Origin of the sequence: Bauldia sp. (genome assembly GCA_037200845.1) — a bacterium.
GTDB lineage: Bacteria > Pseudomonadota > Alphaproteobacteria > Rhizobiales > Kaistiaceae > DASZQY01.
This window is the reverse complement of record JBBCGQ010000001.1, coordinates 564615-679029: the sequence shown is the minus strand read 5'-3', so window position 1 is coordinate 679029 and position 114415 is coordinate 564615. Positions and strand designations below refer to the sequence as shown.

The following is a 114415-nucleotide window of genomic DNA, read 5'->3' as shown; positions in this document are numbered from 1 at the left end:
GTGGCGGTTCGACGACGGGCCTGGGCAAGGCGATCGCGCTGCGCACCGAGCTGCCGCAGATCGTCGTGCCTACCACCTACGCCGGCTCGGAAGCTACGCCCATTCTGGGCGAGACGCAGGATGGCAGGAAAACGACGATGCGCAGCCCCAGCGTGCTGCCCGAGGTCATCGTCTACGACGTGGAGCTGACCCTTTCGTTGCCCGTCGCGCTGTCGGTGACCTCCGGCCTGAACGCGATCGCCCACGCGGTCGAAGCCCGCTATGCGCGCGAGCGCAACCCGGTGATCTCGCTGCTGGCGCTGGAGGGCATGCGCGCGCTTTCCGGCGCGCTGCCGCTGATCGTGGCCAATGCCAACGATCGCGATGCGCGCAGCGACGCGCTATACGGCGCCTGGGCCTGCGGCACCTGCCTCGGCGCCGTCGGCATGGCCTTGCACCACAAGATCTGTCACGTCCTCGGCGGCACTTTCAACCTGCCGCACGCCGAGACCCACGCCGTCGTGCTGCCGCACGCGGTGGCCTACAACGAGCCGGCGACCGCCGCGCTGCTCAAGCCGCTGGCCGAGGTCCTCGGCGCTCCCAGCGCCGCAGTCGGGCTGTTCGATCTGGCGACGCGCCTCGGGGCGCCGAAGACATTGGCCGAGATCGGAATGCCGCACGACGGCATCGCCGCGGCAGCCGACGAAATTGCTGCAAGTCCGTACTGGAACCCGCGGACCGTCGAACGGGAAGGCGTCCTTCGCCTGCTCGAGGATGCCTACGCCGGGCGGCGGCCCGCCTCGTAAACGCCAACGAAAAATCGCGCTCAGGGAGGAGCCCACATGACAACCAGAAAAATTTCACGCCGCACCGTGCTGAAGGGAGCGGCGGCGAGCGCCGCGGCGCTCAGCACCAGCACGATCTTCGCGCCTGCCGTCCACGCGGCAACCAGCGTCAAGATCGGCTACGTCACGCCCCAGTCCGGCCCGCTTGCCCCGTTTGCCGAAGCCGATAAATACGTCATCGACACGATGACCAAGCTGATCGGCGGCGGCATCAAGGGCGCCGGCGGCAACCTGCCGATCGAGATCGTGGTCAAGGACAGCCAGTCCGACCCGAACCGAGCCGCCGAAGTCGCCAAGAGCCTGATCGTGGACGACGGCGTCAATCTCGTCGTCGTCGCCTCGACGCCCGAGACCACCAACCCCGTATCGACGGTGTGCGAGGCGGAAGAAGTGCCGTGCATTTCGACGATGGCGCCGTGGCAGCCATGGTTCATCGGCCGCCAGGCGAACCCCGGCGACCCCAAGAGCTGGACGCCGTTCAAGTCGACCTATCATTACTTCTGGGGACTGGAAGACATCATCGCCGTGTTCTCGGCGATGTGGAGCCAGCTCGACACCAACAAGCAGGTCGGCGGACTCTTCCCGAACGACGGCGACGGCAACGCCTGGGGCGACCCGAACGTCGGCATCGCGCCCGGCCTCAAGGCTGCGGGCGGCTTCACGGTCACCGATCCCGGCCGCTACCAGAACCTCAACGACGATTTCACGGCGCAGATCAACGCCTTCAAGAACGCCAAGACCGACATCGTCACCGGCGTCGTCATCCCGCCGGACTTCACGACGTTCTGGACGCAGGCCAACCAGCAGGGCCTGAAGCCGAAGGCCGTTACGGTCGCCAAGGCGATCTTGTTCCCGTCGTCGGTGGAGGCGCTCGGCGCGCTCGGCAACAACCTGTCGTCCGAGGTGTGGTGGACGCCGAACCATCCCTTCAAATCGGCGCTCACCGGCGCCTCAGGCCAAGATGTCGCCAAGGCGTTCACCGCCTTCTCGGGCCGTCCGTGGACGCAGCCGATCGGCTTCGTTTACTCGCTGTTCGAGGTCGCGATCGACGTCCTCAAGCGCGCGTCCGACACCGGCGATCCTGCCGCGATCATCGCCGCCATCCAATCGACCGATCTCGACACGCTGACCGGCAAGGTGAAGTGGAACTCGAACGCCGACCTTGGCCCGATCGCCGCCAACGTCTGCAAGACGCCGCTGGTCGGCGGCCAGTGGCGGACGAAGGACAACAAGTCGTTCGAGCTCGTCGTCGTCGACAACAGCCACGCGCCGGCGATTCCGGCCGGCGGCAAGATGGAGGCGATCAACTGATCGCGAAATAGAGGCCGATGCTGCTGACGCTCTCTGGTGTTTCGAAACGCTTTGGCGCCATCGTGGTCGCCGACAAGATCGACTTGTCGGTGGCCGACGGCGAGGCGCTCGGCATCATCGGGGCGAACGGCGCCGGCAAATCGAGCCTCTTCAACCTCATCGCCGGCGTCCTGAGACCGGACGCCGGCGCAATTTCGCTGGCCGGGCGCGACGTCACGCGCGCCTCGGTCCGCGATCGCTGCCGCGCGGGGCTCGGCCGCAGCTTCCAGATTCCGCGGCCCTTCGAAAGCCTGACCGTATTTGAAAACCTGCTTGCCGCGGCCGAGTTCGGCGGCGTGATCGGACAGCGAAACGCGCCCGACCACTGCGCCGATATCCTGCAGCGCACGGGCCTGCTGCCACGCGCCAACATCGTCGCCGGGCGGTTGACGCTGCTCGACCGCAAGCGGCTCGAGCTGGCCCGGGCGCTGGCGACCGAGCCGAAGCTGCTGTTGCTTGACGAGATCGCAGGCGGCCTGACCGAAGCCGAGGTCCACGAGCTCATTGCGCTCATCCGCGAGCTCAACGGCGGCGGCATGACCATCGTTTGGATCGAGCACATCGTTCACGCGCTGCTTTCGGTCGTCGGCCGGCTGATGGTGCTGGAGTTCGGGCGCAAGATCGCCGAGGGCGAGCCCCGCTCGGTGATGGCCGAGCCGGACGTGCAGCGTTCCTATCTCGGCATCGAGGAGGCGGTCGCTTGAGCGTGGTGCTCGACACGGTCGGCCTCGACGTCTTCTACGGCGACTTCCAGGCGCTGTTCGGCATCGACGTCGTCGTCGAGGAAGGCGAGATCGTCGCCATCATCGGCGCGAACGGCGCGGGCAAGTCGTCGTTCATGGCGGCACTGTCCGGCGTCGCATCGTCGCGGCCGGAACAGATCAGGCTCGACGGCGCGCCGGTCGGCGGCACACGCGCTTTCGACATGGTCAAGCGCGGCATTGCGCTGGTGCCCGAGGGGCGGCGGCTGTTCCCGTCGCTCAGCGTCGAGGAGAATCTCCAGATGGGCGCGCACGGGCGCAGCATCGACCGCGGCTGGACGCTCGAGACCGTTTACGCGCTCTTTCCCGTGCTGAAGGAGCGGCGTCTGCAGCCGTCGCCCTCGCTCTCCGGCGGCCAGCAGCAGATGGTCGCAATCGGCCGCGCGCTGATGGCCAATCCGCGCATCCTTCTCTGCGACGAGATTTCGCTCGGCCTTTCGCCTGCGGTGATCCGCGATGTTTATGCAGCCCTTGCCGAAGTGAAGCGGCGCGGGACCACGGTAGTGCTGGTCGAGCAGGATCTCGGCGCCGCGCTGAAGGCCGCCGACCGCGTTTATTGTTTCATCGGGGGCCGGGTCAGCCTCAGCGGCCGGCCGGCGGAACTCACCCGCGCCCAGATCCAGCAGGCTTACTTCGGTGGTTAGGTGAGCTTCCTCAACACCATCATCCAGGGAGCACTGCTGGGCGGGCTCTACGCCCTCTATGCCGTTGGCCTGGCTCTCATTTTCGGCGTCATGCGGCTTGTCAATCTCGCCCATGGCGACTTCATTGTGCTGGCCGCTTTCGTGATGCTGGCGTTTGCCACGGGGCTCGGTCTGCCGGCCCCGGTGGCGCTGGTCATCGCGCTGCCGTTCATGTTCGCGCTGGGCTGGGCGCTGCAGCGCCTTATCCTCAACCGGACGCTGGAAAACGATCTGCTCGTGCCGTTACTGGTGACGTTCGGATTGTCGATCATCATCCAGAACGGGCTGCTGCAGGTTTTCTCGGCCGACAGCCGCCGCCTGTCGCTCGGCCCGTTGGAGACGGCGTCGTTCTCGCTCGGCGGCATCACGCTGGGCGTCGTCCCGCTCATGACCTTCGCGGCCGCCGTGTTGGTCGTCCTCGGGTTGAGCTTCCTGTTTTATCGCACGGCGCTGGGCCGGACTCTTCGCGCGACGTCGGACTCGCTCAGCATCGTCGAGATCATGGGTATCGATCCGCGCAAGGTCTTCGCCGTCGCCATGGGGATCTCGTTCCTGGTCATCACGGTCTCCGCGTTTTTCATGGGCGTGCGCGCCAATTTCGACCCGAGCGCAGGCCCGGCACGTCTGCTCTACGCCTTCGAAGCGGTGGTGATCGGCGGCCTCGGCAGTTTCTGGGGCACGCTCATCGGCGGCGTCATCCTTGGCGTCGCGCAGACGCTGGGCGGCTCCATCAATCCCGAGTGGCAGCAGCTTGCCGGCCATCTCGTTTTTCTCGTCGTCATCATCGTCCGCCCGCGCGGCCTCCTGCCGAAGGTCGCGTGATGGCGAAATATGTCTCCGTCACCACGACCGACATTTCGCGCTGGGCACTGATCGGCTCGACAATTGTCGTCGTGCTGCTTGCCGCGGCGCCGCATTTCGTGCCGCGCTCGCTGTTGCAGGATCTGCTGCTGATCTTCCTGCTGGTCGCAATGGCACAGTGCTGGAACCTGCTGGCCGGCTATGCCGGGCTGATCTCGGTCGGGCAGCAGGCGTTCGTCGGCCTCGGCGGCTATGCCCTGTTCGCGGGCATCATCACCTTCGGCCTCGATCCGCTGCTCGCCGTGCTGCTGGCGACGATCGTGGTCGCCGCGATCGCCGTGCCCGTCGGCATCACCGTGCTGCGGATGCAGGGCGCCTATTTCGCCGTCATCACCTGGGTCGTGGCGGAAGTGTTCCGCCTGCTGCTCGCCCAGTGGAAGGCGCTTGGCGGCGGCACCGGCACGTCGCTTCCGGGCGCGGCGCTGAACCGCGTCGTCGGCATCGAGTGGGTCGCCGAGCTGTTCGGCGTCAGGGCCGCGGCGGCGCGCGAAATTCTGGTTTACTGGATCGCGCTCGCGACCATGATCGCCGTCATCGCAGCGATCTACTGGCTGCTGCGCTCCCGGCTTGGACTGGCGCTGTCGGCGATCCGCGACGGCGAGATCGCGGCCGAAAGCGTCGGCATCGACGTTTGGCGGAACAAGCTGCTGGTCTACACGATCGCCGCCGCCGGCACCGCCGCTGCGGGCGCGCTCTACTTCCTCGACACCGGCCGCATCTCGCCGGATGCTGCCTTCTCCGTGCTCGACTGGACCGCCTACGTCATCTTCATCGTGGTGATCGGCGGCATCGGTACCATCGAGGGACCGATCGTCGGCACTGTCATCTTCGTCGTACTGCGCTCGACGCTGTCCGGCTACGGCCCCTGGTACCTGATCCTGCTCGGCCTGCTCGGCATCGCGGTCATGCTGATCGCACCAAAGGGCATTTGGGGCGTCTTCAGCGCCCGCACCGGCATCCATCTCTTCCCGACGCGCCGCCGCCTTGAACCGGCGTCGCCGTCCGCAACACCGGAGGCGTGACTAATGTCGACACGCGACTTCAACGAAGACTCCATAACCGAGGCCGTCATCGCCCGCTTCAAGGACACACCGAACCCGAGGCTCAAGCGCATCATCGACAGTCTCGTCCGCCACGCCCACGATTTCGTGCGTGACGTCGAGCTGACGCAGGACGAGTGGTTCGCGGCGATCATGTTCCTCACGCGCACCGGCCACATGAGCGACGACAAGCGGCAGGAATTCATCCTGCTCTCCGATACGCTCGGCATCTCGATGCTGGTCGACGCCATCAACCACCGCCAGCCCGCCGGCGCCACGGAGACCACGGTGCTCGGTCCTTTCTACGTTCAGGATCCGCCGGTGAAGCCGAACGGCGCCGACATTACCGCCGGCCTGGAGGGCACTCCGCTCTACGTCACCGGCACGGTGACCGCGCCGAACGGCGCCAAGCTGCCCGGCGCCATCGTCGACATCTGGCAGGCCGACGACGACGGCTTCTACGACGTGCAGAAGCACACCGACGATCCGAGCCTGCGCGCGCGGCTGATCGCCGACAAGGACGGCCGCTTCGCCTTCTGGACGATCGCGCCGAAGTACTACCCGATCCCCGACGATGGCCCCGTGGGCGAAATGCTGAAGGCGACCAAACGTCATCCGTACCGCCCGGCGCATATCCATTTCATGATTGCGCACGCCGGCTACGACACGCTGGTCACCCACCTTTTCGTCGATGGCGACCCCTATCTCGATAGCGACGCCGTATTCGGCGTGAAGCAGTCGCTGATCGTCAGCCTCGCCAAGGAGACGGGGCAGGCCCCCGGCAAGCCGCTGAAGGGCGGTTGGGAGAGTCTGGACCACACATTCGGACTGAAGCCCAGGGAGCGTGCGTGATGATCGAGACCGATGTTCTGGTGGTCGGCAGCGGGCCGGCGGGTTCGACCTCGGCGGCGCTGCTTTCGACGTACGGCATCGAAAGCATCCTGGTCACCAAATACCGGTGGCTGTCGGACACGCCGCGCGCCCACATCACCAACCAGCGGGCGATGGAGGTGATCCGCGACCTCGGCCTTGAGCAGGAGGCGATGCTCTATGCGACGCCCAACGAACTCATGGGCAACAACGTGTTCTGCACGTCGCTGGCCGGCGAGGAACTCGGCCGCATGCGGAGCTGGGGCTCGGATCCCTACACGCAGGCGCGTCACAAGATCGCCAGCCCGACCACGATGGTCGATCTGCCGCAGAATTATCTTGAGCCGATCCTGTTCGGCGCCGCCTGCGAGCGTGGCACGCGCGCCCGCCTGTCGACCGAATACCTGTCGCTCGAGCAGGACGCCAACGGCGTCACCGCAACGGTGCGCGACCGCGTGAGCGGCGAGACCTATCCGATCCGGGCGAAGTATCTGATCGGCGCCGACGGCGGCAATTCCAAGGTCGCCGCCGACATCGGCCTGCCGATGGAAGGCAAGATGGGCGTCGGCGGATCGATCAACATTCTCTTCAAGTCCGATCTGTCGAAGTACGTCGCCCACCGGCCGAGCGTCCTCTACTGGGTGCTGCAGCCGGGCTCCAACGTCGGCGGTATCGGCATGGGCCTCGTTCGCATGATCCGGACATGGAGCGAGTGGCTGATCGTGTGGGGCTACGACATCAACCAGCCGCCGCCGGAAGTGACGAAGGAGATCTGCGAGCAACTCGCGCACCAGCTCATCGGCGATCCGGACATCCCGCTCGAAGTGACGTCGTGGTCAACGTGGACCGTCAACCACATGTTCGCCAAGAGTTACCAGAAAGGCCGCGTGTTCTGCATGGGCGATGCCGTCCACCGCCATCCGCCGTCGAACGGCCTCGGCTCCAACACGTCGATCCAGGATGCCTTCAACCTCGCCTGGAAGCTGGCGATGGTGATCAAGGGCCACGCCTCGGACAAGCTTCTGGCGAGCTACGACGCGGAGCGTTCGCCGATCGGCAAGCAGATCGTCGAGCGCGCCAACAAGTCGATCGCCGAGTTCGGGCCGATCTTCGGTGCGCTCGGCCTGCTCGAATCGACGGACCCGGAAGTCATGAATGCCAACATGGAAGCGCGGAAGGCGGCATCGCCGGAAGCGATGGAACGGCGCAAGCGGCTGCGCGAAGCGATCGCCTTCAAGGTCTACGAATTCGATGCGCACGGCGTCGAGATGAACCAGCGCTACGGCTCGGACGCGGTGGTGATGGAGAGGGGCGATGTGCACACGTTCAAGGAGGACCCCGAACTCGTCTACCAGCAATCGACGGTGCCCGGCGCGCGCCTGCCGCACGTCTGGCTGACCAGGGATCGCACCAACTACTCCAGCCTCGACATCGTCGGCCACGGGCGCTTCACGTTGCTGACCGGCATCGGCGGCGACGGCTGGCGCAAGGCGGCCACCGCGATCGGGGCAGCAACGGGATTGCCGCTGGCGACGGTCACCGTGGGACCGGCGTGCGACTACGAGGATCCCTTCGGGGACTGGGCGCGCGCCTCCGAGATCGAAGACGACGGCGCAATTCTTGTCCGGCCGGACGACGTTGTTGCGTGGCGGGCAAAGAAATGGACCGCCGGCGGCGAGGCGGCGCTCGCGGCTGCTTTGGCCCGCATTTTGGGGAAATAGCACGATCGTTTCGTGCAGTGTTTTTGGCGGGAACGTGCAGGTGAACCAGGGCGGGCGCCGCCTAGTCTTTGGACAATGCCTTTTCCGGAGGAACCCATGCGCGAAGAACACACGCTCGTCACCGGCATCCATCACGTCACGTCGTGCGTAGGACGGGCGCAGGAAGACATCGATTTCATGACCAAGGTCATCGGTCAGCGCATGATCAAGCAGACCGTGCTGCTCGACGGCACCACGCCGATCTATCACCTGTATTACGCCAACAAGAATGCCGAAGTCGGCACGGTCATGACGACGTTCCCGTACCGTCAGGCGGGCATCATGGGCCGCCGCGGTTCGGGGCAGATCGCAGGAACCTGCTATTCGGTCGCCGAGAACTCACTCGATTTCTGGGTCAACCACCTCAACAAGCACAAGGTAAAGCACTCGGGAATCCAGAAACGCTTCGGCCAGAACGTCATCAGCTTCCCCGACCCGGCCGGCAACGTCTACGAATTGGTCGGCGACGATCGCGACAAGCGCGCCGGCTGGACGACCAGCGAGATTTCCGAGGCCAACTCGGTCAAGGGTTTCAACTACATCGTCATGTCGGTGCGCGACGTGCAAAGCCAGCACGACTATTTCGTCGATGGTCTCGGCTTCAAGAAGTCGGGCGAGGAAGGGGCGTTCCACCGCTACGACATCCAGGGAGGCGGACCCTGCAAGACCGTCGTCCTGAAGCACGAGCCCAACCTGCCGCAGGGCAGCTGGACATTCGGCGAGGGCACCGTGCACCACGTCGCCTTTGCGGTCGCGAACGACGAAGTGCAAATGAAACTCAAGCTGTTCCTCGAGGGGCTCGGATACACCGACGTGTCCGAATCGAAGAACCGCGGCTACTTCCACTCGGTCTACCTGCGCTCGCCGGGTGGCATCCTCACCGAGTTTGCCACGACCGACATCGGCTTCATGGTCGACGAGAAGCTGGAAGAGCTCGGTCAGCACATGCTGTTGCCGCCGTGGCTGGAGGACCGTCGCGCCGAACTCATCGCGCCGCTCGAGAAGATTGTCGTGCCGGAATCGAACCGCCTGAAGGCCAGTACCTGAACCGGGCGAACCACGTGCATCAGAACGCGCCGGTAGAATACCGTACCGGTGCCAAGCCGGGGCTCACTGTCGTCCTGGTGCATGGGCGCACGCTCACCCCGGACTACATGCGGGCGCTCGCCGAGCGCATCGGCATTCCCGACATCCACTACGTGTTGCCGTCCGCTGACGGGAACACGTGGTACCCGAAAAGCTTCCTCGCACCGCTGGATGAAAACGAGCCGCACCTCGGCGGTGCGATCGCGCGCTACGAGTCGATTGTCGCCGGTCTCATCGGCGGCGGCGTCGATCCGGCAAAGCTGGTCGTCGGTGGCTTCTCGCAGGGCGCATGCCTGACCGCGGAGTATCTCGCGCACCACCCGCGCCGGCTGGGCGGCGCGATCCTCTGGACCGGCGGACTTATCGGTCCGGTCGGCACGACATGGCCGGCGCGCCGCGAGCTCGACGGGATGCCGGCATATATTACGACCAGCGAAACCGACCCTTTCGTCCCGGCGGCGCGCGTCCGCGAAACCGTGCAATGGCTGATCGGATCTGGCGCGATTACCACGGCCCGGGTATTCGCCGAACGCCCTCATGAAGTGTCCGATGAGGAAATCGGCTCCGCCCGGTGGCTGCTTTCGGGCATTTGATCCTAAAATCAGCCCGCGGCGACTTGCCACGGAGGCGCGCAGGGGCGACATTCGGGCCGCCCCTCCGAGGGAGGAAAGTGGAGTGGGCGTATAGAGGCCGAAAACGGCCCTGTCCGGGAGGACGCGATGCATAGAATCGAGCCGTTTCGGGTCGAAGAAACCCACGGGATTCTGACCCGCCCCGAAAACCACGTCCGCGCGTCGAGCGATAAGTTCGGTTGGACCTCGCTCTATGCCTCGGCGCAGCGCGAGCTTCCCTACGAGGGATATTTCCCCGCGGTGAACGACCAGTTGATCGTCCTCCATCTGGATGGACCGGTGCCGATCGATCGCCTGAGCGGGCCGAAACCGGCGCGCTGCGTGATGCCGGCCGGCGGTATCCATCTGGTGCCAGGCGGAATGGATTTCGGAGTCCGCCTGATGGGCGCGCTGTCGACGCTGCACGTCTACGTCCGACGCGCGATCATCGAGGAGGTCGCTGCCGATCTGCTCGACGGCGATCCCGCTCACGTCGAGATACCGGCGCAGTTTCTCGAGCCCGATGCGGCGATGCAGGCATTGCTCGGCGCCATCCGTGCGGCGCTGGAAGAAGATGCCTACGGCACCTCGCTCTACGTCGACTACCTCTCCCGTGCCATTGCCTCGCAGCTCATTCGCCGGCACTCGGGCAAGAAGGTCCGGCAGATGCCGTCGCTCGCCCCGATCAGCAACATCGGACCGCTGGTCGCCGAGGCGATGGAATACATGCGGGCACACGTCGCCTCGCCGATCAGCCTCGACGACATCGCCCACGCGGTAAATCGCAGCCCATCCCACGTCGCCCGGCAATTCCGCACCAGCCTCGGCATCCCGCCGCACCAGTACCTGCTGGTCATGCGGATCAAGCTCGCGCAGCGGATGCTGCTTACGACCAACGATCCAATTGCCGAGATCGCGTTTGCCTGCGGCTTCTCGCATCAGGAACACCTGACGCGCATGTTCCGCCGCTGGTGCAACACCACGCCGGCGACCTTCCGCAAGGCGTCGCGCAACTAGCGAGGTCCGCGGAGGGGCGCCGCTGTCTGGCGTCGCGGCCCGTCGTCAGCCAGCCAACTCGCGGCGCACGATCGCGGCGCCGTCGACCATCGCTTTCATCTTGCCGAGCGCGACCTCGCGCGGCAGATACTTGAGCCCACAGTCCGGCGCGACCACGATCTTCTCAGCCGGCACGTAGGGCAACGCCTTGCGGATGCGCTCGGCGACCTTCTCGGGCGTCTCGACGTTCATGTCGGAAAGATCGAGGACGCCGACGAGGATCGTCTTGCCCGGCAGCTTAGCCAGCACAGACGTATCGAGATTGGACTGAGCCGTCTCGATCGAGATCTGCTTCACCGGCGTATCCGCAAGTTCCGGCAGGAACGAGTAGCCGTGCGGCCGCTCGTGGATGATGGCCGCATAGCCGAAGCAGATGTGCAGCGCCGTCATGCCGACCACGCCGTCAAGCGCACGGTTCACCGCCTTCAGGCCGAAGGCGCGGGCCTTGTCCGGCCGCGCCTGCATGTAGGGTTCGTCGATCTGCACGATGTCGGCGCCGGCGGCGAAAAGATCCTTGATCTCCTCGTTGACCGCCGCGGCATAGTCGAGCGCCATCTCTTCCTCGCTCTTGTAGAAATCGTTCTGCGCCTGTTGCGACATCGTGAAGGGTCCGGGCACGGTGATCTTCACCATGCGGTCGGTGTTCGCCTTCAGGAATTCGAGATCGCGCACCTCGACAGCATGCTTGCGCCTGATCTTGCCGGCAACGCGGGGCACGGGATTGGGATGACCTGAGCGATCCAGGGCCGTGCCGGGATTGTCGAGGTCGACGCCTTCCAGCGCGGTAGCGAAGCGGTTCGAGTAGCTCTCGCGGCGCATCTCGCCGTCGGTGATGATGTCGAGGCCGGCTTCCTCCTGCGCCTTGATCGCGAGCACGGTGGCGTCGTCCTGCGCCTGCGCGAGATACTCCGGTGCGACGCGCCACAGCTCGAGCGCCCGCACGCGCGGTGGAAAGCGGCCGGCAAGTTTCTTGCGGTCGATCAGCCATTCCGGCTGCGGAAATGAGCCGACGAGCGTCGTCGGAAACAGCTTGTTCATAGGCGATGCCCCCCCTGGAATTGGAGCTTGTTCCTGCTCCTTCGTCCCAGCACTGGAGCCTATGGGAACCGCCCTCGATTGTCATGCGTCGGAGGCATGATTTTGCAGTAAAATCAGCGGCATCGGCGCCCTCAAATCGAGACGCGGCGCGCGCCGGGCGCTATGCTGTCCCGGGTTCAAAACGCCCGTTCCGGAGGAGCCAAAACTTGCGCAAGCTGCAGACACAGGGGGTCCATCACATAACGCTGGTCGGCGCCGACCGTCGCAGCACGATCGACTTCTGGGAGGGCGTGCTGGGCATGCCGTTCGTCTTCGATCAACCCAACCTCGATGTGCCGGAGGAGAGCCATCTCTACTTCGATCCGGGCGATGGGCGCCTGATCACGATCTTTACCAACGAGACGCGCAAGCCCGATCCGACGGCCAACCCGACGGAGATCGGCGACGTCCATCACATCGCTTTCAACGTCTCGCACGCGATGTTTGCGCAATGCGTCGAGCGCCTCGCCGAGCGCGGCATTTCGAACAGCGGGCCGAAGGATCGCGGCTTCATGGACTCGATCTATTTCCGCGATCCGCTCGGACAACTGCTCGAACTCGCGTCGTATCGCTTTTTTCCACCGGAGGGGCGGACGCATGCCGAGGTGCTGCTCGCGGCGCACCGCATTCGCGTCGCGCGCGGCGACTACAACATCAAGGAAGAGCACCTCGCCGACGCGATCGAGGACATGATCCGCGAGGATCGCGGCAGCCTGTCCAAGGATCGCTCCGCCAAGAACCCTTACGAGAAGGCCAAGGCCGGCGAAGGCAAGAAGCGGATCATGGGTGTCGAACCGGCGGCGAAGAAAAAGCGCGCTAGAGGCAGGGCGAAGGTGTCGTCCTAGGCCGCACGGGACGCTAAAATAGGCACGCGCCGCAACGTGTTAGCTACGATATCCGGAATACGGCCAGGGAAGCGACGGCCGGGCAAGAATGGGAGGAATGCAATGACCGCCAAGCTGTACATACTCGAGGTTTCCAACACGAGCCGTCCGATCCGGGCGCTGATCTCGGAAAACAAGCTGCCGATCGAGGAAGTAGCGCTCGATTTCTACAAGAGCGAGCACACCAGCGAGCCGTATACGTCGCTCAATCCGAACGGCCTGGTGCCGACGCTAGACGACGAAGGCTTTGTGCTGACGGAAAGCTCGGCGATCATGAAATATCTCGCCGAGAAATTTAACCTCGCGCTCTATCCGAAAGAGTTGAAGAAGCGCGCCAAGGTCAATGAGCTGATGGACTGGTTCAACACCGGCTTCTACCGCGACTACGCCTACAACGTCGTCTACCCGCAGATTTATCCGCACCACAAGCGGCAGACCGACGAGGCCCAGAAGCACACCATCGAATGGGGCAAGGGCCAGACCCAGAAGTGGCTGACGGTGCTGAACGAGCACTGGCTCGGCAGGGGCAACAAGTTCCTGGTCGGCAACGAGATGACCATCGCCGACATCTTCGGCTACGCGCTGATCACCTGCGGCATCGTCACGCGCGACGAGTTCAAGGCGTATCCGAACGTCGATCGCTGGGTGAAGGAAGTCGGCAAGCTGCCGAGCTGGCCCAAGGTCAACGCGGCGCTCACTGGGTTCCGCGACTACGTGAAGGATCAGTCGTTCGTCAACGTCTGAGCCGTTCGCGCTGACAGTTCGATGAGGCGCCCTTTGCGGCGCCTCATTCGTCTGCGGGCGTCGCGTTCGACCAGTCGACCAGCTTCGACTTGTAGCTGGAGCGGGCCAGCGCGCCGAAGGGCAGCAGCTCGATCTCGGTGCCGACGACCAGCGCCTCGCGAATGCGCGCCCGGAGACGCTCGCCGAGATCGCCCGAGGCGGCAACGCCGTCGCCGAGTTCGACCGCGACGGGTAGCGGCGGATCCTGCCGAAAGTGTTTGCGGCGCGGACGGACGGAGATCATGCCGCTCACCAAGGGGCTGAACTCATTGACTATTTCGCGGATGGCCGTGGGGAACACGTTGACGCCACGCACGATCAGCATGTCGTCGGTGCGGCCGATGCAGCGGACCCTCGGCGCCGTGCGGCCGCACGCGCACGGCGTCACCCACAGGCGGACATGGTCGCGGCTGCGGAAGCGAAGCAGCGGCGCCGCGCGATGGCGGAGATGCGTGTAGACCAGTTCGCCTTCGGTCCCATCGACCATCGGCAGCGGCTCGCCCGTTTGCGGATCGATCAGCTCGAAGTGCACGAAACCGCGCCCGGAGAAATGCATGCCGTGCTTCTCCGTGCATTCACCCCACAGCGACACCGATATGTCGCCGAGTCCCATCGCTTCGGTGACCTCGGCTCCCCACGCCACTTCGATCCTCGCGCGCACCGCAGGTTCACCACCGCCGGGTTCGCCGGCGACCAGCACCCGTTTCACGGTCGATGCGGCAAGATCGATGCGGCGCTCGTGGGCCCATTCGGCGATGTGGATCGCGTATGACGGCGTCAGCACGACGGTGTCGGCCTTCAGCATCTCGATCGCGGTGACGAGGCGGTCCGTGCTGCTGCCGCCGACGGGGATGTGGGTAAGGCCCATGCCGTTGAAGGCTTCCAGCGCGACCCCGGCGACGAACGGTCCGGCGTTGTACGTAGAGATGAGGCGATTGCCACGGCCGACGCCGGAGGCGGAGTAAGAGCGGCTCGAAATGCGAACCCAGTCGCTAACATCCTGCAGCGTCAGGGGCACATAGCTCGGCGTGCCGGTGGTGCCGCTGGTCGAGAAGACGCGGGCGACTTCCGAAAGCGGCGGAATGAGATGCGTTCCGATCGGATTTTCACTCGTGCGGCTGGCGCGCAACTCGTCCTTTTCGGTGAAGGGCAGCGCGCCGATCGCATCGAGGCCCCCGACGTCGGCCGCCGAGCGGAAGCCGGCGGCCGTGAGCTTGGCACGGTAAAACGCGGAGTCGACGAGGAGACGTGCGGCTTGCCGGCGATAGTCGGCATCGTCAATGCGCATCTGATCGGCCCACGGATGGGCCTCGACCTCGGCATCGAACATGGCGGCGGTCACGGCTGGGTGCCTCCGCCGAAGGAAATCGCGTTTTCCGGGCTGATCAAGCGACACTCCCTTCCTGATATTTCCGAATCCGCGTGCGTCGCGGCATCCAAGCGGGCGGCGGCGCTACGCCAACTGAAGATGAGCCTTGTAGATCGACCGCGCCGTCATCCAGTTCGACAGCATCCAATCGAGGTCGCCGTTGCGCTGAATGCGGCACTCGTTGAGCGCCGCCGCGAGATGCCGGCTGGAGAGCTCGAGGTCGACCTGATCGTCCAGCCGGTGTGCATACTTCGCCAGCGCCGCCGCTCCGGCGTGCAGCTCAAGCGCATCGCCGATCCGCTGCAGAACCTCGGCGCGCCAGAGCGGGTGTGCCGGATCCGTGAGCGGCCGCAGGCGCGCTTGCTGGAACTGCAGGGCGCCGACGAAGATCGCGAGCTGCGCGGCATTGCGGGTGTCGGCGGTCCGGATCGCCGCCTGCAACGCGTGGATGGCGCCCTCGGGCAGCGCCGGCACGCCGTCGAACCGATCCGATATCTTCTGCTGGAGCGTGTTCTCGGGGAGGATCGCCATTAGCGCGCGGACGCAATCAACGGCGTGGACGCTCAGTGCATCGAGCGCCGCCGGCAAGGCCGAGCGCGCCGCGATGTCGGCGAGATCGCGCTGCTCTGCCATCGTGGCGCCCGCCATCCGGCTTCGACGCGCAAAACCGGCGAAGGCGAAAGCGCCACCGCACAGAAGCAGCAACCCGGTGATGAGAGTCTGGTATGCCGCCAGCCACTCGTTCCACGAACCGACCGTCGCCCGCGTCCGCGCAACGATCAGCGCCAGGGCGAGGACAGCGAGGGCGACGCGGCTCTGGGCATCGAGGTACCAGCGAAGGCCGACCGGCAGGATGCTGCGGAACGTCTTCAGCCGGGCGAGCTTGAATTCGGCGAGCGCCATGCCGAGCGCGATCGCCAGGCCCTGGATGATGAACTGGAGAGACGACGTCAGCCCCAGCATCTTCAGCATCTGGCCGAGGTGGGTCAGGAATAGCGCTGCGCCGGCTACGGCGATCAGGCTGCCGACGCCGCCGCTGATCGCCGTACCGCCAAGCACGGCCGCCGCGATCGGCGCCAAAAGATAGGGATCGCCGACGTTCAGCGTCGGGTTGCGGATGAAGGCGGAGAGCAGGATTCCGGTGACGCCATAGAGAAGGCCCGCGCCGGCGAAAGCCGCGATCTGGTAGCCGGTGACGCTGAGGCCGGCGATCCATGCCGAGCGTGGATTGGCGCCGACTGCGACGAACCGGCGCCCAACCGTCGTCTTGCGGAGCACGAACGTCAGCAGCGCGATCAGGAGCGCCGCCACCCACACCGAGACGTTGAGCCCGAGGTATCGCGAACTTCCCCAGTCGGCGAGCATCGGCGGCACGCGCGCTTCCTGCGGCAGCGACTCGCGGTACCAGAGCGTGGCGCCGGCCGTGATGCCGGCGACCGCCAGCGTCACGATCAGCGCGTTCAGCTTGAGGACGGCGACCAGGATGCCGTTGACCAGTCCGACCGCCGTTGCGAAAACCAGAGCGGCGGCGATGCCGACGACAATTGCGTCGTCATGGCCGCCGGAGAAGCCGAGCAGGATGGTGCTCGACAACGCAATGATCGCCGGGATCGACAGGTCGATGCTGCGCGAGATGAGCGTCAGGGCCTCGCCCGCCGCCGTGATGGCAAGGAACGCCGCGAAAGGAATCGTCGCCAGTATCGAGTTGGGCAACAGGCTGCGCGGTGCGATGACGCCGCCGGCCAGCAGCAACGCGATCAGCGCGATCCAGATCGCGGCAAAGCGCAATTGCACGGCCGGCCGTCGCGCCGTCGCCATGCCGGAACCGGCTGCCTCGGCCTGACGACTCATGGCACGGCGACCGCCGTGCGCAGATTGGCGAAGCCCTTTTTGATCCGCGCCCAGCCCCGCGCCACCGGCTGCCAGCCGGAGTAGAGCAGAACCGCAAACAGCGTGAGTGCGCCGCTGATGATGATGCCTGCCCCGGTGTTGAAGCCGAGCAACGTGATGATGTTGAGCGTCAGCGTGAAGAACAGCGCCCCGAGGACGGCGCCGACGAAGGAGCCACGCCCGCCGGTAAGCGCCGCTCCGCCCAGGACCGCAGCCGCGATGCTGGTGAGGGTGTAGCTCGAGCCGACCGTCGGATGGCCGACGCCGACTTCCGAGCACAGCATGAAGCCGGCGGCCACGGCGAGGACGCCGGAGAACAGGTAGCCGCGGAGCTGCACCAGATCGATGCGGACGCCGTTACGCTTGGCCGCCTCTTCGCGAAAGCCGACCGCCCGAAGACGGAGGCCGCTGCGGGTGCCGTAAAGCCAGAAATCGCCAAGGACGGCCACCGCCAGAATGACGAAGAACGATACGGGGATCGTACCGACGCTGGTTTGCAGGACGTTGATGAAATCCTGGCTGATGACGCCGAACGGCGACGGGCGGCCGTAGAGCGCCAGACCCTGCAACAGGCTCAGCATCGCGATGGTAGTGATCACGGGATTGACGCCGATGAAACGCACCATGAAGCCGTTGACGAGGCCCACGGCCGCCCCGACCAGCAGACAGACGGCGACGCCCGTGAGAATGGCGCCGGGACCCATCGCGTCGGCGATGATGAACGACGCCAGGACGACGACAAGGCTCATCAGCGATCCGACGGAAATATCGAAGCCGCGCACCATCAGCACATTGAATTGGGCGATGGTGACCAGCGCCAGCGGTGCGGCAGCAAGCAGTATGTGGCGAATGTTGAGCGCCGACAGGAACACGTCGGACTGCGTCGCCGCATAGCCGCCGACAACGAGAGTCAGCACGAACAGGAAGGCGAGCGGCACCCACCACTTGTTGCTGTTGCCTGAAACGATGTCGCGGAGGCTCGCCCAGGAGAACAGGCCGTCGCGCGCCTTTTCGGCGACGGTCTCGGTCGAGACGGCAACCGCGCGCGAAGTGAGGAACGAGGCGACGATGCTTTCCTCGGTGATCGCCGAGCCCACCAGCGTCCGGATGATGCGGCCACGCGAGAACACCAGGACGCGGTCGCAGATGCCGGCGAGTTCCAGCGCATCGGATGAGTTGACGATGCAGGCGACGCCCTGCTCCGCCTTGGCGCGGATGGCGCGATAGATGTCGAAGCGCGCCTTGGCGTCGACGCCCTGGGTCGGCTCGTCGATCAGCACCACGCGCGCATCATGCAGGAAACTGCGCGCCAGCACCGTCTTCTGCTGGTTGCCGCCGGAAAGGCCGCTGATCGGCTGGTCGAGCGTCGGTGTCGCGATGCTGAGATCGTCGATGAGCGCCGCCGCCGCCGTGCGTTCCTTGCCGGCGGATACGACGCCGGCGTTGGCGAACCCTTCCAGCACCTGCACGGTCATGTTCTCGCGCACGCCGAGCGCCGGAAATATCGACTCGTGGGCGCGGTCGGCGCTGAGCGACAGGATACCGGCGGCGAGCGCTGCCTGCGGCGTCGTGCCCTTCACCTCCTTGCCGTCGCAAAATATGTAGCCGGTCGATGGCTCGATGCGGCCGAGCGCGCGGATCGCCTCGCGCTGCCCGTTGCCTTCGGCGCCGGCGAGGCCAAGGACCTCGCCGCGTTTGACGTAGAAGGTGACGTCGCGGAACCCGGCGCCGGTGAGGCCCGTCGCCCAGAACGAGACCTCGGCGGCTTCAATGTCCTCATGTCGCCGTGTCGGATATTCCGCCTCGATCGGCCGTCCGACCATCAGCGTGATGAGATCGTCTTCCGAGAGGCCCCCGTCGACCGAATAGGTGCCGTGACCTTCGCCGTCACGCAGGATCGTGACGCGGTTGGCGAGCGCCAGAATCTCCGGCAGCCGGTGGCTCACGTACACGACGGCAGCGCCTTTGGCAGTGATATGGCGGAGGATGCCGCTCAGCTTTTCGACGCCGGCGAGATCGAGGCTGGACGTCGGCTCATCGAGCAGAAGCACCTTCGGTTCGGTGGCGAGCGCCTTGACGATCTCGAGAAATTGCCGATCGGCCGGCGTGAGCTGCCCGACCAGCGTGTCGGGCTCGATGCCAAGGTCGTACGGCGCAAGCTGCCGCGCCGCCCAGCCGCGCGCCGCCGTTATCGAAGGCGGATCGAGTGCCGCGAGCACGAGGTTCTCAGCGACCGTCAGTTCGCGTACCAGCGAGTCGTCCTGATAGACGGTGGCGAGTCCGAGACTGCGAGCCAGCAGAGGATTGGCGACGGAAAGCAGTCGCCCCATGATCGAGACGCGGCCGCCGTCGGGAACGACGGAGCCGCTGGCGATACCCAGCAGCGTGCTCTTGCCCGATCCGTTTTCGCCGAGCACGGCGTGAATCTCGCCCGGCCGGACATCGAAGCTGACGCGATTCAGCGCCTGGACGCCGGGATAGCTCTTGGAGATATCGGTGATTTCGAGCGAGGGCCCTGCCATTCAACCCCCTTTGGGATCAAGACGGGCGCGGATTGAACGATCCGCGCCCGCCGAACGTGGCTTACCGGAAGCGAAGAGTCACGACTTCGGGAACATCGCCTTCAGCATGTCGCCGTCGATGCGGGTCGAGCCCGAAGCATCAAGCGGCAGGTCCGGATTGCAGATGCCCTTGACCACCGGCCGGAAACGGAACGGCACATCGACAACGGTCGGCACATCCTTGCCGGCGAGGTGCATCATCGCCGCCGTCAACGCGACGCCCGACTGGAAGTTATGACCCGAGGCAAAGAAGATCTTGAAGTCCGGGTCGTTGAGCTTCTCCCAATCGCAGAAGAGGCCCTGCTCGTCGGTGCGCAGCGCGACCGTCAGTGCCGGCTTCTTGCCGGCTTCCTGATAGGCGCGCAGGCCGCCGCGGAAACCGTCCGCGTATTCGTAGACGACGCCGTCGACGCTATCGTTCTGAGCGAGGAAGCCGGACATCGCCTGGAAGGCGCCTTCCTGCGTCCAGTTGGTGTCGGCCTTGCCGAGCAGCTTCATGCCGCCGAGCTTGGCGATCTCGTCGTCCGAGCACTTCTGCCAGCCGGCGCTGAGGCCGTTGCCAGGCGTGCCGCCGAGCTCGACCACCGAGATCGGGTTCTTGCCCTTCTCGCCGTCGGCGACGGCATCGATCATGCCGGTGCCGAGCTTGCACAGGTCTTCGCTGACCGTGGTCAGGTAGTCCTTGCCGGCATCGCCGCCGACGTAGGTGCCGTTATGCAGCACGACAGTGGCGCCGGCGGCGGTCGCTTCCTTGATCGAAGGCAGCAGCGCCGTGCCCGCGTCGGCGAACACGACGATGACGTTCGCCTTCTGCGCGGTCAGGCTGCGCAGGTCGGCGATCGCCTTGGTCGGGTCCGAACGCGCCGAGGTGTAGATGATCTTCTTGATGTTCGGATAGGTCAGGGCCTCCATGATGAATTCCATCTTGGTGACCTGACGCCACACGTTCTCGCCGAAGCCGTCGGCGAGCGCTACCGTTAGATCGCCTTGTCCGGTCTCGCAGACCGAGTCCTTCCAGCATTGCAGCGCCAGCTTGCGCTGGGCGTCGGTCAGACCCTTGGCGAAGCGCGTGAACGACTCGGTGATGACGGGATTGACGTCATTCGTGCCGAGCGACTTCATCTCGAGCTCTTCGGGCGTCGCCGCTTGCGCCGCCATGCCGGCGGCCATCGCCAGCACCGCGCCGGCGATGCCGGAAACGGCCCATCTCTGAATTACCTTCATTGGATTCCCTCCCGGGGATGTTGCTGTTCTTTGTGTCTCAACAAGTCACATGTCTTGCAGGCACTACTTGCCCTTTAACCAGGGGTATCGCGCGGTGTCCTTCCCCGCGTAGTCCGGATCGAGGTAGATGAAGCAGCGCTGGATCTTCCAGTCGCGAATTTCGAACACGTCGCACCAGTTGCCGGCAGCCCATTCGGGCACGCCCGCCCGCCACGGTCCGTCCTTGTGCTCGCCGTGGCTGGTGCCTTCGCACACGACCACATCGCCGCCGGAGAAGATCCAGTTGAAGTGCGAGTAGTGGTGGACGATCGACTTCAGGGTGCCGCCGACATCGCCGAAGCACTTGCCGATCTCGTCCTTGCCGCGGGCGAGGCCCCACTTAGGGAAATAGACCTGGGCGTGATCGTCAAACAGATCGAGGATGGATCCGCCTGACGACGTAACGCCGCCGTTGTCGAAGGCCTTCAGGTACTCGATGGCCACCGACTTGCGCTGCTCGTCCGTCATCGTCTGCTTGGTCAAAGCCATTCCGGTCTTCCTCCCTAGATCCGCAAACACTCCGAGCGATGTTTTTCTTCGTTCGTCTACGCCGCCACCTCGCGATTGGCCGCGTTAGCCGCCAAGTAGGCGAACGCCATGAAGGGGCCGAGCGTGGCGCCGCCTGCCCAGTACGCCCGGGCCGAAGCCGAAGCGACGCAGTTGCCGGCGCCGTAGAGTCCGGGGATCGGCTTGCCCATGGCGTCGAGCACCTGGCCGTCGGCGTTGGTTGCCGGCCCGCCCTTGGTGTCGAGATTTCCGCCGGTCATCAGCGTGGCGTAGTACGGCCCCTTGCCGGCAAGCGGGAACATCGTCGGATTCTTGCCGGTCTTCGGCGCCGTAGGCCCGTTGAACAGCAGCTCGACCTGGCGCTCGCCGCGCTGGAAATCGAGATCCTTGCCGGCCCTGGCGAGCCCGTTGAAGCGGCTGATCGTCGTCTTGAGATTCTTGCCGAAATCGTCGGCGACTTTCATGTTGCCGATCTGGCGGGAATATTTCTTGACCCGCTTTTTGATGTTCTCGACCAGTTCCTCCCACGTCGCGCCTTTGATGACATGCGAGCCGTCCGCGCTCTTGGGCACGATGAAGCGGCCGTATTCGTCGCTCGCCGAGTGGTCCTGGCTGCGCTGGTCCCAGATCGCGACCAGCACCAGGTTGGGGTATTCCGACGTGGTCGGATCCCACTTGAAGAAGGCCTGCGCCGACTCGTTGTAGGCCAGCTTCTCGTTGCTGACGCGCTTGCCGTGCATGTCGACGTAGATCATCGAGTCGCCGGAGGGGGAGAACGTGCCGATCAGCGTCGCGTCATGCTTCAGCGCCTTCTCGAGCACGATCGGGCACATCCACGAGTAGTTCATGTTGCGCAATTCCGCGCCGACCGCCGATCCGATGTGGACGAAGTCGCCCTCGTTCGTCGGCGCCGCGCAGCCGCCCATGACCGGCGCGCTCAGATAATTCTTGCGCAGGTCAACGTCGTGGGTGAAGCCGCCCGAAGCAAAGATCACCGCCTTGCGCGCCTTGAAGCGCTGCGTCTTGCCGGCGGCATTGTCGGCCTCGACGCCGACGACGCGGCCATTGCTGACGATTGTCCGCTGTACGCGATGACTGGTGCGGATGTCCGCGCCCGCGGCCTTCGCCGCCCTGCTCATCGTGATGATCGCATGCGCGCCGCCATCCGACATCGAGTCGCGCGCCTGCTTGGTGACCAGCACACGCCCGAGCGGCGCCTTGTCTTCCGGAATCTCCGCCCAGTAGTCGGGCACGCCCGCGCAGTGGCGATATTCCAGCGCGCCCTTCTTGTTGAGCAACTCGACGGCGGGTGAGGCGTTGTCGTAGATCGCCGCGCACGCCTCGTATTCCCATTCGCTCATGCCGAAGCGCGGATGATTGGGATCGTAAACCTCGGGGCGCGAGAGGCGCGCCATGTAGCGTATGCAGTCGTCTTTCTTGTCTTTGAGGCCCATCGCACGCATGGGCTCGTTGTTCGGCACCCAGTACCAGAAGGCCGCCTTCTGCGTCGTGCCGCCGAGCTGCGCCGCCTTCTCGAGCAGGAGCACCTTGTTGCCGTGCCACGCCGAAAAGCACGCTGAGGCGAGGCCGACGCCACCGCCGCCGACAATCACGATGTCGAACTCTTCGTCGAACTTCCCTGCCGCGGCCGGTGTCGGCGACTGACGGGCGATAGCTCCCACCTATTTTTCTCCGTGTATTTCCCCGCCGAACGCGTTGGAAGAATCGTTCAGGTCAGCAGCCGCGGATAATGTCCCGGTAGGCAGCGATCCGCGCATGACGGCATCTGAAGCTAGCCTGAGCCGCGTTGGCCCTCCTGCACGTTCCCGCCCTCTATCTGCCCAAAACGCGCCCGTCTGCGAAAAGGGGCGTGGCGACGGGCCGGAGGTCCCCGGCTGCCGTTTGACAAGGCAGCCGGAGGCGCCCACCGGGTTTTTGCGGAGGCCGCCCGCAAAAGACCGTTCCGGTCCAAAACGAGCTCAGCTCCGATTGATCCGCTGACTTGACGTCAGCAGGGCGGCGCCGCGCGTCAGACAATCTGGCCGTTGGAAAGTTTCGCGGCTATCGACGGACGCCGGCGCGATGGTACCGCCGACCCTAGGCCACGCCAGCACAGCGCTTCGAGGAAGTGCATGGCAGGCCGCCGCCGGTTTGGCCCGAAGCTGCTGCCGAGCGCATTCTTATTACTCGACCGTCGGAATTTGACTTTACGTTCTCTTCCGCAAATCCCGAAGCCACGATCTGAGGCCATCGCCGTTCATCAATTCCAAGCGCGTCGGGATTGATGGCTCGATGAACGGGTCCGTCGAGATGCCAGGCGCAAAGTCGGACGTGGTGACGATGATGCCCTTTGAGGCGTCGCGCTCGTTGCCGAGTGCACCGAGCAGCGCCCTGGCGTCGTCGTGGCGGACAAGCCGGCCCGGACTGTAGGCCTTCACCGACCCCAGTATCTTGACGCTGCCGACGCCGTGCTTCGTCGCGATCACGTCGCGGCCGTGGTCGCCTGATCTCGGTGTCAGGATCACCTCATCGTAGCCGGCCTTGTCGAAGGCGCCGGCGACGATCTCCTCCCATTTGTCCTTCGCGCGTGACCAGTCAGCGCCAAGAAAGTCGACGATGTTCGTCCAGATGGGCACCGTGACCTTGTACCAGCAAGCCAGCAGGCTGTGCCCATGAGCAGACACAACGCCGATCAGTTCTATTGAGGCGTTAGGGCTAGCCGCCTCGATTTTGTCGGCCAGCTCTCCGACGTCGAAGCCCCTATCAAACGCGCTACCAAAGTCGCCGCCGAGAGGCGCGCTGCCAAGTGGCCCCGATCCAAGGACGGTGCATTCCAATCTGGCGCGCGCCGTTCACGGTAAGGCAAACATGGGTACGAACTGTGGAACCCGCGCCGTTAACTCGCAATTCTCCAGCATTTTCGATGCGATCTGGCGGTGGAGGCAGTCACCTGCGAACTCGTCTCTCCAGGTAACAGGGAAAGAAACAGGAGATCAACAAAGGTAGTCGGCGCGGCATCTCCGTGATTGCGATCAATTCCTTGAGTTTGCGGCTAGTTACGATTTGTCGAGACAGGCCAGTGCACCTCGGAACAGGGGCCGAACAGGGAGACCCTAGAATTTGGAACCCTCGGATCGTTCCTTCGGCCGGAACGTCAATAAGGATGGTCGAATGGCCGTTACAGCTTGACGTCTGCGCGATCACATTATTCACTCAACCTGAATTGATGACTAATCAACCGCGACTCTGATGCCAATAACATTGCGAAAACGGCGACCAACCGCCAAGGCGCCAGTGAGGCGTGCCCGCGGCCAGCGGGCCCATATAAGCCGCGCCTCCATCGTTAAAGCCGCCGCGATCCTCATTGAGGAAGATTCCCACTTCTCAATCCAGGACCTGGCGAAACGGCTGGGCGTAAAGACGGGCGCCATTCACTTCCACTTTCCTGGCGCCGGAGCCAAGCAGCAGCTCATGACCGAAATGGTGCGAACGGTCCTGCAGCCGCTCGGCCGCGGATTCAAGCCGAGCGAGTCCGGTTACGACTACCTCCACAGCCTTTTTTGGGGCGCATGGCTCATTCTTCGCGAACATCGCAACTTGGCGCTGTCTGTCAGCGCAGAACTATCCAACGACTTTCTCATTAGCCCTCCATTGCTCGGACGGACGCTCGCCGCGCTGAGGGACGCCGGCTTATCCGAAGACGATCTCACGGAAGGCGTCGAGCTAATCATGGCAGGGCTTATGGGCTTTGTGTCACTCGAGTTTCCACCGCAGCGGTACAAGGTCACCTCCGACCGGGAGGACGACCTGGCGACCGGGCTGCGCAGCCTGCCCGAAGACACTGACTATGCGATAGCGAAAGAGCGTGCCGCCGATCTCATCGCACGCACTGTGGAGCGCCTTACCCGCCTCAGCGGCACGAAGGCCAAAAGGGCATCTGCCGATCGCTTCGCGGAATTCGTTCTCCGTGGACTTGGGCTGAGGTCCACCATGGCGAAACCAAGACAACGCCCGCGCGCGTAGTTGATGAGTAGTCAACTGTAGCTGCCTGATCGCGGACTGTACCAACTTCATCAACGCCCTCTTGCGCGCGTCGTCCCTCAGTTCATTCTAGCCGCGAGGGCGCGAATATATTTCGCGATCGTGGTGCGGCGTCGCGGACGTCGAACTCCACCCGGTCGCCCTCAGCAGCTCGTAACCCATGTTGAAAAATCCACGGACGCGGCACGTCGGTTGACGCACGCCGCGCTACCAAGCTGAGGACAGACCTATGAAGCGCGCAGAACGAAAGAAGCACACCCGACGTGTCCCAAAGCCGGCGAAAAAGCAGCCCGAGGGCGGATCGATTTCCGGAGAGGCCGCCAGCCGGGCGCTGGCGATTGCGGCCGACCTAAGCAAAACGGTCGGCGCATCGGCGATTGAGTTCGTGCCAATCACCGCGATCCGACCGAACCCGCGGAATGCCCGGCGGCACACGAGCGACCAGATCGAAAGGCTGGCCGCCAGCATTGGCGCCTTCGGTTTCATTGGTGCCCTCATTATCGATGACGCCAACGAGTTGCTGGCTGGCCACGCTCGTTTGAAAGCGCTGAAATTGCTCGGCTATGAGGTCGTTCCTTGCATCCGGACTACCAATCTCACGAAGGAAGCCAAAGAGGCCTTCGCAATCGCCGACAACCAGTTGGCCCTGCTAGCGACATGGGATGATCCGCTTCTCAAGGACATTCTCTCCGAGCTCTCCACCAAAGACCTCGAATTCGAACTCGAGGCCACGGGTTTCGACACGGTAGAGTTGGACCTGCGCACTGGTCCGGAGCCGGACCCGTACGCCCGGAGCGGCGACGCCGACGGCTTCTCGACCGACCCCGATGACCTGCTGACAGAGCCGACGGATGATGAACCGGCGGTCTCGCGACTCGGCGACATCTGGCTTGCCAAAGATCATCGCATTCTGTGCGGGGATGCGCTCGATCCCAAGAGCTACCGCGCACTGCTCTTGGATAGCGCGCCCGCTATCCAGATGGTGACCGAGACGTGGCAGAGATGATCTGAGAGAGCAGGCAACAAGTGGAAGCGGCGACGCGCTCGCCGCCACCCCTTCATCGCGGTTAAGGCGTCTTACTCACAAAAAACATCGCGCCTGTATGCTTTATGGGTCCTGTCAAGTCTTTGGCAGCGCTGCCTGTGAACGCTAGCTTGCGGCTGTATGAGCTGTAGGCGAGATCAATGAAGTTCTTCAAATCGTGCTTGTCAGCGCCAGGATAAAGCAGCTGCTTGTCGTATACGATCGTCGTACCAATCAACGCTCCGCCTGCGCCAACGATGTCCGTTGCGATCTGCAGGTTAAGAACCATCGCGTCGTTGTGGGCTTCGCCTGGCGCGAACGTGACGCCCTCGGGGTTAAATGTCACCGCTGGCATGTTGAGTGTGGCTCCGACGTAGGCTGCGAGTGATCCGCCGAGAGAGTGCCCGGTCACGTATATGGGAACGTTGGGTTTAGCTCGCCTCACGGCTTGCGCTAGCGCATATGCGACTATGTATTGAAATTGACCCGCCGAGGAGCCTTGGGTGTGGAGTAGGTTTGGGATATTGGTGCCAACCCAGTCAACAAACGTCGCCGGGATGTCGTGCCAAGAAGTTGTGCTGCCCGCGAATGCCAAGATGACGCGCCCGTTCTCGACATCCACAGCAGCGTCGAAGCCCCACGACTTAAATAGTGCGATGTCACTGTCTGAGACGCCCACCTGAGAAAGATAGTGTGTCCAATCGGCCGACGCGCCTGGATGGTAGGCCGCATCGGACCAAGCGACGAATGGCTGCATCGACTGCAGCAGTTCATACGCCGACGTAGCGCCGTCGCCCCCCGTCCACAGTTGAACTCCTTCGATTCTTGATTGGCCCGCGGCCGTCACAAGGCTGGGAATGGAGACCGCTCCCATGGGCGGCAAAGCAGGCGAGCTTGGATGCGGCGCCTGGGTTGGCAACGAATACGAAACGACCTGTCCATTCGCGAGCGCGAAGCTTTGTGTCTGGGACGTTCCGTAAGGATCAGCCGGCGCGATCGCGCTCTGACCCTGCCACGAGAACCGCGGATAGGCGCCGGAAACGATTGCCCAGGACGCTGGATCAAACCCGGCGGGTAGAGCTCCCTTCAGCTGAGCAGTGCTCCGACCGGTGCCTCCGACAGAGCTGCTGCGGCCGGTAGTCTGTGTGTCCCAATAGGAATTGACGACGACGCCTACGGAAATAGCCGGTGGTGGCCCCCAAACAAGATTGCCTAACGCGACGAGACCTCCCGCTGAACTACCGCTGCCCGCGGTAGTCTGCCCTGTCGCGTAGGCTTCCGTAATGTAGCCCGCGTTGGTGCCAACCAAACCACCGACCCAGCTATTTGCTCCTGCCGAAACCGGCCCGGTCGAATATGCGCGCAGTATGTAAGAGTTATAGGTGAGTGGTGGGGCGAGGCCCTCATTCAGGCCCACGAGACCGCCAATCGAGCTGCCTGGGCCCCCGGTGACGGCGGAGCTGGTGAAGGCCTCGGTGATGACGCCCACATTAAATCCAGCAAGACCACCACCTGCGATCGCGCCAGAACTGACTACGTTGCCCGTCGAGTACGAGCGCAGGATCATTCCAACTCCACTTCCGCCCCCGAGCTGATTATTGTTCACCCCGACGAGTCCGCCGGCAAGGCTGTTGGTTTCCGCCTGAACGTTGCCTGTCGCATAGGAACCTGTGACGGTTCCCTGGTTGTTGCCGACAAGGCCCCCAACAAAACTGCCAACACCACCACGCACTGCGCCCGTCGCGTGCGAATTCGCGATCAAGGTGCTGGTAGTGAGATCACTCGGATCGAAGCAGCAGTTTCTGCCAACCAGTCCCCCAACTGTGGCGTACGCACCGCCCGTGATGCTGCCGGTAGCGTAGTCATTGGACAGGCCGCCACCCATGTTCTGGCCAACAAGCCCTCCGACCGCGGGTATGCCGCCGAAAATCGTGTTGCCTGGTGCTGTCACATTGCCAGTGGCGTACGAGTTCGTGATCGCGCCGCCGGTTTGCTGACCGACGAGACCACCGACGTATGAAGCGACATATGCCGACGACACCGCCGCGGTCGAATATGACGCGTCGATATAGCCGGGTCGAAATCCGACTGTTGGGTTGGCAATGCCGTCGAGTCCTACAAGGCCCCCCACAGCGGCAGGCAACAGGCTTGGCGCTGTCGTCGTCGGAAGGGCAACGGTTCCCGCGGTAAATGATCCACTTATGTGGCCCTCGTTCACACCGACCAGTCCACCGGTGGGGCCAGTACCCAGCACAACGCCTGAAACCGCAACGCCAGTGACGGCGCCTCGATTGACGCCGGCAAGCGCACCAACCGGGAAACCAGACGAGCTGATATTGGTAACGGATATGTCTGCGAGACTTATATTCCTCACAGACCCAGTGTCATCGATTGAGCCGAACAGGCCGACGAATGGGCCCGGATTTGTTATCTTGAGTCCGGTGATGGCGTGGTTGGCTCCGTCGAACACGCCCTGCAGCAAGTTGATCGGAACGAATCCCATGCCGCCGTTCCAACTTGCCGTCTCACCGGCACTGATGTTGTTTGCCAGGACATAGTTTTCAGAGCCGCCAAGACCCTGCAGGCCATAGATGTCGAAGACCCGGTATGGGCTCGCGATCGAACCGTCACCACCGTTGAAGCGCTTGAAGGTGCCGCCCACCAATTGAAAATCATCGGCATGAAAAGCCACTGGTGTTCCGGGAGCTAGCGGCGCCTGTATCCAGTTTCCGCTTTCCATCCGGAACGTGTGAACGTTGACCGCAGCCGTAGCTCCGATTGAGTCCGACCCAGCAATTGTCAGCCCCCCATTTGACGCGGTGATAGGCTGAAAGATGGCGATGAGACCGGCATCAGCCAGCGTCAGGCTGTGACCGCTGTTCCACGTGAGCGGCGTGTTGACGGCGATCACGTTGGAATTCGCGCTGCTGTCGCCGGTCGAGACGATGACGTTAGCGGATGCCAGCGCCGCCAGAAGCGTCGATCCCTTTAGTACGGAAAAATTGGTGGTTGGCAGATAGTGTGTTTCGCCAGGCGAAGTCGTCGCCGTGGTTGTATCTGTCCCGCTCGCGTTGATGTTTATGCTTCCCGGGTCGAGCAGCAACGTGCCCTGTGAGCGTCCTCCGGCGAGTTCGACGGAGCCGCCGAAGTCCAGGCTGGATTTGCCTGAAACCTCAACAAAGCCGCCGGCGCCGGCCTTTCCGCCGGACGCGCGGACGGCGCCTTGAAAGGTGGTCGCGTCGTCCGCCCAAACCACAACCTTCCCACCATCGCCTGTTTGAGTGGCCGACGCGTCGATCGAGCTCGCGCCATCGACAATGACGGTCGAGGCAATCGCGACAGGAGTTGCTTCAAGCTTAGCTTTCGCAATACCGGCAACTTCGGTGGCCGGCTTTCCGCCGCCCGTATCGCCGCCGACCAGTACAGTGCCACCACCTGCGGCGCCGGAAGCGTCTAGCGACGCGACGGCAAGTCCAATCGCCTCGCCCGTGATCTGAATCTTGCCACCGGTGTCGCCGCTCACAGTGCCCGCGACCGACAGTTTCCCGGACACCTTCACACGCTGCGTCGGTAGCCCAGCGCTATTGCTGGAGGTGGTGGCCGCTCCCAGAACGATGCGGCCGTTCCTCCCGCCGACCGAGTTCGCCTCGATGACGCCGGTGTTGTTGATTACTGAGTCGACCACCTTGCGCGCCGCCGCTGCGGTGAGTTGCACTGTGCCGCCATCGGCGCTGATCCTGCCGGAGTTTTTCACCAGCGCGTCGAGCGTCTCACCGGTCTCCGCGTCGCGCACGGTCGCGGCCGTCGCGGCGTCCACGGACAGACTGATTAGATCGTCGCCGTAGAAATCCAGCGCAAAGGCGTTAGCGGACGACAGTCCGACATGGCCCAGTTTCGCAGTGATGGTCCCTGAATTGCGGACGCCGGGAGCCACCAACGCAGCAAAGCCTCCCGTTGTTGCGGTGATACTCCCCGCGTTGACAATGGATGCATCCGATCTGCCCGGCCTCGTGAACGCGTACCGGCCGGCCATGAAGTCACTGTTGTCGATGTCGTTCGTTGTAGCGACCAAGCCGCCGACATCGACCTTCGATGATGCGCCAAAGAGAATCCCGTCAGGATTGATCAGAAAGATGCTGCCATTCGCCTTCAGGCTACCGTTGATGACGGAAGCGCCACCGCCGACGACTCTGTTTAACGTGACCGAACTCGCATTCGGCTGCTTGAACAGCGTGGTCTCGCCGGCGCCGATATCAAACTGCGTCCATTCGATGATGGCCTTGTCCGTTGACTGGTTGATCGTGACGTTTGCCGTACCCCCGCCTGCCACTGACGCGCTGCCGGCCGTGACAGACGAACCGATCGGGTTGGCCACGACGGTCTTGCCGCTCAACGCGGTGAGTGTCGCAACGGCCGCGGCAAAGAAGAGGCGAGTCCCCATGCGCTCGTCTCCTCAGAATCGCGCAGCGGCGGAGAAAAAAAAGCGCCAGCCGTCGTCGTCCCGTCCGGACAACGGCTTCATCGCAGACAAATCAGCGTTGAACACGCCCTTGCTCAGCCGCACGCCCCCGCCGGCCGAGGAGCCGTCCTGGGCGAGCGGAGTGCCCGCCGCCGGCGCCAGTCGATAAACCGCCCCATAGTCAATCGAGGCGTAAACCTGCAGCGTGTCAAGGATCGGAAGAGATTTCGCAGGGACGTTCGCCCGCAATTCGCCACTTACCGACCAGCAGCTGTCGCCTGTTATCTCAGACGGATCGAATGCGTGGCCGATGTCTTTGCCGCCGTAGCCGCACTCCTCCGGCGCCAGCAGCGGCGTAAACGCGTACTGTCCCTGAACCGCGCCAAAGGCAGAGAAGCCGCCGGCCAGCGGTTTCGTCAGGCTTAGCGACCCTTCGAGGTTGGAAAAGTCCACGCGGCCGTTTTCGCGCGAGGCCAATGAGTTTCCGTTGGTGGTACTGCCAAGCCCCTCGATGCCTTGACTGAACACAAGGCTTCCCTGCGCGATAGCGCCGGAGCTGTTCGCGCGATCGAAGTCCGCCCTAAAACGAATTCCGCGCAACCGATCAACGCTGCTCGGGGCGCCCAGAGTGTCGCCCTCATCATTGGACAAGAACGCGGTAGCGCTTAGCGTAACATTGCGCTCGCGCTCCCTGACGATCGGCACACTAAGGCCGAAGTTGAGGGCGAAGCTTTTCGATGCGAACTCAATTGCTTCAAGAGGCGCAGTACCAGGCGAGCCCCAGCTGTAGTTTGTACTGGCAGAAATCGTCACACCTTCGCCGTTGAGAGTCTGTTTGTAGTCGACGGCGGCGTAATGCAACTCCTTTAGTTCAGTCGTGCCCGCGATGCTGAACGTGGTCGACTCCCATAAGTGCCAGGCGTTGTTGAACGTCGCGCTGGCTTGAAACTCCCACGGACCACGCGGCTCGGTGCCCCGATTGTCCACGCGCACCTGCCGTTCCAACGGCGTAGCTCTGACATCGACGATCAGCGTGGATGCCGCGGGATGGTCAACCGACGCCTCGAAGCGCGAGCTCACCTCCGACCCGGGAAGGTCGCCAGCCAACAAGAGGTAACGCCCAATTGTCTTTATGTTTGCTGGGCGCTCGCTCGTAATCTTCATCGAATAGTACGATCCAAACCCACGGCCGCCAGTCAGCGCTTCGGGCCAGACGACGCGATCGATATACCCTTCAACGATCTGGATGGTGACCGTGGCGTGTTGCGGATCGAGTTCTTGCGGCGGGACGATCGCCCGCGACAGGACGAAGCCGTCGTTGCCATATTTCGCGGTGATCTTCTGCGCGAGACTGTAGATATCAGCCACCGATGCAAGCTTCGATGTATCGCCGATCAACGATGCCAGCTCCTCCGAGTCGTAGATTGTCGAACCCAAGACCCGCACAGCCACGATCGTGACACCGAGGGCCGCTGCCCCAGGTGGAGCGATCGCGGTCGTTAGAGAGAGCGTTGACCCTAACGGCTTGGACTTGGCCGGAGGCTGCTCGCTGAACCGCTCGCGCTCACGCCCTGGAAGGTCGGACGATGGAATTTGCGCGTGCGCCGCCGGCACGACGGCAAGCATTAGTGCAACGACATAAGCAAGAACTCGATACAGCACCGCCGCTCCCCCAACCCAGCGTTGATGCTAACTTTGGGTTGTGCGTTGAGTCAACGCGCCCATAGTCTCAAGCCGAGGAGGCCCCGGGGGGTTTGGAAATACTCTTCACCCTCATAGCGGCAGCAAACGCCGTAGTCGGCTGCGCGAGTGCGCAGCGAACGTGTAGGACTGGAATTGCAGGAGCGCACGATAGTGAGGTGTATGCATCACGAGCGGCTTGTCGGCGATGCTCGGCGTTACCACGCCGACGCGCGTATCCTTGATCATCGCCGCATCGAACGCGCGGCGCGCGGCCTCATCGTCCCACAGATGGGAGTTGGCGACGACTACGCCGTCAATGTCGGAAGCGTGCCGATCAAGCTGACCTGAGATCGCCGCCGCCTGGGCATCGTCGATATGATGCAGCCGCATGAACGCGTGCTCGTTGTCATCGAGCTTCGACCCAGTTGCGAATGTTCCGGATGACGCGCGATTGCGCCATCATGTAGTCGATCGTCTTGTCCCAATCCGTCACGACAGGATGAAGTTGCCGTACTTCGAGAAGATGCGCGCCATGTTGTCGGCGAAACGCTCGACCACTGTCTTGCGCGAATACGGGTCCAGATCCGAAGGTGCTGGCAAACTGCTCGCGCCGCTATTCGAGCAACTGGTGGACGGCAAATAAACGCATGCTCGCGGTAGCGCGCTGTGACCGTCGGTTACCGAAACGCGACCGGCTCGACGCTCTTCGCTTATGCCTCGCGCTCGATCGCTGAAGCATTGCTAGCAACGTCGGCAACGGCGTCCATTGGTCGGCACAACCGTACTACTTTGCGAGCCTCGGAGAATTCAGCCCGCCAACCTCCGCGGACGGCCCGAATTCGGCGGCCATTCCATGGGCGGAGAATTCTGCGCGCGCGAAAAGGCGCCGCTTTCAGCCACGTTTCGTGGGTAGCGCCCGTGTCTAAAAGACTATTGGACTCAACTACTTAATGCTGGCGGAGGGAGCGGGATTCGAACCCGCGTTACGGTTTCCCGCAAACACGCTTTCCAAGCGTGCGCCTTCAGCCACTCGGCCACCCCTCCGCTTAGAGGGGCGGCACTATAGCTACCGTCCCCCCTCTGGCAAGCATTCACGGCCGGTCGCGGAGAGTTGACGGGCGGCCCCGTTGCGGCAGAAATGCGCCATGACCACTTATGCGAAGCCACCGGGAAAGCAGCGCGGCGGGGCCCTGAGCCCCAAGGAAACCCGCGGAAATGCAGGGTGGCGGCGGGTATGATCGGGTTCGTTTCGCGCTTTGTCGGATTGTGGTTCGTGGCCGGCGCGCTGGTCGCCATCGTCGTCGATGCGGCGAAGTCGATCGGAGCCTCGTCGCTGACCATGACGCCGCTCGGGACCGCGCTCTTCACGCTCGCGCCGTCAGCACTGGTGGCGGCGCAGGAATTCGTGCAGCAGAGAATCGGAGCCTGGCTCTGGGATCCGGTCATCCAGTGGCTGCTGCTGTTGCCGACCTGGGCCGTGCTCGGCCTCGTCGGTTTCCTGCTGACCTACCTCGGCCGCCGGCGGCGCGTCAGAATCGCCTACGCCTAGGTCGCCTTTAAACAAGCAACAATAAGAAACGCCGGGTCGCTCCGGCGAAAGGAGAGACGCATGAACATTCTCGATTTCGTAACCGGCCGGAAGGACCTCTCCCTGCCGACGCCGGAGACCGCGCTGCCCGGCCGCGCCGAGGCGCTGCCGACGGCGGCGACGCATTTCGTCAATCATCATCCGCTCAAGGGACCTTATCCCGAGGGCAGCGAGATCGCGGTGTTCGGGCTCGGGTGTTTCTGGGGCGCGGAGAAGGCGTTCTGGAAAATCCCTGGCGTGTGGGTGACGGCGGTCGGCTATGCCGGCGGCGCCACGCCCAACCCGACCTACCGCGAGGTGTGCAGCGGCCGCACCGGGCACAATGAAGTCGTGCAGGTGGTCTACGACCCGAAGCAGGTGAGCTTCGCGCAACTGGTCAAGGCCTTCTTCGAGGCCCACGACCCGACGCAGGGCATGCGCCAGGGCAACGACGTCGGCACGCAGTACCGCTCCGGCATCTACGTCGCCGACGCGGCACAGCGGAAGGCCGCGGATGCCGCCAAGGCCGACTACGAGAAGGCGCTCGCCGCCAAGGGCTACGGCAGGATCACGACGGAGATCGTCGAGCGGCCGGCGTTCTACTTCGCCGAGGACTACCACCAGCAGTACCTCGCCAAGAATCCGCACGGCTACTGCGGGCTTGGCGGCACCGGCGTCGTCTGCCAGATCGGCACCGGCGTCAGCGTCAACTAGCGGCGATCCGCGATGCGACTTTGCGAGGCCGGCGGGCAACCGCCGGCCTTTTTCGTGCGCCTCAGGCAGGACGGCAAGCTCGGCATGGTCAACGTCGAAAGCATCGGCGGCAATCTTCTCGTGCAGCATTATCTGGCGGATGAATCCGGACCGAACCGCTTCGTCATGCGGTCGAAGAACACGCGGGTCTATGTATCACACCTGATGCCGGCGACGATCGAGGTGATCTGGACGGTCGAGGTGAAGCCGCTGACGGCGGCAAGTTCCAGCTTCCGCTGCGCGGTCGAGACGCTGATGCCGGCGGCGCTTGCCGCCATGTCGACGCTGACGCTGCTGCCCTGTTTCCTGGCCCGGCATACGCGCGAGGAAACCGGCGGGTTTGCCGCCGACATCAGCCGCAAGATCGCTGCCGGCACTCTGGACGCCGCGGTTTCCTAGTGGATTCAACGGGGTGGTCTCCGGCGGCGCTAGCCGCTAGAAACCGGCCCATGGCGCATCGGCTCGGCAAGAACGAAGAGCCGGCGAAGGCCCTCCTTCGCCTGACGCTCGTGGACCTTACGCAGGCGGCGCGTGATTTCCGCAACGCCGCCTCGCGCGAGGAGCGCGTGCACCGCGTGCGCCAGCGGCTGAAGCGCGTGCGCACGATCCTGCGCGTGCTGGAGCCGGCCTACGGTGAGCGGGTCGTCGCCATCCGGCGCGACCTCAGCGAGACGGCGCGGCTGCTCGCCGGCACGCGCGATGCGGACGTCGCCGCGGCCTCGGCGCGCGACCTTGCCACCACGGTCCCCGACGACGATCTCGGCCTGTCGCGCGTCGTCTCGACGCTCGACGAGGAGGCGGCGCGCGCGCATCACGAGCACACGCCGATCGGCGAGGTGAACCGGCGGCTGGCGGCGGCGATCGCGGCAATCTCGACCTTCGGCGACGAATACGACGGCGATGCGCTGATGACCCAGGCGCTGCGGCGCACGTACGCCAAGGGGCGGCGCGTGATGGAGCGGGCGCGCTCGTCGCTCTCCACGCCCGACCTCCACCGCTGGCGCAAGCTGGTCAAGCAGCTCTGGTATCTGCTGCGGCTCGACCGCAAGCGCCTGCCGAAGCACGCCACGAAGGTGGCGCCCGACCTCGAGCGGCTCGGCGAGGTGCTCGGCCAGGACAACGACCACGCGCTGCTCGCCGAGAAGCTGGCGCTGTCGCCGACCGGCGACTTCTCGCTGATGAGCCAGTTGTCGCTGATCGCCAAGCGGCGGAACGCGCTCGAGGCGGAGGCCTTCGAGCTTGGCGCGAAGATTTTCAAGCGCAGGCCGGAAGGGTTTATGGGGCGCCTGAAGCGGTAGCGGTTTCGTCGCTCCGGGCGACTAAGCGCGCCCCCTCGCCTGTCATCCTTCGGCGAGGCCGCAGGCCTCGACTGGGGGACCACCCTCACCCCGGCTGTCCGTTCGGTGTTTGCCGAAGCTGGTCCTCCGGTCGGCGCTACGCGCCGCCGAAGGATGACAGCAGTGGACGGGTAGCGGCCCAAGCTGGAGAAGCGGCCTTGTCGGACGCCGGGAATGTACGCCGGCTAGTTCGTCGCCGGCCTTAGCCGCGGCAGCGGCACGGTTGCCGCTTCCGCCGCCGGCTTCGAGCGGCCGTCATAGAGCACGTCGGCGCAGGCCTTCGGCAGATCGGCCAGCGTCAGTTCCGGAGGCGGTGGCTTCGGCTTTACCGGTTTGGTCGGCTTCGGCGGCGGCGGGGGCGGCGGCTTGAACCAGTCGTCCAACGAAGCATCGCAGCCGTCGCCCGGCGGCGGCGGCGCCTGCGCCTCGCAGCCGGCGAGGCCCGGCGTACACTGCAGGCGGACGTGGAAATGATCGTCGTGGCCCCACCACGGGCGCAGCTTGCGCAGCCAGGCGTGGTCGCTCGCGGGGACCGTCTGGCACAGCTCCCGCTTGATCGCGGCGCTGACGAAGATGCGTTCCACTTGCGGATAGGATACGGCGCGCTTCAGCAGAAGCGCGTAGAGCGGCGTCCACTTGCTCTCATCGACCTGCAGCCTGCCCTTCACCAGCAGCGACGACGCGCCCATCTTCTCGCGCTCCTCGGCGGTGAGCGTGCGATCCGGCATGGGCGTGAACCAGATGTCGCTGTCGAGACCGATCTGGTGGCTGGCGTGGCCGGTCGGCATCGGGCCGCCGCGCGGTTGCGACATGTCGCCGACGAGCAGGCCGTTCCAGCCGTCCTTGGCAACATCGGCGGAAAATTTTTCGAGGTAATCGACGAGCTGCGGCGTGCCCCAGTGGCGATTGCGCGACAGGCGCATCACCTGCCAGTGCGGCCCGTCGAGCGGCAGCGCCACCGCGCCGGCGAGGCAACCCTTGGCGTAGAAGCCGATCGAGCGCGTCTTGCCGCTACTCGGCGTATCGACGTGGCCGAAGAGCTGCTTGGCGGTGATCGTGCCGGCGGCGCCCGCGGCACCGGCGGCGGCGAGCCCCACTCCCACAATCGCGGTCCACAGTGCCGCGCGCATCGCGTTATTCCCCCGAATCCTCGAATGCCGCCCGGCACTTCCGATTATCGCGCGAAATGCATTTGCGACAACCCTCGCCGTGTCGCAGGGGGCGGCGCCCCTGAACCGTCCAAATTTCGCGGCTGTATAACCACGAAGCTGTCAACAAAGCATCGCACCCTATATCTACGGATGCACATCAAGGCCGGGTGATCAGAGGAGGCCAACCTGATGTTCAAAGCGATCGAAGACCTGCCGAAGGGCGCCGTCGGATTCGAGGCGCACGGCCGCGTGACTGACGCCGACCGCCACACCGTGCTCGAGCAGACCATCGAGTGGGCGCTGGAATCGGCCGACAAGGTGCGCCTGCTCTACGTGGCCGCGCCGGATTTCGTCGGATACGAGCACAGCGATCTCTACGACGACGTGATCTTCGGGTCGCGCCACTTCGCCGATTTCGAACGGATCGCGTTTGTGGCCGACGAAGGCCCCTACACGCGCTCGGTCGAGGCGATCGACGGGCTGATGCCGGCGACGGTCCGGATCTTCCACAGCGACGAGATCGGCGCGGCGAAGGAATGGCTGGCGGCGTAGTCCCGGCGACGATCGTTTAACCATCGTCGCAAGTGTCGCCAAAATCAGCAGATGCCGATTTGGCGAGCGGATTCGTCCGCTCGCCCGCCTGACGAGACGGATGCATTGTCAGTAATGTCCGTCGTCTTGCCCGTGGACTCGGCAGGCGGCGCGCTATTGCACAAGCGATGAGCGGCCGATGACCGCCTTCATCATCGGTCAACGATCCGCCACCCGCGCCGGCTCGCGCGCGACTCACCACGCCTTAATCAGGATCGCGCACTGTCGCGCTCAAGCGGGCGGAGTGGGCGATGCGGAAGCGGCGGACGGAAACAAACAAGCGGAAGCGAGCGGGAACGACGACCGGCAAACGCCGCGCGGCGGCGACGCTGTCGGCACCGGGCGCGATCGCCGCCGTCATCGACGCGCGCGCCGCGGCCGAGGCGGCGGTTGCCGAGGCCAACCAGGCACACCTGCGCCTGCGCGAGGCCATCGACCTGCTGCCGGAAGGCATCGTCTTCCTCGACGCGGAAGGCCGCTACATCCTGTGGAATCAGAAGTATGCCGACATCTACAAGCGCTCCGCCGACCTGTTCCATCTCGGCGCGCGACTGGAGGATACGCTGCGCGTCGGCGTGGATCGCGGCGACTACCCCGAGGCGGTCGGCCGTGAAGAAGAGTGGATCGCGGAGCGGCTGCAACGGCTGCACGCGCCCTACAGCCGGCACGAGCAGACGCTCTCCGACGGCCGCGTCATCCTGATCGAGGAGCGCAAGACGCGCGACGGCGGCAACATTGGGCTGCGCGTCGACATCACCGAGCTGAAGCAGCGCGAAGCCTCGTTCCGCATGCTGTTCGAGGACAGCCCGGTGCCGATGTTCGTCTATTCGCGCTCCGACCGGAAAATCCGCGCCGCCAACGCCGCGGCGATCGACCACTACGGCTTCTCGCGCCAGGACCTCATCGGCACGCCGCTCGCCCGCATCCATGCCGGCGAAGACGCGGCCGGCCTGGAGCTTGCCTCGGAAGAGGAGCAGGCCGGGCGCACCTGGATTCATCGCAAGGCCGACGGCGACACCATCGATGTCACCGTCTTCGCGCGCCGCCTCAACTATCACGGTGTCGATGCGGTCATGATGGCGGCGATCGACATCACCGAGCGCCGGCGGGCCGAGGCGCGGGTCGCCTTCATGGCGCATCACGACGCGTTGACCGCGCTGCCCAACCGCATGATGCTGCACGAGCGCATGCAGGAGATGCTCGCCCGCGTCGCCCGCCACGGCGGCAGCATGGCGGTGCTGTGCATCGACCTCGACAACTTCAAGACGGTCAACGACACGCTCGGCCATCCGGTCGGCGACATGCTGCTGAAGGCGGTCGCCGGGCGGCTTGCCGTGCAGTTGCGCAGCGACGACCTCGTCTCGCGCCTGGGCGGCGACGAATTCGCGGTGCTGCAGAGCGAGGTCTCGGCCGCCGCCGACGTCACCAGCCTGGCGGAGCGGCTGCTGGCGACGATCGCCGAACCGTACGAGCTCGAGGGCCATCAGATCGCGATCAGCGCCTCGATCGGCGTGGCGCTGGCGCCCGGCGACAGCCTGGATGCCGACCGACTGCTCAAGAACGCCGACATCGCGCTCTACCGCGCCAAGGGCGACGGGCGCGGCACCTTCCGTTTCTTCGAGGCCGAGATGGACGCGCGCATCCAGTCGCGGCGCCTGCTTGAGCTCGACCTGCGCAGCGCGGTCAATGCCGGCGCGCTGACGGTCAACTACCAGCCGCTGGTCAGCCTCGCGACCGGCGAGACGACCGGCTTCGAGGCGCTGGTGCGCTGGCAGCATCCCGAGCGTGGTTTCGTGCCGCCGTCGGAATTCATCCCGATCGCGGAGGAGACCGGCCTCATCGCGCCGATCGGCAGCTTCGTGCTGGAACGCGCCTGCGCCGACGCCGCCGCATGGCCGGTGCCGCTCAAGGTCGCGGTCAACCTGTCGCCGCGCCAGTTCAAGACCGGCAACCTGCTCGCGGTCGTCGCCGAGGCGCTGCAGCGCAGCGGCCTGCCGGCGAGCCGGCTGGAGCTCGAGATAACCGAGGCACTGCTGCTCGAACGCTCCGAGATGGTGCTCGCCACGCTGCATGCGCTGCGCGCGCTCGGCGTTCACATCTCGATGGACGACTTCGGCACCGGCTACTCGTCGCTCTCCTACCTACGCTCGTTCCCGTTCGACAAGATCAAGATCGACCGCTCGTTCGTCACCGACATGGGCGCCAACGCCGACTCGCAGGCGATCGTCAAGGCGATCGTCTCGCTCGGCAACAGCCTAGGCATCACGATCACGGCCGAGGGCATCGAAAACGACAGCGACCTCCAGCGCCTCAAGGCGGAAGGCTGCAACGAGGGCCAGGGCTACCTGTTTTCCAAGGCGCAGCCGCAGGAAGAGATCATGGCGGGAATGGCCAAGGGCACGCAGCAGGTGGCGTAGTCAGCGCGCCAGCCCCAGCACGAAGAGCAGCGCCTGGTCCAGCGCCTCGCTATCTTTCGCTTCCAGCCGTCCGATGAGCCGCCGCACGCGCTTGCGGCCAAGCGCGACGAGCTTGTCCGTCATCATCTGGGAACGGAGGCGCACGCCATTGCCAGCCGACGGTTCGACAATCGGCCTCACATGCTCGGCCTTTTCAAGGTCGGAGGACATGGGGCAAACGAGGATCGACGTCGTCTGCTCGAGCGCATCCGATTGGACGACAACAGCGGGACGCGGCTTGCCAAGCTCGCCGGTGGCGACAATCAGCACCACATCGCCGCGTTTCAGGTTCAATCGCCGATCTCGTAGACCGCCTCGATCCATGCGTCGATGGCGTCATTTTCCGGATGCTTGCTGAGGGCTGCTACCTCGCGGCGGATCTGCGCCCGCACCTTCGGATTGCGCATGTCCGGCACCCAGAACTGCACTAGCCGCAGCCCGCTGGCGCGCAGCCGCTTGCGGCGCGCGCGCATGCGCTCGGCGGCTGTCTTGGCAACGGGGCGCTTCGGCTCGGTCGGCATTCGTAACATGTTACGGCGACGCGCAGTGCCCGTCAAACGGCGCTAATCCTCGATCTTCAGCGCCGCGATGAAGGCTTCCTGCGGGATGTCGACCTTGCCGAACTGCCGCATCTTCTTCTTGCCCTCCTTCTGCTTCTCCAGCAGCTTGCGCTTGCGCGTGGCGTCGCCGCCGTAGCACTTGGCGGTCACGTCCTTGCGCAGCGCGCGCACGGTCTCGCGGGCGATGATCTTGCCGCCGATCGCGGCCTGGATCGGCACGACGAACATGTGCGGCGGGATCAGTTCCTTCAGCTTCTCGACCATGCCGCGGCCGCGCGCTTCGGCGCGCGTGCGGTGGACTAGCATCGACAGCGCATCGACGGGATCGCTGTTCACCAGGATCTGCATCTTGACGAGATCGGCCGGCTTGTAGTCGGTGAGATGATAGTCGAACGAGGCGTAGCCCTTCGACACCGACTTCAGGCGATCGTAGAAATCGAAGACGACTTCGTTCAGCGGCAGGTCGTATTTCACCAGCGCCCGCGTGCCGACGTAGGTCAGTTCCTTCTGGATGCCGCGGCGGTCCTGGCACAGTTTTATCACCGAGCCGAGGTAGTCGTCGGGCGTCAGCACCGTCGCCTCGATCCACGGCTCGTCGATCTCGACGATCTTGACGACGTCCGGCATGTCAACCGGATTATGGATCTCGATCTCGGAGCCGTCCGTAAGCTTCATCTTGTAGATGACGCTCGGCGCGGTCGCGATGAGGTTGAGGTTGAACTCGCGCTCCAGCCGCTCCTGGATGATCTCCAGATGGAGCAGGCCGAGGAAGCCGCAGCGGAAGCCGAAGCCCAGCGCGGCACTCGTCTCGACCTCGAAGGAGAAGCTGGCGTCGTTGAGGCGGAGCTTGCCCATGGCGGCGCGGAGGTCCTCGAACTGGGCCGCGTCGACCGGGAATAATCCGCAGAAAACCACGGGAATCGCGGGCCGGAAGCCGGGCAGCATCTCGGTCGTCGGCTTGCGGTCGTCGGTGATCGTATCGCCGACGCGCGTGTCGGCGACTTCCTTGATGGCGCCGGTGAGGAAGCCGATCTCGCCAGGACCCAGCGCCTCGGTCACCGTCAGCTTGGGCGTGAACACGCCGACGCGCTCGACGTCGTAGGCGGCGCCGGTGCCCATCATGCGGATGCGGTCGCCCTTCTTCAGGCGGCCGTCGACGATGCGCACGAGCACGACGACGCCGAGGTAGGCGTCGTACCAGCTATCGACCAGCAGCGCCTTCAGCGTCGCGTCGGGATCGCCCTTCGGCGGCGGCAGCCGCGTGACGATCGCCTCCAGCACGTCGCCGATGCCGAGGCCGGTCTTGGCCGAGATGAGCACCGCCTCCGACGCATCGATGCCGATGACGTCCTCGATCTGCTGCTTCACCTTCTCCGGCTCGGCCGCAGGCAGGTCGACCTTGTTGAGGATCGGGACGATCTCGTGGTTGTTGTCGATCGCCTGATAGACGTTGGCGAGCGTCTGCGCCTCGACGCCCTGCGAGGCATCGACGACGAGCAGCGAACCTTCGCAGGCGGCGAGCGAGCGCGACACCTCGTAGCCGAAGTCGACGTGGCCGGGCGTGTCGATCAGGTTGAGGATGTAGTCCTTGCCGTCGTGCGCGCGATACTTGAGGCGCACCGTCTGCGCCTTGATGGTGATGCCGCGCTCGCGCTCGATGTCCATCGAGTCGAGCACCTGCTCCTTCATCTCGCGCGCCTGCAGGCCGCCGGTCGTCTGGATCAGGCGATCCGCCAGCGTCGACTTGCCGTGGTCGATGTGGGCGATGATCGCGAAGTTGCGGATTTGGCTCTGCGGACCGGTGGTCATCTCAAATCTTTCCTGGGCGCGGCTCTTAGCAGACGCAGCATGAAGCCGGAAGGCGCGAATTTCGCACGCTCCCGGCCGTTGATTTCCAATATGATGGATTGTATTCTTATTTCATGGAACAGACCGGAGAACAGGTCGATCGCGCCATCGGCGAACGCGTCCACGCGCTGCGTGCGACCTCGAAAATGACGCTGGAAGGGCTCGCCGAACGCTCCGGCGTCAGCCGCGCGATGCTGTCACGGATCGAGCGCGGCGAGTCGAGCCCGACGGCGCAGTTGCTCAATCGCGTGTGCGCCGGGCTGGGCGTTACGCTGTCGGCGCTGTTCGCCGCGGCAACGCCAACCGCGTCGCCGCTCCGGCGGCGCTCGGAGCAGACGACGTGGACCGATCCCGGCGTCGGCTACGTCCGCCGCGTTGTGTCGCCGGCGGGGACTGGCTCGGCCGCGGAGATCGTCGAAGTCGATTTTCCGGCGAACGCATCGGTGTCGTTCGACGATTCGCGCTTCGCCGGCGTCGACCAGCACATTGTCATCCTCGCAGGCGCGATGGAGATGACCATCGACGGCGCGATCCATCGCCTCGAAAAGGGGGACTGCCTGTACATGCGTCTCGACCAGTCGATCCGCTTCCGCAACCCGACGCGGAAGGCGGCGCGGTATCTCGTCGTGGTTTCGCGAGGTGCGCGATGAACGTCCGCGTACTGGCGCCAACCGAAGTGCGTAGGCTGGCGCCGGCGCTTGGCGCGATCCTCGCCGATTGCGTCGCCGGCGGCGCGTCGGTGAGTTTCATGGCGCCGTTCTCCGAGGACGATGCGCGCAGATTTTTCGAGAGTGTCGCCGACGCCGCGGAACGCGACGCGGTCAGCGTGCTTGTCGCCGAGATCGACGGCGTGCCGCTCGGCACGGTGCAGGTCGCCTACGACATGCCGCCCAACCAGCCGCACCGCGGCGACATCCGCAAGCTGCTGGTGCATCGCAAGGCGCGCCGGCGGGGACTGGCGCGGGCGTTGATGATCGCGGCGGAAGCCGAGGCCATTGCGCGCGGGCGACCGCTGCTCGTGCTCGACACCGCCAGCGACGGGGCCGAGCGCCTCTACACCGACCTCGGCTGGGTGCGCGTCGGCACGGTGCCCGACTACGCGCTGCTGCCCGGCGGCGGATATTGCGACACGGTGTTTTTCTATAAGCGGGTGGCGGCGCTGCCGTAAGCGGAGCCCGTGGCGGCACACCCCTCCCCAAAACGCCTTCGGCGTTTTGACCCTCCCACAAGGGGAGGGTTCATCCTTGTTGGAACGTCGTGCTTCAACAAACTCCGCTTGAGCCCTCCCCTTGCGGGAGGGCCAAAACCGCTTCGCGGTTTTGGGGAGGGGTGTCTCTCCTACTCGCAGCCCCGCTAATTTCGCGCGCTACTCCGCAGCCTCGTCAGTGTCTTCCACCTCGGCGGCCTTCAGGTCATCCAGCCGCGGCATCGCCATGATGTTGTAGCCCGAGTCGACGTAGTGGATCTCGCCGGTCACCGCGGTCCCCATATCGGACAACAGATAGAGCGCGGTGTTGCCGATCTCCTCGATCGTGACCGTCCGGCGGAGCGGCGCGTTCCGCTTCTGGTAGTTGAACATCAGCCGCGCGTCCGAAACGCCCGACCCCGCCAAAGTCCGAACCGGGCCGGCGGAGATCGCGTTGACGCGCACGTTGTCGCCGCCGAAGTCGGCCGCGAGGTAGCGGACGGAAGCCTCCAGTGCGGCCTTGGCGACGCCCATCACGTTGTAGTTCGGCATGACGCGGCTTGAGCCGCCATAGGTGAGCGTCAGCATGCCGCCGCCCTTCGTCATCAGCGGCGCGGCGAGTTTCGCCACCTCGGTGAAGGAGAAGCACGAGATCAGCATCGTGTGGGTGAAGTTATCCCGCGTCGTGTCGGCGTAGCGCCCCTTCAACTCGTTCTTGTCGGAGAAGGCGATGGCGTGGACGACGAAGTCGAGACTGTCCCAGCGCCGCGCCAGCGCCGCGAACACCGACGACAGCGATTGCGGATCGGACGAGTCCGGCTTCAGGCCGACGTCGCACGGCAGGACGAAATCCGAGTTGACCGACTGCGCCAGCGGCTTGACGCGCTTGGCCAATTGCTCGGTCTGATAGGTGAAGGCGAGCTCGGCGCCCTCGGCGGCGAGGCGCTTGGCGATCCCCCAGGCGATCGAGTGATCGTTGGCGACGCCCATGACGAGGCCGCGCTTGCCGGACATCAACCCCGTCGACATTGGAACGCGTCTCCCCCCGGAGTTAGTTCCGGCTACCCGTTGTAACGCTGCAGAACCAGCGTGGCGTTGGTGCCGCCGAAGCCGAACGAATTCGACAGCACGGTATTCACTTCGACGTTGTCGATGCGTTTGCGGACGATCGGCATGTCGGCAAACGCCGGATCGAGCTCGTCGATATTGGCGCTCTCGCAGATGAAGCCGTTGTTCATCATCAGCAGCGAGTAAATCGTCTCCTGCACGCCGGTGGCGCCCAGCGAATGGCCGGTCAGCGACTTGGTCGCCGAGATCGGCGGGCACTTGTCGCCGGTGCCGAAGACGCGGCGAATGGCGTCGATCTCGGGCGGATCCCCGGCCGGCGTCGAGGTGGCGTGCGGGTTGATGTAGTCGATCTTGTCGTGGACGCCCTGCAGCGCCAGGCGCATGCAGCGCTCGGCGCCCTCGCCCGACGGCAGCACCATGTCGAAGCCGTCGGAGGTGGCGCCGTAGCCGATGACCTCGCCGTAGATGCGAGCGCCGCGGGCCTTCGCGTGTTCCAGTTCCTCCAGCACGACGACACCGGCGCCGCCGGCGATGACGAAGCCGTCGCGGCTCACGTCATAGGCACGCGAAGCTTTCGCCGGCGTCTCGTTGAAGTGCGACGACATCGCGCCCATCGCGTCGAACAGCACCGACAGCGACCAGTCGAGTTCCTCGCAGCCGCCGGCGAACATGACGTCCTGCTTGCCCATCTGGATGAGCTCGGCGGCGTTGCCGATGCAATGCGACGAGGTCGAGCAGGCCGACGAGATCGAGTAGCTGACGCCCTTGATCTTGAACCACGTCGATAGCGTCGCCGACGCGGTCGACGACATCGCCTTCGGCACGGCGAACGGACCGACGCGCTTCGGGCCCTTCTCGCGCGTGATGTCGGCGGCCTCGACGATGGTGCGGGTCGAGGGGCCGCCCGAGCCCATGATCAGGCCGGTACGGATATTGGAAATCTCGCTGGCCTCGAGCCCGGAGTCCTGGATCGCCTGATCCATGGCGACGTGGTTCCACGCCGTGCCGCCGCCGTGGAAGCGCATGGCGCGGCGATCGACCATGGTCGACGGATCGAGTTGGGGCGCGCCCTGGACGCGGCAGCGGAAACCGAGCTTGGCGTAATCCTCGGCGAACGAGATGCCCGGCTTCGCTTCATGCAGCGAAGCCATGACCTCCTGAGTCGAGTTCCCGATCGAGGAAACGATGCCCATGCCGGTGACGACGACGCGTTTCATGTCTCAAGCTTCCTCATCCCGGTCGGGCTCAGGGTTTAGCGGCAACTAGCCGACCGACGGCTCCGCGGCACCCTGGAACAGGCCGACCTTCAGATCCTTCGCCTGGTAGATGGTGTTGCCATCGACCTTAAGCCAGCCGTCGCCGATGCCCAGCACCAGCTTGGAGCGGAGCACGCGCTTCAGGTCGACGCCGTACTCAACCAGCTTCGCGCCCGGCAGCACCATGCCGGAAAACTTGATCTCGCCGGCCTGCAGCGCGCGGCCCCTGCCCTTGCCGCCGATCCAGCCCAGGAAAAATCCCAGCATCTGCCACATGGCGTCGAGGCCGAGGCAGCCGGGCATGACCGGATCGCCCTTGAAGTGGCAGGCGAAGAACCAGAGGTCGGGCTTCACGTCGAGCTCGGCGCGGATCTGCCCCTTGCCGTGCTCGCCGCCTTCTTCGGTGATCGAGGTGATGCGGTCGAACATCAGCATCGGCGGCATCGGCAGTTGGGCGTTGCCCGGCCCGAACAATTCTCCACGACCACAGGAGAGAAGCGCCTCGTAGTCGAAGGCGTTCGCCCGCGTGTCGTTCAAGTCAGGCATGGCCAGTGTCATCCGTCGACTTTTGTCCCGATTGTTGCCGCCTGCCGCGCCGCGGCGGGGCGCGACCGAAGCGCCCTCTTAACATAGCACCGGAACCGTCGCCACAAGGGGCGGTAGGCGAAAACGGCGCAATCCCGCCCTTTCAACGGTGCAGTGCACGCGGGCAGCGACAAAATACGCACGTCGCGGTGCGTTGCTTTCCGCCGGTGCGAGCGGCAGAACTGTGCGGGTTTCGTTGCTAAGCCGGCAACGCGAACCTATACTTGCACTGGACCTTAGGTCGCCACGAGACGCCGGCGCCTTGAACGCCGGTTAAGAAAGACGACGATGAACCACGATTTGATCTATGTCCCGGCCGTGACGCGGCCGGAAATCCGCACGATGCTTCGCAAGTCGGGATTGCGGCCGACCCGCCAGCGCGTCGCGCTCGCCGAGATTCTCTTCGCCCGCGGCAACCGCCACATCAGCGCCGAGAGCCTCCACGACGAGGCGACGGTCGAGAAGGTGCCGGTGTCGCTCGCCACGATCTACAACACGCTGCACCAGTTCACCGAAGCGGGTCTGCTGCGCGAGGTCGCGGTCGACGGGTCGAAGACGTACTTCGACACCAACATCAGCGACCATCACCACTTCTTCGTCGAGGACTCGAACGAGGTGCTCGACATTCCGGAAGGCGAGATGGGCGTAGGCAACGTGCCGACACCGCCGCCGGGATACGAGATCACGCGGGTCGATGTGGTCGTGCGCCTGCGGCGGATTCGGCAGGGCTAGTCACCGTCAGCGGGGAGGAGACACGCCCCTCCCCAAACGGCTTTCCGCCGTTTGACCCTCCCGCAAGGAGAGGGTTCGCCTCGTTAAAAAAGCACGCCTCAACAAACTCCGCCTGCTGAACCCTCCCCTTGTGGGGGGGTCAAAACGCCGAAGGCGTTTTCGGGAGGGGTGTCTCTCCCACTCCCCGACGCTCAGTCTACCACCTCGTCCGGATACACGCCCCACAACTGGCTCTGCTCGATCCAGCCCGAGAAACCCTGGCCGGAGAGATTGCACCAGCCGCCGTTGCAACGATCGACGGCGGCTTCGACGCCCGGCTGGAGATAGGCGGTGACGGCGGCATCGGCAGTGGCGCGGGCGCGCACCGGCAGCGGATCGCCCTTGGCCCACGGCGTCACGACAGCGGTACGCTTGCCGGAGAGCAGCGAGTGGAACACCCAGCCCATCTGCCCGTCCGAATCGCGGATGCGGCGCCAGGTGTCGAATTCCTGGATAATCTCGACGGGCAGTGCGGATTTGGTGAAGACCCAGGCGACCTTGTAGTCCTCGCCCGGCCCGACGCGGACGTTGACGCGGCCGGCCTTGAGGCTGACGAAGCGCGGCAGCGGCAGGCCGCTCTTGCCGAGCGCTACCGCCGGGTCGGGGACATCGACTGCGGCCGGCGCGGAGGCCGATGACGCCGCGGCGTGGCCGCCCTCCAGCATGAAAATCGCCCCGCCGGCGACGGCCGCCACGACGGCGAAAGCCGCCACTGCCCTGCCCAGCATCCCCCGCATGACCCGTTCCCCGAACGCAACGCTTACGCAAAATGCCCGAACGCCTGACTATCGGCGCGGAGCGTTAAGCGAAGGTCAACGCGGCCGCGCTAGGTCGTGCCGTTCAGCGGGTTCGCCGGGCTCCAGCGATACTCGACGGTCTCGAAGCGCATGTCGCGCGCGTCCATCAGCAGCAGGCGCCCGATCAGCAGCTCGCCGTAGCCGACGATCTCCTTGATGACCTCCAGCGCCTGCAGCGCGCCGACGACGCCGACCAGCGCGCCGAGGATGCCGGCCTGGGCGCACGTCGGCAGCAGACCATCCGGCGGCGCCTCGGGGAACAGGCAGCGGTACGTCGGGTTGGGTGCGCCGTCGGCGCCCTTCGCCTGCGGCTTCAGCGTCGTCAGCGAGCCGTCGAACTGGCCGACCGCAGCCGTGACCAGCGTCTTCTTCGCATGGAAGCAGGTATCCGAGACGAGATAGCGCGTGGTGAAGTTATCCGAGCAGTCGGCGATCACATCGTAGGCAGCGATCAGCGCTGCAGCGTTGTCCGCGCCGATGCGGGTCCGATGCGTTTCCACCTTGACGTGCGGATTAAGCCTGGCGACCGCCGCGGCGGCGCTCCCGACCTTGGCCGTGCCGATGCTGCCGGTGTCGTGGATCACCTGCCGCTGCAGGTTCGACAGCGACACGACGTCATCGTCGACGACGCCGATGGTGCCGACGCCGGCGGCGGCGAGATACTGGATGGCCGGGCTGCCCAGGCCGCCGGCGCCGACGATCAGCACGCGCGCCGCTTTCAGCTTCTGCTGCCCCGGCCCGCCGACGCCCATCAGGACGATATGGCGGGCGTAGCGCTGGATTTCTTCCGGGCTGAGTTCCATGCGTGGAACCTAACCACTACCCGCGGTATTGACGAGGTTCTTGGCGCTGCTCTTGCATCGCCCATGAACACAAGGGTGGTGCTAAGGTTCACGCATGCAAATACGCATCGGCTTCGACATCGCCTACCAGTGCGTCCAGCGCACGCCGTTCCTGCTCTCGCTCCGCGTCCACCATTCCCGCGCCGGCGATCTGGTGACGCCGGACGTCATCCGCTCCGATCCGTCGGTGGTGCTCACCGAGTACGTCGACAGCTTCGGCAACCTGTGCAGCCGCACCGTGCTGGAAGCCGGGACGACGCACCTGACGCTCGACGCGCTGATCAACGACAGCGGACTGCCCGATCCGGTGACACCGGACGCGATCCAGCACGACATCACCGACCTGCCCTCCGAGGTGCTCGTCTACCTGCTTGGCTCGCGCTATTGCGAGACCGACAAGCTCAGCGACACGGCGTGGCGCCTGTTCGGCAACACGCCGCCGGGGTGGGGGCGCGTCGCGGCGATCTGCGACTACGTCCACGAGCACGTGAAGTTCGGCTACGAGATGGCGCGGCCGACGAAGTCGGCGTCCGACGTGCATGTCGAGCGCGGCGGCGTCTGCCGCGACTTCGCGCATCTCGCGGTCACCCTGTGCCGCTGCATGAACATCCCGGCGCGCTACGTCACCGGCTACCTCGGCGACATCGGCGTGCCCTACGATCCCGCGCCGATGGATTTCTCGGCCTGGTTCGAGGCCTATCTCGGCGGGCGCTGGCACACCTTCGACGCGCGCCACAACAAGCCGCGCATCGGCCGCATCCTGATCGCGACCGGGCGCGACGCCTCCGACGTCGCGATCTCGAACTCGTTCGGCATGACGACGCTGGCCGGGTTCAAGGTGTGGTCGGACGAGGTGAAGTAAGCGACGCCCTGCGGAGGAGAGCACCCCTCCCCAAAACCGCGAAAAGCGGTTTTGGCCCTCCCGCAAGGGGAGGGCTCAAGCGGAGCTTGTTGAGACTCGGTGATCCCCCACGACGAACCCTCCCCTTGCGGAGGGTCAAAACGCCGAAGGCGTTTTGGGGAGGGGTGTCTCTCGGCTACCGCTTCGCCGCGGTCTTCTTCTTCGCCGCGGTCTTCGCCGGCTTTTTCTTCGCCCCAAGCTTCGCGAAATACGCCTTCATCGGCGTGAAGTAATAATCCGCCCAGCCCTGCTTGTAGCCGCCGTCCTTCTGGCTGTCGGGGATGGCCGAGTGCAGCAGGACCAGTTTGGTGCCGCCGGCGACCGGCTTCAGCGTGATGCTGATCTTCGAGTCCGGGTCGCCTTCGGCGAAATCGGCCGAGCGCCAGGACTGGACGATCTTCTTGCCCGCCTTCAGCTCGAGGTTCGTGCCCCAGCAATAGGCGTCGGTCGCCGACCATTTGGCGCCAACCTTGGTCGAGGCCTTCGCCTTGCTGCCGGTCATGGCGCCGTGCGCCTTGGAATCCAGCCAGGCGTCGTAGACGGCGCGCGGGCTCGCCGGGATGACGTCGGAAGCCGTGAACTTGAAACTCATTTTTCCTCGCCCTTTTCGCTCGATGGCCCGCGCGGTGGCGGGCCTGCTTTTTTGCGCCGCTAGCCGTGCCAGACGCCGAAGATGGCGCCCATGACCAGCAGCGACACCAGCATGTAGCCGCCGTTGATGACGACCAGTTGCTGCGGCTTGCGCTCGTAGAAAATCTGGTTGGCCATGACGGTGGCGACGAAACCCAGCCACGCCATGAAGCCGATGAGCAGGCCGCCGCCGATGCCGCCGGCGCCGTAGTGCGCGACGAAGCGCGCCAGCACGTAGGCCATGATCAGGTCGCCGACGGCTTCCGCGACCAGCGCCGGAACGAGGCCGGCGCGCACCTGCGCCTCGGTCAATCCAATCAGCGATTGCCATTGCTTGGCGAACAGCGCCGGCGAATACCACGCCGCGCCGATGGCGAATTTCACGATCGCGGCGACGATGACCGCGAAGTAGCTGATGCTAACTGCCGTTGGCATGGATGCCCCTCCCTTGTTGCCGTGACGCTCCCTACGCACCCTTGTCGTCCCGCGAAGGCGGGATCCGGTAGACGCCGGCCGATACTCCCTGCGCACCGTTTGCGGTTGCTGGGTCCCCGCCTCCGCGGGACGACACCCGACCTAGTCCAGCCCCTCGAACAGCGCCGTCGACAGATAGCGCTCGGCGAACGAAGGGATGATCAGCACGATGTTCTTGCCCTTCATCTCGGGGCGCTGGCCGACGGTGACCGCCGCCGAGATCGCGGCGCCCGACGAGATGCCGACGGGGATGCCTTCGACGCGCGCGCAGAGCCGCGCATAGGAGAACGCCTCCTCGGTCGGCACCTTGATCACCTCGTCGTAGACCTTGGTGTCGAGTATCTGCGGCACGAATCCCGCGCCGATGCCCTGGATCTTGTGCGGCCCCGGATTGCCGCCGGACAGCACCGGACTCTCCGCCGGCTCGACCGCGATGATGCGCACGCCGGGCTTCCGCTGTTTCAATATCTGCCCGACGCCGGTGATCGTGCCGCCGGTGCCGACGCCGGCGATGAAGGCGTCGACCTCGCCGTTGGTGTCGTTCCAGATTTCCTCGGCAGTGGTCTTGCGATGGATCTCGGGGTTCGCCGGATTGACGAACTGGCCGGGCACGACCGCATCCGGCGTCTCGCGCAGGATTTCCTCGGCGCGCGCGATGGCGCCCTTCATGCCCTTGGTGCCGTCGGTCAGCACCAGTTCGGCGCCCATCAGCTTCAGCATCTTGCGCCGCTCGAGCGACATCGTCTCGGGCATCACCAGGATCAGGCGATAGCCGCGCGCTGCCGCGACGAAGGCGAGCGCGATGCCGGTGTTGCCCGAGGTCGGCTCGACCAGCGTGTTGACGCCGGGACTGATCTTGCCGGCCGCCTCCAGCGCATCGATCATCGCGACGCCGATGCGATCCTTGACGCTGGAGATCGGATTGAAAAATTCGAGCTTGGCCAGCAGGTGCGCCGGCACGTCCTTCATCGCCGCGATGCGGTCGAGACGGACCAGCGGCGTGTCGCCGATGGTGTCGGTGATCGAGTCGTAGATGCGGCCGCGTCCGGGCTTCTTCGGCGTGTCAGGCATCGTCGCACGTCCCTCCGACTCTACGCGGCGGGATACTAACCCTAAACCCCGGTCGAACCGAAGCCGCCTTTGGCGCGCGCGGTTTCGTCGAGCGTCGTCGCTTCCACCAGCTTGGCGCCGACGACGGGCGCGATCACCAGTTGCGCGATACGCATGCCACGCGTCACCGTGAACGGCTCGTGGCCGAGATTGATCAGCGGCACCTTCACCTCGCCGCGATAGTCCGCATCGATCGTGCCGGGCGCGTTCAGCACCGTGACGCCGAACTGCACGGCGAGGCCGGAGCGCGGCCGCACCTGGCCCTCGTAGCCTTCCGGCAGCGCGATGGCGAAGCCGGTCGGGATCAGCGCGCGCCCGCCGACGGGGATTAGCACCGCATCTTCCACCGCTGCCGGCAGGTCGAGCCCGGCGGCGCCGCTCGTCTTGGCGGCGGGCAACGGCAGGCCTTCGCCATGCGGCAGGCGCTGGACAGGAATGGTGAGCGGCACGGAGATCATTGCGCGATTGCCTCCGCGATCTTCGCCACCAGCCGCGCGGCGACCTCGGTCTTCGACATCTTCGGCCAGTCCTCGATCCGGACGTCGCCCCCGGGCGCGCTGATAATGTGCACGGTGTTGTCCTCCCCGCCCATGACGCCGCCTTCGGCCGACACATCGTTGGCGACGATCCAGTCGGCGCCCTTCGCCTTCAGCTTCTTGCCCGCGTTGGCGATCAGGTTGTCCGTCTCGGCGGCGAAGCCCACGACCAACGCCGGCCGCTTGTCGCGGTTCCGCGCGACGGTGGCGAGAATGTCGGGGTTTTCGGCCAGCGCCAAGGGCGGCGGCCGGCCTGTCCCGTCCTTTTTGATCTTGGCACCCACCGGCGACGCCGCGCGCCAGTCCGCCACCGCAGCGGCGAAGACCGCGACATCGGCCGGCAGCGCCTTCTCCACCGCGGCCAGCATCTCGGCCGCCGTCTCGACGTGCACCGTCGTCACGCCGGGGGGATCGGGCAGCGACACCGGCCCGGACACGAGCGTGACCCTGGCGCCGGCGCGGGCGGCGGCCTCGGCGATGGCGTGGCCCTGGCGGCCGGAGGATCGGTTGGCGAGATAGCGCACCGGGTCGATCGGCTCGTGGGTCGGGCCCGATGTCACCAGCACATGCTTGCCGGCAAGCGCGCCGCCGCCGAACAGCGCACCGAGCGCCGCGGCGATCTCCAGCGGCTCGGCCATGCGGCCCAACCCGACCTCGTTGCGCTCGGCCATCTCGCCCCGGTTCGGCCCGACGAAGCGGATGCCATCGGCGCGCAACGTCGCGAGGTTGCGTTGCGTGGCGCGATTCGCCCACATCGCCGGGTTCATCGCCGGCGCGAGCAGCACCGGCGCGCGCGTCGCGAGCAGCACGGCGGTGGCAAGATCGTCGGCGCGACCGGATGCCATGCGCGCCATCAGGTCGGCAGTAGCGGGCGCGACGACGATCGCCTCGGCCTCGCGCGCCAGACGGATATGCCCGACATCGTGCTCGTCTTCGCGGTCGAACAGCTCGGTGAACACGCGCCCGCCGGTCAGCGCGCCGACCGACAGCGGCGTCACGAACTCCTGTGCCGCCTTAGTCATGATCGCGCGTACGGTCACGCCGCGTTCGGCGAGCCGCCGGATCAGGTCGAGCGATTTGTACGCAGCGATGCCGCCGCCGATGATCAAGACGACGGTGCGCTTGCCGGACGACGGCGACGGCGCGCCGGCGATCAGGTCGGCGAGCTCGCAGTCCAGTGCGCCGGCGATGGCGCGCAGGGTTTCGATGCCGGGGTTCGCTGACTTGCCGGAGATGATGTCGCTGACGACGCCCTTGCCGAGGCCGGCCTTCAGAGAGATCGCCATCGCGGTTCCGCCGCTGGCGGCAAGGCGCTGTTTTAACCGTTCAACGAGGTCGTTCTTGGTCATATTGATGGATATATCCTGTTACAGTGGATATATCCAGCAACGAGCGAAGCGAATTAGGCGAAAAGGGTGAGGGTTAGGGACCGGAGTTTTTGGCGATGGCCGGACCGAAGTCTTAGGCGAGACGTCCCTGACCCCTCACCCTCCTGCCTCAGGGAGAGGTGACTAACTGGCACTGTGCCGAGAGAAGTGACCAACCGAGACCTCACCCGATCGCGACGATCTCCGCCTCCCCGCCCGCGACCTCGATGACATCGCCAACGCCCTTACCCGACAACGCCGTCGCCAGCGGCGATACATACGACAGCGTGCCCTTCGCCGGATCGGCTTCGTCCTCGCCGACGATACGCCACGTCTGGCGGCGTCCATCGTCGCGCTCGATCGTCACCGTCGCGCCGAAGCGCACCTCGCTCGTGTCGGCGGGTGGCGGCACGACCTCGGCGGTGGCGCGGCGCGAGCGCCAGTAGCGAAGATCGCGTTCCACGCTGGCGCGCACGGCGCGGTCGTCGCCGGCGTCGGCCAATGCAGATGTGAGACGCGCCAGCTCCGCATCGATCAGCGCCAGCCCATTCGCCGTGACGTAGTTCGGATGCTGCGAGATCGCGCGGTCGGGGAGGCCGTCGTCCTCGCCGTCGCCTTCCTTGACGAACGCGCGGCTCACGTCAGAAGACCAGCTTCAGCCCGACGATCACCGCGACGACCGCGATCACCACCAGCGCGATGCGGCCCCAGCGGCCTTCGCGCGCCTCGGCGCGGCCAATGTCCTCGATGGTCGCGGGATCAAGCCGGATGCCGCGCTCGCCCATCTGGTCGAACTCGCGCGACAGGCGCTCGGCGCGCGCCGCGAGTTCCGGCAATTCGCCGGCGAGGCGGCCGAGCGACTGCAGCCCCTCCACCGCCTGCTCCAGCTTTCCGGCCGGCCCGAGGTTGCGCTCGATCCATTCGCGGATCACCGGCTCGGACACGGTCCACATGTCGAAATCCGGATCGAGCGAGCGCGCCACGCCCTCGACCACGACCATCGTCTTCTGCAGCAGCAGAAGCTCCGGCCGCGTCTCCATGTCGAAAATTTCGGTGACCTCGAAGAGCAGCGTCAGCAGCCGCGCCATCGAGATGTCGCGCGCCGGCTGGCCGTGGATCGGCTCGCCGATGGCCCGGATCGCCTGCGCAAAATCGTCGACGGCATGCGTGCGCGGGACGTAGCCGGCCTCGAAATGCACCTCGGCGACGCGGCGATAATCGCGCGTGATGAAGCCCAGCAGAATCTCGGCGAGGAACTTGCGCTCCTTCGGCCCCAATCGGCCCATGATGCCGAAATCGATGGCGACGATGTTGCCGGCCGGGTCGATGAAGAAATTGCCCTGGTGCATGTCGGCATGGAAGAAGCCGTCGCGCAGCGCCTGGCGGAGGAACGCCTGCATCAGCCGCCGCGCCAGCGCGACGAGGTCGTGCCCGGCGGCGCGGATCGCGGCGATGTCCGACAGTTTTATTCCGTCGATCCATTCGAGCGTCAGCACGTCGCGCGCGGTCAGTTCCCATTCGACCTTGGGCACGCGGAAGCCGAGGTCGCCGGCGGTGAGTTCCGCCATCTCGGAGAGCGCGGCGGCTTCCAGCCGCAGGTCCATCTCGATCGCGACCGACTTTGCCAGCGTGCCGACGATGACCACCGGACGCAGGCGGCGCGATGCCGGGTCAGCCCACTCGACAAAGCGCGCGCCGGCGAAGAATGTCTCGAGGTCGCGCCGGAAACGATCGCGGACGCCGGGCCGCAGCACCTTGACCGCGACAGTGCGCGTGCCGCCGTCGGGCAGCGCTATGTCGGCCTTGTGGACCTGCGCGATCGAGGCGGCGGCGACCGGCGGCGAGAACGAGGCGAAAATCGCCTCGACCGGGCGGCCGAGCGAATGCGCCACGATCAGGCGCGCCTCGGCGTCGGGGAACGGCGGGATCTCGTCGCGCAGGCGGCCGAGGACATCGGCGGCCTCGCGGCCGATGAGATCGGGCCGCGTTGCCAGGAACTGGCCGAATTTCAGGTACGACGGCCCCAGTTTCTGCAGCGCCAGCGTCAGGCGCTCGGCGCGCTCGCCGTCCGAGATATTCTGCGGACCGAGCATCGCGGCGAAATGCACCAGCGCGCGCGGCCCGGCCGGCAAGGCTTCCGGATCGGCCAGCGAGAACGCGCCGGCGCGCGCCAGAATGAAGCCGGCACGGGCGAGGCGGAAGAGCGCGGCGACGTCCGCCATGCGGCTAAATCTTCCACCCGGAATGCATCGCGGCGATGCCGCCGGAAAGATTGCGGTGGGTGACGCGCTTGAAGCCGGCGGCCTCGATCATGGCGGCGAAGCGCGCCTGGTTGGGGAACTTGCGGATCGATTCGACGAGGTACTGATAGGGCTGCGGGTCGCCCAGCACCCATTCGCCCATCTTCGGTATGACGTTGAAGGAATAGAGCTCGTAGATCTTGTCGAGCACCGCGACATCGACGGCGGAGAATTCCAGGCACAGGAATCGCCCGCCCGGCTTCAGCACGCGGTGCGCCTCCGACAATGCCCTGTCGATGCGCGGCACATTGCGGATGCCGAAGGCGATGGTGACGGCGTCATATATGCCGTTGCCGAAGGGCAGCGCCTCGGCGTTGGCCTCAACGAAGGCGACGCGCTCGCCAAGCTTGCGCTCCGCGGCGCGCGTCTCGCCGACGGCGAGCATGTTGGCGTTGATGTCGGCGACCGTGATCGTTGCGCTCGCCGAACGCTCGGCGATGCGGAAGGCGATGTCGCCGGTGCCGCCGGCAACGTCGAGCACGCGGTAGGAATAAGAAGAAGCGCGTGGCGGCGCCAGCCAGGCGACCATCGCGTCCTTCCACAAACGGTGGAGGCCGCCGGACATGAGGTCGTTCATCAGGTCGTAGCGGGCGGCGACCTTGGCGAAGACGTCATCGACCAGCCGCTGCTTGTCGCCGGCCGGCACGTCGCGGAAGCCGAACGAGGCGCGGCCCTCGTCGCCGGTTTCTGCCGCTGCCGGTTTGGTGTTCATCGCGCCTGCCGAGGCTCCTGCCAGATTCGGGGCGGACCATAGCCCATGCCACTTCTAGCAGCTATCGTCGTCCCGCCTTGCCAAAGGGTTAGCCCCGATGCCGGAACTGCCCGAAGTCGAAACCGTCCGCCGCGGCCTTGCTCCGGCGATGGAGGGCGCGACGATCCTCGAGGTCGAGCAGCGGCGGGCCGATCTCCGCGTCCCCTTCCCGCGCAGTTTCGCCAAGCGGCTGACCGGCCGGAAGGTCGTCTCGGTCGGCCGTCGCGCCAAATATCTGGTGCTCGATCTAGACGACGGCGCGGCGCTGGTCATGCATCTCGGCATGTCGGGCTCGTTCCGCATCGAGGAGCCCGGCGGCAAGGTGCGCTCGACCGCCGATCCCTACCATCCGCGCTCCAAGCTCAGCGCCCACGACCATGTCGTTTTCCATATGTCGGGGCTGGGGAAGAAGCCCGGCGTCACCATCGTCTTCAACGATCCGCGCCGCTTCGGGCTGATGGATTTATTGCCGCGTGCCGATCTCGCGGGTTCGAAGCACTTCAAGGCAATGGGCATCGAGCCGCTCGGCAACGAACTCGACGGCGCCTTCATCGCGACATTGTTCAAGGGGCGGAAGGCACCGCTGAAGGCGGCGCTGATGGACCAGCGGCTGATCGCCGGCCTCGGCAATATATATGTGTGCGAGGCGCTGTGGCGGGCGCGGCTGTCGCCCGACCGCAAGGCCGGCACGCTGGCGACGAAACAGGGCAAGCCGAAAGCCGACGCATTGGCGCTCGCCATCCGCGAGGTGCTGGAGGCCGCGATCAAGGCCGGCGGCTCGTCGCTCCGCGATCATATCCAGACCAGCGGCGAGCTCGGCGATTTCCAGCACACGTTCGCGGTTTACGACCGCGAGGGCGAACCCTGCCCGCGCAAGGACGGCGGCACCATCCGCCGCAAAGTCCACTCCGGCCGCTCGACCTTCTATTGCCCGGTCTGCCAGCGCTGATAATAGAGACGAGATGGCAGAGTTTATCATCAGCGAAACCCACGGCCGCGTCGGCGTGGTCATTCTCAACCGGCCGCAGGCGCTGAATGCGCTGAATACGGCGATGATCGTCGAGATCGGCGCCGCAGTCGCGGCGCACGACGCGGATGACGGCGTCGGCGCGATCGTCATCACCGGCTCCGACCGCGCCTTCGCGGCGGGGGCAGATATAAAAGAGATGGCCGACCCGGCGTTCGCCTCGACGTATTTCGCCAAGCACGCCGGCGCGATCGAGAAGATCTCGGCGCGGAAGCCGATCATCGCGGCGGTCGCCGGCTTCGCGCTCGGCGGCGGCTGCGAGCTGGCGCTGCTCGCCGACATCGTCATCGCCGCCGACAACGCCAAGTTCGGCCAACCGGAGATCACGCTCGGCATTATCCCCGGCATGGGCGGAACGCAGCGCTTGCCGCGCGCGGTCGGCAAGGCGAAGGCGCTGGAGATGATCCTCACCGGCCGCACGATCGACGCGGCCGAGGCGGAACGCGCCGGCCTCGTCGCCGCGGTCGTGCCGCCGGCCGAGCTGATGGCGACGGCGCTCGCGGTTGCGGCCAAGATCGCGTCGTACTCGCTGCCGGCGGTGATCGCCGCGAAGGCCGCGGTGACGCAATCGGCGGCGCGGCCGCTCGCCGAGGGCGTCGTGCTGGAACAGCGGCTGTTCCACGCGCTTTTCTCGGGCGACGACCAGAAGGAAGGCATGGCCGCCTTCATCGCCAAGCGCAGCCCGACCTTCCGCAATCGCTAGGGCGGCGGGAGCGTTGACGGCCCCGGCCCGTCCGCCTATAAGCACCGCCAATTCCAGCCTTTCCGTGAGAGCAAGCCAAGCAATGGCCAATACTACGTCCGCCAAGAAAGCCGCGCGCAAGATCGCGCGCCGCGCCGTCTCCAACGGCAACCGCGTTTCCCGCGTCCGCTCGTATGTGCGCAAGGTCGATGAGGCGCTCGCCTCGGGCGACAAGGCGGCGGCGGAAGCCGCGCTGAAGGCAGCGCAGCCCGAGCTGATGCGTGCCGCATCGAAGGGCGTCATCGGCAAGAAGACGGCATCGCGCAAAGTCTCGCGCCTCGCCAAGCGCGTGAAGCTGGTCGGCGCCGCGAAGTAAGCGCGCGATCGTTTCGCCTCCGACTTTTTTCTGCTCATCGAATATGCAGGCCCGGCAAATTTGCCGGGCCTTTTTCGTTCGGCGTCTAATGCCCGAACACGAGTCGCCCTGCGGCTTTCAGCGGGGCTGAAGACTCGCTCGCGCCTCTCATCCAAACTTCATTTGATTCAATGCGATGACGGCAAGTACGCTGGTGCGCACGGCGTGCGGCCGGATTCGCCGACGCCCGATCGCGCGCGCCAGAAAAAAATTTAGGCCGCTTTCCTTCGTCGCCGAGTCGCGCGGTCGAGAAAATGAAGCCGTGACTCCGCAACGACTTATCCACTGACTGCCCACAGGCCGAGGCGTTGAATCCGGCGCGGTCAAGTGGCGACGTGCGCCGACGTGGTTAGCGAGAGGTTGCGCGGGGGAGAGTCACTGTCTAGCTTTTCTCGCGTGGGGCCGAGAGACGCCGAGGCAAATGGCGCGAGGGCACCACAACAGGTGTGGCTGGTCAGGGCGCGCGGACGACTCGAACGATGAGTCTCTCGCGGGTCCGGCTTCTAGATGCGGACTAATCTTGCTGTGACTGCGTCGCTCCGCGTTTTTGCGGAAGGCGAACCTATTCCCTTAAGGCACAACACTTAGGGGCACGGGGCACATCTTTCATTGCGTTTTGATTGCGACGCGTCATCCGCGGCGGGCGGAGTGGTGCGCGCGAGGGGCCAACTATGTCTGAAAATCAAACCGGCGGTTACGCCGGCGACGTCAGCGTTCGTGAAGCCTGGGACAATCTCGCGAAGTCCGCGACGGCGACTCTCGTCGACGTGCGGACCGCCGCCGAGTGGGCCTACGTCGGCGTGCCCGTGCTGTCGTCGATCGGCAAAGCAACGGTACTGGTCGAGTGGGACGAGTTCCCGTCCGGCCAGCTGGTTCCCGATTTCATCGGCCGCCTCAGGGCCGAGCTCGACAAGCTCGGCATCGACAAGGAGGCGCCGCTCTACTTCCTGTGCCGCTCGGGAAACCGCAGCCGCCATGCCGCCGTTCAGGCGACGGCGGCGGGCTACCGGCGCGCATTCAACATCGCCCACGGCTTCGAGGGACGGCTCGGCCCCGATCGCCACCGCGGCAGCAAAGAAAGCTGGAAAGGAGAAGGCCTCCCATGGGTGCAGTCGTGAAGCGGGCGGCGGAGCCTGACGACGACACAATCGAAGAGAAGATGACGGGGCACGAGGACCTCACGGTCCTCAACGAGACACTCGACGCACGCGCGGCACGCGGCGGGACGCATAACGAGGAGGCACAGGGCATGGGCGAAGCGGCAGCGACGGCGACAGAACGGCCGAACGCGGAACAGTGGCAGCGCGTGAAAGCGCGCCTGAAGACGGAACTCGGCGAGGACGTCTTCTCCTCCTGGTTCGGCCGTGTCGATTTCGAGGAGGCCGACGTCAGCTCCGTCTATCTCTCCGTCCCGACGCGCTTCCTCAAGTCGTGGATCGCATCGCACTACAGCGAGCGGCTGCTCGCGTTGTGGAACAACGAGCGCAAGGGCATTGCGCGCATTGAGCTCATCGTGCGCGGCGCCATGCGTTTCAAGAATCCGCCGATCGTCGAAAAGAACGAGGCACCGGTCAACAACGTCCAGCCGATCTCGCTGCCGACCGCGCAGTTCGCGCGCCGCAATATCGAGATGGGCGTCGAAGGTGCGCTTAACGGAGGCCTCGGCGGCTCGCCGGTAGATCCGCGCTACACCTTCGACACGTTCTGCGAAGGCGCCGCCAACCGCGTCGCGTTCGCGGCGGCGAAGGCGGTGGCCGAGTCGCTCGGCGGCAAGTCGACGCCCTACAATCCGCTTTACATTCACGCGGGCGTCGGGCGCGGCAAGACGCACCTGCTCCACGCCATCACGCGGGCGGCGCGCCAGGCGCAACCGGGGCGCAACGTCGTCTACCTCACGGCGGAGCACTTCATGTTCCGCTTCGTCGCGGCGCTGCGTTCGCACTCGGCCATCCCGTTCAAGGAGGCGCTACGCGAGATCGACCTCCTGCTCATCGACGACATGCAGTTCCTGCAGGGCAAGTCGGTGCAGCAGGAATTCTGCCACATGCTCAACCAGCTCATCGACGGCGCCCGCCAGGTGGTGGTCGCCGCCGACCGGCCGCCGGCGGAACTCGAGACGCTCGACGAACGCGTCCGCTCGCGGCTGCGCGGTGGCGTCGCCTTCGAGATCGGGGCGCCCGACCAGCAGCTTCGCCGCGACATCCTCAAGGCGCGGTACGTGGTGGCGAGCGCGCAGAACCCGGGCCTCGACATTCCGGACACCATCCTGGAATACGTGGCGCAGTCGGTGGTCTCCAACGGCCGCGATCTCGAGGGGGCGCTCAACCGCCTCGTCGCCCAGTGGCAGTTCACCCGTCAGCCGGTGACCCTGGTTTCGGCCGAGATCACGCTTCGCGATCTGGTCGGAGCACGGGAACCGCGGCGCGTCCGCATCGAGGACATCCAGCGTGTCGTCTCGCGACACTACAACGTGTCGAAGGCCGACCTGCTGTCGGCCCGGCGTACCCGCACCATCGTGCGGCCGCGCCAGATCGCGATGTACCTCGCCAAGATCCTGACGCCGCGCTCGCTGCCCGAGATCGGCCGCCGCTTCGGCGGGCGCGATCACACCACGGTGCTGCACGCGGTGCGCAAGATCGAGGGCCTGATCGAGGGCGACAAGGGCCTGGCAGACGAGATCGAGCTGCTCAAGCGGATGATCGACGAATAGCCGAATAACAGTTGCCGGCTTGCGCCGGGCGGGCCAATCTGCCCGCCCGGTTTTTTCGAAACCGATCCATTTGTCCTTGTTGAGTAAGGGTTTCCCATGCGCGCGACCGTCGAGCGATCGCACCTCCTCCGTTCCCTCTCCCACGTCCACCGCGTGGTCGAGCGGCGGAACACCATCCCGATCCTGTCGAACGTGCTGATCCGCGCCGAGGGCGGGCGCATGACGCTGAAGGCGACCGACCTCGACCTCGAGGTGACCGAGACGGTCGCGGCGGACGTCGGCCAGGGCGGCGCCACCACCGTGCCGGCGCACATCCTGCACGACATCGTGCGCAAGCTGCCCGACGGCGCCGAGGTTTCGCTCGACACAGGCGACGGCCAGCAACTGTCGCTGAAGTCGGGCCGCTCGCGCTTCACATTGCAGATTTTGCCCGAGGCGGATTTCCCGGACCTCACCACCGGCGAATTCCCGACGCGCTTCCAGTTGCCGGCCGGCACGCTGAAGAAGCTGATCGACCGGACGCAGTTCGCGATCTCGACCGAGGAGACGCGCTACTACCTCAACGGTATCTACCTGCACGCCGTCACCGTCGGAAAGAAGCCGATGCTGCGCGCCGTCGCCACCGACGGCCACCGCCTGGCGCAGGCGCAATTCGATGCGCCGGCCGGCTCCGAGAAGATGACCGGCGTGATCGTGCCGCGGAAAGCCGTCGGTGAAATCCAGAAGCTGGTCGAGACCGGCGGCGACACGCCGGTCGACATCGAAATCTCCGACACGAAGATCCGCGTCACCATTCCGGCGTCGGCCGGCGCCAGCGACGTCGTGCTGACATCGAAGCTGATCGACGGAACCTTCCCCGACTACGCGCGCGTCATCCCGCAGAACAACGAGAAGATCCTGAAGGTCGATCGCGGCGCGTTCGCCGACGCGGTCGATCGCGTCTCGACCATCTCGTCGGAGCGCGGCCGCGCCGTGAAGGTGGCGCTCGCCGACGGCAAGATGACGCTGTCGGTCAACAATCCGGATTCGGGCAGCGCCACCGAGGAAGTCGCGGTCGATTACGAAGGCGACGACATCGAGATCGGTTTTAATTCTCGCTATCTGCTTGATGTTGCAGGGCAACTGGAAACCAAGACGGCCGAGTTCCGGCTCGCCGATCCGGGTTCGCCGACGCTCATCCTCGACGATGGCGCGGCCGACGCGCTCTACGTCCTGATGCCGATGCGGGTGTGACCTTCACCCCGGTCAAGACCGACGCCACCGACGATTTCTTCCGCGCCTTCAAGGCGGACGCGAAGGTCGATGCGGCCGACTACGCGGTCGTCGGCTTCGGCGATAGCGAGAAGATGGCCGACGATCTTCTCGAGCTGGTGCTGCACGGCATCAAGCGCGCCACCGCGACGCTCGCGCGAACTTTCACCGACGATGGCGCAGCGTTGCCGAAGGTCGGCGACTACGCGGTGGTCGTCGATGGCCGCAACAAGCCGCGCTGCGTGATGCGGACTACCGAGGTGACGGTGAAGCCGCTCGCCGCGGTCGACGAAGCCTTCGCGTTCGACGAGGGCGAAGGCGACCGCACACGCGAAACGTGGCTCCGCGATCACCGTGAGCATTTCTCGCGCGAGGCAGCGGCGCAGGGTTTCGCTTTCAGCGACGACATCGAGACGGTGTTCGCGCGCTTCGTCATCGTCTGGCCACGGCTGTTCGCCGACGACTGGAAGGGACCGCGGCTGCAGTAGGGCCAGCTTCCGCGGCCGCGGGGAGGAGACACACCCCTCCCCAAACGGCCTTCGGCCGTTTGGCCCTCCCACAAGGGGAGGGTTCATCCTTGTTGGAACGCTGCGCTCCAACAAACTCCGCTTGAGCCCTCCCCTTGTGGGAGGGCCAAAACCGCAAAGCGGTTTTGGGGAGGGGTGTCTCTCCACGAGTCCGACCGCATGTTGGTCCCGAGGCAGAGATGACGCCGATGGCTAGGCACCTGTCTCCGCGAAAATAAGTTATCCCGCGACCCAAACCTCCCTGACAATGCACCCATCCCCGCTCACCCGAGGGCGCAACTCGAGGCGTCGTGGTGCGGAGCGGGGATGCGGTTCCCTGCCGGCTGGTTACGCAACCGGGTCGCGGGGCGAAGCGTGGCTGGTCCGTCGGCACTACGACCGTCCGCCCACCTCGGGCTTGAGTTCGTCGCGTTGAGGCCCCGCCGGCACGCCGGAGAGGCGCTTCCCCAAAGCTACGTCGGGGAGCTAGCCGCGAACGGACCGAAGTGCCGGCCGGCTTCGACAACGGCCGCGGCGGGCGCCCGGAAGGCGCCCACAAAACGCGGACTACCCGCTCGGCACCAGCCGGGCGCCCGCCACCCTCGGACGTGCCGGGGGAGAGAAAAGGAAGGATCAAGACTCGGGCGCCGACGCGTCGCGGGAAGGAGAAGGTGTGCGCATTCTCACCTCCCCACCACTGTCATCCTTCGGCGGCGCGGAGCGCCGACCGGAGGACCAGCCACAGCAAACGTCTGTCATCGAAGTAAGCCGCGCGTGGTCCTCCGGTCGAGGCCTGCGGCCTCGCCGAAGGATGACAGTCGTGGGAGGAGAGGAAGCGGAGCCTAGGTGAAAAGGAGAATGACTATCTTGCAAAACTCCGCCGAAATTCCCGCGGCGTCTTCCCCTTCAGGGCGCGGAACTGCCGGTTGAAATTCGCCAGACTGGGATACCCGACCTCGTCGGCGACGTGGGCAATCGGCCGCTCCGAATTGACCAGCAGCGCGCACGCCTGGCCGATGCGCAGCTCGGCGACGTAATCGCTGACGGTGAGCCGAGTGTGCCGGCGGAACAGACGATGGAAACCAGACACCGACAGCGCTGCGACATCGGCGAGATCGTCGATGGAAATCTTCTCGCGATAGTGCGCGTGAATATGATCGAGCACGCGCTCGACGCGATCCTGATCCGGCGAGGCGACCTTGCGGCGGTCGGCGGCGGTGCCGGCAATCGGCGCCGCATCTGCATCGGTCGCGAGCAGCGCCAGAATCTCCATCAGCCGCAGCAGACGATCGGCCGGCGCGCGCTCCGGTATTGCCTCGATGATCGGCCGCGCCTTCGCCGCCGCCGCACGCGAGAAGACGACGCCGCGGCCGGCGCGCGCCAGCAGCGGAGCGACGTTGCGCATCTCGGCGAGCGACGTCGTGATGCTCTCCGCCCACGCTTCGGTGAACCACATGACCAGCGCGTGGTGCGGCCGCCTCGTGTCGATCTTCTCCGCCGAGTTCCAGGTGTGCGGCAGGTTGGGCCCGAGCAGCACAAGGTCGCCGTCGTCGTAGCTCGCGATCGAGTCGCCGATGTAGCGCTGGCCGCGCGAGTTCAGCGTCAGCGTCAGCTCGAACTCGGGATGGTAGTGCCACTGAAAGGGAATGCCGTCGTCGAGCTTGCGGTTGAGCAGGCTCCACGAGGCGCCTTCCGGGACGGTCACCTTCTCGAAAAGCGGGCGCATCTGATGCTCGACGTTCGTCTGGTATGGCCACAGACGCCATTCCGGTATCAGTTTTTGCCGCTTTGCGCCAACACCGCCTGCCGTGCCGCCGGTATCAATGCGCTGACGACGCGGTCCTTGGGAGGGACGTATGCTCAAGCCATCGACGAACGATGCGGAGTGCGGCGGGCCGAAGTTCGACGCGCCGGGCGTGCTCAGCGCCAGGTGCATCGCGTGCGGCAAGTGCGATGCGGTGCAGAAGCTGCTGCGCGAGCTGGTGCCGGCGCAGATGAAAAACGAAACGATACGGACCGCAAACGCGGCGCGATAGGGGAGGACAATCCGATGATGGGCGCAGAGACCAAGACCGAATTCGACGTCAGCGATCAGATCGTCGCGTTCAAGCGCAAGATGAAGCCGCGCCACGACGTCTTGAAGCGCGCTTACGACGACGTGCGCGGCTACGTCATGAAGGCGGCCGACAAGATCCGCAGCGACAACGCCGCCGGCCGCTCGACCATCCCCGAGCTCAACTATCGCGACATCAAGGACGGAAAAATTTCCGACGCGACGAAGAAGGCGATCCGCCTTTCCGGTTGCGCCATCGTGCGCGGCGTTTTCCCGGCGTCGCAGGCGACCGACTGGTTCAACGACGTCGGCCGCTACCTCGAAGAGAACGAGTACGAGAAGAAGGAAGTCGAGAAGCGCGCGCTCGACAAATATTTCTCGCAGCTCAAGGCCGGCAAGCCGCAGATCTTCAACGTCTACTGGTCGAAGCCGCAGGTGCTGGCGCGCCAGGATGCGAAGCTGGCCGAGACCCGCTCGTTCCTCGACCGCCTGTGGACCAACTACGAGGGCATCTTCAATCCCGACATGCAGGTTGCCTACGCCGACCGCGTGCGGCGCCGCCAGCCGGGCGACAAGACGCTCGGCCTGTCGCCGCACATGGATGCCGGCACGGTCGAGCGCTGGATCGACCCGGGCTACCAGTCGGTCTACGAGAAGGTCTTCGTCGGCGACTGGCGCGGCTACGATCCCTTCGACGCGCGCCATCGCCTTGAGACGCGCGAGATCCCTTCGCCCGCCGTCGCCTCCGTCTTCCGCACCTACCAGGGCTGGACGGCGCTGACGCAGCAGGGGCCGAAGGACGGCACGCTGCGCGTCATCCCGATCGCGGAGGGCATATCGTACGTGCTGCTCCGCGCGATGCAGGACGACGTGCCGGAGAACGAACTCTGCGGCGCCGCGCCCGGCCGTGCGCTGGGTGTCAGGCCCGAGTGGCACGCCGACATGATGGCGGGCACCGTCTCGATCCCGGAGGTGATGCCGGGCGACACGGTGTGGTGGCACACCGACATCTGCCACTCGGTCGCCGACGAGCACGCCGGCAAGGAATATGCCTCGGTCATCTACATCGGCTCGGCGCCGGACTGCACAAAGAACCGCGCCTACCTGCCCGGGCAGAAGGCCGCGTTCCTGGCCGGCAAGACGCCGCCCGATTTCGCCCCCATGAACTTCGAGGTTGACTTCAAGGGCCGTGCAACCGAGGCGGACCTGACGGAGCTTGGCCGCAAGCAGATGGGGTTCTAGGCCTCAGTTCCGTTTCCTGCCACGATGGGCGAGACTTGGCGCGGACCGGCGGTTACCGTGTGTCGCCTGCCGGCCGCGATGGCACCGGAACTGATGATAGCCGAATGACGGAAGCAGGATCGCCTTTTCGCATGATGGTCAGCGAGGCCGTCGCCCGCGAACATGGTTCGCGCATTCAGGCCATCGGCCGCGAGCGGGGGAGGCAGATTGACCTGCTGCCGTTTCCGCACGTGCAGGATCTCGATTTCGAGGCGGCTTTCCTGTCGAAGGATCTCTACGGCGATCCGCGGCCCGGTGCGCTCACCGAACTTGCCCGGGCGACCTATGACCATCTCCTGGCCGCCGGCGCCATGAAATGGCTGCAGATTGCACCGGCCGGCCTCGACATGCTGCCCGTGTGCCGGCCGCTGCTCAACCGCGGCGTCCGCCTGACGACGTCCTCCGGCGCGCTGGCCGAGCCGATCGCGGTGAGTGCCATCGGCGGATTGATCGCGATCGCGCGCGGCTTTCCGAGATGGATTGCCGCTCAGGCGCGCCGGGAATGGTCGCCAACCCCGGAACGGGAATGGCCCGCCGACGTGAACGGCCAGACTGCCGTGGTCATCGGCATGGGTCCGATCGGTCTTGAGATCGCAAGGCTTGGCGAGGCCCTGGGGTTGAACGTCATCGCTATCAGGAAGGACGCTAGTCGCCTGCCGCCGCATTGTTCGGAGGTGCACGGTCTGTCGGCGTTGCCGGCGCTGGCGCCGCGCGCCAACTGGCTCGTCGTCGCCTGTCCGCTAAACGACGAGACTCGCGGCTGCGTCAGCCGCGCGGTGATCGCGTCGCTGCCGCCGCGCGCCGGCGTCGTCAACATCGCGCGCGGCGCGGTGATCGACGAACCGGCGCTGATCGAGGCGCTGCAGAGCGGGCACCTTTGCGGCGCTTATCTCGACGCGTTCGCGCGCGAGCCGCTGCCCGCCGATTCGCCTCTGTGGGCGATGCCCAACGTGATCGTCTCGGCGCATACCAGCGGCGCCTCGCTTGGCAACGACGGCCGCCGCATGAAGATATTCTTCGACAACGTCGCCGCGTACATCGACGGCCGGCCTATGCGAAACGAAATCCAGGCCGCGTAGATCTCGGGCGCGCGACGTGTCGGCAAGGCAAGGCGGTCGCTTCGCGGTGGCGAGACCGGAAAAGAAGAAGGGCCGCCCCGGCTTCAGCCCGGGCGGCCCTTCCATTGTCAGCCGCGAATGACGCGGGCCCTAAAACCGGCCCATCACAATCCTAGACGGAGCACACTCCGCAGGTTGCGATGATCCACTCAAAGGTCGCCGGCGTCCGCGGCGTGAGACAATGAGACACTGGATCACCTCCTTCCGTTCGTTGATGGGAATCGAAATATGGAATGAGATTCGCCGATCCGCAAGCGGCTCATTTCGCGGTTGGCAGATTGTGCGCGTCCCACTGGTCGTGCGGGATCGTGTCGCCGACCTTGAAGGCGAAGGAGACGACGCTGGCGTGATCGGCGGAGAGGCCGCAGTCGAAGTGCATCGTGTACCACTGCCCGCCCGAGAGAAACGCGGCGCCATCGGCGCGAATGCTGTCGCCGGCGATGGCGAGGTCGGCCATGGCGTAGGCGACGATACGCTCGGGCTCGAACGACGGCTTCCAGGCGTGGACCTGCTCCATGGCTTCCAGATCGCAGAGCTGGACGCTCTGCTCGCCCGGGTCGAAGCGCGGCATCATGGCGCGGGCCTGGCGGCTCTTCGCGTCGGCCATCGCAGCGGCAGAGAGCATGGCGGTCGGTCGGATCATGCCGGGCTCGGTGCTCGCGCTGCCGGGCGGCGCGTTCGTCTCGGTCGCCGTGCCGGTGCCGCGGGTCGCGGCGTCGTATTGCTCGGGCGAGAGCAGCTCGACCGGGATGTTGACCTCGGGCGCCGGTATAGAGGCGCCGCGCCAGATCATCGCCACCGCCAGCACCAGCGTATGGACCAGCAGCGAGGCGGCGATAGTCCACGTAACGGCATCGCGCCGGCCCTGCCCTTCCGGCAAGGCCGCGCCGCCTTCCACCGCCAACACGGGAACGATCGCCAACCCCACACCCTCCGGCCCCCAAAACAAGCCAAGGGAATGGGGCCAAATCGCGGATGGGATAATCTATAACGCGGGGACGATGTCCGATTCCGTCCCCACCGCGCTTCGTTCGCTTAAGCTTACCGGCTTCCGCAACTACGCCACGCTGACCCTGCCGCTCGACGGCCGCTCGGTCGTGCTGACGGGGCCGAACGGCGCCGGCAAGACCAACCTGCTCGAGGCGGTGTCGTTTCTGGCGCCCGGCCGCGGCTTGCGCCGCGCTAACCTCGAGGAGGTGGCGCGCCGGCCGGGCGATGGGGCGTGGGCGGTTGCGGTCACAGTTGAGAACACGTCGGGATTTGTCGATATCGGCACCGGCATCGCGCTGGGCGCCGAGGGGCCGGAGACGCGGCGTTCCGTGCGGGTCAATCGCGCCGCTGCCCGCTCGACCGATGCGCTGATCGAGCATCTGCGCGTGCTGTGGCTGACGCCGGCGATGGATGGCCTGTTCACCGGTCCGGCCGCGGACCGGCGCCATTTCCTCGACCGCGCCGTGCTCGCCATCGACAAGGGGCACGGCACGCGCGTCAACGCGTTCGAGAAGGCGATGCGCGGGCGGAACCGCCTGCTGGTCGATAGTGGTCCGGACCGCAACGGCGAGTGGCTCGACGCGATCGAAACAGAGATGGCGGAACTCGGCGTCGCCATCGCAGCGGCAAGGCGCGAATGGGCGAGCCTCATCGCCGGGCTGATTGCGGCGGCCGACCGCGACTCGCCCTTCCCGTGGGCGGAGATCCAGCTCGAGGGAACGCTGGAGCACGAACTCGACGGCAACTCGGCGAGCACGGTCGAGGGCCTCTACGCGTCGGAGCTCGCGGGTGAGCGGCCGGTCGACGCCGCTGCCGGCCGCACTCTCCGCGGGCCGCATCGTTCCGACCTTCGCGTCCGCCACGGGCGGAAGCAGGTGGCAGCGGAGACGTGTTCGACCGGCGAGCAGAAGGCGCTGCTGATCGGGCTGACGCTTGCCGAGGCTCGCCTCACGGCGCAACTCACCGGCGAGACGCCGATCGTGCTGCTTGACGAAATCGCGGCGCATCTCGACGAGGTGCGGCGCGCGGCGCTGTTCGCCGTGCTCGACGATCTCGCCTGCCAGGCGTTCATGACCGGCACCGACGCCAATGTCTTCGCACCGCTCGGCGAGCGTGCCGAACGCTTCACGGTTCGCGAAGCAACGGTAACGCCAGCATGAGCGGCGACATGAAACGGGCGGCGGCGACGCTGAAGAGCGTGTTCGGCTACGACGCCTTCCGCCCCGGCCAGGCGGAGATCATCGAGGCGGTGCTCGCCGGCCGCGACGTGCTGGCCGTGATGCCGACGGGCTCGGGCAAGTCGCTGTGCTACCAGCTTCCCGCGATCCTCGACGGCGGGCTTACCGTCGTCGTGTCGCCCCTGATCGCGCTGATGCGCGACCAGGTCGGGCAGATGGCGAGCCTCGGCGTCGAGGCGGCAACGCTCAACTCGCACAACGATCCGCGCGACACCGATGCGGCGTGGGACCGGCTCGAGAATGGCACGCTGCGGCTTTTGTTCGTCTCGCCCGAGCGGCTGGCGATCGGCGGCTTCGCGGAGCGCCTGGCGCGCGCCGGGGCGCGGCGGCTGGCGATCGACGAGGCGCACTGCGTCTCGCAGTGGGGCCACGATTTCCGCCCGGAATACCGGACGCTCGCCGCCGCGAAGAAGGCGCTCGGCCGCCTGCCGACGCTGGCGCTGACCGCCACCGCGGACGACGCGACGCGCGCCGACATCGCGGCGCAACTGTTCGACAAGCCGCCGCTGTCGTTCCTGCATTCGTTCGACCGGCCGAACATCGATCTCCGCTTCGCCGCCAAGGATCGGCCGCGCGAGCAGATCGCCGATTTCATCGCCGGCCGCAAAGGCCAGAGCGGCATCGTCTACACCGCCTCGCGGGCCAAGGCGGAGAGCCTCGCCGCAAGTTTCGCCAAGCAGGGCCACCGCGCCCTGCCCTATCACGCGGGGCTCGATCAGTCGGTGCGCTCCGAAAACCAGGACGCGTTCCTGACCGAGGACGGCATCGTAATGGTCGCGACCGTCGCGTTCGGCATGGGCATCAACAAGCCGGACGTGCGCTATGTCGTGCACGCCGACATGCCGGGCGGCATCGAGGCCTACTACCAGGAGATCGGCCGCGCCGGGCGCGACGGGCTGCCGGCCGAGACGCTGACGCTCTACGGCGCCGAAGACATGGCGCTTCGCCGCCGGCAGATCGCCGAGAAGGAAATCTCGCCCGAGCAGCGGCGCATCGAGATGAAGCGGCTGTCATCGATGATCGACCTCTGCGAGTCGGCGCTCTGCCGGCGCCAGGCGCTGCTGTCGTATTTCGGCGAGGCCAGCGAGCGCTGCGGGCATTGCGATCTCTGCCGCGGCGAGGCGACCAACTACGACGCAACGATCGACGCGCAGAAGGTGCTGTCGGCGGTGGTGCGCACCGGCGAGCGGTTCGGCGCGGCGCATCTTGCCGACGTGCTCACCGGCGAGGCGACCGACGCGATCCGTCGCCACGGGCACGACTCGCTCAAGACTTTCGGCGTCGGCAAGGAGAAATCGAAGCGTGCCTGGCAGACCGTGGTGCGCCAGCTCTACGCCTCGGGCGCGCTGGCCGAGACGAGCGCCGAGCACGGCGGCTTCCGCATTACCGAGTCCGGCGTTGCGATCCTCAAGGGCAGCGAGAAGGTATCGCTGCGGCTCGTGGTCGAGACGGCGCGGCGGCAGTCGCGGCGCGAGCGCGGCGCGGCTATGGCGGAACTCGATGCGGCCGGCAACGCGCTGTTCGAGCATCTGCGCGCGTTGCGGCTCGAGATCGCGCGCAAGGAAGGCATCGCCGCGTATATGGTTTTTGCCGACCGGACGCTGATCGACATGGCCCGGCTGAGGCCGCGGAACGCCGACGACATGAAGCTCGTGCACGGTGTCGGCGAGGCCAAACTGGCGCGCTACGGAAGCCAGTTTCTGAAGGCGGTTGCCGCCTTTCCGGGCGCCTGAAAATCGGGGTCCAAAAACCCTAGGAATCCTGCCGATTCGGCTTAGCCGATTCGGGGCTAAATTCCTGAAAAACCCTCGAAATTCGGCCCCTTCGATGCTATATAAAACGCAGTGATTCTGGGGTCTGCATTTATCCGCGTTTGGCCCGCTCCGACGGCCCCGAAAACGCTCCCGTATCGAGATGGAATCCGGAATGAATGAGATGAAGCCTATCGCCGAGCGCGAGGCTGAATACGGCGCCGAGTCGATCAAGGTCCTCAAGGGCCTCGATGCCGTGCGCAAGCGGCCGGGCATGTACATCGGCGATACCGACGACGGCTCCGGCCTGCACCACATGGTCTACGAAGTCGTCGATAACGGCATCGACGAGGCGCTGGCCGGCCATGCCGACGCGGTGTCCGTGACGCTCAACTCCGACGGCTCGGTGACGGTGTGGGACAACGGCCGCGGCATCCCGACCGGCATCCACAAGGGCGAAGGCGTATCGGCAGCCGAGGTCATCATGACCCAGCTCCACGCCGGCGGTAAGTTCGACCAAAACTCGTACAAGGTTTCCGGCGGCCTGCATGGCGTCGGCGTCTCCGTCGTCAACGCGCTGTCGTCGAAGCTGACGCTGCGCATCTGGCGCGATGGCCACGTCCACGAGATGACGTTCACGGACGGCGTGCCCGACGCGCCGCTCAAAGTCGTCGGCGAATGGAAGGGGCGGAACGGCACCGAGGTGACCTTCACGCCCTCGCCCGAGACCTTCACGCACATCGAATTCGACTATTCGACGCTGGAGCATCGCCTGCGCGAGCTCGCGTTCCTGAACTCCGGCGTCAAGATCGTGCTGACCGACAAGCGCGGCGTCGAGCCGAAGACCGAGACGATGATGTACGAGGGTGGGCTGCAGGCCTTCGCCAAGTATCTCGACCGCGCCAAGAAGCCGATCATGAGCGCGCCGATCTATTTCCGCGCCGAGAAGGACGGCATCACCGTCGAGGTCGCGATGCAGTGGAACGACTCGTATCACGAGAACGTCCTCTGCTTCACCAACAACATCCCGCAACGCGACGGCGGCACCCATCTCGCCGGCTTCCGCGGCGCGCTGACGCGCCAGGTGACCAGCTACGCCGACAAGCAGGGCTCGACGCGCAAGGAGAAGATCGCGCTCACCGGCGACGATTGCCGCGAGGGCCTGACCGCCGTCCTGTCGGTAAAGGTTCCGGACCCGAAATTTTCCTCGCAGACCAAGGACAAGCTGGTTTCCTCCGAGGTGCGGCCGGTGGTCGAAAACCTCACCAACGATGGCCTCGGCACGTGGTTCGAGGAACACCCGGCGGAAGCGAAGCTGATCGTCGGCAAGGTCATCGAGGCCGCGACCGCACGCGAGGCGGCGCGGAAGGCGCGCGAGCTGACGCGGCGCAAGGGCGCGCTCGACATGGCCTCGCTGCCCGGCAAGCTGGCGGACTGCCAGGAGCGCGACCCGGCCAAGTCGGAACTGTTCATCGTCGAGGGCGACTCGGCCGGCGGCTCCGCCAAGCAGGGGCGCAACCGCGAGAACCAGGCCGTGCTGCCGCTGCGCGGCAAGATCCTCAACGTCGAGCGCGCGCGCTTCGACAAGATGATCTCGTCGGAGCAGATCGGCACACTGATCACCGCGCTCGGCACCAGCGTCGGCACCGACGAGTTCGATCCCGACAAGCTGCGCTATCACAAGATCATCCTGATGACCGACGCCGACGTCGACGGCGCGCACATCAGGACGCTGCTGCTCACCTTTCTCTACCGTCAGATGCGCCCGCTGATCGAGCGCGGCCATGTCTTCATCGCGCAGCCGCCGCTCTACAAGGTCAAGAAGGGCACGTCGGAGTCCTACATCAAGGACGAGCGCGCGCTCGAGGATTACCTGATCTCGACCGGCACGGCGGATTCGATCCTCAAGCTGTCGCGCGGCGACGAGCGCGGCGGGGCGGACCTCGCCGAGATCGTCAACGACGCGCGCGGCTTCGTCGGCGTGCTGAACGGCATCCACTCGCGCTACAACCGCTCGGTCGTCGAGCAGGTGGCGATCGCCGGCGCGCTCAACCCGCCGATCCTTTCCGATACGGCGGCGGCGGATACCGCGGCGGCGTATGTCGCCAAGCGGCTCGATCTGGTTTCCGACGATACCGAGCGGGGCTGGGTCGGCTCCTTCTCGCCCGACACCGGCTTCCGCTTCGAGCGCGAGGTGCGCGGCGTCAAGGAAGTCGCGGTTATCGACCCGGCGCTTCTGGATTCCGCCGACGCCCGCAAGCTCGACCAGTACACGCCGAAGCTCCAGCCGATCTACGGCAAGTTCGCCCGGCTGGTGCGCAAGGACGACGAGACGGTCGTCCACGGCCCGCGCGACCTCTACGCGGCGATCACCGGCGCCGGCCGCAAGGGCCTGTCGCTACAGCGCTACAAGGGGCTGGGCGAGATGAACGCCGAGCAGCTCTGGGAAACCACGCTCGACCCGGAAGCGCGGACGCTCCTGCAGGTGAAGATAAAGGAAGCCGACGACGCGGACGACCTGTTCGGCCGGCTGATGGGCGACGAGGTCGAGCCGCGGCGGGAGTTCATCCAGACCAACGCGCTGAACGTCGCGAATCTGGACGTTTAGGCAGGCGCAGGGCCTCTCCTCCCCTCACTGTCATCCTTCGGCGAGGCTGCAGGCCTCGACCGGAGGACCACTCGCGGCCTATCTCGGCGCGAGATGTGTGCTGAGACTGGTCCTCCGGTCGGCGCTGCGCGCCGCCGAAGGATGACAGCAGAGCGAGGGGTGACGGCGGCGCGACACCGCGCCCTTCCGATTTTTCTTGCGCCCGCGCCCCCTCGCCTCCACATCCATTCCCATGGCGCTGTACAATCTCAATTTCGGCGATCTCGGCTGGCGTGGGCGGCTCGGGGTTACGCTGGTTACCGTCCTTGGCCTCGCGGCGATAACCGCGTTGATCATCGCCTCGGTCGGGCTGTTCCTCATCCTGCTGCCGGTGGCGCTGGTCGCCGTGCTCATCGGGCGCTGGCGGATCAACAAGCTGATGGCGGCGGACGCGGCGCGGCGGAAGGCCAGCGCGCCGCGCGTCATCGACGCGGAATACACCGTCGTCAACGGCGATAAGCGTCAGCCCTAGGCGCGGTCGTAGTTGAGCAGGACGGCGCCCGTGTCGAACGGGCGGGCGCCGGTCAGCTTCCACCTGGTGCGGTCGTGGCCGCCCTGGAAGAGCGGCGTGCCGGCGCCGAGCGTCATCGGATTTACCAGCAGATGAAGGGCATCGACGAGGCCGGCGCGGAGGAACGCGTTGACCAGCGTCGCGCTGCCGAGGATCGTCAGGTCCTTGTCGGTCTCACGGCGCATGGCGGCGACGTCGGCGGCGAGGTCATCGCCGCGCGAGATGGTGACGCGGCCCCAATCGGCGTTCTGCAGCGTCTTCGAGTAGACGAACTTGCGCATAGCGGCGAGCTTCGCCGCTTCCGTCGGGTCAGCGGCAGATGACGTCCAGTAGCCGACCATGAACTCGTAGGTGACGCGGCCATAGATGAAGATGCCGCTCTGCATGTTCGGCTCGATGAAGTGGCGGAACAGATCCGCCGTCGGCTCCGGCGGCACGAATTCGCCGTTCGGCGCGGCGGCGAAGCCGTCGATGCTGATGAGGGACGATACGATGATCTTGCCCATGCTTGCCTCCGCTCAGTTCGCCAGCGAGCGGCCGAGCGCGTCGAGCAGATCCTTGGTGCCCTTCTCGCGGATGCCGGGATCGTCGAAGCCGTCGACATAGACGCCCTGCTCGGTCAGCTTGAGGCGCGTGCCGCTGCCTTCTGGCGTGAACTCGATGGTCGCCAGCGACACGGAGATGCGCTTGCCGTCGATGTCCATGTCGTAGGTGTAGATGATGCGCTGGTCGGGGATGATGTCCTGATAGGTGGCGCGGAACGAGATCACCGGCCCACCCTTCGGGCCGCCGATGCTGGTCTCAAGGCCGCCGACGCGGAAATCCAGCGTCTGCTTCTCGGTGCCCCAGCCGGCATCGGGCGGCGGGCCGAACCATTTCGCCTTGGCCTTGGGATCGGCGAAGGCGTTGAAAACGCGCGCCGGCGCGACGGGATAGACGCGCTCCAGCACGAACGTGGAGTGGGTGGCGGTGCGTTCGGTCATTTTCCTTTTCCCTTCGGTTCGTCTTCGGCAGCGAGGAACTCGCCCAGCCGATCGAGGCGGCGTTCCCACAATTGCCGACGTTCGCTGATCCAGCGTTCGGCCATCTGCAGTCCCTTCGGTTCGAGGCGACAGGTGCGGACGCGGCCGACCTTCTCGCTCTTCACCAGCCCGGATTCCTCCAGCACCGCGAGATGCTGGACGATCGCCGGCAGCGAGATGGCGAACGGCCTGGCGAGGTCGCTCACCGATGCGGGTCCACGCGACAGTCGCTCGACCATCAGGCGGCGCGTCGGCTCGGCGAGGGCGTGGAACATGCGGTCGATCGGCGTCGTCTGATAGTTAAGCATACACTTAACTATCTCGGTGCGCTGTCGCGGTCAAGCGGGGTGGAGTGCGACTAGGCTTCGGCCTTGCGCGGGCTGACGACGCGGACGACGGCGAGAATGATCAGCGCGATCGCGGCGCTGAAGGCGGCGAGCCAGGTGCCGGCGGCGGCGAGGCCGGCGGCGCCTGCCCACGAGAACGACACCAGCGCTTCGCCGAAGGTGGCGATGCGCGACGAGGTGTGGCGGCGGCGGAAGTGGCTGCGCTTGGCCTGGGCGCGGAACCAAAGCTGGATGCGGATGGTCGAGGCGCCGGCCAGCGCCAGGCCAGCGGCGGCGATCAGGGCGTGAAGCGGCGAGAGGAACACGATGCCGAGGACGAGCGGGCCGAGCGCGACCGCGACGGCGCCCATCACGGCCTCGACCTTGGCGCGCGTCACGGCGCCGGGCGCGACCGGGGCGGTGCGGACCAGCTCGGGCGCGTCCTCGCCGGAGATCGCCAGCCACGCCAGCGCGCCGGCGAGCTGGCCGCCGACCGTGACCAGCACCATGACGACGACCACCAGTATGCCGGCGGTGTCGCTGAAGTTTTGCGCCAGCAGCAGCGCGGGCGGCACGAGGTAGAGCAACTGGGTCAGCGTCTGCGACACCAGCCACGGATCGCGGCGGAGCAGCAGCCACTCCTTGCGCCGCATCGCCGCCGCCGGCGAAGCGGTGTGGAAGGCGCGGACGCGGCGCTGGCGGTGAACGGCGGGCAGATCGGTGGCGGCCAAGGAATGCTCGCCGAGGCGCGGTGCGAAGATGAGGATGACCAGCGCTAGGATCACCAGCGCGGCGACCAGGACGACGGCAAGCGCGGGGAAATTGCCGAGCGCGGCGCGGGCGGGAAGCCAGAGCCAGCTCGATGCGTCGGGGGCGGCGGCGACCATGTCGTCGGACGCGACGAAGGCGCGGCGCGTGACCGAGCCATAACTGAGGATGGCGACGACCTGGATGCCGATGGCAAAGGCGGCGCCGATGACCGCGGCAACGACCTGCGCGACGAGGCGCGTGCGGCGTGGCCCCAGAACGCGGAACAGGACGAGCGTGATCGCCACGGCCAGCGCGGCGGCGAAGATGCCGATCGACAGCGCCACGCCATAGGCGGCGAGCCAATGCGGCCCGCCGATCAGCGCCAGCGTGTCGATGACGGGCGCCGACAATGCCAGCGCCATCAGCGCGACGAGCAGCGCGTTGGTGGCGATGCGCATGGAGAACAGGCGGAGCGAGGTGAGCGGCGACGACAGAACCAGATCGAGATCGCCGCGCGAATAGAGCGTGCGGGTGACCGATTCCATTGCCTGGCTGAGCAGCAGCGAGGCGAACAGCAGCAGGATCAGCGAGGTCGTCACCAGCGTCGATTTGTCGGCGGCGAGGTGCGCCGTGCCGAACTGCGAGATGACGGCGTAGGCCGGCAGATGCAGGAGGAGACCGACGACGGTGAGGATGATCGCGGCGACGCCGAGGCGGCGGCGATTGCCGGCAGTGAGCATCGCCTGCCAGTCACGCCACGACAGGCGCAGCTCGTGGCGGGCGAGGAAGCTTAGCGAAACCTCGCGCGGCGCGCTCATGCCGCGGCGCTGTCGCCGACGAGGGTGAGGAACACGTCCTCGAGGCTGCCGCCGCGGCCGGCGCGCAGGCGCAGCTCGGCGAGGTTGCCCTCGGCGACGAGGCGGCCGTTGGTGAGCACGCCGATCCGCTCGGCCATGCGCTCGGCGACTTCCAGGATGTGCGTCGTCATGATGACCGTGCCACCGGCCTTGACGCGCGCCTGCAGCAGGTCCTTGACCTGGCGCGCCGTGCCGGCGTCGAGGCCGGTGAGCGGCTCGTCGAGGATGATCAGCGATGGATCGTGGACGAGCGCGCCGGCGAGCGCCACCTTCTGGCGCATGCCGCGCGAGAAGCCCTCGCAGCGTTCGTCGGCGTGAGGACGCAGGCCGAGCCAGTCGATCAACTGGTTGGCGGTCGCCTCGGCCTTTTCCGACTCGACGCCCCACAGGCCGGCGACGAATTCGAGATATTCCAGCGGCGTCAGCTTGTCGTAGATCATCGGCTCGTCGGAGACCCACGCCATCTGGCGCTTGGCGGCGACGGGATCGGCGAGCGCGTCGATGCCCTGCACCTTGATGCTGCCGTCGTCGGGACGGAGAAGACCGACGACCATGCGGAGCGTCGTGGTCTTGCCGGCGCCGTTCGGGCCAAGCAGGGCGTAAAACTCGCCGGCGCGGACGGTCAGGTCGAGATGGTCGACGGCCGGGCGGTCGAAGGTCTTGGCAAGCCCGCGGAGTTCGAGGGCGGGAGCGATGGCGTTCATGGGGAGCCTTCAGCCGGTGCGGGCCGCTTCTGGGCTATATGGGTCAGGTTGAGGGCGGGTAAATTCGAACGTGAGGATTCTCACCCTCACCGCTCATCCCCGCGAAAGCGGGGGGCCGTGGCGACGGCAGTAACGCGCCAAAGGATGGTCGCGCCGTGGGCTTTCGCTGGAGCGTGAGTCCCCGCTTTCGCGCGGACGAGCGGAGGGAGCTTACAGCGGCGCGATATACTTTCCGTATACCCAGCCGGACTGCCAGTTGCCGTTTCCGACCGGATCGACCCAGGCCTCGCACCACAGGTAGCGCACGGCTGATGCCTGCTGATCCTTCGGCCAGCCGTTGATGTTGTCGAGCTTCAGGCCGCCGGTGCATTTGCCGGTCAGGCTGAGCGGCGTGGCGTTGGGGTAGCCGACGAGGATATCTGCGCCGGAAGTCGGCGCGGCGCGGACGTTCAGCACGTCCCAGCTTTCGACGTTGGCGACCTGCCAGCCGAAGAATTCGGCATGGGCGGGGACGGCGGCCGCGACGAGGCCGGCGAGGGCGAGAAACGCGATGCGGCTCATGGTCTGTCTCCCTGTTCGTGCACCACAATCGGGCGCGGCGGCTGAACCGCAACTGAACGGGCGGTGGACGGTTCTCCGGCCGTACGTAGGATGCACTGACGGAAGCAAACCACGGCGGGGGGAAGCATGGCAGCGATCAGGATCACAGGCGGGTGCCAGTGCGGCGCGGTGCGCTATGCGCTCCATGCCGCGCCGACCCACCCCAACATCTGCTATTGCCGCATGTGCCAGAAGCAGTTCGGCAATATTTTCGGGGCCTTCGCCGGCGTGCGCACGGAGGAGTTCGCAGTCACCCGCGGCGCGCTCGCGTGGTTCCAGAGCTCGGACAGCGCTCAGCGCGGGTTCTGCCGCGATTGCGGCACTCCCCTCGCCTATCAGTTTCACGACCGCCCGCGCATCTCGGTGTCGCTGGGCTCGCTCGACGAGCCGGAGCGGATCAAGCCGGAGCACCAATACGGCGTCGAAGGACGCGTGTCGTGGATCGCGGAGATACTGACGCTGCCCGAGACAATGACCGGCAGCGACGACGCGCCGGAACGCTACGAGCGGATACGGCGGACCAACCGCCAGCACCCGGACCACGACACGGCGGTATGGCCGCCGGCGAGCTAGGCGCGGCGATCGAGTCTTCGGACGCGGCGGATGTCGGGGAACCACCACGCCCACAATCCGGCGACGGCAAGCGTGCCGATGCCGCCCATGACGACGGCGGGGACGACGCCGATGAGGGCCGCCACCGTGCCGGCGCGGAATTCGCCGAGCTCGTTCGACGCGCCGATGAAGACGGAGTTCACCGCGTTGACGCGGCCGCGCACCTCGTCCGGCGTCCAGAGCTGGAGCAGCGTCTCGCGGATGTAGACGCTGATCATGTCGGCGGCGCCGGCGAGCGCCAGCGCCAGCGCGGAAAGCCAGACCGAGCGCGAGAGGCCGAAGACGAGGGTGAAGACGCCAAAGAAGGCGACGGCGGTGAACATCAGCACGCCGGCGCGATCGCGCACCGGACGGAGCGTCAGGTAGCCGGCCATGAGGATCGCGCCGAAGCCGCTCGCCGAGCGCAGCACGCCGAGGCCCCACGGGCCGGTGACCAGGATGTCGCGGGCGTAGGCGGGCAGCAGCGCGACGGCGCCGCCGAGCAGCACGGCGAACAGGTCGAGCGAGATAGCGCCGAGCACGACCTTCTCGTGCCAGACGTAACGGAAGCCGGCGACGACCGTGGTCCACGTGCGCGGCTCCGACATCGTCTTCTGCGCCGGCTTCGGGACGAGCGCGATGAACACCGTAGCGCCGACGAAGAAAAGGAACGCGACCGAATAGGCGACGCCCGGGCCGATGCCGTAGAGCAGGCCGCCCACCGCCGGGCCGACAATGTTGGCCACCTGCCAGGAACTCGTCGACAGCGCGATGGCGCTCGCCAGATCCTGCGGCGGTACGAGATTGGGGACGAGGGAGGACGACGCGGGGTTCATGAAGGCGCGCGAAACGCCGAAGACGAAGAGCAGCGCGAAGATCCAGGTCGGCGTGATCAGGCCCGAGACGGTGAGCACCAGCACGGTGCCGGCGACGAGCGCCTCGGCGAGCTGGCCGAGACCCATGATGGCGCGGCGATTGTAGCGGTCCGACACGTTGCCGGTGACCAGCACGAGCAGCAGCGCGGGCAGAAACTGGACGAGGCCGACGAGGCCGAGGTCGAGCGGATTCGAGGTCAGCGCATAGATCTGCCAGCCGATCGAGACGCTGACGATCTGGATGGCAAACGTGGCGAGGAAGCGCGCAATCCAGAAATTGCGGAAGCCGACGTGGCGGAAGGCGCTCCGCGTCGCGCTGTCCTCCGGGTTGGGCAATGGCGGCGGCACGGCATGGGCCGGGCTCCAGGCGTCGCTCACGGGTGTTGCTCTTAGTGGAAATGGGCCGGAAACCGGCTGTGGCGCGCGCTTTCTACGCGATTGGGTTTGGCGGCGCTACTGGGGCGGAGTTTGTTGCGGCACACCCCTCCCCAAAACGCCTTCGGCGTTTTGACCCTCCCGCAAGGGGAGGGTTCAAGCGGAGTTCAGGTCTTCCAACGAGTCGAGCCCTCCCCTTGCGGGAGGGCCAAAACCGCATCGCGGTTTTGGGGAGGGGTGTCTCTCCTGCCCTCGGCTCGCTAGTTATCCAGCCGATCCGTGAACCAGCGCGTCAGTTCAATCCAGACCTGGTCCTTCTCGGCCTGGTCCTCGACGCCGTGCTCGATGTTCGGGTTGTCGTTCACCTCGACGACGAAGATGCCGTGCGGCGTCTGCTTGATATCGACGCCGTAGAGGCCCTGCCCGATCAGTTGCGCGGCGCGCAGGCCGATGTCGACGACCTCGGGCGGCGCCTCGGACAGCGCGATGGTGTTGTGCGCGCCCTCGATCAGGTGGCCGTCGGCGCCGTGCTTGACGATCTGCCAGTGCTTCTTGGCCATCATGTACTGGCAGACGAAAATCGGTTTGCCGCCGAGCACGCCGACGCGCCAGTCGAACGTCGTCGGCATGAACTGCTGGGCGAGCAGCAGGTCGGTGTCCTCGAACCATTCCTTAGCCAGCGTGTTCAGTTCGGCGACGTTGTCGACCTTCTTGACGCCGCGCGAGAAGGACGAGTCGGGCACCTTCAGCACCATCGGGAAGCCGAGCTCGTCGGCGGCGCGCGTCAGGTCGTGCATGCCGGCGAGGATGACGGTCGGCGGCACGGCGATGCCGTTAGAGGTCATCAGCTCGTGCAGGTAGATCTTGTTGGTGCAGCGGATCATCGAGATCGGGTCGTCGATGACCGGCATGCCTTCCTGCATGGCGCGGCGAGCGAACCGGTAGGTGTGGTCGTCGATCGACGTCGTCTCGCGAATGAACAGCGCATCGAACTCGGCGAGGCGCGGCAGGTCGCGGCGCGTGATCGGCTCGACTTCGACGCCGAATTTTTCGGCAATGCGCGACCAGTGCTTGAGGCTGGCGAGGCTCGAAGGCGGCAGTTCCTCCTGCGGATTGTAGAGGACCGCGAAGGAATAGCGCGGCGTGGCGCGATCCTTCTTCGATTTCCACTCGCGCGTCGTGTGGTTGTGGAGCGCGGCGTGGAAGTCGACCAGCTCCTCCGGCGTCAGTCTGGTGATCGACAGCGCTGCCAGCTTCTTGATCTGCGGGCGGCCGCCGTTCTCGATCGTGACTTCCAGCACCGGGCAGCGGAACCAGTCGAACAGGAGGCGGCCGAAGCGATCGAAGCGATGGTCGGCGATGGTGCCGAAATAGGAGAGCAGCCGATGCGGCGTGGTCTTGTCTTCGGCGGCGGCGAGGGCCTTCGACAGCGAGTCGTCGAGCTCGGGCAGCGCCTGGGCGTAAAGCTGGCGGGCGCCGAGGTCGACCATCGTCTCGACCGAGGGCATGACGCGATGGCCGCGCGCCTCGGCGAGCAGCGAGCAGTAGTAGCCGCGGCTCTGATAGTTGAACGAGCGCGACAGGTTGATCATCTTCGGGCGCGAGCCGCGGAAGAGATTGGTGCGCGCCAGGTAATCCTTGGTGGTGATGACCTTGTGCGGCGTGTCGGCGTTCGGAAAATCGCGCGGCGAGTCGACGAGGATGACCCAGTCGGCCACGGTCACTTGCTCCGCCTCTTGCGCACCGTCGCCAACGTCTTCTCGTAGCGCAGCGCGTCAGTGCCATCGGCGTAGTAGTCGGCGTAGCGCCCGATCGGCGTGAAGCCGCGGCGCTCGTACAAGCTTATCGCGGCGGCGTTGTCTTCGCGCACTTCGAGCCTCAGCACATCGCACCCGCGATCGCGCGCGACCGACAGGGCATCGGCGAGGAGGCTTGCGCCCACACCGGCACCGCGGTGCCTGTCATCGACAGCGATGGAATAAAGGCGGGCGACCAACGAACCCTTCCGGAACAGAACCAGATGGTAGCCCTGAAGTTCCCCGCGCTTGACGGCGACGCGAAGGCTCGCGCTCGGTCCGTCGATGAGGCGCCTGAGACTGCGGCGGGCGATGCGGTCGGATGCGAAAGACCGCGCCTCGAGCGCCTGGAGACCGTCAAGGTCTGCGTCTTCCGCGTCACGTATCTGCACGCCCGATACCGGCCACCGGCCAGCGACTCGGCTGACCGGGCGCGATGTTGACGCCGAATCCCGGCAAAACTCAAGAAATATGGCGTCGCGGCTGTGCGCTATGCGCTATGGCGACGGGCGAGACGCCCGGCCGGCCCTGCCGACGGGGTTCATTCGGGGCGCGCAATCCTCTAAACGACATCGGCCGAGCCCTCCGGAGATGCCATGACCGCGACTGCTTCCGACGCCGCGCCGCCGCGCGGTGCCTTCTGGCCCGCCTTCGCCGCCCTGCTGGGCGGCGCCGTCGCCATGGGTGTCTCGCCGATCTTCGTCCGCCTTGCCGACGTCGGCCCCTTTGCCTCGGCCTTCTACCGCGTGTTCCTCGCGCTTCCGGTTCTCTACGCCTGGATGCGGGTCGAGGAGGCGCGGGCGCCCTCCCCCGACCTGTCGCCGCGCTTCTCGGGGCCGATCGTCGCCACCGCGCTGTTCTTCACGGCGGACCTGTTCTTCTGGCATCTCGCCATTCTCAACACGACCGTCGCCAACGCCACCTTCTTCGCCACCACGGCGCCGGTCTGGGTCGTGATCTTCGGCTGGCTGGTCTATCGCCGGCGCGTCTCGGCGGCGGCGCTTGGCGGGCTGGGCCTCTGCCTGCTCGGCGGGCTGGCCCTCATCGGCCAGTCGTTTGCCCTCGCCCCGGAGCGGCTGGTCGGCGACGGTCTGGCAGCGGCGACCGCGGTGTTTTTCGGCGGCTATTTTCTGGCGGTCGAGAAGGCGCGCGAGCGCCACCGGGCGGCATTCGTGACTTTCTACATGAGCGTCATCACGACGGTCCTGCTGGCGGTGGTTGCGCTGGGCGCGCAATTTTTTCTCGGGCAGCGTTTCCTGCCGATGGACTTTCGCGGCTGGGCGATCCTGATCGCGCTTGCCTGGGTCAGCCACGCCGGCGGCCAGGGGCTGCTGACCGTGGCGCTTGGCGCGCTGCCGGCGATGTTTTCCTCGCTCGTCATTTTCCTCGAGGCGCTGGCCGCCGCAGGGCTCGGCTGGCTCATCCTCAGCGAGCGGGTGACGCTGCTCCAGGCGGTCGGCGGCCTCGTGATCGTCGCCGGCATCTGGATTGCGCGGCCGCGCGAGCGCAAGCCCGATATCGGCGAGGCGGCGCTGTGAGCCAACGCCGCGCCGCCCGGTTTGCCAAGTATGGGGGCCGGCGGGCATAAATCCCCGCCCCGCCCCTCTTCTCAGGATCAGACCCATGGCTGCCCTCGTCATTCCCGACCTCGCCGGCAAGCGCGTGCTCATCACCGGCGCCTCGACCGGCATCGGCGCGGTCGTCGCCAAGGCTTTCGCGGCGCAGGGCGCCAAAGTCGCGCTCCACTACAACGCCAGCCGCGAGGCGGCCGAGGCGGTGGCGGCCGAGATCAAGAGAGCCGGCGGCAGCGTCGTGCTCGTTCACGGCGACATGGGGAGCGCGGCGGGGAGCCGGGCGGTGGTCGACGACGCCGCCAAGGCGCTCGGCGGGCTCGACGGCCTGATCAATAACGCCGGCGGCATGCTCGGGCGGAAGCCTATGGGCGAGATCACCGACGAGCACTACGACAACGTGATGGACCTGAACGCCCGCTCGGTGTGGGTCGCGACGCAGGCGGCGGTCCCGCATCTCAAGCAGGCGGGCGGCGGCTTCATCATCAACACGAGTTCGGTCGCGGCGCGCTCGGGCGGCGGCGGCGGCTCCGTGCTCTACGCCTCGTCCAAGGGATTCGTGTCGAGCATGACGCACGGCCTCTCGAAGGAATTCATCGGCGCCAGGATCCGCATCAACGCGGTGGCGCCGGGCGTCATCGACACGCCGTTCCACGAGCGCTACTCGAATGCGGAGCAGATGAAGTCGATGATCGCGACGATCCCGCAGGGACGCACCGGCACCGCCGAGGAATGCGTCGGCGCGTACCTGTTCCTCGCCTCGGAGGCATTGTCGAGCTACGTCGTCGGGCAGGTGATCGAGGTCAACGGCGGGCAGTTGATGCCGTAGCGCATCGCTGCTTTTACGGCAGCACTTCACGCCGCGCGCGGATGTCTCCGACTTCCTGCTCGATCCTGGCGCGGTAGTCCTTGAGCGAGCCGTTCAGCGCCATGCCGATCGCCTCGCCCAGCGCGCGCGCCGTATCGATGCGCGACAGGAAGACGTAGTCGGCGCCGGCGGCGTAGATCTCGTCGCTCTCGGCGATGGTCACCGCGTTGGCGATGATGATGGCGCCCGGGTTCAGCTTGCGCACCGCGCCGACGATGCGCTTGTTGCTGGTGCCGCGGATCAGGTCGTCCGGCACCGTCGAGACGACGACGCGGGCGCGGTCGATGCCGGCGTGGTGCAGCGTGTCGGGGTTGGACAGATCGCCGTATTCGACGTGAGCGCCGACGGCGCGGATGCGGTCGTGCAGCGTCACCGCGAAGTCGACGACCAGCGTCTCCTTGACCAGCTCCGGGTCGTCGCGGGCGATGTCGTGGAGCAGCGAGGAAGCGACGCGGTGGAAGCCCAGCAGCGCCAGGCGCCACTCCTTGTCGTCGACCTTGTCGGCAGCGGGCGGATCCTTGAAACCGAGGCGGCGGAGCGTCGGCGCGAGGGCCGCGTGGATGCGGTAGGCGTTGCGATAGAGCGGCGTCGTCGCCAGCGCGGTCAGCACGAAGGCAAAGACGATGGCGCTCGACAGGTCGCGCGACAGGTGGCCGAGATCGGAGCCGAGGAAGGCGATGACCAGGCTGAATTCGGAAATCTGGGCCATGCGCACGGAGGTGACCTCGGCGTTCCGCTGGTCGAGGCCGTTGAAGTAGAGCAGCGGGAAGACGATGAGCTGGCGGGCGGCAATGGCGGCGATGGCGATGCCGACAGCGAGGATCAGCACGCCGACGCCGGAAGGCTGCGGGATCGACAGGCCGAGACCGACGAAGAACAGCGTGACGAAAAAATCCTTCACCACGCTGACCTTGGTGCTGATCTCGATCGAATACGGCAGGCTGGCGATAGTGGCGCCGGCGATCAGCGCGCCCATGCCGGAGCCGACGGCGAGATGCGTATGCAGGCCGGCCGAAATCTCGAGCAGCCAGTCGAAGCTGGCGCCGAGGAAGACGATGGCGAAGCACCAGGCGAGCGCGCCCACGAGGATGATCTCAGGCACCTTCGCGATCCAGCGGAAGGCGACGGGGAACAGCGTACGCGCGCACAGGAACGTCAGCCCGGCGAGGATGGCGATGCCGACGAACGATTCGAGAATCGACAGGAACTCGGGATGCTCGAGGCTCGGCTGGATGACAATGATGACGATCGCCCAGACGTCTTCGATGACGAGCAGGCCGAGCGCGACACGGCCGGGAACGGTGTCGAGTTCGAACGCCTCCTGGAACAGCTTGACGACGAGCAGGGTCGACGAGCCGCCGATGACGAGGCCGACGTAGAGCGGACCGAGAGGCCCGAGCAACCCGCCGAGGCCGAGCAGCGCGAGGCCCTGTGCGACGATGAAGCCGAACAGGATGATCAGCGGATACTGCACGAGACCGGTGAGGATGATCGTGCGGCCGCTCGAGATGATCTTGCCGACGTCCATCTCCAGGCCGATGACGAAGAGCAGGAGGACGAAGCCCAACTCGGCGATGGTGTCGATGTTGGCGCTGTCGGTGACCAGCTTCAGCGCCAGGGGGCCGGCGATGATGCCGGCCAGGATGTAGCCGGCGATGGCCGGGAACTTGATGCGCGAAAATACGATGGCGAGCAGGCCGGACAGGAAAATGCCAATGCCCATGTCGTGGACGAGTGGCGGCAGGGCGCCCTCGGCGGCAAAAGCCGGCGTCCCCGCCGAAAGCGCCAGCATGGCGGCGGCCGTCCCGGCCAGTACCGCCCTTCCTGCACGCCTGATCATCAAATCTGTTCCAGCTCGAACGGCACGACGGAATCGCCCGTGCGCCACCATCGTTCGGGCGCCCATCGCCGGTCAAGCTTGGGCTGAAATCTTGGTATCCGGCGTCACAGGGCCGGATTGTCGGAGGGCGGCGGTTACGGTATCAGAAGCCCAGGCACCCGTAGCTCAGCTGGATAGAGCGCTGCCCTCCGAAGGCAGAGGTCACAGGTTCGACTCCTGTCGGGTGCGCCAATCGTTCCGCCGGAACAAAGCTGGGCACTCCGGCCGGAGTGCCCCCGCCACCCATAACCAGCCGTTCCAGAACCGTCCGCCTTCCGTGCATACGGATTTCCGTGTCGTCCACTTCTACGTTGTCGATGACGGCGCGCAGATAGGCGCGGCGGAAGGCCGTATCCCCTGAAGGACTTTGCTGCGCATCGTCGCGACGAAGGCTGCAGTCTTTTCTTCGGTGACCTTCGCGTCGGGCCGCATTTCAGGCCCGGCGTTGCGTCGTCGGACGATGTGGTTTAATTTTGCAACTTCGAGCGGCACGCGGGAGAAGCGTATGAAAAGCAAGACCGGACGCCGAGGCGCCAATTGCGGTATCGCGCGCGCGCTCGGCGTCGTCGGCGACCGATGGTCGCTGCTGATTATCCGCGACGCATTCGGCGGGAAGGAGCGCTTCGGAGAGTTTCAGAAAGGTCTCGGCTTGGCGAAGAACATCCTGTCATCCCGCCTCAAGAAGCTCGTTGCGGAGGGCATCCTCCATACGGTTCCGGACAGCGAGGAATCGACCTTCAAATCTTATGTCCTGACGGAGAAAGGTGAGCGGCTCGGGGTCGTGCTCGCCGCGCTCTGGCAGTGGGGCGAGCAGAATTGCTTCGCCAAAGGCGAGGTCACCCAGACGCTTGTCGACCGACGTACTAACGAGCCTCTCGCGAGGATTTCGCTGAAGACCGCGACAGGCCGGTCGCTCTCTCCGCGCGACGTCAATCTGATCGCCAGAGATGCTGCGCAGCCGCGGGTGGGCCGTTAGGCCGGTAGCAGGTGCGGACCAGGCCCCGAGGCTCGCCGTATCCGTCGATCGGGCCGACGCCGCTATTTCGCGGCGCGCTGCTGAGGTGGCTGCTTGGCGGCGTGGGCCCCGCCCCACAGCGATCCCGGATTCAGCCGGTTGGGATAGAGAGCCAGCATCCGCTGGTAGAGTTCGAGCGCGGTCGCTGTCTCGCCGTCAAGGCGATCGAAGTCCTCGATATAGCGGTGCGTCGCCGCAATGTGGCGGGGATCATTGTCGGGGTCGAGGGGCCCGTGGCCGACGACGACGACCTTCGGCTTCAGCGCGGCGATCCGGTCGATCGCCGCCAGCCAGGCGATCCTGCCGTCGTGGTTGGATTCGGCAAGAAACGGATGAGTCTCGTTGTAGATCGCGTCGCCGGCGACCACCATGTGGAGGGATGGCACATAGACGGAGGTGGTGTCGTTGGTGTCGGTGTGTCCGGTATCGACGACGCGGAACTCCCGCCCTTCAAGATCGAATACGTCGCCTTTCAGAGGGCTCGCCACCGTCAGCCGCGCGGGTATCTGTCCCGGCCAGCGCGGCTCCAGGTAGGTGGCGATGAACTCGGGAGACGTCATCATCTGCATCGCCTTCACCACGTTCGGACGGGCGATGGCCCGGGCGTGGGGGAAGCGCGCCAGAATCTGCGTCAGGCCGAAGAAATGATCGGGGTGCGCATGGGTGAGGTAGACGGTGCGCAGCGTCTTTCCCTTGGATTCGATCCAGTCGGCAAGCTCCGCAGTCTGCTTGTCGCTCAGGAACGTGTCGACCAGAAGGGCGTCGCGGTCACCCCAGAACAGCGTCGCGGTATTGGCGACCCAAGCCAGTTGCTCCTTGCCGGCAGGAACGCCCTGTGTGGCGCTCTCGCGGCTGCGGATGAACAGCTCCCAATGCAATGGCTGGGAAGAGGAATCGCCTGCGGTCATGGATCGCCTCATCTGGTTGCATAACTAAACCATACAGACCATAAGCCACTAAGTTTCGTTTTGCAACCAGTACGGCCGTCGCCTCGATCTCGACCAGAACGTCGGGCGACATCCCCGGTCCCGCCACGCGAAGTACGACGATGACCGGCGGGTTGGGCCGTTTGCCCCAGCGCTTCATCCACGCTTCGAAGCCCGGCCAAATATCCGCGTCTCCCTTCACGTAGATGCCGAGGCGCGCGAGGTCTTCTGCTACGGAGCTTCTCGACGGGCTGACCGCCAGGCCCGATGATCCTGGAAATCTATTGGTGCAACAATCACATAGCGGTGCCCAGTTTCATCTCGCCGGGTGCGCCACCTAACTCTCCGCCAGATTTCCACCGCCTAAGGCGCCATCGCCCGCTTGATCAGTCAATATGCCGATCAGGGCTTCGGGAAATCGGTGCTCAGGCTCAACTCCTGCCATGCATCGAAGTTCTGCCGAAGCGCCACGAGCCGAAGCTGTGCGGCCTGATAGGCATCGGATCCGAGGAGCAGCCTCAGGGGCGGCTCCGCGGCGTCAACCGCGTTGATGATCGCGGCGGCGGCCCGTGCGGGGTCGCCCGGCTGCGAGCCGGAATTTGAGCGAGCGGCTGCACGACGCGCTCCGGCCGTTGCCGCATAGTCGTCGATCACCGTCCTCGATTCGACCATCGAGCGGCCCGCCCAATCGGTGCGGAAACGGCCCGGCTCGACGATCGTCACCTTGACGCCGAGCGGAGCGACTTCCATCGCCAGCGATTCCGAGAAGCCTTCAACCGCGAATTTGCTGGCGTGATAGTAGCCGGTCGCCGGGAAGGCCATGAGGCCGCCGAGAGAAGACACATTGACGATGTGGCCGCTGCGCCGGGCGCGCATGCCCGGCAGGACGTAGCGGGTCAGTGCAAAGAGACCGAACACGTTGGTCTCGAACTGCCGGCGGACCTCCGCGCTCTCGCCTTCCTCGATGGCGGAAAAGTATCCATACCCCGCGTTGTTCACGAGCACATCGATGCGTCCGAAGTGCGCTTCGGCGTCGGCGACGGCCTTCTTCAGCATTGCCTCGTCGGTGACGTCGAGCGTGACGACGAAGGCGTTATCCTTGTGCTGCTGGGCCAGGTCCTGAACCTGAGCCGGATTGCGGGCGGTGAGAACAACTTTGTCCCCCTGTTCGAGGACCTTGGTGGCCAGCTCGCGGCCGAAGCCCGTCGAGCAGCCTGTGATGAACCAAACTTTCTTCGACATGTGCGGACCCTTCTTCTTGCGATCGCCACAGCCGGAGGCGCGTTTCTCGACACCGATGTTGCAGTCTCGATTGTCGAGTTGAGCCGGCCGGCCGCCGATCAACGTGCCCGACGTTGCCATCGGCGATGGCTTGCCAGCTAGAAAGGATGGCGCCAATCCTTTGCACGATACTATCAAGTTTGGTAAGAACGTGTTGCCTCTGGCCGGCGGGGGATGGCACACCGGGGCGAAGGAGTGGCGCCATGCACGAGCTTCTGGAACAGATGTGCGAAGTGGCCGATCGGCATGCGAAGGAGGCGCGATCGCCGACGAGCATTCCGGGGCTGACGCTCTACAACATACGCAAGAGCGTCCACGTAATGCATGTGCTCTATAATCCCCGCATCTGCATCATTCTGCGCGGCAGCAAGACCGTGAGCCTAGGCGACGCGCCGTTCCATGCCGACGCTGCCACCTTCCTGCTCGTGACCGTCGATATTCCGGTTGCCTCGCGCGTCTTCGTCTCCGGCGACGGTCGATCGTACCTGTCGCTGACTCTCGACCTCGACCGCGGAGTGCTGGCGGAAATCATGCAGAAGCTTCCGCTGCGCCCGATGCCGGCGATGCCACCGGCCGGACTGGCCGCCGCGCGGGTGAGCGACGAACTCCTCGAGCCGTTCGCGCGGCTGCTGAACATCCTCGATCGCCCGGACGAGATCGAGTTTCTGCGGCCGCTGATCGTACGGGAAATCCACTACCGCCTGCTCAAGAGCGGTCTTGCAGATCCGCTGGTGCAGTTCGTCATGAGCGGGTCGCACCTTTGGCGCGTCGGCAAGGCGACGAGCTGGATCAAGGCGCACTACAACGAACCGATGAGCATCGATGGATTGGCCGAGCTCGCCGGCATGAGCGTCACGTCATTTCACCGGCACTTCAAAGCGGTGACGCTGATGACGCCTTTCCAGTACCGGACTCAGGTTCGGCTGCAAGAAGCGCGGCGGATGCTGCTCGGCGATCACGCGACGACCGGCACTGTCGGCGTCGCCGTCGGCTACGACAGCCAGTCCCAGTTCAGCCGCGAATACAAACGCATGTTCGGCGCGCCACCGGCGACCGATGCCGCGCGGCTCATGGGCGCTGCCTGATCCGTTGCAGGAATGCAGGGTCAGAAAATCAGCAAGGCTTCGCGATAGCATCGGGCTGCGTCGATGCCCGCAACAGCTTGCGTCGAATGGTCCGGCCAAGTTGCCCCTGCCTTAACGCAGTATCCACTCGTGCTCGACGGCGTTGTGGATCTTCCAGGTCCGCACCGGGCCGGCCATGACGTTCAGGTAGTAGAGATCGTAGCCGTGAACGGTGGCGACGGGGTGATATCCCTTCGGCACGAGACTGACGTCGCCGTCCTCGATCAGCATCACCTCATCGAGACTGCGGTCATCCGTGTAAACGCGCTGGAAGGCGAAGCCCTGCTGCGGATTGAAGCGGTGGTAGTAGGTCTCCTCCAACTGGCTCTCGCGCGGCGGATCGCTGGTGTCGTGCTTGTGCGGCGGGTAGGACGAGGTATGACCGCCGGGCGTGATGCACTCGACCACGAGCAGGGATTCGGCCGGCTGGTCCTCCGGAAGGATGTTGGTTGCAAAGCGCGTGTTGGTGCCTTTGCCGCGCGTCAGCACCCCGACATCGCCGGGGCCGATGACGCGCGCCGGCAGCGAGCCCTTGCTGCCGGGCGCCGAGCACACGGCGATTTCGCAGGCCGTGCTCGCGGTCAGCTCCCATTCGCTGCCACCGCCGACATAGACCGAATGGGGTCGCCCGGCGAACGGCGACATGCGTTCGCCGACCAGGCCGAAATCGCGACCGCCTGCCTTTACCCTGCCTCTCCCGGCGACGAACACCAGGCAGACCTCGCGGTCGCCGGTCGTTGCTTTCACCGTTTGCCCGGGCGCAAGAAGATGCACGTCGAAGCCGACGTAGGTCCATCCGGCGCTCGCCGGTGTGACGTGCTGGACGAGGCCGGATTTCCCCGAAGGTTTCAGCAGGAGGTTCATGCCGCGACTACCGGCCGCTTGTCTTTCGCGCCTTCGAGTTTGGGATGGCGCGTGTGCCAGTCGGTGACCTGCTGGTAGGCGTGACCGGCGCGCAGCAGCAGGTCCTCGGCAAGGTGGCGGCCGACGAGCTGGAAGCCGACCGGTACGCCGCGCTTGTCGAAGCCGCCGGGGAGCGTGACGGTCGGGCTGCCGGTGATGTTGAACGTCGAGGTGAAACGGATGAAGCCGGCGATGTCCTCGAGCGGACCCTCGGTCATCGCGGTCCACTCGGCATTGGTCGGCGACCGTGTCGGGATCGCCGGAACGATCAGCAGGTCGACCGTCTCGAAGATGTCCGCGATGCGGCCATTGAAGGCCAGGCGTCGCTGCATCGCCTTGCCGAGGCTGAGGGCATCGACGTCGGCGAAGCTTTCCAGAATCGCGGCGAACTCCCGGCCATATTCCGAGGCGCGGCTGGGATAGGTCTGCTCGTGCGAAATCCGCGCCTCGGTGACGCAGATGCTGTTCCAGATGTCGGCGACGTCGCGCGTCCAGGGGACCTCGACGGGCGCGATGCGCGCCCCGAGGTCGACGAACGTCTCGACCGCACGGTCGAGGACGGCGCTCACGTCGGCATCGAGGCCGGTGAACGCGAAGTCGTGCGCAAGGCCGATGCGGACACCGCGAATGCCATCGTCGAGCCGCGCCAGGTAATTCGGCACCGGCGCGACCAGCGCGGTCGGGTCGTCGGCATCGGCGCCGGCGACGACGGAAAGAAGCGCCGCCGCATCCTCGGCCGAACGCGCCATCGGCCCGATGTGATCGAGCGAGTTGGCCAGCGGAAAGATGCCGTGGCGGCTCACCCGGCCCCACGTCGGCTTGAGGCCGGTCAGCCCGCAGGCGGTGGAAGGAAACCGGATCGAGCCGCCGGTGTCCGATCCCAGCGAACCGAAACACAGACCGGCGGCGGTAGCCACGCCCGAACCCGTGGAGGATACGCCGGGCCATACTTCCGCGCTCCACGGATTGATGGCTTTCCGCATTTCCGGGTGGTGCCAGGAGAACGCGCCCTCGGTCATGGTCAGCTTGCCGACGATAATCGCGCCGGCCGCCTCCAGCCGCTTGACGACGGTGGCGTCGTAATCGGGAACGAAATCGCGGTGGATGTGCATGCCCGCCGCCGTCGGGGCAAAGGCCGTGAAGCAGAGGTCCTTTACGGCGACCGGGACGCCGTGGAGCGGACCGCGCCGCAGCCCGCGCCCGATCTCGTCGTCCGCCTGCCGCGCCCGCGCCATCGCGCGCTCCGCCAGGACCGCGGTGTAGCTGCCGAGCGCGCCATCCAGCTTCGCGATGCGATCGAGAATCGCGGCGGTGACCTCGGCCGACGTGAGCGCGCCGGCGCGTATCTTGCGGGCGACCTCGACCAGTCCGAGGTAGTGGACCTCGCTGGCACCATCGTTCCTGGCCCTGGTGTTCGCTTTCATGATCCGCCTGCCAATTCCGGCCACGCCGGCTTCTCCGCCGCTTCGGCCGTTCACTTCTTGGGGTCTGTCTTCGCGCGCCACGCGCGGTATTCAGGCTCGGCTTCGGGAGTGAGCGGGTAGTATTTCCGGAGGTCGCCGCCTTGCGAGAGGCGCAGCCGCGCGAATTCCTCCCACTCGGCGTGCATGCTCGACGTCGCAAGGATCGACGGCGCCAGCTTGATCGGCACGACCACCGCGCCGTCGTCGTCGGCGATGACGATGTCGCCCGGCATCACCAGCACGTTGTTGCAGGCAATCGGCGTGTTGACGCTGAAGGGAATGAGATTGGTCTGCGTGTGGAAGTTCGGCGTGACGCCGCGAATCCAGTAGCCGAGGTTCAGATCCTTGGCCTTCGGATAGTCGCGGATACAGCCGTCGACGACAACGCCGACGCCGCCCTTGCCGGCGAAGTACGTCAGCATCATCTCGCCGAAAACGCCGCTGCCCATGTCGCCGCGCGCATCGACGACGACAATGTCGCCGGGCTGGGCATGATAGAGCGCGTGCCGGTGAAGCTGCTTCTCCGGGTCGTCGAACTCGTCCGTGCCGTAGAGGTCTTCGCGCTTCGGCATGAACTGCAGCGTCAGCGCCGGCCCGGCAATCGCCAGCCCGGGCTTCCAGGCGACCGGCCCGCGAATATGGGGATCGCGGATGCCGAGCTTGTATAGTTCGCCGGCCGCGGTCGCGCTGCCGATCTTGGCGAGCCCTTCGACCAGCGCCTTGGGGGGCCGCTGGATGTCCTGTGTCACGATCATTTTGCGCCGCACTCCGGCTTGTTGCTGGTCATCGTCAGGCGAACAGGGGCGAGGGATCGGGCGTGTAGCGGGCCAGCCGCGCACGATCGAGCACGACGCCCAGGCCCGGGCGTTCGGGAATTGCCAGCCATCCGTCGGCGTCGAGCGCGAACGGCGTCTCGAGGATGTCGTCGACGTAGGTGCTGCCGCCGATGAACTCGACGAGGTCGGTATTCGGCAATGCCGCCGCCATCTGCAGGTCGGCGGCGACGCCGAGGGCCGTGTTCCAGCCGTGGCCGACAAGCTTGACGCCGAATTCCTCGGCAAGCCAGCCGATCCGGCGCTGCTCGCTGATGCCGCCGACTTTGGTCACGTCGGGCTGGACGATGTCGAGCGCGCCCTGCGTCAGCCACGGGACGAAAGTCTGCCGGCGCGTCAGCACTTCGCCGCCGGAGATCGGCACCGGGCTCGCACGGCGCAGCTCGCGATAGTCGTCGATGGCGTCCGGGCGCAACGGCTCCTCGAACCAGCCGACCTGATAGTCGCCGAGCATTTGCGCCGTGCGTTTTGCCCAGCTCAATCCGTTCGGCCAGAACGCCTCGCTGGCGCCGGCATCGACGAACAGGCGGCTGTCGCCGCCGGCGGCCTCGCGCGCCGCGCGCACTATCGCTTCGTCCATGGCCGGATCGCCGCGGCGCCCGAACGGCCCCCAGCCGATCTTGAAGGCGCGGAACCCGTCGGCGTGGAAGCGCGCGACGAGGTCGCGCATCTTCGCCGGCTCCTCCATCGACAGCGAGCAGTAGGGCTGCGCGCGCTTGCGGTACATGCCGCCGAGCAGGCGCCCGACCGGCATTCCGGTCGCCTTGCCGAGAATGTCCCACAGGGCAATGTCGATGCCGCTGATGGCGTGGGTGATCGAGCCGCCGCGGCCCATCCAGAACGTGTTCTGATGCAGCTTCTCGGACACGCGCTGCGGCTCCAGCGCGTTCTCGCTGATGAACAGCGGTTCGAGGACCTTCACGGCCGCCTGAACGAGACCGCCGTCGGTGTAGGCGCTGCCGTGGCCGACAATGCCGCCGTCGGTGTGCACGGCGATCAGCGCGTGATGCGACGTCCAGTTCTCGCTGACGGTGCGGCCGGACAACGGCACCGCGTTGATCGCGGTGATGCGAAGGGAGAGGCCGGCGAGGTTGGGCTGCGCTGCGTTCATCGTCTCGTGCTCTCGTCTCTCAACATTGCAGCCTCCGCTTAGCGCCGCAGACCGGCGATATCGGCGCCGGACGGCTTGGGCAGCGTCCGCTCGATCTCATCGAAGGTATCGGTCGGCGGAGCCGCTTTCGGCGCGGCGTCGAAGTGCGTCAGTACCGAACGCAGAAATTCGCGCGTGCGCGGCTCGCGCGGCGCGCCGAAGATCTGCTCCGGCGTGCCGATCTCGACGATGCGGCCGCGATCCATGAAGACGACGCGCGACGCCACCTGGCGGGCGAAGTTCATCTCGTGGGTGACGATGACCATGGTCATCCCGCCGCGGGCGAGATCGCCCATCACGTTCAGCACCTCGGCGATGAGTTCGGGATCGAGCGCGCTGGTCGCTTCGTCGAAAAGCATCGCCTTCGGATCCATGGCGAGGGCGCGGGCGATCGCGGCGCGCTGCTGCTGGCCACCGGACAGTTCCTCCGGGAAGGCGTCGGCCTTTTCCGCCAGGCCGACCTGCTCGAGCAGCTCCATGCCGCGGCGGCGCGCCTCTTCCTTGGAACGGCGGAGCACGTGGACCGGCGCTTCCATGATGTTGCCGATGACGGTCAGGTGCGGGAACAGATTGAAGTGCTGGAACACCATGCCGACCTGCGCCCGCACGGCCGAGACGGTGCGATTGTTGTGGGCGCGGAAGCCGCCGCCGGCGATCTCGTCGCGGTAGGCGACCTTGCCTTCGATGACGATGCGGCCGCTCTCGATTTCCTCGAGGTTGTTGATGCAGCGGAGCAGCGTGGACTTACCGCTGCCCGACGGCCCGATGATGCAGACCACCTCGCCACGCGCGACCGTCAGGTCGATGCCGTCAAGGACATGCAGGTCGCCATAGTGCTTCTGCAGGCGGTTCAGCTCGATCATCGGTGTCGCGCTCACGACCGCTTCCTCCGGTAGCCGCGCCGCGTCACCCGCTCGAGGTAGTCGACGAAGCGCGCCGCCGGGAAGCAGACGATGAAGTAGAGGATGCCGGTCATCGTGTAGAGCGTGAGGTACTGGTAGTTGCGCGCCGAGATGATCTGCGAGGTGTAGAGCAGCTCCTGGATGCCGACGGCGGAGGCGAGCGCGGTGTCCTTGAACAGCGAGATGAGATAGTTGCCGAGCGTCGGGATCACGACGCGGATGGCCTGCGGCAGGATGATGCGTCGCATGGCAAGGGCGCGGCCCATGCCGAGCGCGGCGGCCGAGTCGTACTGGCCCTTGCCGACGGCCTGGATGCCGCCGCGATAGACCTCGGAGAGATAGGCCGAATAGTTGAGCGTGAAGGCGATGATGATCGCGGTCCACGCGTCGAGCCGGATGCCGACTTCGGGCAGCACGAAATAGATGTAGACGATCTGGAGCAACGCCGGCGTGTTCCGCACCAGCTCGATGTAGGCCTTGATCAGCCAGCGCAGCGGCGCGAAGCGCGACATGCCGGCGAGCGCGACCACCATCGCCAGCACCAGACTGAGAACGATGATGATGAGGGTGAGCTCGATGGTAACGAGAAGGCCGGCGAGCAGCGGCCCGAGGGCTTCGAGGGCAATATCGATATTGAGCAGTTCCATGCACAAGACCCGCCGAAACACGGCCAGGCGAACCCGGCCAGACAACCGTTTTCACGGTTCGAGACTAGCAGAAGAACCGGGACGCCATCGGCGACGACGTCCCGGCCCGCTTCGGGAGAAAGCGGATTACTGCGTCGGCAAGTTCATGTTGCGCTCGGACAGGCCGTACTTCTTGAGAATGGAAAGTACCTGGCCGTTGGCGCGCATTTCGGCGAGCGCCGTCGTGTAGGCGACGCGCAGGCTGCAGTCTTCCTTGCGGATGGCGAAGCGCGCCATGCCGTAGCCGCCGCCGTTGATGAGCGCCATCGGCACCCCAGCGGGGAGGACCTCGAGGTTGTTGTCCGGCTTCTGTTGGGCGAACTGATTGAAGCCGATGTCGTCCTCGACCACGGCATCGAGGCGGCCGTCGTTCAGGCTGGTGAATTCGCCGAACTGATCCTTGAACGACGTCGTCGTGATGCCGACGCTCTGCAGGTACTGATCGGCCGCGGCGCTGGTGACGACGCCGACGCGCTTGCCCTTCAGGTCATCGTAGCTCTTGATGCCGAGCGGGTTGCCCTTGGCGACGATCAGCGCCGGGCCGTACCAGAATGCGGGACCGGAGAAGCTGATGATCAGGTCGCGCTTGGGGTTGTGGTGCAGGTCGGCACCGATCACGCCGACGCGCTTGGACAAGAGGGACGGGATGAGCGCCTCGAACGGCAGGAACTCGTTCTTGACGTTCGTGATGCCGAGCCACGCCAGCACGGCATTGTTGATCTCGACGTCGATGCCGCTCGCCTGCTTGGTCGCCTCGTCAAGGATGACGCCGGGCGGGCCGACGGAATACCCGACCGTAATGCCGTCCTTCTGTGCCGTCGCCAGCGACGGGTCACCGCAGTTGTCGAACATTGGCTGCGCTTCGTTGAAGAACTTTGGGTCTTCGGCGAACGCTGGCGCCGTGGCGAGCGAACAAGTCACCGCCAGAGCGACCGCCAGATTTCTCGAAATAGACAAATACCCCTCCTTCATTCCCGGTTGATCTGACCGCTGCACCAAGCAGCGAGCAGCAAGAATTGCGCCTGTGGGAAATCGGGGCAGCGGACGACGCGCCGAGCGATCGGCGCACCTCGTAACGCGACCCGGAATGTCCCGGTCGGAATCCTGCCTTGGTTTTGAGTCCCCCCGAATTGGTTGGCACATCGCTTGACCGACGACGCGTTCAAGGACTGCGGTCCCGTGGCAATCGCGATCGGCGAAGCTTGTTCGGGCTCATCGCCCCACTGCCCTCGTCTCGTCGCGACCCCAAGTGCATCACTACATGTCCTGACAGCGCTGTCAACAGCGCTGTCATCAGCGCTGTCATCGTTGTTTTGCGCCGATGTGGTTGACTGACCGGGCTAACCGCCTAAACAGGGCGAATGCGCTGTTACAACCGCACACGGAAGAATCGATGAGGGGCCCTGAGGAGGACGAAAAGCCGCGCCGCGAGACGCTGAGCGACGTCGCGGCGCTGGCGGGCGTGAGCCCGAAGACGGTGTCGCGGGCGCTGCGCCAGCCGGAGACCGTCTCGCGCGATCTGCGCCGCCGGATCGAGGTCGCGATCAACGAAATCGGCTACATCCCCAACCAGCTCGCCCGCGCGCTCGCTTCGGCACGTACCGGCACGGTCGGCATCCTGGTGCCGTCGCTCACCAACGGCGTTTTCCCCGCCTACCTCCGCGCGCTGCACGACGTGTTCCTGCCGGCGGGCCTGCAGTTGCTGCTCATCAACTCGCGCTACGGGGAAGAGGAGGAAGAGAAGGGAATCGCGACGCTGCTCGGCCACCATCCCGAGGCGATCATACTGGCCGGCATCGACCAGACCGACGCCTCGCGCCGTCAGCTCGAGCGCGCGCGCGTCCCCGTCGTGCAGACGATGGAACTCACCGACAACCCGATCGATGTGAACATCGGCTTCCGCCAAGTGGAGGCGGCCGGCGACGCCACGCGTCTGCTGCTCGGCATGGGCCATCGCCGCGTCGGCCACATCGCCGCGCGTCTCGACATTCGCACGCGCCGCCGCATGGACGGCTATGCCAGCGTCATGCGCGACGCCGGGCTCGAGCCGCTGATAGTGGCGACGCCGGAGGCCTCGACGATCGAACTCGGCGGCCAACTGTTCGCCGAACTGCTCGAACAGGCGCCGGATATCGAGGCGCTGTTCTGCTGCAACGACGACATCGCGGTCGGTGTCCTGTTCGAATGCCAGCGCCGTGGCATTCGCGTGCCTGACGATATCTCGATCGTCGGATGGAACGATCTCGATTTCTGTGCCAGCACGGTGCCGACGCTCACTTCCGTCGCCACGCCGCGCTACGAGATGGGGCGCCGCGCGGGAGAAGCTGTGCTGGAAATCATTCGCGGAAGCGGGCGGCGTCCGGAGGAGCGAAGCATTGATCTCGGCTTCAAGATCAACCAGCGTGCCAGCACCCTGCATGCGCCCCGGTTGGCGTTGTGATGGAGCGGGAGCGCTTCGACGCGCCTTGCGCCCGGTCTCCTGGGCTCTGTGCTGACTGCCCGTCCGCCAGCCAGCCACGTTAGGTCGCCGGGGCAATCGGATGTCGCCAGCGGGATGGGATGCACTCGGGCAGTGGGGTGACGATGCGGCGCGCGTCGAGCGGCTTTCCGGCGGCGTCGCCAACGATGTGTGGAGCGTGCGTATCCACGGGCAGCCTGCGGTCGCTCGTCTCGGCTCCAGGAGCGACGCCGATCTCGCGTGGGAGACGGGGCTGCTGCAACACCTCGACCGCGAAGGCCTGACCGTGCCGGTGCCGATACCCACGACGGACGGCCGGCTGTTCGTGGATGGTCTGGTGGTGATGACATACGTGGAGGGTGGACCGCCCGAGACGGAGGCCGACTGGCGGCGCGTGGCCGACACGCTTCGCGCGCTGCATCGATTGACGGAGGGCTGGCCGCAGCGCCCGGGCTGGCGATCGTCGACCGACCTGCTGCACGCCGAGACCGGGACGCGGATCGACCTTAGCCGGATGCCGGCCGAGGCGGTCGCCCGATGCCGGGCAGCGTGGGCACGGCTCGTTGGGCGCCAGACATGCGTCGTCCACGGCGACCCCAACCCGCGCAACATTCGCGTGACGGCGGGACGGGTTGCGCTGATCGACTGGGACGAGTCGCACGTCGACGTCCCCGACCTCGACCTGGTGCTGCCCTACAACGCCGCCGGCCTTGAGGGCAGCGCGCACGACATCGCCGCGCAGGCATCAGCGGCCTGGGAAGCCGCCGTCTGCTGGGACGACGAACACTCGATCAAGCGGCTGGCCGAAGTTCGGGCGATCTGAGATCGCCGCCGCGCTTGAGCCGGCGGCTACGTCGCGCTCGCTACAGGGTCGTAGACCGACACGCGGCCGCGGCCGGCGGCCTTGGACGTGTAGCAGGCCGCATCTGCCTGGGACATGATCTCGGGCAGGCCGGGGGAGTCGCTGCCGATCGTGGTGATGCCGATGCTGGCGCCGACCGAGTAGCCGGTTCCGTCCCATTCGAAGCCCAATGTCGCGACCGCATCGACAACCTCCTGCATCACGTGGGCGGCAGCGCTGGCCGAGCAGTCCGACAGCAGGAGCGCGAACTCGTCGCCGCCAATGCGCGCGGCGAAATCCTGGCGGCGGCACGAGCGCCGGAGGACGTCGGCGATCCGGCGCAGCAGCGCGTCGCCGGCGGCATGTCCCGCGTTGTCGTTGACGGCCTTGAAGCGATCGAGATCAACGAGGCAAAGCGCATAACTGCGCTGCTCGCGCCGGGCCCGCTGGCTTGCCACGGTGAGCGCCCGCTCAAAGGCGAGCCGATTGTGCAGCTCGGTCAGGACGTCGTGGGGTGGCCGAGTGGGCGAGTTCCTTCTGCAGCTTGCGACTGGTGGTGACATCCTGGAACACGAGCACCGCGCCGATGATGCGGCCGTCGGGCATCTGCAACGGCGCCGCGGTGGCACGCACGTCGCGCCTCTCATTGTCCCGGCCGATCAGGACGAGATTGGAGTCGAGGCAGACCAGCTTGCCTTCCGCGAGGCATCTGGCGACCGGGCTGGCCGCGGCGCGGCCTGACTCTTCCTCGAAAACGGAAAAGACCTGCTCGAGCGTGCGGCCGGCGGCGTCCGCGGGGTTCCAGTCCGTCATCATGGCCGCGATGGTGTTCATGAACGTCACGCGGCCGGCGGCATCGGTCGAGATGACGCCGTCACCGATGGATTCGAGGGTTACGCGAAGGCGTTCCTTCTCGGCCGCGAGCTCTTCCTCGGCGAGCTTCAGCCGCGTGATGTCGGTGTCGGTGCCAATAGTGCGAACGGCGATGCCGTTGGCGCCCCATTCCACCGGCCGGCCGCGGCTCAGTATCCAGACATAGTGGCCGTCGCGATGGCGCTCGCGATACTCGATCGTGTTGTATTCATGCTCGCCAAAGGCCTGCTTGGGGGCGGCGGCGCGCACCCGCGGCACGTCGTCTGGATGTACCCGGGTCAGCCAGACCTCCATGCCCGGGTCGATCGGTTCATCAAGCGGAATGCCGCGCATGAACCGCCACATGCGCGAGTAGTACATCTGGTCGGTACGCAGATCGTAGTCCCATACGCCCTGTCCAGCCGACTCCAGGGCATAGGCGAGGCGGCTCTCCGAATAGGCCACCGCCGCTTCGGCGCGCTTCTGGCCGTCGATGTCGATGATCTGCACGCTGATGTGGGCGGGTTCGCCGGGGCGATCCGCCTTGAGCAGGCATGCGCGCGCAGAGACCCAGACGGTGACGCCATCGCCGCGGATCAACTGACATTCGGCACGATTGTCGTCGCTCTCGCCCGAAGCCAGGTAGATGATCCGGAGAACGCTCGCGGCGTCGGCGCCGACCATGAGGCTTTTGATATCCCGACCCGGGCCCTCGCCGCGCGCACAGCCGACGATGTCGTGGAAGGCGTCATTGGCCTGGACCAACCGGCCCTCGAGGTCGATCAGGGCCATGCCGACTAGGGTCTTTTCCACTGCCTTGCGCTGCCAGGTGTCGGCCCGATCCTGGGAAACGACCTTGGCGCTCGCGGCTTTGGTGCGGGCTCGCTCCATGCCGCAATTTACCGTGCGGCCGTTAACGGGCGTTTTCTGAAACGGGTAGTTCTGTACCTCTACAGCCAAAGGTAAATACCTCCCCTCGGCGAGCGCGGGCGCGGCGCCGAGTCCGCTGCCACCTGAAAAATCCAGACTCTACAATCACTTAGCGGTGCCGGGTTTCATTTCTCTGCGCACGCTATACCTTGATGCGGCTGGCGGGCGCCGCACGCCTTGGCCGGACGGCGCCGGCAAAGAAAGAGGAGCGTTACCATGGCAACGACAGAACGGGCCCTGCTCGCGGGCGGATGCTTCTGGGGCGTCCAGGACCTCATCCGCCGCCAGCCGGGCGTCATCTCCAGCCGCACCGGGTACTCGGGCGGCGACGTGCCCAACGCGACCTACCGCAACCACGGCACCCACGCCGAGACGCTCGAGGTGGTCTTCGACCCGAACGTCATCAGCTTCCGCCGGCTGCTGGAATTCTTCTTCCAGATTCACGATCCGACCACGCGCAACCGGCAGGGCAACGATGTCGGGACGAGCTACCGCTCGGCAATCTTCTATACGAGCGAGGCGCAGCGGCAGACTGCCGAGGACACCATCGCCGACGTCGAAGCGTCAGGCCTGTGGCCGGGCAAGGTGGTGACGGAGGTGACGCCGGCCGGGCCGTTCTGGGAAGCCGAGCCGGAGCATCAGGATTATCTCCTGCACTACCCCAACGGCTATACGTGCCACTTCATCCGGCCGAACTGGGTGCTACCGAAGCGCAGCGTTGCCTACGCGGAGGCGGCGCGGTAAGCGCCGCTACTGCATCCGGCCGAGGCTCTGCTCGGCGCCGCTTTCGGCGTGCATCGGATTGTCGAGGGCGCGGGTGGCCAGCGCCAGGAGATAGGCGGCGAAGCTTTCGTGCTGCGTCTCCGCTTCCAGACGCGCGTATTCGATCAGCCGCTTCAGCGCTTCGCGTTCGGTAGTCTTCACTTCCAAGCACTCCCAGCCATTTCCCGTTGGCGGCGACGCAAGCCGAGGGGGCGTTACGCGAACGTGACAAGGCTCACGCCGCGGCGGCCGCCATATCCCGCCGCCACCCGTCGAGCAGGCGCGTCCACATCTGGGTTTCGGTGAATTTCCAGGCCGCCGGCGGGCCGATTCTGGCGTCCGGCGCGGCTTCCACGGCCGCCACCACGGCAATCGCATCCTCGCGTTTCAGGTCGCGGCGATTTTCGTTAACCAGCCGCGCGATTTCCCCCCGCCGCGGCGAATCGATGGCGGTCGCGGCCACGATTTTGGGCCAGGTGCGCTGCTTGAAGAAGGCGCCAGTCGCAGTCACGAGCAGCGCGTCGTGCTCGGCACCGGAGATCAGCGCGCGGTCGCGGAGGCCGGCGAGCGTCGCGGCGATGTTCACCAGAGGCTCGGTCAGCGCGATGTAGCCCAGTTCCTCCGGCCCGTGCACCTGGCCGACCGCGTCGTCGTCGATGAGCGCGCCGCTGGCGTAGGCCCGGAAGACGGCGCCGACGCCGACCATGCCGTAGGGCGCGCACTCGGCGGCGCGGAGCGCGCCCATGCTGGCGCCGCCCATGACGGTGACGCCCTGCGACAGCGCGTACAGGATCTCCTTGTGCCAGACGGAGGCAATGTTCTCGAAATATCCATCGACGATGCCGATGACGGTGGCGCCTTCGAGCACGGCCTTGGCAACATCGCCGAGCGCTGCCGGGCCGCGGACCTGCGCGATCGCAGCGTGGTCGGCGGCATCGGGCAAGCTTGGTCCGGCGAAGACGATTTTCATGCGGCCCTCAGCATGGCGCGGACGAGACGGCGGCCGGGCTTGCGGTTGCCGCTGCGCGGGTCCTGCTCGAGATCGGGCGCCACGACACGCGCGATGACGAACGGAAAATCCGGCGCCTCGAGCTCGACCAGCACCAGCGAACGGACGCCGGCATCGCGCACGCGCGCGACCAGCCAGTCATGATAGGCGACGAGATCGCGCTCGCCGGTGTAGCCGGCGCCGACCGCCTCGCGCGGCACGCCGTCGCCGGCGTAGAGGCGCAGGTCGGGCGGCAGGGCGCGGGCGTACTCGCCGGGGTCGACGTCGTCGCGCGAGCCGGTGATCGTGGTGAGCCGCGTCTGCACCGCCTCGGTGATGGCGCGGAGCGCAGCGCGGGTGGCGACAGGATGCGCGCCGCTGCCGCTCGCGACATCGACGTATTTCAAGCCGGCGCGCTTGCGCTCGTCGTCGATCAGCACCGCCAGGTACGTCGGCACGCGGATGTCGGACGTCGCGTCGAACAGGCGAAGACGGAAGCCGGCGGCGGCGATCCGGGCGGCCATGTCGGCGACGGTGTCGCCGAGCATGCCCGGCGTGACCTCGCGGCGGGCGACTTCGTCGTCGCCGAGGAAGGACCACAGCGCCATCGCGTCGCGCTCGACGATTTCGCAGAGGCCGTGGATGGATGCCTCGAGGATGTTGGAGCCGGTGCCGAGGCCGTCGCTGGTCTGCCAGTAGCGGCAACCCGGAACATCGGCGACGCGCACGACGTCTTCCGGCATCACGACCGCCGCACCGGAGATCAGGTCGAGGCCCTCGACCCATAGCGCGGATTCATCAGGCGCCGGCGCGCGCTCGCCCTTGCGGAGGTAACGGCCGGCGTCGAGCACGGCGCGGCCGGCGGCGGCGAGGCTCGCGGCGGAGGCGCTGAAGGCGGCCGGGTGCGGCCGCTCGGCGACGGCGATCTCGGCCGCCTCGAAGATGGCGGAGGCGATGGCCGCGTCGTCGTCGATGCCCTTGCCCTGCGAGACGGAAAGGGAGGCGGCGTTCGGCCGGATCGCGGTCCACACCGGGACGCCGATGCGGTCCAAACCGGTGACGCGGGCAAGCCGCGTGATGCCCAGTTGCGGGAAGCAGGCGCGGGCGACATCGGCGGCCTGGCGCGACGACAGCGCGCGGTCGTTGCCGGCGTGGGCGCCGCTGCGGCCCTGCAGCTCCGCGATATGCGCACGGACGCGTGCCGCGCCCCGTTCGGGGCGCGGCACGAGATTGTCGTTCAGACGGCCGCTATGGGCCTCAGTGAGCAACCTGGAGGCGGTTGTGCGCGGACGGGCCCGAGCGGCTCTCCGACACGACCGCGAGGTCGATGCCGCGGACCGTCGTGTCGCCGGCGAGGTCGCCAGCGGCATCGCGATCGTCAATGCGCTCGACCGACTTGCTCTCGACGTCGACGAGCCACATGCCCTCGTCGCCGGCTTCACCGATCAGGAAATATTTCGCCATGAGTCCTCCTTGCCGACAGGCATACGCAAACGCGCACGCAGGACGGCGGTTTCAGCTTTCGACAGGGCGAAGTGGATTGGAGGCGGCGTTATACCGGCGTGACTCGCGGAGCCGGCCTGTGGATAACTTCTATTCGAAGCCGGCCATCTTCAGGCCGACCTCGTAGTGGCGCTGATCGTCGGGGTTTTTGTCCGGCACGATCGACAGCCAGTGGGCGATGCGGAAGTCGGGATACGACTGCAGGAAACGCGCGGCGCACTTCTGCGCCTCGGCGCGGTTGCCGAGATAGGCCCAGGCCGCGGCGGCAATTCGCAAAGCCGGCAACGGGTCGCCCATGTTCTGGATCGCGGCCAGCGCTTCCTCGTAATTGCGGAGCTGGAAGTGGAGGCCGGCGGCATTCCACCAATACTGGTCGGGCGGGATCGGATTGAGCTCCATCGCCCGCTGCACTTTCAGGAGACCCTTGGCCGGCTCACCGGCGTGGCCGAGCGCATCGCCGAAGTCGGAGATGAGGTCGGCGTATTGCGGCCCGAGGCGCTCGGCCTCGGTGAAGTTGGCGACCGCGTCGTCCCAGCGGCGGCGATAGAGATTGCAGAGCGCGATCTCGCGATAGCCGCGCGCGTCGCGATGATCGAGGCTGACGGCGCGGGCGCCGATCTGCTCCGCCTCGTCGAGCAGATCGGTGTCGCCGCGGCCGAGCACCAGCCACTGGCGCTGCGTGGCGCGGGCGCTGCCGCTGTACGCCGGGGCGAAAGACGGATCGGCGGTGACGGCGGTGCGGAAGTGGCGCAGCGCGCGGCGGACCGCCGGCAGGTCCATGTAGCGCAGGTCGCGCTGGCCCATCAGGTACCAGTAATAAGCCTGCGGATGGTCCTCGCGCTCGTGGCGCGCGACCTCGGCATATTCGATGGCGTCGGCGAGCGACGAGGTGATGGCGCTCGACAGCGCGCGATGCGAGGCGGCGAGGCTGTCGGCGGCAAGCGCGTAGGTGTCGGCCCAGGCGATGTCGCGGGTGCGCGTATCGAACAGGCGCACGGCGAGAAGATCGATCTCGCCGCGGCGGCGGAACGCCGTCTCCAGCGCGTAGCCGATGTTGAAGCGGTGCGCCGTGTCTTCGTCGAACTTGCCGGACAATTCCCACGACGTGTGCGGGGCGACGACGCGGATGGTGCGGAGGTTGCAGAGGCCGACGATGGTGTCGTCGAGCACCAGCGAGGCGAGGTCGACCAGCGTGGCGTCGCGGCCGTCAGGCGGCGGCGGCAGGATGACGAGGCGCGGCAGCTCGGCCCGCAACAGCAGGTCGCCGGTCGGCGGCACCTGACTGCGCGCCGCGGCGGCGGGCGAGGTGATCCGCACCGGCCCGGCCTCGGCCTGCAGGCGGTGGAAGGTGGCGAGCGTGGCGGGTTGCGGCACGGCGCCGAGCTCGCGCTCGATCGTGCTGCGGCATCTCTCGAAGGTCGCTGCGACCAGATCGACGGCACCGGCCGCGGCGAAGGCGCGCATCATCGCGCGATACGCCGGCTCGCAGCACGGGTCGATCTCCAGCACGCGGGAGGCGATCTCCTGCACCGTGCGCGGGTTGCCGCGGGCACCGGGCGATTCCAGCAGTTCGCCGAACGCCGCCAGGAACGCATCGCGCGTCGATCGGCGGTTGATCTCGAGCCAGCCGGACAGGTCGCTCTCGGCCACCGCGACGCCGTCGAGCAACTCGCTGCGATAGGCGTCGATGCATGGCTGCCAGTTGGACCAGTCGAGCTTGCCGAGCGCGCCCTGCAGATCGAGCAGGTCGACCGAGGCGCCGGCGAGGTTGAGCGTGACGCTGACGCGGTCGTAGCGGACGAAGTCGATGCCGGCGGCGCGCTGGGTTGCGCTCAGCCGGGTGAGGAGCTGGCGCAGGTTCGCGTTCGCCTTGGCGGCATCCGGCCAGAGGAAGGAGGCGAGCTGGGCGCGCGGCACCGTCAGCTCGCGGACGGTCGTCAGGATGTAGAGGACGAGAATGCCGGCGCGCGCCGGCAAGGCCACCGGGGCGCCGGTGGCGTCGATGAAGCCGGGGCTGCCCAAAAGGCGCAGCCGTGCCTGGCGGGTTGCACTCTGCTGCACGACTATTTTCCTATCCCGCCTATCCTAGGGCGAGATGCGACGGCGGTCTACACGGCACGAGTGCCCTGATTGTACTGCGCCGGCGAGCGCGATCTAAAGGTTAACAGTGACTTAACCATTGGCGCACAGGCTTACGTGTCGCATATGCCGCATACCACTTGTGATCGCCAGGTGCTGTACGTGGCCAGATTGATCGCGGTAGGTTGATATGACGATGTTCGTGGAGAAGAGATTTCGTGGAAAAGACTGATATCCATCCGGTCGATCGTTTCGTCGGCCACAAGCTTCGCCTGGCGCGGACCTCGCGCAAACTTTCCCAGACCCAGCTCGGTGAGGCCTCCGGCATCACCTTCCAGCAGGTGCAGAAATACGAGAAGGGCACCAACCGCGTCAGCGCCAGCCGCCTCTTCGAATTCGCGACCCTGCTCGGCGTCGAGATTTCGTATTTCTTCGACGGCGCCGGCGGCAACATGGATGCGCTGACCGCCGCTCCCGCCCCGAAGTTCGATGTGTCCCAGGTCGATGTCGATATCCTGCGCGCGCTGTGGGCGATCAAGGATCCGCAGTTGAAGCGCAAGCTGCTGGCGCTGATCACCAGCCTGCCGTCGGAAGGCGAGGCCGTGCTGCCGCACGCCCGCGAGGACGGCACCCGGCACGACGTCGCCTAGTACAGCTTCGTACGCTTTCGATTTCCCGAAACGCCCGTTGCGGTCCTCCGCGGCGGGCGTTCGATTTTGTGACAACGGCCTAGATATTTATGGCTACACTCCGCCTTCATGAATAAGCGGCAGACTTCAGCGATTGTTGCGGTTAACCGGCTCTAATCGGGGGCTTCTCGCCGCGGTCCCCGATCGATGGGAAGCTGTTGTTTTGCGTTGTCGCGTATCCCCTCGCCCGCTGCTGGCCTCGCTGCTTGTCCTGGCCGTGGCCGCCGGGACGGCGGAGCCATCGGCGGCGGCGCTCAGCGATTTCTGGCCGTTCAAGAAGAACGCGCCGGCCGAAGTCATCCCCGATCCGGTCGCCTATGCCGTGACGCTGACCGTCACGGGCGCCGACTCGAAGCTGGAGAAGCAGCTCCGGCGGGCCTCGGCTTTGGTCGAACGGCAGAAGACGCCGGCATCGGGCCTGACCGGGCTGATCGCGCGGGCGCGGCAGGACGTGGCGACGCTCACCGCCGTGCTCTACGAGAACGCGCGCTACGGCGCCGAGATCTCGGTGCAGGTCGACGGGCGGCCGCTGGACAAGGTCGGGCCGTTCGACACGATCGCGACGCGGCCGGTGCCGGTCACGGTCGAGATTTCCGCCGGGCCGGAATTCGTGTTCGGCACCGTCACGACATCGGCGCTGCCCGAGGGCGTCACGCTCGACAAGCTCGGGCTTACGCCCGGTAAGCCGGCGAAGTCGGACATCATCGTCAAGGCGGAAGCGACCATCGCCGACGGCTGGCGCAAGAGCGGCCATCCGCTGGTGGCCGTCGGGACGCGCGATACGGTCGCCGACCATCGCACCAATACGCTGGATGTCGGCCTGCATGTCGAGCCGGGGCCGGTGGCGAATTTCGGACGCGTCACGGTAACCGGTACCCAGGACGTCAACGCCGACCTGGTGCTGCGGCGCGCCGGCATTGGCGATGGCGCCTATTCGTCGACGGTGACGCGGCGCGCGGAGACTCGCCTCCGCGATCTCGGCGCGTTCGAAAGCGTGCGCGTCACGCCCGGCGAGGCGCTCGATCCGGACGGCACGATCCCGATCAGCATCGTCGTCGCCGAGCGCAAGAAGCACGTCATCGGCGGCACGGTCAGCTACTCCAACACCGAAGGCGCCGGCGTCGAGGTCTACTGGCGCAACCGCAATCTCTTCGGCGGCGCGGAGCAGCTCGAATTCACGGCGTCGATCTCGCGGCTGTTCCAGAGCGCGCTGACCGATCCCGACTTCCGCCTCGCCGGCAACTTCAAGAAGCCGGCCGTGCTCGACCCGATGACCGACTTTACGCTGCGCGCGGAAACCTATCGCAGGACGACCGACGCCTATCGCGTCACCGCAGCGGAAGGCGAGGTCGGGCTGACGCACATCTTCTCCGACGTTCTCTCGGGCTCGGCGGCGCTCGAATTGTCGCGCTCGCAGACGGTGAGCACGACCGGCGCCGAGGATCACCTGCTGGCGACGCTGACCGGCAAGCTCGACTGGGATGCGCGCGACAACCGGCTCGACCCGACTTCCGGTTTCCGCGCCACGGCCATGGCGGCGCCGGCCTACGACTTCCTCAAGGGCAAGGCGTTCGCGACGTTCAGCACCGATTTCGCCGCCTATCGTCCTTTCGGCGAGGGCGACCGTTTCGTGCTCGCCGGGCGGGTCGCGCTCGCGACGCTCATCGCCGACGACATCATGAACGTGCCCGCCGACCGCCGCCTTTATGCCGGCGGCGCCGGATCGATACGCGGCTATGCGTACAAGAATGTCGCCCCGCGCGATGGGCTCGGCAACATCGTCGGCGGGCAGAGTTTGCTGCTTCTGTCCGGCGAGTTGCGCTACCGCATCAACGATACGTTCGGCGTCGCGGCTTTCATCGACGCGGGCAACGCGTATTCTTCGATGGTGCCGAGCTTCGACAACCTCAAGGTCGGCGTCGGCGCCGGCATCCGCTACCTGACGCCGGTCGGGCCGATCCGGCTCGACGTGGCGGTGCCGCTCAATCGCGGCACCGGCGATCCGGCGGTCGGAATTTATGTCGGCCTCGGCCAGGCCTTCTAGAGAAGGAACGAGATGCGGCGCGTCCTTCGCTATCTCCTGATCGCGGTCGTTGCGGTCGTGGTCGTCGCGGGCCTCGCGCTCGCGACGCCGTTCGGCCGCGGCATCGTCGTCAGCCAGATCGAGAAGGGCGCGGCGGGCGCCGGTCTCGTCGTCGCGATCGACGGCGCATCGGGCTGGCCGCCGTTCACGCTCGGCGCGGCGCGCATCACCATCGCGGATGCCGACGGCGTGTTCGCCGAAATCGACAATCTCGCCATCGACATCAAGACGACGGCGCTGCTCGTCGGCGCGATCAGTTTCGATTCGCTCGCCGCCGACCGGATCGCCATCGCGCGCCAGCCGCACATCGCCGGTGGCGGTGGTGGCGGTGCCGCCCTGCCCTTTGCCGCCAACGCCGTATCGGTGGCACGCTTGGAACTCGGCGCCGATCTCGCCGGACGGCCGGCGGCGCTGGCGCTGACCGGGTCGCTCGTCTCCGGCGCCGGCGGGCGCGTGGCCGGCGAGGTGCACGCCAACCGCATCGACGGTCACACCGGCACGCTCGCGGCGACCTTCAGCCGGGCCAACGGCAGCGCGCCGTTCGCGGCCGACATCGAACTCGCCGAGGACGCCGACGGCATCCTTACCGGCCTGATCGGCCGCGCCAACGGGCCGGGCTACCGCCTCGCCGCCAAGAGCGCCGTCGATGGCGATGCGGTGACTGGTTCGCTGTCGCTTTCCTCCAACGGCGCGGCGCGCTTTGCCGGCGACTTCGCGCTGGCGCCGATTGCGAACGGCGGCACGCACGTCACCGCCAAGGGCGACGGCGACTTCGCCGAGCTGGTGCCGCAGGAGTACGCCGACCTGCTCTCCGGCGCGATCGCGCTTGCCGTCGACGCCGACTGGACGCCGGGGCCCGGCGCACTGCCGGCGATCGCCGTGCGGCAGGGCACACTGTCGACCGGCAACGTCCACGCCGAAGTTTCCGGCTCGTTCAGCGACGCGGTCGCCGACCTCGCGGTGAAGCTCGACGCGGCGAAGGCCGGCGGCGGGACGCTCCGCGTGCCGTTCACCAATCCGCCGACGCGTGTCGAGAATCTCGCGCTCACCGGCAAGGTCGCGCCCTCCGGCGACCGCGTGCGCATGGAACTAGCCGGCCGCGCCACCGGGCTTGCGACCGGCGCGGTGACCATCCCCGGTCTCGGACTTTCGCTCGCGGTCGAGGCGCCGAAGGCGAACCCGCTCGCCGCCGGCCAGTTGCCGTTCGCGGCGCGCGTCGAGGCCGACGCGGTGCAGACGGCGACGGGCCGCATCGAGTCGGTCGGCGGATCGCCCGTCATCCTCGACGCCGACGGCACGTTCGACACGGCGACCTCGGTCGCCACCACGAATGCGAAACTCGGCATCGCCGGCGGCACCGCGACCTTTACCGGCACGCTGTCGGCGGAGGGCGCCAAGGGCGAAGCCGCCGCGGACTTTGCCGACATCCGGCCGCTGGCGCCGCTTGTCGGGCGCAGCGTCGCCGGTGCGCTGTCGGCGAAGGCGTCCGGCACGTTCGCGGCGGAGTCCGCGTTCAAGGTCACGGCGACCGCGACCGACCTCGATCCCGGCGAGCCGACGCTGGCGAAGCTGATGCGTGGGCAAATGCAGATTGCAGCGACGCTTGGCGCGAAGGCGGACGGCTTCACCATCGACGATCTCGCGATCACCGGCGGTGCGCTCAACGCCACCGGCAAGTTCGCGCTCGCGAACGGCACCGTGGTCGGCACGGCCACGGGCGGCATCGCCAACCTCGCGCTGATCGCCGATCAGTCGAGCGGCGCGGCAACATTCGACGCGACGGTGTCGGGCGCCATCGCGCGGCCGGCGGTGAACGCGACCGTGACCATCGCCAGCGGCACCCTGCTCGGCCAGAGCGTCGAGAACGCCACCGTGAAGGTGAACAGCGCGCCGTCCGACACGGGCTGGCTGGCGGCGCTGACGCTGTCCGGCGGGTTCGCCGGCAAGCCGCTGACCGGCAAGGCCAGCGCGACGCTGGATGCGCTGGGTTCCCTCGCATTCCCGGACGTCGATCTCGCGATCGGCGACAACCGCATCACCGGCTCGGTGACGCGCACCGCCGAGGGGCCGTTCTCCGGCACGCTGTCGGTCAGCGCGCCCAACCTTGCGACGCTCGCGGCGCTGGCGCTGGTGCCGGCATCGGGCAGCGGCGAGGCGAAGATCGCGTTCGCGCCGGACGGCGCGCGGCAGTCGCTGGCCGTGAGCTTCACCGGCGACGGCGTCAGCTACCAGACCATCGCGGCAGGCAAGATTTCCGGCGACGTGCACATCGACGATGCGTTCGGGACGCCGCTGGTCACCGGAAACGCGACGGCGACGGCGCTAAACATCGGCGGCTTTCACATCGACACCGCCGACGCGACGGCCAATGTCGCCGGCGGCGCGACGCGCTTCACGGCGACGGCGCGCGGACGCGACATCGATCTGTCCGGCTCCGGTTCGCTCGCCGCCGCCACGGGCGGCAACGCGGTGCGCATCGACGCGCTTAACGGGCGCGCGTTCAACCTGCCGGTGGCGCTCAGCTCGCCGGTGACGATCAACCTCGGCAACGCCGGCTCGGGCATCTCCGGCGCGGTGCTGGCGCTCGGCGGCGGCACGGTGCGCGTCGATGGCGCCGTGGCGCCGCAACTCAATCTCACGGTCGCGCTCGACCAGGTCGCGGCCACCGTCGTGAACGGCTTCGCCCCGACGCTCGGCGCCGAGGGCACGATCACCGGCCAGGCGCGGATCACCGGCCCGGCGGCGGCGCCCGCGATCGCGTGGCAGGCGGACTGGACGGGAGCGCGCGTCGCCGCCACACGCAACGCCGGCCTGCCCGGCCTGACGCTGTCGGCGCGCGGCAACGCCACCGCCAAGACCACGAACCTGACGGCGCGGCTGGCCGGCGCCGGGCTGGCGCTCGACATCGCCGGCGACGTGCCCTTCTCCGGGCCGGGCCTGTCGGTGCGCGCCAACGGCACGGCGCCGCTGGCGCTGCTGGCACTGGAATCCAACCGCGAACTCCGCCTCGCCGGCAACGCACAGGTGAACCTCGCACTCTCCGGCTCGCTCGCCAACGTCGCCACCTCCGGCACGGTCGATCTGAACAATGCGACCGTCGCCGATACCAACACCGGCTTCGGCATCGCCGGCGCGACGGGACGCATCGGTTTCGACGGGCAGCGCGCCACGATCCAGTCGCTGGTCGGAAAACTCGCGCAGGGCGGCGACATCACCGTCGCTGGCTCGGTCGGCATTGCCGACGCCGGATTGCCGGCGCAGCTCACCGTGCGC

The 114415-nt window shown here is 66.3% G+C and carries 105 protein-coding genes, 2 tRNA genes and 1 pseudogene (2 of these 108 only partly in view); 51 read left to right on the top strand and 57 right to left on the bottom strand.

The genetic code is table 11. From position 1 onward, the window contains the following. The 11 genes from WDM94_03355 to WDM94_03305 all read left to right on the top strand — a co-directional run. On the top strand, positions 1–785 hold the 3' portion of the coding sequence (locus WDM94_03355; protein ID MEJ0011661.1) for a maleylacetate reductase. 277 nt of this gene lie to the left of the window's left edge; only the last 785 of its 1062 coding nucleotides appear in the window; its start codon lies off the left edge, out of view; the stop codon is at positions 783–785. Positions 786–821: 36 nt separating this feature from the next. After that, positions 822–2135 carry an ABC transporter substrate-binding protein gene (locus WDM94_03350; protein MEJ0011660.1) on the top strand — a complete coding sequence of 438 codons (1314 nt, stop codon included), beginning with the start codon at positions 822–824 and terminating at the stop codon, positions 2133–2135. A 17-nt stretch (positions 2136–2152) separates the two neighbouring features. Continuing rightward, positions 2153–2878, top strand: a complete 726-nt coding sequence (locus WDM94_03345; GenBank protein MEJ0011659.1) for an ABC transporter ATP-binding protein — start codon at positions 2153–2155, stop codon at positions 2876–2878. Next, a complete protein-coding gene (locus WDM94_03340) occupies positions 2875–3579 on the top strand; it encodes an ABC transporter ATP-binding protein (GenBank protein ID MEJ0011658.1) in 705 nt (234 codons plus the stop codon). Before WDM94_03345 ends, WDM94_03340 begins: the two co-directional genes overlap by 4 nt. After that, complete coding sequence (locus WDM94_03335; protein MEJ0011657.1) at positions 3580–4440, top strand: branched-chain amino acid ABC transporter permease; 861 nt, start codon at positions 3580–3582, stop codon at positions 4438–4440. Continuing rightward, complete coding sequence (locus WDM94_03330; GenBank protein ID MEJ0011656.1) at positions 4440–5501, top strand: branched-chain amino acid ABC transporter permease; 1062 nt, start codon at positions 4440–4442, stop codon at positions 5499–5501. Before WDM94_03335 ends, WDM94_03330 begins: the two co-directional genes overlap by 1 nt. A gap of 3 nt (positions 5502–5504) precedes the next feature. Then, complete coding sequence (locus WDM94_03325) at positions 5505–6371, top strand: intradiol ring-cleavage dioxygenase (protein MEJ0011655.1); 867 nt, start codon at positions 5505–5507, stop codon at positions 6369–6371. After that, a complete protein-coding gene (locus tag WDM94_03320) occupies positions 6371–8110 on the top strand; it encodes an FAD-dependent monooxygenase (protein ID MEJ0011654.1) in 1740 nt (579 codons plus the stop codon). Before WDM94_03325 ends, WDM94_03320 begins: the two co-directional genes overlap by 1 nt. 96 nt (positions 8111–8206) lie before the next feature. Continuing rightward, positions 8207–9196 carry a VOC family protein gene (locus WDM94_03315; GenBank protein MEJ0011653.1) on the top strand — a complete coding sequence of 330 codons (990 nt, stop codon included), beginning with the start codon at positions 8207–8209 and terminating at the stop codon, positions 9194–9196. Between the two features lie 14 nt (positions 9197–9210). Further along, positions 9211–9828, top strand: a complete 618-nt coding sequence (locus WDM94_03310) for a phospholipase (protein MEJ0011652.1) — start codon at positions 9211–9213, stop codon at positions 9826–9828. A gap of 126 nt (positions 9829–9954) precedes the next feature. Beyond that, on the top strand, positions 9955–10863 hold the full coding sequence (locus tag WDM94_03305; protein ID MEJ0011651.1) for an AraC family transcriptional regulator: 909 nt from the start codon (positions 9955–9957) through the stop codon (positions 10861–10863). A 45-nt stretch (positions 10864–10908) separates the two neighbouring features. On the opposite strand, the gene WDM94_03300 is transcribed toward WDM94_03305, so the two are convergent. Beyond that, positions 10909–11940, bottom strand: a complete 1032-nt coding sequence (locus WDM94_03300; protein MEJ0011650.1) for a uroporphyrinogen decarboxylase family protein — start codon at positions 11938–11940, stop codon at positions 10909–10911. 206 nt (positions 11941–12146) lie between these two features. Between WDM94_03300 and WDM94_03295 the strand changes: the two are divergent. Further along, positions 12147–12725 (top strand): annotated as a pseudogene (locus WDM94_03295) (VOC family protein). 201 nt (positions 12726–12926) lie between these two features. Then, the gene (locus WDM94_03290; GenBank protein MEJ0011649.1) at positions 12927–13607 is read left to right on the top strand and encodes a glutathione S-transferase family protein; all 681 of its coding nucleotides are present in this window, start codon (positions 12927–12929) and stop codon (positions 13605–13607) included. Between the two features lie 43 nt (positions 13608–13650). Here WDM94_03290 and WDM94_03285 read toward each other — a convergent pair whose 3' ends face one another. From WDM94_03285 to WDM94_03255, 7 genes are all read right to left on the bottom strand, one after another. Beyond that, positions 13651–14988, bottom strand: a complete 1338-nt coding sequence (locus WDM94_03285; GenBank protein ID MEJ0011648.1) for an AMP-binding protein — start codon at positions 14986–14988, stop codon at positions 13651–13653. Positions 14989–15099: 111 nt separating this feature from the next. Further along, positions 15100–16866, bottom strand: a complete 1767-nt coding sequence (locus tag WDM94_03280) for an ABC transporter permease (GenBank protein MEJ0011647.1) — start codon at positions 16864–16866, stop codon at positions 15100–15102. Continuing rightward, positions 16863–19427, bottom strand: coding sequence for an ATP-binding cassette domain-containing protein (locus WDM94_03275; protein MEJ0011646.1), 2565 nt, complete (start codon positions 19425–19427; stop codon positions 16863–16865). Before WDM94_03275 ends, WDM94_03280 begins: the two co-directional genes overlap by 4 nt. A 78-nt stretch (positions 19428–19505) precedes the next feature. After that, positions 19506–20690, bottom strand: a complete 1185-nt coding sequence (locus WDM94_03270) for a substrate-binding domain-containing protein (protein MEJ0011645.1) — start codon at positions 20688–20690, stop codon at positions 19506–19508. A 63-nt stretch (positions 20691–20753) separates the two neighbouring features. Further along, a complete protein-coding gene (locus WDM94_03265) occupies positions 20754–21218 on the bottom strand; it encodes a nuclear transport factor 2 family protein (GenBank protein ID MEJ0011644.1) in 465 nt (154 codons plus the stop codon). Positions 21219–21274: 56 nt separating this feature from the next. Next, positions 21275–22918, bottom strand: coding sequence for an FAD-dependent oxidoreductase (locus WDM94_03260; GenBank protein ID MEJ0011643.1), 1644 nt, complete (start codon positions 22916–22918; stop codon positions 21275–21277). 525 nt (positions 22919–23443) lie between these two features. Next, a complete protein-coding gene (locus WDM94_03255) occupies positions 23444–24073 on the bottom strand; it encodes a restriction endonuclease (protein ID MEJ0011642.1) in 630 nt (209 codons plus the stop codon). Positions 24074–24530: 457 nt separating this feature from the next. Here WDM94_03255 and WDM94_03250 point away from each other — a divergent pair, with 457 nt between their 5' ends. Continuing rightward, complete coding sequence (locus tag WDM94_03250; protein MEJ0011641.1) at positions 24531–25259, top strand: hypothetical protein; 729 nt, start codon at positions 24531–24533, stop codon at positions 25257–25259. Positions 25260–25506: 247 nt separating this feature from the next. Next, positions 25507–26283: a ParB/Srx family N-terminal domain-containing protein gene (locus WDM94_03245; GenBank protein ID MEJ0011640.1), complete on the top strand. Its 777-nt coding sequence runs from the start codon at positions 25507–25509 to the stop codon at positions 26281–26283. A gap of 61 nt (positions 26284–26344) precedes the next feature. Here the strand turns inward: WDM94_03245 and WDM94_03240 are convergent, their stop codons facing one another. From WDM94_03240 to WDM94_03225, 4 genes are all read right to left on the bottom strand, one after another. Then, the gene (locus WDM94_03240) at positions 26345–30742 is read right to left on the bottom strand and encodes a filamentous hemagglutinin N-terminal domain-containing protein (GenBank protein MEJ0011639.1); all 4398 of its coding nucleotides are present in this window, start codon (positions 30740–30742) and stop codon (positions 26345–26347) included. A gap of 12 nt (positions 30743–30754) precedes the next feature. Further along, on the bottom strand, positions 30755–32386 hold the full coding sequence (locus tag WDM94_03235; GenBank protein MEJ0011638.1) for a ShlB/FhaC/HecB family hemolysin secretion/activation protein: 1632 nt from the start codon (positions 32384–32386) through the stop codon (positions 30755–30757). Between the two features lie 147 nt (positions 32387–32533). After that, complete coding sequence (locus WDM94_03230) at positions 32534–32833, bottom strand: hypothetical protein (GenBank protein MEJ0011637.1); 300 nt, start codon at positions 32831–32833, stop codon at positions 32534–32536. A 564-nt stretch (positions 32834–33397) separates the two neighbouring features. Then, positions 33398–33487 (bottom strand) — tRNA-Ser (locus WDM94_03225). A 190-nt stretch (positions 33488–33677) separates the two neighbouring features. On the opposite strand from WDM94_03225, the gene WDM94_03220 reads away from it, so the two are divergent. From WDM94_03220 to WDM94_03205, 4 genes are read left to right on the top strand one after another with little or no spacing between them, the layout of a single operon-like run. After that, a complete protein-coding gene (locus WDM94_03220; GenBank protein MEJ0011636.1) occupies positions 33678–33992 on the top strand; it encodes a hypothetical protein in 315 nt (104 codons plus the stop codon). Positions 33993–34052: 60 nt separating this feature from the next. Further along, positions 34053–34724 (top strand): peptide-methionine (S)-S-oxide reductase MsrA, encoded by a 672-nt coding sequence (msrA, locus tag WDM94_03215; GenBank protein MEJ0011635.1) that lies wholly within the window; start codon positions 34053–34055, stop codon positions 34722–34724. Between the two features lie 12 nt (positions 34725–34736). After that, entirely contained in the window at positions 34737–35162 is a 426-nt protein-coding gene (locus WDM94_03210; GenBank protein ID MEJ0011634.1) for a hypothetical protein, read from the top strand. A 50-nt stretch (positions 35163–35212) separates the two neighbouring features. Next, positions 35213–36061, top strand: coding sequence for a CHAD domain-containing protein (locus WDM94_03205; GenBank protein MEJ0011633.1), 849 nt, complete (start codon positions 35213–35215; stop codon positions 36059–36061). Positions 36062–36285: 224 nt separating this feature from the next. Here WDM94_03205 and mepA read toward each other — a convergent pair whose 3' ends face one another. Next, positions 36286–37230 (bottom strand): penicillin-insensitive murein endopeptidase, encoded by a 945-nt coding sequence (gene mepA / locus WDM94_03200; GenBank protein ID MEJ0011632.1) that lies wholly within the window; start codon positions 37228–37230, stop codon positions 36286–36288. 210 nt (positions 37231–37440) lie between these two features. On the opposite strand from mepA, the gene WDM94_03195 reads away from it, so the two are divergent. Continuing rightward, positions 37441–37803 (top strand): STAS/SEC14 domain-containing protein, encoded by a 363-nt coding sequence (locus WDM94_03195; GenBank protein MEJ0011631.1) that lies wholly within the window; start codon positions 37441–37443, stop codon positions 37801–37803. 290 nt (positions 37804–38093) lie between these two features. Further along, on the top strand, positions 38094–40259 hold the full coding sequence (locus WDM94_03190) for an EAL domain-containing protein (protein MEJ0011630.1): 2166 nt from the start codon (positions 38094–38096) through the stop codon (positions 40257–40259). On the opposite strand, the gene WDM94_03185 is transcribed toward WDM94_03190, so the two are convergent. The 3 genes from WDM94_03185 to lepA are packed head-to-tail and all read right to left on the bottom strand — an operon-like array spanning position 40260 to position 42667. After that, positions 40260–40592, bottom strand: a complete 333-nt coding sequence (locus tag WDM94_03185; GenBank protein ID MEJ0011629.1) for a type II toxin-antitoxin system PemK/MazF family toxin — start codon at positions 40590–40592, stop codon at positions 40260–40262. It abuts the gene before it with no gap. Next, positions 40589–40819 (bottom strand): antitoxin MazE family protein, encoded by a 231-nt coding sequence (locus tag WDM94_03180; GenBank protein MEJ0011628.1) that lies wholly within the window; start codon positions 40817–40819, stop codon positions 40589–40591. Before WDM94_03180 ends, WDM94_03185 begins: the two co-directional genes overlap by 4 nt. 42 nt (positions 40820–40861) lie before the next feature. Then, positions 40862–42667 (bottom strand): translation elongation factor 4, encoded by a 1806-nt coding sequence (gene lepA / locus WDM94_03175; GenBank protein ID MEJ0011627.1) that lies wholly within the window; start codon positions 42665–42667, stop codon positions 40862–40864. Between the two features lie 113 nt (positions 42668–42780). Here lepA and WDM94_03170 point away from each other — a divergent pair, with 113 nt between their 5' ends. Both WDM94_03170 and WDM94_03165 read left to right on the top strand, forming a co-directional pair. After that, positions 42781–43356: an XRE family transcriptional regulator gene (locus WDM94_03170; protein ID MEJ0011626.1), complete on the top strand. Its 576-nt coding sequence runs from the start codon at positions 42781–42783 to the stop codon at positions 43354–43356. Further along, entirely contained in the window at positions 43353–43874 is a 522-nt protein-coding gene (locus WDM94_03165) for a GNAT family N-acetyltransferase (protein ID MEJ0011625.1), read from the top strand. Before WDM94_03170 ends, WDM94_03165 begins: the two co-directional genes overlap by 4 nt. A gap of 198 nt (positions 43875–44072) precedes the next feature. On the opposite strand, the gene fabI is transcribed toward WDM94_03165, so the two are convergent. Genes fabI through fabA form a run of 3 tightly spaced genes read right to left on the bottom strand, consistent with a single transcriptional unit; the run spans position 44073 to position 46762 of the window. Beyond that, positions 44073–44921 carry an enoyl-ACP reductase FabI gene (fabI, locus tag WDM94_03160; protein MEJ0011624.1) on the bottom strand — a complete coding sequence of 283 codons (849 nt, stop codon included), beginning with the start codon at positions 44919–44921 and terminating at the stop codon, positions 44073–44075. Positions 44922–44953: 32 nt separating this feature from the next. Continuing rightward, a complete protein-coding gene (gene fabB / locus WDM94_03155) occupies positions 44954–46177 on the bottom strand; it encodes a beta-ketoacyl-ACP synthase I (protein ID MEJ0011623.1) in 1224 nt (407 codons plus the stop codon). 45 nt (positions 46178–46222) lie between these two features. Then, positions 46223–46762 (bottom strand): 3-hydroxyacyl-[acyl-carrier-protein] dehydratase FabA, encoded by a 540-nt coding sequence (gene fabA / locus WDM94_03150; protein ID MEJ0011622.1) that lies wholly within the window; start codon positions 46760–46762, stop codon positions 46223–46225. A 327-nt stretch (positions 46763–47089) separates the two neighbouring features. Here fabA and irrA point away from each other — a divergent pair, with 327 nt between their 5' ends. Continuing rightward, a complete protein-coding gene (irrA, locus tag WDM94_03145) occupies positions 47090–47533 on the top strand; it encodes an iron response transcriptional regulator IrrA (protein MEJ0011621.1) in 444 nt (147 codons plus the stop codon). A 191-nt stretch (positions 47534–47724) separates the two neighbouring features. Here the strand turns inward: irrA and WDM94_03140 are convergent, their stop codons facing one another. Continuing rightward, a complete protein-coding gene (locus WDM94_03140) occupies positions 47725–48309 on the bottom strand; it encodes an SH3 domain-containing protein (GenBank protein MEJ0011620.1) in 585 nt (194 codons plus the stop codon). An 89-nt stretch (positions 48310–48398) separates the two neighbouring features. After that, entirely contained in the window at positions 48399–49172 is a 774-nt protein-coding gene (gene moeB / locus WDM94_03135) for a molybdopterin-synthase adenylyltransferase MoeB (GenBank protein MEJ0011619.1), read from the bottom strand. A gap of 94 nt (positions 49173–49266) precedes the next feature. Between moeB and WDM94_03130 the strand changes: the two genes are divergently transcribed. After that, the gene (locus WDM94_03130; protein ID MEJ0011618.1) at positions 49267–50073 is read left to right on the top strand and encodes a transglutaminase family protein; all 807 of its coding nucleotides are present in this window, start codon (positions 49267–49269) and stop codon (positions 50071–50073) included. 175 nt (positions 50074–50248) lie between these two features. On the opposite strand, the gene WDM94_03125 is transcribed toward WDM94_03130, so the two are convergent. The 8 genes from WDM94_03125 to ubiE form a co-directional block, all read right to left on the bottom strand. Then, positions 50249–50704, bottom strand: coding sequence for an SRPBCC domain-containing protein (locus WDM94_03125; protein MEJ0011617.1), 456 nt, complete (start codon positions 50702–50704; stop codon positions 50249–50251). A 59-nt stretch (positions 50705–50763) separates the two neighbouring features. Next, on the bottom strand, positions 50764–51177 hold the full coding sequence (locus tag WDM94_03120) for a DUF1761 domain-containing protein (GenBank protein MEJ0011616.1): 414 nt from the start codon (positions 51175–51177) through the stop codon (positions 50764–50766). Positions 51178–51318: 141 nt separating this feature from the next. Further along, positions 51319–52287 carry a cysteine synthase A gene (gene cysK / locus WDM94_03115; GenBank protein ID MEJ0011615.1) on the bottom strand — a complete coding sequence of 323 codons (969 nt, stop codon included), beginning with the start codon at positions 52285–52287 and terminating at the stop codon, positions 51319–51321. A 41-nt stretch (positions 52288–52328) separates the two neighbouring features. Continuing rightward, positions 52329–52784: a dUTP diphosphatase gene (gene dut, locus WDM94_03110; GenBank protein MEJ0011614.1), complete on the bottom strand. Its 456-nt coding sequence runs from the start codon at positions 52782–52784 to the stop codon at positions 52329–52331. Then, positions 52781–54211 (bottom strand): bifunctional phosphopantothenoylcysteine decarboxylase/phosphopantothenate--cysteine ligase CoaBC, encoded by a 1431-nt coding sequence (gene coaBC, locus WDM94_03105; GenBank protein MEJ0011613.1) that lies wholly within the window; start codon positions 54209–54211, stop codon positions 52781–52783. The genes dut and coaBC overlap by 4 nt, the downstream gene beginning before the upstream one ends. Before the next feature lie 202 nt (positions 54212–54413). Beyond that, on the bottom strand, positions 54414–54869 hold the full coding sequence (gene greA, locus WDM94_03100) for a transcription elongation factor GreA (protein ID MEJ0011612.1): 456 nt from the start codon (positions 54867–54869) through the stop codon (positions 54414–54416). A 1-nt stretch (position 54870) separates the two neighbouring features. Next, on the bottom strand, positions 54871–56451 hold the full coding sequence (gene ubiB / locus WDM94_03095) for a 2-polyprenylphenol 6-hydroxylase (GenBank protein ID MEJ0011611.1): 1581 nt from the start codon (positions 56449–56451) through the stop codon (positions 54871–54873). 4 nt (positions 56452–56455) lie between these two features. Next, entirely contained in the window at positions 56456–57241 is a 786-nt protein-coding gene (gene ubiE / locus WDM94_03090; GenBank protein ID MEJ0011610.1) for a bifunctional demethylmenaquinone methyltransferase/2-methoxy-6-polyprenyl-1,4-benzoquinol methylase UbiE, read from the bottom strand. A 97-nt stretch (positions 57242–57338) separates the two neighbouring features. Between ubiE and mutM the strand changes: the two genes are divergently transcribed. From mutM to WDM94_03055, 7 genes are all read left to right on the top strand, one after another. Then, complete coding sequence (mutM, locus tag WDM94_03085) at positions 57339–58229, top strand: bifunctional DNA-formamidopyrimidine glycosylase/DNA-(apurinic or apyrimidinic site) lyase (GenBank protein MEJ0011609.1); 891 nt, start codon at positions 57339–57341, stop codon at positions 58227–58229. Positions 58230–58242: 13 nt separating this feature from the next. Then, on the top strand, positions 58243–59010 hold the full coding sequence (locus tag WDM94_03080; GenBank protein MEJ0011608.1) for an enoyl-CoA hydratase-related protein: 768 nt from the start codon (positions 58243–58245) through the stop codon (positions 59008–59010). An 82-nt stretch (positions 59011–59092) separates the two neighbouring features. Continuing rightward, positions 59093–59365 carry a 30S ribosomal protein S20 gene (gene rpsT / locus WDM94_03075; protein ID MEJ0011607.1) on the top strand — a complete coding sequence of 91 codons (273 nt, stop codon included), beginning with the start codon at positions 59093–59095 and terminating at the stop codon, positions 59363–59365. Positions 59366–60075: 710 nt separating this feature from the next. Next, on the top strand, positions 60076–60522 hold the full coding sequence (locus WDM94_03070) for a rhodanese-like domain-containing protein (protein ID MEJ0011606.1): 447 nt from the start codon (positions 60076–60078) through the stop codon (positions 60520–60522). Between the two features lie 131 nt (positions 60523–60653). Continuing rightward, positions 60654–62114: a chromosomal replication initiator protein DnaA gene (dnaA, locus tag WDM94_03065; GenBank protein MEJ0011605.1), complete on the top strand. Its 1461-nt coding sequence runs from the start codon at positions 60654–60656 to the stop codon at positions 62112–62114. Between the two features lie 96 nt (positions 62115–62210). Then, positions 62211–63347 (top strand): DNA polymerase III subunit beta, encoded by a 1137-nt coding sequence (dnaN, locus tag WDM94_03060; protein ID MEJ0011604.1) that lies wholly within the window; start codon positions 62211–62213, stop codon positions 63345–63347. Beyond that, positions 63344–63853 carry an ASCH domain-containing protein gene (locus tag WDM94_03055; protein MEJ0011603.1) on the top strand — a complete coding sequence of 170 codons (510 nt, stop codon included), beginning with the start codon at positions 63344–63346 and terminating at the stop codon, positions 63851–63853. Before dnaN ends, WDM94_03055 begins: the two co-directional genes overlap by 4 nt. Before the next feature lie 880 nt (positions 63854–64733). Here the strand turns inward: WDM94_03055 and WDM94_03050 are convergent. After that, positions 64734–65597, bottom strand: coding sequence for an AraC family transcriptional regulator (locus WDM94_03050; protein ID MEJ0011602.1), 864 nt, complete (start codon positions 65595–65597; stop codon positions 64734–64736). A 130-nt stretch (positions 65598–65727) separates the two neighbouring features. Here WDM94_03050 and WDM94_03045 point away from each other — a divergent pair, with 130 nt between their 5' ends. Genes WDM94_03045 through WDM94_03035 form a run of 3 tightly spaced genes read left to right on the top strand, consistent with a single transcriptional unit; the run spans position 65728 to position 68284 of the window. Next, positions 65728–65907, top strand: coding sequence for a hypothetical protein (locus tag WDM94_03045; protein ID MEJ0011601.1), 180 nt, complete (start codon positions 65728–65730; stop codon positions 65905–65907). Between the two features lie 14 nt (positions 65908–65921). Then, a complete protein-coding gene (locus WDM94_03040) occupies positions 65922–67166 on the top strand; it encodes a YbiU family protein (protein MEJ0011600.1) in 1245 nt (414 codons plus the stop codon). 35 nt (positions 67167–67201) lie between these two features. Then, positions 67202–68284 carry a D-2-hydroxyacid dehydrogenase gene (locus WDM94_03035; protein MEJ0011599.1) on the top strand — a complete coding sequence of 361 codons (1083 nt, stop codon included), beginning with the start codon at positions 67202–67204 and terminating at the stop codon, positions 68282–68284. A 298-nt stretch (positions 68285–68582) separates the two neighbouring features. Here the strand turns inward: WDM94_03035 and WDM94_03030 are convergent, their stop codons facing one another. Then, positions 68583–69245 (bottom strand): DUF930 domain-containing protein, encoded by a 663-nt coding sequence (locus WDM94_03030; protein ID MEJ0011598.1) that lies wholly within the window; start codon positions 69243–69245, stop codon positions 68583–68585. A 79-nt stretch (positions 69246–69324) separates the two neighbouring features. Here WDM94_03030 and recF point away from each other — a divergent pair, with 79 nt between their 5' ends. From recF to WDM94_03010, 4 genes are all read left to right on the top strand, one after another. Next, positions 69325–70473 carry a DNA replication/repair protein RecF gene (gene recF / locus WDM94_03025; GenBank protein ID MEJ0011597.1) on the top strand — a complete coding sequence of 383 codons (1149 nt, stop codon included), beginning with the start codon at positions 69325–69327 and terminating at the stop codon, positions 70471–70473. After that, the gene (gene recQ, locus WDM94_03020) at positions 70470–72284 is read left to right on the top strand and encodes a DNA helicase RecQ (protein MEJ0011596.1); all 1815 of its coding nucleotides are present in this window, start codon (positions 70470–70472) and stop codon (positions 72282–72284) included. Before recF ends, recQ begins: the two co-directional genes overlap by 4 nt. 202 nt (positions 72285–72486) lie before the next feature. Further along, positions 72487–74910, top strand: a complete 2424-nt coding sequence (gene gyrB, locus WDM94_03015; GenBank protein ID MEJ0011595.1) for a DNA topoisomerase (ATP-hydrolyzing) subunit B — start codon at positions 72487–72489, stop codon at positions 74908–74910. Positions 74911–75142: 232 nt separating this feature from the next. After that, a complete protein-coding gene (locus WDM94_03010) occupies positions 75143–75421 on the top strand; it encodes a hypothetical protein (protein ID MEJ0011594.1) in 279 nt (92 codons plus the stop codon). Here WDM94_03010 and WDM94_03005 read toward each other — a convergent pair. The 6 genes from WDM94_03005 to WDM94_02980 form a co-directional block, all read right to left on the bottom strand. Continuing rightward, on the bottom strand, positions 75418–75966 hold the full coding sequence (locus WDM94_03005; GenBank protein MEJ0011593.1) for a dihydrofolate reductase family protein: 549 nt from the start codon (positions 75964–75966) through the stop codon (positions 75418–75420). The genes WDM94_03010 and WDM94_03005 overlap by 4 nt on opposite strands. Before the next feature lie 12 nt (positions 75967–75978). Further along, on the bottom strand, positions 75979–76443 hold the full coding sequence (locus WDM94_03000) for an SRPBCC family protein (GenBank protein MEJ0011592.1): 465 nt from the start codon (positions 76441–76443) through the stop codon (positions 75979–75981). Continuing rightward, positions 76440–76790 (bottom strand): metalloregulator ArsR/SmtB family transcription factor, encoded by a 351-nt coding sequence (locus WDM94_02995; GenBank protein MEJ0011591.1) that lies wholly within the window; start codon positions 76788–76790, stop codon positions 76440–76442. Before WDM94_02995 ends, WDM94_03000 begins: the two co-directional genes overlap by 4 nt. A gap of 50 nt (positions 76791–76840) precedes the next feature. Next, entirely contained in the window at positions 76841–78376 is a 1536-nt protein-coding gene (locus tag WDM94_02990; protein MEJ0011590.1) for a permease, read from the bottom strand. After that, positions 78373–79119: an ABC transporter ATP-binding protein gene (locus WDM94_02985; protein ID MEJ0011589.1), complete on the bottom strand. Its 747-nt coding sequence runs from the start codon at positions 79117–79119 to the stop codon at positions 78373–78375. The genes WDM94_02990 and WDM94_02985 overlap by 4 nt, the downstream gene beginning before the upstream one ends. A 210-nt stretch (positions 79120–79329) precedes the next feature. Beyond that, on the bottom strand, positions 79330–79680 hold the full coding sequence (locus WDM94_02980) for an SH3 domain-containing protein (protein ID MEJ0011588.1): 351 nt from the start codon (positions 79678–79680) through the stop codon (positions 79330–79332). Between the two features lie 126 nt (positions 79681–79806). On the opposite strand from WDM94_02980, the gene WDM94_02975 reads away from it, so the two are divergent. Further along, positions 79807–80292, top strand: coding sequence for a GFA family protein (locus WDM94_02975; protein MEJ0011587.1), 486 nt, complete (start codon positions 79807–79809; stop codon positions 80290–80292). Here the strand turns inward: WDM94_02975 and WDM94_02970 are convergent. The 3 genes from WDM94_02970 to WDM94_02960 all read right to left on the bottom strand — a co-directional run bounded on the left by WDM94_02970 (position 80289) and on the right by WDM94_02960 (position 83748). Beyond that, positions 80289–81521 carry an MFS transporter gene (locus WDM94_02970; GenBank protein MEJ0011586.1) on the bottom strand — a complete coding sequence of 411 codons (1233 nt, stop codon included), beginning with the start codon at positions 81519–81521 and terminating at the stop codon, positions 80289–80291. The genes WDM94_02975 and WDM94_02970 overlap by 4 nt on opposite strands. A 299-nt stretch (positions 81522–81820) precedes the next feature. Then, positions 81821–83278, bottom strand: coding sequence for a RimK family protein (locus tag WDM94_02965; protein ID MEJ0011585.1), 1458 nt, complete (start codon positions 83276–83278; stop codon positions 81821–81823). A 2-nt stretch (positions 83279–83280) separates the two neighbouring features. After that, the gene (locus WDM94_02960; protein ID MEJ0011584.1) at positions 83281–83748 is read right to left on the bottom strand and encodes an N-acetyltransferase; all 468 of its coding nucleotides are present in this window, start codon (positions 83746–83748) and stop codon (positions 83281–83283) included. 204 nt (positions 83749–83952) lie between these two features. On the opposite strand from WDM94_02960, the gene WDM94_02955 reads away from it, so the two are divergent. Both WDM94_02955 and WDM94_02950 read left to right on the top strand, forming a co-directional pair. Continuing rightward, positions 83953–84894, top strand: a complete 942-nt coding sequence (locus tag WDM94_02955) for a DMT family transporter (protein ID MEJ0011583.1) — start codon at positions 83953–83955, stop codon at positions 84892–84894. Positions 84895–84979: 85 nt separating this feature from the next. Next, the gene (locus tag WDM94_02950) at positions 84980–85756 is read left to right on the top strand and encodes an SDR family oxidoreductase (protein MEJ0011582.1); all 777 of its coding nucleotides are present in this window, start codon (positions 84980–84982) and stop codon (positions 85754–85756) included. A 13-nt stretch (positions 85757–85769) separates the two neighbouring features. On the opposite strand, the gene WDM94_02945 is transcribed toward WDM94_02950, so the two are convergent. Continuing rightward, positions 85770–87635: a cation:proton antiporter gene (locus tag WDM94_02945; protein ID MEJ0011581.1), complete on the bottom strand. Its 1866-nt coding sequence runs from the start codon at positions 87633–87635 to the stop codon at positions 85770–85772. 154 nt (positions 87636–87789) lie between these two features. Between WDM94_02945 and WDM94_02940 the strand changes: the two genes are divergently transcribed. Together WDM94_02940 and WDM94_02935 are read left to right on the top strand one after the other, a co-directional pair. Next, positions 87790–87866 (top strand) — tRNA-Arg (locus WDM94_02940). Between the two features lie 175 nt (positions 87867–88041). Next, positions 88042–88650, top strand: coding sequence for a helix-turn-helix domain-containing protein (locus tag WDM94_02935; protein MEJ0011580.1), 609 nt, complete (start codon positions 88042–88044; stop codon positions 88648–88650). Between the two features lie 62 nt (positions 88651–88712). On the opposite strand, the gene WDM94_02930 is transcribed toward WDM94_02935, so the two are convergent. Next, positions 88713–89597, bottom strand: a complete 885-nt coding sequence (locus WDM94_02930; GenBank protein ID MEJ0011579.1) for an MBL fold metallo-hydrolase — start codon at positions 89595–89597, stop codon at positions 88713–88715. 420 nt (positions 89598–90017) lie between these two features. Then, positions 90018–90857, bottom strand: a complete 840-nt coding sequence (locus WDM94_02925) for an oxidoreductase (GenBank protein ID MEJ0011578.1) — start codon at positions 90855–90857, stop codon at positions 90018–90020. Positions 90858–91099: 242 nt separating this feature from the next. Between WDM94_02925 and WDM94_02920 the strand changes: the two genes are divergently transcribed. Then, complete coding sequence (locus tag WDM94_02920; protein ID MEJ0011577.1) at positions 91100–91981, top strand: AraC family transcriptional regulator; 882 nt, start codon at positions 91100–91102, stop codon at positions 91979–91981. Positions 91982–92092: 111 nt separating this feature from the next. On the opposite strand, the gene iolB is transcribed toward WDM94_02920, so the two are convergent. From iolB to WDM94_02885, 7 genes are all read right to left on the bottom strand, one after another. After that, the gene (gene iolB / locus WDM94_02915) at positions 92093–92884 is read right to left on the bottom strand and encodes a 5-deoxy-glucuronate isomerase (GenBank protein ID MEJ0011576.1); all 792 of its coding nucleotides are present in this window, start codon (positions 92882–92884) and stop codon (positions 92093–92095) included. After that, on the bottom strand, positions 92881–94347 hold the full coding sequence (locus WDM94_02910) for an amidase (GenBank protein MEJ0011575.1): 1467 nt from the start codon (positions 94345–94347) through the stop codon (positions 92881–92883). Before WDM94_02910 ends, iolB begins: the two co-directional genes overlap by 4 nt. A gap of 50 nt (positions 94348–94397) precedes the next feature. After that, positions 94398–95141, bottom strand: coding sequence for a ribonuclease activity regulator RraA (locus tag WDM94_02905; GenBank protein MEJ0011574.1), 744 nt, complete (start codon positions 95139–95141; stop codon positions 94398–94400). Positions 95142–95175: 34 nt separating this feature from the next. Then, positions 95176–96330 carry a mandelate racemase/muconate lactonizing enzyme family protein gene (locus WDM94_02900; GenBank protein ID MEJ0011573.1) on the bottom strand — a complete coding sequence of 385 codons (1155 nt, stop codon included), beginning with the start codon at positions 96328–96330 and terminating at the stop codon, positions 95176–95178. A 38-nt stretch (positions 96331–96368) separates the two neighbouring features. Then, on the bottom strand, positions 96369–97232 hold the full coding sequence (locus WDM94_02895) for an amino acid ABC transporter ATP-binding protein (GenBank protein MEJ0011572.1): 864 nt from the start codon (positions 97230–97232) through the stop codon (positions 96369–96371). An 11-nt stretch (positions 97233–97243) separates the two neighbouring features. Continuing rightward, entirely contained in the window at positions 97244–97918 is a 675-nt protein-coding gene (locus WDM94_02890; GenBank protein ID MEJ0011571.1) for an amino acid ABC transporter permease, read from the bottom strand. Positions 97919–98044: 126 nt separating this feature from the next. Further along, complete coding sequence (locus WDM94_02885; GenBank protein MEJ0011570.1) at positions 98045–98809, bottom strand: transporter substrate-binding domain-containing protein; 765 nt, start codon at positions 98807–98809, stop codon at positions 98045–98047. A 541-nt stretch (positions 98810–99350) separates the two neighbouring features. Between WDM94_02885 and WDM94_02880 the strand changes: the two genes are divergently transcribed. Both WDM94_02880 and WDM94_02875 read left to right on the top strand, forming a co-directional pair. After that, a complete protein-coding gene (locus WDM94_02880) occupies positions 99351–100397 on the top strand; it encodes a LacI family DNA-binding transcriptional regulator (GenBank protein ID MEJ0011569.1) in 1047 nt (348 codons plus the stop codon). Positions 100398–100497: 100 nt separating this feature from the next. Beyond that, entirely contained in the window at positions 100498–101238 is a 741-nt protein-coding gene (locus tag WDM94_02875) for a phosphotransferase (protein MEJ0011568.1), read from the top strand. A gap of 26 nt (positions 101239–101264) precedes the next feature. Here the strand turns inward: WDM94_02875 and WDM94_02870 are convergent, their stop codons facing one another. Together WDM94_02870 and WDM94_02865 are read right to left on the bottom strand one after the other, a co-directional pair. After that, entirely contained in the window at positions 101265–101714 is a 450-nt protein-coding gene (locus tag WDM94_02870; protein ID MEJ0011567.1) for a diguanylate cyclase, read from the bottom strand. 13 nt (positions 101715–101727) lie between these two features. Beyond that, positions 101728–103068, bottom strand: a complete 1341-nt coding sequence (locus WDM94_02865) for a PAS domain S-box protein (GenBank protein ID MEJ0011566.1) — start codon at positions 103066–103068, stop codon at positions 101728–101730. A 186-nt stretch (positions 103069–103254) separates the two neighbouring features. Between WDM94_02865 and msrA (WDM94_02860) the strand changes: the two genes are divergently transcribed. Next, a complete protein-coding gene (gene msrA / locus WDM94_02860) occupies positions 103255–103782 on the top strand; it encodes a peptide-methionine (S)-S-oxide reductase MsrA (protein ID MEJ0011565.1) in 528 nt (175 codons plus the stop codon). A gap of 6 nt (positions 103783–103788) precedes the next feature. On the opposite strand, the gene WDM94_02855 is transcribed toward msrA (WDM94_02860), so the two are convergent. From WDM94_02855 to WDM94_02835, 5 genes are all read right to left on the bottom strand, one after another. Next, a complete protein-coding gene (locus WDM94_02855) occupies positions 103789–103962 on the bottom strand; it encodes a hypothetical protein (protein ID MEJ0011564.1) in 174 nt (57 codons plus the stop codon). A 73-nt stretch (positions 103963–104035) separates the two neighbouring features. Next, positions 104036–104770 (bottom strand): TfuA-like protein, encoded by a 735-nt coding sequence (locus WDM94_02850; protein ID MEJ0011563.1) that lies wholly within the window; start codon positions 104768–104770, stop codon positions 104036–104038. Beyond that, positions 104767–106014 carry a YcaO-like family protein gene (locus WDM94_02845; protein ID MEJ0011562.1) on the bottom strand — a complete coding sequence of 416 codons (1248 nt, stop codon included), beginning with the start codon at positions 106012–106014 and terminating at the stop codon, positions 104767–104769. The genes WDM94_02850 and WDM94_02845 overlap by 4 nt, the downstream gene beginning before the upstream one ends. Positions 106015–106045: 31 nt before the next feature. After that, positions 106046–106252, bottom strand: a complete 207-nt coding sequence (locus tag WDM94_02840; GenBank protein ID MEJ0011561.1) for a hypothetical protein — start codon at positions 106250–106252, stop codon at positions 106046–106048. 129 nt (positions 106253–106381) lie between these two features. Next, positions 106382–108352: a BTAD domain-containing putative transcriptional regulator gene (locus tag WDM94_02835; protein MEJ0011560.1), complete on the bottom strand. Its 1971-nt coding sequence runs from the start codon at positions 108350–108352 to the stop codon at positions 106382–106384. A gap of 236 nt (positions 108353–108588) precedes the next feature. Between WDM94_02835 and WDM94_02830 the strand changes: the two genes are divergently transcribed. The 3 genes from WDM94_02830 to WDM94_02820 form a co-directional block, all read left to right on the top strand. Then, entirely contained in the window at positions 108589–109020 is a 432-nt protein-coding gene (locus WDM94_02830; protein ID MEJ0011559.1) for a helix-turn-helix domain-containing protein, read from the top strand. Between the two features lie 256 nt (positions 109021–109276). Beyond that, entirely contained in the window at positions 109277–111103 is a 1827-nt protein-coding gene (locus tag WDM94_02825) for an autotransporter assembly complex family protein (protein ID MEJ0011558.1), read from the top strand. A gap of 12 nt (positions 111104–111115) precedes the next feature. Then, on the top strand, positions 111116–114415 hold the 5' portion of the coding sequence (locus WDM94_02820) for a translocation/assembly module TamB domain-containing protein (protein ID MEJ0011557.1). 960 nt of this gene lie beyond the right edge of the window; only the first 3300 of its 4260 coding nucleotides appear in the window; it begins with the start codon at positions 111116–111118; its stop codon lies off the right edge, out of view.

Excerpts from the sequence above, each read along its gene's own strand:
- WDM94_02895 (MEJ0011572.1), bottom strand. The coding sequence starts at position 97,232 with ATGATCGAGCTGAACCGCCTGCAGAAGCACTATGGCGACCTGCATGTC.
- msrA (MEJ0011565.1), top strand. The coding sequence starts at position 103,255 with ATGGCAACGACAGAACGGGCCCTGCTCGCGGGCGGATGCTTCTGGGGC.
- WDM94_03230 (MEJ0011637.1), bottom strand. The coding sequence starts at position 32,833 with ATGCGGCTGCATCATATCGACGATGCCCAGGCGGCGGCGATCTCAGGT.
- WDM94_02975 (MEJ0011587.1), top strand. The coding sequence starts at position 79,807 with ATGGCAGCGATCAGGATCACAGGCGGGTGCCAGTGCGGCGCGGTGCGC.
- dnaA (MEJ0011605.1), top strand. The coding sequence starts at position 60,654 with ATGGGCGAAGCGGCAGCGACGGCGACAGAACGGCCGAACGCGGAACAG.
- WDM94_02930 (MEJ0011579.1), bottom strand. The coding sequence starts at position 89,597 with ATGACCGCAGGCGATTCCTCTTCCCAGCCATTGCATTGGGAGCTGTTC.
- WDM94_03005 (MEJ0011593.1), bottom strand. The coding sequence starts at position 75,966 with ATGGGCAAGATCATCGTATCGTCCCTCATCAGCATCGACGGCTTCGCC.
- WDM94_02905 (MEJ0011574.1), bottom strand. The coding sequence starts at position 95,141 with ATGATCGTGACACAGGACATCCAGCGGCCCCCCAAGGCGCTGGTCGAA.
- cysK (MEJ0011615.1), bottom strand. The coding sequence starts at position 52,287 with ATGCCTGACACGCCGAAGAAGCCCGGACGCGGCCGCATCTACGACTCG.
- WDM94_03325 (MEJ0011655.1), top strand. The coding sequence starts at position 5,505 with ATGTCGACACGCGACTTCAACGAAGACTCCATAACCGAGGCCGTCATC.
- WDM94_03330 (MEJ0011656.1), top strand. The coding sequence starts at position 4,440 with ATGGCGAAATATGTCTCCGTCACCACGACCGACATTTCGCGCTGGGCA.
- recQ (MEJ0011596.1), top strand. The coding sequence starts at position 70,470 with ATGAGCGGCGACATGAAACGGGCGGCGGCGACGCTGAAGAGCGTGTTC.
- lepA (MEJ0011627.1), bottom strand. The coding sequence starts at position 42,667 with ATGACCACCGGTCCGCAGAGCCAAATCCGCAACTTCGCGATCATCGCC.
- WDM94_02910 (MEJ0011575.1), bottom strand. The coding sequence starts at position 94,347 with ATGAAAGCGAACACCAGGGCCAGGAACGATGGTGCCAGCGAGGTCCAC.
- coaBC (MEJ0011613.1), bottom strand. The coding sequence starts at position 54,211 with ATGACCAAGAACGACCTCGTTGAACGGTTAAAACAGCGCCTTGCCGCC.
- WDM94_03120 (MEJ0011616.1), bottom strand. The coding sequence starts at position 51,177 with ATGCCAACGGCAGTTAGCATCAGCTACTTCGCGGTCATCGTCGCCGCG.
- WDM94_02985 (MEJ0011589.1), bottom strand. The coding sequence starts at position 79,119 with ATGAACGCCATCGCTCCCGCCCTCGAACTCCGCGGGCTTGCCAAGACC.
- WDM94_02995 (MEJ0011591.1), bottom strand. The coding sequence starts at position 76,790 with ATGCTTAACTATCAGACGACGCCGATCGACCGCATGTTCCACGCCCTC.
- dnaN (MEJ0011604.1), top strand. The coding sequence starts at position 62,211 with ATGCGCGCGACCGTCGAGCGATCGCACCTCCTCCGTTCCCTCTCCCAC.
- WDM94_03050 (MEJ0011602.1), bottom strand. The coding sequence starts at position 65,597 with ATGCGCCCGCTTTTCGAGAAGGTGACCGTCCCGGAAGGCGCCTCGTGG.
- recF (MEJ0011597.1), top strand. The coding sequence starts at position 69,325 with ATGTCCGATTCCGTCCCCACCGCGCTTCGTTCGCTTAAGCTTACCGGC.
- WDM94_03205 (MEJ0011633.1), top strand. The coding sequence starts at position 35,213 with ATGGCGCATCGGCTCGGCAAGAACGAAGAGCCGGCGAAGGCCCTCCTT.
- WDM94_02980 (MEJ0011588.1), bottom strand. The coding sequence starts at position 79,680 with ATGAGCCGCATCGCGTTTCTCGCCCTCGCCGGCCTCGTCGCGGCCGCC.
- WDM94_03305 (MEJ0011651.1), top strand. The coding sequence starts at position 9,955 with ATGCATAGAATCGAGCCGTTTCGGGTCGAAGAAACCCACGGGATTCTG.
- WDM94_03210 (MEJ0011634.1), top strand. The coding sequence starts at position 34,737 with ATGCGACTTTGCGAGGCCGGCGGGCAACCGCCGGCCTTTTTCGTGCGC.
- moeB (MEJ0011619.1), bottom strand. The coding sequence starts at position 49,172 with ATGGAACTCAGCCCGGAAGAAATCCAGCGCTACGCCCGCCATATCGTC.
- WDM94_03290 (MEJ0011649.1), top strand. The coding sequence starts at position 12,927 with ATGACCGCCAAGCTGTACATACTCGAGGTTTCCAACACGAGCCGTCCG.
- WDM94_02925 (MEJ0011578.1), bottom strand. The coding sequence starts at position 90,857 with ATGTCGAAGAAAGTTTGGTTCATCACAGGCTGCTCGACGGGCTTCGGC.
- mutM (MEJ0011609.1), top strand. The coding sequence starts at position 57,339 with ATGCCGGAACTGCCCGAAGTCGAAACCGTCCGCCGCGGCCTTGCTCCG.
- WDM94_03180 (MEJ0011628.1), bottom strand. The coding sequence starts at position 40,819 with ATGCCGACCGAGCCGAAGCGCCCCGTTGCCAAGACAGCCGCCGAGCGC.
- WDM94_03345 (MEJ0011659.1), top strand. The coding sequence starts at position 2,153 with ATGCTGCTGACGCTCTCTGGTGTTTCGAAACGCTTTGGCGCCATCGTG.
- WDM94_02885 (MEJ0011570.1), bottom strand. The coding sequence starts at position 98,809 with ATGTTCGACAACTGCGGTGACCCGTCGCTGGCGACGGCACAGAAGGAC.
- WDM94_02880 (MEJ0011569.1), top strand. The coding sequence starts at position 99,351 with ATGAGGGGCCCTGAGGAGGACGAAAAGCCGCGCCGCGAGACGCTGAGC.
- WDM94_03350 (MEJ0011660.1), top strand. The coding sequence starts at position 822 with ATGACAACCAGAAAAATTTCACGCCGCACCGTGCTGAAGGGAGCGGCG.
- msrA (MEJ0011635.1), top strand. The coding sequence starts at position 34,053 with ATGAACATTCTCGATTTCGTAACCGGCCGGAAGGACCTCTCCCTGCCG.
- irrA (MEJ0011621.1), top strand. The coding sequence starts at position 47,090 with ATGAACCACGATTTGATCTATGTCCCGGCCGTGACGCGGCCGGAAATC.
- fabB (MEJ0011623.1), bottom strand. The coding sequence starts at position 46,177 with ATGAAACGCGTCGTCGTCACCGGCATGGGCATCGTTTCCTCGATCGGG.
- WDM94_03045 (MEJ0011601.1), top strand. The coding sequence starts at position 65,728 with ATGCTCAAGCCATCGACGAACGATGCGGAGTGCGGCGGGCCGAAGTTC.
- WDM94_03080 (MEJ0011608.1), top strand. The coding sequence starts at position 58,243 with ATGGCAGAGTTTATCATCAGCGAAACCCACGGCCGCGTCGGCGTGGTC.
- WDM94_03265 (MEJ0011644.1), bottom strand. The coding sequence starts at position 21,218 with ATGGCTTTGACCAAGCAGACGATGACGGACGAGCAGCGCAAGTCGGTG.
- WDM94_03220 (MEJ0011636.1), top strand. The coding sequence starts at position 33,678 with ATGATCGGGTTCGTTTCGCGCTTTGTCGGATTGTGGTTCGTGGCCGGC.
- ubiE (MEJ0011610.1), bottom strand. The coding sequence starts at position 57,241 with ATGAACACCAAACCGGCAGCGGCAGAAACCGGCGACGAGGGCCGCGCC.
- WDM94_03320 (MEJ0011654.1), top strand. The coding sequence starts at position 6,371 with ATGATCGAGACCGATGTTCTGGTGGTCGGCAGCGGGCCGGCGGGTTCG.
- gyrB (MEJ0011595.1), top strand. The coding sequence starts at position 72,487 with ATGAAGCCTATCGCCGAGCGCGAGGCTGAATACGGCGCCGAGTCGATC.
- WDM94_03000 (MEJ0011592.1), bottom strand. The coding sequence starts at position 76,443 with ATGACCGAACGCACCGCCACCCACTCCACGTTCGTGCTGGAGCGCGTC.
- WDM94_03275 (MEJ0011646.1), bottom strand. The coding sequence starts at position 19,427 with ATGGCAGGGCCCTCGCTCGAAATCACCGATATCTCCAAGAGCTATCCC.
- WDM94_02900 (MEJ0011573.1), bottom strand. The coding sequence starts at position 96,330 with ATGAACGCAGCGCAGCCCAACCTCGCCGGCCTCTCCCTTCGCATCACC.
- WDM94_03165 (MEJ0011625.1), top strand. The coding sequence starts at position 43,353 with ATGAACGTCCGCGTACTGGCGCCAACCGAAGTGCGTAGGCTGGCGCCG.
- rpsT (MEJ0011607.1), top strand. The coding sequence starts at position 59,093 with ATGGCCAATACTACGTCCGCCAAGAAAGCCGCGCGCAAGATCGCGCGC.
- WDM94_03235 (MEJ0011638.1), bottom strand. The coding sequence starts at position 32,386 with ATGCTTGCCGTCGTGCCGGCGGCGCACGCGCAAATTCCATCGTCCGAC.
- WDM94_03270 (MEJ0011645.1), bottom strand. The coding sequence starts at position 20,690 with ATGAAGGTAATTCAGAGATGGGCCGTTTCCGGCATCGCCGGCGCGGTG.
- WDM94_03315 (MEJ0011653.1), top strand. The coding sequence starts at position 8,207 with ATGCGCGAAGAACACACGCTCGTCACCGGCATCCATCACGTCACGTCG.
- mepA (MEJ0011632.1), bottom strand. The coding sequence starts at position 37,230 with ATGCGCGCGGCACTGTGGACCGCGATTGTGGGAGTGGGGCTCGCCGCC.
- WDM94_02890 (MEJ0011571.1), bottom strand. The coding sequence starts at position 97,918 with ATGGAACTGCTCAATATCGATATTGCCCTCGAAGCCCTCGGGCCGCTG.
- WDM94_02990 (MEJ0011590.1), bottom strand. The coding sequence starts at position 78,376 with ATGAGCGCGCCGCGCGAGGTTTCGCTAAGCTTCCTCGCCCGCCACGAG.
- WDM94_03070 (MEJ0011606.1), top strand. The coding sequence starts at position 60,076 with ATGTCTGAAAATCAAACCGGCGGTTACGCCGGCGACGTCAGCGTTCGT.
- dut (MEJ0011614.1), bottom strand. The coding sequence starts at position 52,784 with ATGATCTCCGTGCCGCTCACCATTCCTGTCCAGCGCCTGCCGCATGGC.
- WDM94_03125 (MEJ0011617.1), bottom strand. The coding sequence starts at position 50,704 with ATGAGTTTCAAGTTCACGGCTTCCGACGTCATCCCGGCGAGCCCGCGC.
- WDM94_03040 (MEJ0011600.1), top strand. The coding sequence starts at position 65,922 with ATGATGGGCGCAGAGACCAAGACCGAATTCGACGTCAGCGATCAGATC.
- WDM94_03170 (MEJ0011626.1), top strand. The coding sequence starts at position 42,781 with ATGGAACAGACCGGAGAACAGGTCGATCGCGCCATCGGCGAACGCGTC.
- WDM94_02850 (MEJ0011563.1), bottom strand. The coding sequence starts at position 104,770 with ATGAAAATCGTCTTCGCCGGACCAAGCTTGCCCGATGCCGCCGACCAC.
- iolB (MEJ0011576.1), bottom strand. The coding sequence starts at position 92,884 with ATGAACCTCCTGCTGAAACCTTCGGGGAAATCCGGCCTCGTCCAGCAC.
- WDM94_03130 (MEJ0011618.1), top strand. The coding sequence starts at position 49,267 with ATGCAAATACGCATCGGCTTCGACATCGCCTACCAGTGCGTCCAGCGC.
- ubiB (MEJ0011611.1), bottom strand. The coding sequence starts at position 56,451 with ATGGCGGACGTCGCCGCGCTCTTCCGCCTCGCCCGTGCCGGCTTCATT.
- WDM94_03245 (MEJ0011640.1), top strand. The coding sequence starts at position 25,507 with ATGAAGCGCGCAGAACGAAAGAAGCACACCCGACGTGTCCCAAAGCCG.
- WDM94_03280 (MEJ0011647.1), bottom strand. The coding sequence starts at position 16,866 with ATGAGTCGTCAGGCCGAGGCAGCCGGTTCCGGCATGGCGACGGCGCGA.
- WDM94_02920 (MEJ0011577.1), top strand. The coding sequence starts at position 91,100 with ATGCACGAGCTTCTGGAACAGATGTGCGAAGTGGCCGATCGGCATGCG.
- WDM94_03010 (MEJ0011594.1), top strand. The coding sequence starts at position 75,143 with ATGGCGCTGTACAATCTCAATTTCGGCGATCTCGGCTGGCGTGGGCGG.
- WDM94_03195 (MEJ0011631.1), top strand. The coding sequence starts at position 37,441 with ATGTTCAAAGCGATCGAAGACCTGCCGAAGGGCGCCGTCGGATTCGAG.
- WDM94_03240 (MEJ0011639.1), bottom strand. The coding sequence starts at position 30,742 with ATGGGGACTCGCCTCTTCTTTGCCGCGGCCGTTGCGACACTCACCGCG.
- WDM94_03140 (MEJ0011620.1), bottom strand. The coding sequence starts at position 48,309 with ATGCGGGGGATGCTGGGCAGGGCAGTGGCGGCTTTCGCCGTCGTGGCG.
- WDM94_02955 (MEJ0011583.1), top strand. The coding sequence starts at position 83,953 with ATGACCGCGACTGCTTCCGACGCCGCGCCGCCGCGCGGTGCCTTCTGG.
- fabI (MEJ0011624.1), bottom strand. The coding sequence starts at position 44,921 with ATGTCGACGGGGTTGATGTCCGGCAAGCGCGGCCTCGTCATGGGCGTC.
- WDM94_02875 (MEJ0011568.1), top strand. The coding sequence starts at position 100,498 with ATGTCGCCAGCGGGATGGGATGCACTCGGGCAGTGGGGTGACGATGCG.
- fabA (MEJ0011622.1), bottom strand. The coding sequence starts at position 46,762 with ATGCCTGACTTGAACGACACGCGGGCGAACGCCTTCGACTACGAGGCG.
- WDM94_02840 (MEJ0011561.1), bottom strand. The coding sequence starts at position 106,252 with ATGGCGAAATATTTCCTGATCGGTGAAGCCGGCGACGAGGGCATGTGG.
- WDM94_03190 (MEJ0011630.1), top strand. The coding sequence starts at position 38,094 with ATGCGGAAGCGGCGGACGGAAACAAACAAGCGGAAGCGAGCGGGAACG.
- WDM94_03300 (MEJ0011650.1), bottom strand. The coding sequence starts at position 11,940 with ATGAACAAGCTGTTTCCGACGACGCTCGTCGGCTCATTTCCGCAGCCG.
- WDM94_02950 (MEJ0011582.1), top strand. The coding sequence starts at position 84,980 with ATGGCTGCCCTCGTCATTCCCGACCTCGCCGGCAAGCGCGTGCTCATC.
- WDM94_02945 (MEJ0011581.1), bottom strand. The coding sequence starts at position 87,635 with ATGATCAGGCGTGCAGGAAGGGCGGTACTGGCCGGGACGGCCGCCGCC.